We start from the raw sequence: 115,343 nt of genomic DNA, 5'->3' as shown, positions 1-115,343 counted from the left end.
CGCCGGCCGGCGCGGGCGTCGCCGTGGTCGGCTTCTGCTGGGGCGGCAGCGTGGCCTTCCTCGCCAACACCCGCCTCGGCCTGCCGGCCGTGAGCTATTACGGCGCGCGCACCGTGCCCTTCCTCGGCGAGCCGCTGCGGGCGCCGATGCTGTTCCATTTCGGCGCCCGCGACCACAGCATCCCGCCCGCCGACGTCGAGGCCCATCGCCGCGCCCATCCCGGCGCCGAGCTGCACGTCTACGACGCCGGCCATGGCTTCAACCGCGACGTCGATCCCCGCCACCACGATGGCGCCGCGGCCCGCCTCGCCCACGCCCGCACCCTCGACTTCCTGCAGCGCGCGTCCGCGCCCACCGCGGGCCACTGACCGGGAGACCGCCATGACCAGGCGCAAACCACAGCCGCCCGAGCCCCATGCGATGCATCCGCAGCTCGCCGCCGACAGCCATCCGGTCGCGGCGCTCGCGCTGTGCGACCTGCAGCTGATGGACGACGACAACTACCCCTGGCTGGTGCTGGTGCCGCGCGTGCCGGGCGCGCGCGAACTCACCGACCTGGACGCCGGCCAGCGCGGCCTGCTGATGGAGGACATCACGCGCTGCGAGCAGCTGCTGCTCGACGTCTTCCAGCCCTACAAGCTCAACGTCGCCGCGCTGGGCAACCTGGTGCCGCAGCTGCACGTGCACGTGATCGCGCGCTTCGAGCACGATCCGGCCTGGCCGGCGCCGGTCTGGGGCCGCGTGGCCGCCCGGCCCTACGCGCCCGAAGCCCTGGTCGCCCGCGTGCGCGAGCTGCAGTCGGCGCTGCTGACCTGAAGCCTCAGGTGCGCGGCAGCGTGACCCCGGTCTGGCCCTGGTACTTGCCGCCGCGGTCCTTGTACGAGGTCTCGCAGACGTCGTCGGCGTCGGACTGGAAGAACAGCATCTGCGCCACGCCCTCGTTGGCGTAGATGCGCGCCGGCAGCGGCGTGGTGTTGCTGAACTCGAGCGTCACGTGGCCCTCCCATTCGGGCTCCAGCGGGGTCACGTTGACGATGATCCCGCAGCGCGCATAGGTGCTCTTGCCCAGGCACACCACCAGAGTGTCGCGCGGGATGCGGAAGTACTCGACGGTGCGCGCCAGCGCGAACGAGTTCGGCGGGATGATGCACTCGTCGGCCTCGATGTCGACGAAGCTCTTCGGGTCGAAGTGCTTGGGGTCGACGATGGTCGAGTTGATGTTGGTGAACACCTTGAACTCGCGCGAGCAGCGCACGTCGTAGCCGTAGCTCGAGGTGCCGTAGCTTACGATGCGCTCGCCGCCGGCATGCTTGACCTGGCCGGGCTCGAAGGGCTCGATCATGCCCTGCGGCCGTTCGGACATGCGGCGGATCCAGCGGTCGGACTTGATGCTCATGCGATTCCCGTGCGGCGTGCGGCGCCCCGGCGGCGGCGCGCCCCGGAGCAGGACCGGCGATTGTAGGGAATGGCGGCCGCCCCGGCACCCCGGCCGCGGCCGCGGCCGCCCTCCACGACTACAGCAGCGAAGCGGAGATGCCCGCCGGCGCGCGCGGCCGCCTGGCCAGCTCGGCGGCCACGTTCGCGGCCAGCTGGCGGTAGGCCGCCGCCGCCGGCGAATCCGGCGCCGCCAGCACCACCGGCGTCCCGCCGTCGCCGTGCTCGCGGATGCCGCGCTCCAGCGGCAGCGAGCCCAGCAGCGGCACGCCGTACTGCTCGGCCATGCGTGCCCCGCCACCCTCGCCGAAGATGTGCTCGGCGTGGCCGCAGTTCGAGCAGACGTGCACGGCCATGTTCTCGACCAGCCCCAGCACCGCCACCTCGACCTTCTCGAACATCTTCAGGCCCTTGCGGGCGTCCAGCGTGGCCACGTCCTGCGGCGTGGTGACGATCACCGCCCCGGCCACCGGGATCTTCTGCGCCAGCGTCAGCTGGATGTCGCCGGTGCCCGGCGGCAGGTCCACGATCAGGTAGTCCAGGCCGTCCTCGCCGCCCCAGCGGGTGTCGTTGAGCAGCTGGGTCAGCGCCGAGGTCGCCATCGGGCCGCGCCAGATCATCGGCGTGTCCTGCTCCACCAGCAGGCCGATGGACATGGCTTCGATGCCGTGCGCGCGCAGCGGGAGGATCGTCTTGTTGTCCGGGCTTTCCGGGCGGCCGGACAGGCCGAGCATGGTCGGGATGCTGGGGCCGTAGACGTCGGCGTCGAGGATGCCGACCCGGGCGCCGTCGGCGGCCAGCGCCAGCGCGAGGTTCACGGCGGTGGTGGATTTGCCGACGCCGCCCTTGCCCGAACCCACGGCGATGATGTTGCGGACCTGCGGCAGGGGCTTGAGGCTGCCCTGGACGGCGTGGGCGGGGATGCGGGCACCCGAACGCAGGGGGTTGATCGAGGGCGGCACGACGTCTCCTTGGGAACTTGATGCCGCATAGCTTGCGCCAACGTCCGCCGCGGGACCACCCTCGACCGCGTGATGGTCACCGGTTCGCTGATCCCCCAGACGCAGATCGAGACCGCGACCCCGGTCATGGTGATCTCGGCCGAGGACATCCAGATGCGCGGCTTCCAGAGCGTCGCCGACGTCCTCCAGCAGTCCAGCTTCTCCACCGGCGGCGTGCAGGGCGGCCAGACCAGCGCCTCGTTCACCCAGGGCGCCGAGGCCGCCAGCATGTTCGGCCTGGACCCCGGCTACACCAAATACCTGATCAACGGCCGCCCGATGGCGAACTACCCGGCGCTCTACAACGGCGCGGACGTGTTCAACAACATCAGCGGCATTCCGGTGGCGCTGATCGAGCGCATCGAAGTGCTGCCCGGCGGCCAGTCGTCGCTGTACGGCTCCGACGCCATCGCCGGCGTGGTCAACGTGATCCTGAAGAAGTCGGTGGACCAGGCCGAGCTTTCGGTCCGCGGCGGTTTCTTCAGCGAAGGCGGCGGCGACAGCGTGCGCCTGACCTTCGCCAACAGCTTCGGCAGCGCTGACGGCCGCTTCAACTCCCTGCTGGGCATCCAGCTCGACACGCGAGACCCGGTCTGGGGCTACCAGCGCGACCTGTCCGACAGTTACAACGCCGAGGGCTACAACTTCTCGCCGGCCAGCCGCGACTTCGTGGTGCTCGACGCCTTCACCGGCGGCTACTACTTCATGGACCCGAACAACTGCGAGAACGCGGCGGGCAACTTCGGCGGCACCACCGAGATGTGGACGCGCCCGGGCCTCGGTTCGTACTGCGGTTCGTACATCTCTCCCGGCTACCGCACGATCCGCAACGGCAAGGACGCCGGGCAGATCTATTCGTACAGCACGTTCGACGTGAGCGACACCACCCAGCTCTATGCCGAGGTCATGGGCCTGTACGAGGACGTCGAGTACGCCACCGGCTCCAACTACACCTGGTGGGGCACCGGTACCAGCTTCGGCGCGTTCTACGACCCCCGACTGCCCGACACCCTGGTGAACCTGCAGCGCGCCTTCGGCCCCGAGGACATCGGCGGCGGCGGTTACCGCGACATCATGAACACCGACACGAACAAGGCGTACACGGTCACACTCGGCGCCCGTGGCGGCTTTGGCAGCTGGGATTACGACGCCTACGTCTCGCGCGCGGAGTACCGCCTGACCGAGAACAACTGGGTCCGTTTCCGCGGCCCGATCGACAACTACTTCCTCGACAAGGTGCTCGGCCCGCAGCAGGGCGTGGATCCGTTCTTCGGGCTCTATCCGGTCTTCACGCCCGACTACGCGGCGTTCTACAGCCCGATCAGCCCCGAGGACTTCAAGTCGTTCACCGGCTTCGTCGACAACAAGTCGCGCACCTGGGACAACCTGGCCCACTTCCAGCTCACCAACACCTCGCTGTTCTCGCTTCCGGGCGGTGACGCGGGCTTCGCGGTGGTCGCCGAAGTCGGCAACGAGGGCTGGGACTACACGCCCGACTCGCGCATGGTCGCCGACCCCGACACGCTGCTGTCCGACATCTGGGGCCAGACCTCGGTGAGCGGCAACGGCCGCCGCAGCCGCTACGCGGTGACGACCGAGCTGCGCATGCCGGTGTTCGATCCGCTCACCGTGACCGCGTCGGCCCGTTACGACGCGTTCGACATCGCCGGCGAAACGATCGACAAGCCGACGTGGAGCGTTGGCATCGAGTACCGCCCGGTCGAAAGCCTGCTGCTGCGCGGCAAGATCGGCACCGCGTTCCGCGCACCGTCGCTGGCTGATACCTTCCAGGGCGTGAGTGGCTTCTACAGCTTCGACACCGACTACTACCGTTGCTCCCTCGAAGGGTTCACGCCCGACGACACCGAGGGTTGCACCTACGACTCGGTGCAGTACTTCGGCCAGCAGGCCGGCAACGAGGACCTCGAACCCATCGAGGCCGACGTGTGGAACGCGGGCGTGGTCTGGGCACCGACACACAACTTCTCGATCTCGATGGACTACTACAGCTGGCAGATCGAGAACGAAGTATCCGCCATCAGCGGCGACCAGCTCCTGCTCGGCGAGTACTACTGCCGCACGGGCGCAGCCGGCACGCCGATCACCTCCTGCGCCAACATCGCCGACTGGGTGACCCGCGGCCCGTCAGGCGACCTGGTCTCGCTGTTCACGCCGAAGGTCAACATCGCCAAGCAGAGCCTGGAGCTCGTCACGGCCGAGCTGAACTACATGCTGGACATCGGCAGGTTCGGCAGCCTCGCGTTCGCGGGCAACTACACCAACAAGATCCGCCACCGCCTGCAGACCGATCCGGAGAGCCCGGCCGTCGACCTGCTCCGCGATCCCTACTCAATGTGGATCTACGACTCCTACGCCAAGACGCGCCTCGACGCATCGATGGCCTGGGCGACCGGCGACTGGACGACGACGCTGTACGCCAACCGCATCGGCTCGACGCCGAACTACCTGGCCTATGCGGGCGGCAGCTACGACTACGAGCATTCGTCTGGCCAGCGCGCCGGCAAGTGGGGCTCGTACACCACCTACAACGCGAGCCTGAACTACCGGGCCACCGAGGACCTGACGCTCTCGGTGATGGTGAACAACCTGCTGAACAAGATGCCCGACGACCAGGCGGTCAATTTCCCGGGCACCTCCGGCACGCCCTGGAACAATTACTACTACGACATCCTGGGTCGCTCGATCTATCTGGAAGCCAAGCTGAAGTTCGGCGGGAAGTAAGCACTCCGCGCCTTGCGGCGACACCGGCCCCCGCAGCGATGCGGGGGCCTTTTCGTTGGCCGCTTGCCGGCGGCCCGGCTTGCGGTATAACAGGCACCGTCGTGGCCCGTCGGCCGTTTCCGGATCCCTCACCATGCGCATCATCCGTTTCGCCCTGCCCCTGCTGCTCGCACTGCCCACCCTCGCCGTCGCCCAGTCCTCGCCCACGGGGCGCTGGAAGACCATCGACGACGAGACCGGCCAGGCCAAGTCGATCGTCGAGATCACCCGGGCCTCCAACGGCACCTTCAGCGGCCGCATCGTCGAGCTGCTCGCCCCCAGCCGGCCCAACCCCACCTGCGACAAGTGCAAGGACGACCGCAAGGACAAGCCGATCACCGGCATGGAGATCATCCGCGGCATGAAGGCCGACGGCGCGTCCTGGTCCGGCGGCACCATCCTCAAGCCCGACGAGGGCAAGGTCTACAAGTCGAAGATGGAGCTGGTGGAGAACGGGGCGAAGCTCAAGGTCTCCGGCTGCGTGGCCTTCATCTGCAAGTCGCAGCTGTGGGAGCGCATCTGACCTCCGGGTCGCTGCCGCATCCCGACACGGGCCCGGCCAACGCCGGGCCCGGTCGTTTCGGCGCGCCGGGAACGCCCCGGCCGGCTTCGGCCGGCATGCGATAATCGGCGTCTTTCCGCACGCAGTCCCGCCATGCCCCGCCCCGCGCTCGTCACCAACGCCCTGCCCTACGCCAACGGTCCCCTGCACATCGGCCACCTGGTCGGCTACGTCCAGGCCGACATCTGGGTGCGCGCGCGGCGCATGGCCGGCGGCACCGTGCACTACGTCTGCGCCGACGACACCCACGGCACGCCGATCATGCTCGCGGCCGAAAAGGCCGGGACCACCCCCGAGGCCTTCGTCGCCGGCATCCAGGCCGGGCACGAACGCGACTTCGCCGACTTCGGCGTGGCCTTCGACAACTACGACTCCACCAACTCCGAGCGCAACCGCGCGCTGACCGAGGACATCTACCGCCGCCTTGACGCGGCCGGCCACGTCACCCGGCGCTCGGTCGCCCAGCTCTACGACCCGGTCAAGGGCATGTTCCTGCCCGACCGCTACGTCAAGGGCATCTGCCCGAAGTGCGGCACACCCGAGCAGTACGGCGACAACTGCGAGCATTGCGGCGCCACCTATTCGCCCACCGAGCTGATCGAGCCGCGCTCGGTGGTCAGCGGCGCCACGCCGGAGCTGCGCGAGAGCGAGCACTTCTTCTTCGAACTCAGCCACTTCGAAGCCTTCCTGCGCGAGTGGCTGGCCGGCGACGTCGCCGTGCCGGGCGTCAAGGCCAAGCTCATGGAGTGGGTCGACGGTGAAGGCGGGCTGCGCGCCTGGGACATCTCCCGCGACGCGCCCTACTTCGGCTTCGAGATCCCCGGCCATCCCGGCAAGTACCTCTATGTCTGGATCGACGCGCCGATCGGCTACCTGGCCAGCTTCCAGGCGCTGTGCGAGCGCGAGGGCCTGGACTACGCCGCGTTCACCGCGCCGGGCAGCGAGGCCGAGCTGCACCATTTCATCGGCAAGGACATCGTCAACTTCCACGGCCTGTTCTGGCCGGCGGTGCTGCACGGCAGCGGCCATCGCGCGCCCACGCGCCTGCACGTCAACGGCTACCTGACGGTCGACGGCGCCAAGATGTCGAAGTCGCGCGGCACCTTCGTGATGGCCCGTACGTACCTTGATGCCGGGCTTCCGGCCGAGGCGCTGCGCTACTACTTCGCCGCCAAGTCGGGCGGCGGCGTCGAGGACATCGACCTCAATCTGTCCGACTTCGTGGCACGGGTGAACTCCGACATCGTCGGCAAGTTCGTCAACCTCGCCAGCCGCTGCGCCGGCTTCATCGGCAAGCGCTTCGACGGCATGCTGGCGCCGGCGCTGCCGGAGCCGGAGACGTACGCGCGCTTCACCGCCGCGCTGGCCCCGATCCGCGAGGCCTACGAAGACAACGAGCCCGCCAGCGTGCTGCGCCAGGTCATGGCGCTGGCCGACGAGGCCAACCGCTACATCGACGAGCGCAAGCCCTGGGTGATCGCGAAGCAGGACGGCGCCGACGCCGAGCTGCAGGCGGTGTGCACCCAGGGCCTGAACCTGTTCCGTGTGCTTGCCGGCGCGCTACGCCCGGTGCTGCCGGCGATGGCCGCCGAAGTGGAGGCCTTCCTCGCCGCGCCGATGGCGCGCTGGGAGGACCTCGAGGCGCCGCTGCTCGGCCACCGCATCGCCGCCTACCAGCCGCTTTTCACCCGCATCGACCCGAAGAACGTGACCGCCATGATCGAAGCCAGCCGGGAAGACCTGAAGCCCGCGGCGACGGGAACCGACAGCGCGGGCGCGGCGAAGAAGGCAGCGAAGGCGGGCGCAGCCGGCGGCAAGCCTGCGTCCGGCACGCCCGCGGCCGCGGGCACTCCTGCCGGCCCGGTCACCGACACCGCCGCGGCGACCGCCACCATCGCCATCGACGACTTCGCGAAGCTCGACCTGCGCATCGGGAAGGTCCTCGCCTGCGACTTCGTGGAGGGCTCCGACAAGCTGCTGCGCTTCGAACTCGACGCCGGCGAGCTCGGCACCCGCCAGATCTTCTCCGGCATCCGTGCGAGTTACGGCGAACCGGCCGCCCTGGTCGGGCGCAACGTCGTGTTCATCGCCAACCTTGCGCCGCGCAAGATGCGCTTCGGCCTGAGCGAAGGAATGATCCTCTCCGCGGGCTTCGACGGCGGCGCGCTGGCACTGCTCGGCGCCGACGACGGTGCGGCGCCCGGGATGCCGGTGCGCTGAGCCCGCGATGGGCGCGCGCGACGCCGACGCCCTGGTCGAACGCCTCGACCGCCTGCTGCCGCAGACCCAGTGCGGCCAGTGCGGTTACGCCGGCTGCCGGCCGTATGCCGAGGCCATGGCCGCCGGCGGTGCGGGCGTGGACCGCTGCCCGCCCGCAGGCGACGCCGGCGCGCGCGCACTCGCGAGCCTGCTCGGCGTCCCGCCCCTGCCCTACGACCGCGCCCTGGGCGAGCATCGCCCGCCCGAGGTCGCGCTGGTGGTGGAGGCCGACTGCATCGGCTGCACCAAGTGCATCCAGGCCTGCCCGGTCGACGCCATCGTCGGGGGCAACAAGCGCATGCACGTGGTGCTGGAACCGCTGTGCACCGGCTGCCGGCTGTGCGTGCCGGCCTGCCCGGTGGACTGCATCGTGATGCTGCAGGTGGTGCCTCAGGGCGCCGCGCAGGCCGAGCACACGCGCTCGACCGCGTAGCCCTTCGCACGCAGCTTCTCGACCACGCCGTCCTCGCCCAGCAGGTGCATGGCGCCGACCACGACCAGGGTGTCGTCGTCGCCGTCCTCGCGCAGGCGCGCCTCGAGTTTCGGCAGCCAGGCGTTGTTGCGCTCGACGTTGATCGCGCGATAGAGCTCGGGGAAGTCGCGGCGCAGCTCGGCCACCGTGCCGGCGAGGATGGCCTCGACGTCGCCGGCGCGCCACGCGGCGTGCAGCGCCAGCGTCTGATCGGCGCCCGCCTCGGCCTGGTCCAGCGCCTGCTCCAGCATCTGCAGCTGCTCGCCGGCGTCCATGCCGTCGAGGAAGGCGATCTGCTGCGCGCCGGTCTCGAGGCCGGTCGCCGGCTTCTGCGCCTGGTGGGCGAGCCCGCCCATGTGCGCGTCGAGGCCGAGCGCCGGGTCGAAGCCGAGGCCCATCATCTGGGTGATGGTCACCATCATGCCGACGAACCAGGGCTCGAAGCGCTGCAGCACCTCGACCGTCATCCCGGTGGCGGCGAGCTGCGCGGCACTGGCCTGGCCCCAGCTCGCCAGCTTGGCCGCCAGCTCCGGGCCGAGCTGCTGGTCGAGCGTGCTGCCGTCGGCGCGCATCGCCGCCTGCGCCATCTGGATCGCCAGCTGCGGCGAGGCCAGCTCGTCGGGCGCCATCTCGAACACCAGCTTCTCGGCGTCGGCGAACGCCATGTCGACGTCGCGCGACAGCGGGTAGTCGCCGGGCAGCAGCAGGTGGAATGAGCCGAGCAGGTACAGCGAGTTGTCGTCGTCCGACACCTTCCACAGCAGCGGCACCGGCGGCGCCTTGGCGGCGGCTTCGGCGGTGGCGGGCGGAGCGGCGGGCGATACGGCCTGCGGCGCGGCCAGCGCGGCGGTGGCGGTGCCGACGGCGATCGAGGCGGTCAGCGCCGCCGCGAGGACGGGGGACGGGGTGCGCTTGTGGAACGTGGTCATGTGCTTCCTTTCGGTTCGGTGGTCGGCGGGCCGCGGGGCGACCCGCCAGGCGGGATCAGGTCGCCGGCTTGACGTAGGCGCGCTCCCCGGCGGTCACCGCCAGGTCCAGGCGGTTGTCCGGCGGCGGCAGCGGGCAGGTGGCGAAGTCGGTGAAGGCGCAGGGCGGGTTGTAGACGCGGTTGAAGTTCAGCATGACGCGGCCTTGGGCATCCGGGGCCGTGGTGTCGAGGTAGCGGCCTGCACCGTAGCTGCCCTGCCCGCTGGTGCGGTCGGCCAGCACCAGGAAGAGGCCGCCGTCGGCGCCTTCCAGGGCTTCGAGCCGGTACTCCACGCCGTCGCGGGTGAACGCCACGGTGCCCGGATTGGGCATCGCGTCCACGCCGCCGACGATGTTGGCGATCTCGAGCGTGCGGCCCGGCGGGTGCGGCGTGAAGCGGCCTTCGAGCACCCAGCCGGCATCGACCGGCCAGTGCTCGATCGTGCCGAAGCCGGTGCGCGCCGGCGCGTCGGCGTGCTTCACGCGCAGTGCGCGGCGTTCGCCGCGGCGGATCAGCGACATGCGTCCGCGGCCTTCGTCGAAGAGAAGTTCGGTGGGCGCGGCGTCACGATCGTCGCGCAGCTCGATGCGGCCCTTCACCGCCTCGCCGTCAAGGCTGGCGGCGACGCCGCGCTCGGGCGTGAACCAGACCCGGCCGCCGTCCTGCTGCACCAGGCCGAACTTCTCCGGACCCTGCGCGAGCCGGATGCCGCTGGTCGCGCTGCTGCCGACGTAGTGCGCGCGCAGCTCCAGCCAGTGCAGCCCGACGAGACTGGTCCAGCCGTCCTCGGCCAGCAGCGTCGCGCGGCGCTCCTCCCGCCATTCGGCCTCGGAGGCGGCGAAGGCCGCGGTGGCCTGGGGCTCGGGGGCAGCGGCATCGGTGGGGGCGCCGCCGGACGATCCGGCACCGCACGCGACAAGGCCGGCGGCGACAAGGAGGCATGCGACGGCGGATGCCGCGCGCGGGATGGATCGGGTCATCAGCGTCCCCTCAGGAACCAGCGGTCGATATCGGCGAGCGGAATGCGCGTCCAGGTCGGACGGCCGTGGTTGCACTGCCCGGAGCGCTCGGTCGCCTCCATGTCGCGCAGCAGTGCGTTCATCTCGGCGATGGTCAGCCGGCGGTTGGCGCGCACCGCGCCGTGGCAGGCCATCGTGGAGAGCAGTTCGTCGCGGGCCGCGCGCACGCGGCGGCTTTCGCCGTGCTCGCGCAGGTCGGCCAGCACATCGCGCAGCAGGGCTTCGGTGTCTCCCTGCGCGAGCAGCGCCGGCACGCCGCGCAGGAGCAGCGACTGCGGGCCGGTGCGCGTGACCTCGAAGCCGAGCTCGACGAGCGTCGCCGCCTCGCGTTCGGCGATGTCGGCCTCGCGCTCGCTCACCGCCACCGCCTGCGGCACCAGCAGCGGCTGCACGCGCAAACCGCTGCCGTCGTGCGCGGCCTTCAGCTTCTCGTAGCCGATGCGCTCGTGGGCGGCGTGCATGTCGACCACGACCATGCCGTCGGCGGCTTCGGCGAGGATGAAGATGCCGTGCAGCTGGGCGATCGCGAACCCCAGCGGCGGGATGCCGTCGTCGCCGGTCTCCGGCATCGGGCCCGGTGCCGCGCCCGACTGCAGCCAGTTGCGACCGGCGGCATCCCCGGCTTCTGGCACCGTTCCCGCGGCCCGGCCCCACGCGTCCGTGGATGCGTCGCCGGGACCGGCGGCGGCGGCCGCGCCCATCCCGAGACCCGCGCCGTACAGCATGGCCATCGCATCGCGCGTGGCCTCGTCGCGCAGCGCGAGGCGGGACTGGCCTGCACCCACACCCACGCGCGCGGCCAGTTCGCGCGAGACCTGCGCCTGCGTACTCACCGCCGCCACCAGCGGCGCGTTGCCCGCGCGCGTGGCCGAAAGCGCTTCGTGCAGGGCGCGGTAGACGAAATCGTGGACCATGCGCGCGTCGCGGAAGCGCACTTCGTGCTTGGCCGGATGCACGTTGACGTCCACGCGTGCCGCGTCAAGCTCGAGGAACAGCACGTAGGCCGGCTGGCGGCCGTGGAAGAGCACGTCGGCGTAGGCCTGCTTCACCGCGTGCGCGACGCTGCGGTCGCGCACCGCACGGCCGTTGACGTAGAGATACTGCTGGTCGGCGCTGGCACGCGAGTAGGTCGGCTGCGCGATCCAGCCGTGCAGGCGCAGCGCCGGCGCTCCGTCGCGGCCGTCGTCGCCGGCCGGCCGCGCCGTGGTCGCGTGCTCCACCCGCAGCGTGGCCCCGGCGAAGGCCTCGCCCAAGGTCTCGACCAGACGCGCGGCACCATCGTCGAAATCCAGGCGCTCCTCGCCGCCACCGCGGTAGCGGCGCGAGGGTTTGCCGTTGTGCGACACGCGCAGCTCGACCTCGGGCCGCGCCAGCGCCAGCGAACGCAGCCATTCCTCAATGTGCCCGAGCTCGGTGCGCTCTGCTCGCAGGAACTTGCGCCGCGCCGGCACGTTGTAGAACAGGTCGCGGACCTCGACCGTGGTCCCCTGCGGATGCGCGCGCGGCGTGACGTCGCCCACGCGGCCGCCGTCGACCTGCAGCGTCGCGCCGTGCTCCGCGCCGACGCGGCGCGAGCTGAGCGCGAAGCGACTGACCGAGGCGATCGACGGCAGCGCCTCGCCGCGGAAGCCGAGCGTGGCCACCATCTCCAGGTCGTCGAGCGATGCGATCTTGCTGGTGGCGTGACGCGACACCGCCAGCGGCAGCTCGTCGGGCGGGATGCCGAGCCCGTCGTCGCGCACCCGCACCAGGCGCACGCCGCCCTCTTCGAGGTCGATGTCGACGCGGCGCGCGCCGGCGTCGAGCGCGTTCTCCACCAGCTCCTTCACCACGGACGCCGGCCGTTCGATGACTTCACCGGCGGCGATCTGGTTGACGAGGGTGTCGGGAAGCTGGCGGATGCTCAAGGAAAACGGTCACCCGGCATGCGCGCCGGGCCGGTGTGGGCCAGCCCCGATGATAAGCGAGGTGGCTGCCCTCAGCGGCTGCCGCCGCTGACTCCGGCGGACGATCCGCCCCGCGCTGCGGCCTGGGTCGCGAACAGCGTGCCCGGCGGCGGCTGGCTGGTGAAGTAGGTCTTGACCCCGTCCAGCACCGCGCGCGCCACCTTGCCCTGGAAAGCCGGGTCGATCAGGCGGCGCTCTTCCTCGGGATTGGACAGGAAAGCGGTCTCCACCAGCATCGCGGGCATGTCGGAGGTGCGCAGCACGGCGAAGTTGGCGCGCTCGATATGCGGCTTGTGGTTGTTCCCGATGCGCTTGAGGCCGGCCAGGATGTGGTTGCCCGCGTCCTCGGAGGCCTTCATCTGGCCGCTCTGGGTCAGGTCGAGCAGGACGTTGGTCAGCGTGCTGTCGGAGGTCGCCACCTTGCCGCCGCCGATCAGGTCGGCCGCGTTCTCCTTGTCGGCCAGCCAGCGCGCGCGCTGCGAGGACGCGCCCTTGAGCGAGAGCACGTACACCGACGAGCCTTTCGCGTTGCGGTTCTCGGCGGCGTCGGCGTGGATCGAGATGAACATGTCGGCGCCGGCCGCGCGCGCCAGCTGGGCGCGGCGGTTGAGCGGGATGAAGACATCGGTATCGCGCACCAGGTGGGCCTTGAGGCCAGGCGTGGCGTTCACCTGCCGCGCGAGCTCGCGGGCGATGGCCAGGGTGATGTCCTTCTCGCGCTTGCCGGTGGGGCCGACGGCGCCGGGATCCTGGCCGCCGTGGCCGGCATCGATGGCGATCACCAGCGGGCGGGCGTTGCCGCTGGCCGCCGCCTGTGCGGCATTGCCACGCGGTGGCGTCGCGGCGTGGGCGGCGGGTTCGCGCTGCACCGGCGTGGGCACGCCGGTGGCGACGGTGGTCGGCACCGCCGGCCGCGGCGACGGATCGCTCGATGGCTGCGGCCGCTGCGGCGATGCCGTGGACGGAGCCGCCGACGCGCTGGCGCCGGCGGCGGGAAGGCTTGCGATCAGGCGCGAGGTGGCGTCCGCGGATGCGCGCGCGGTGTCCTCGGATGTCGGCGCCGGAGTCGGAGTCGGCGTGGGGGCCGCGGTACCGGACTGGCTGGACGCGGCGATGCGCGCGATCGGATCGGCGGCGGCCGGCGATGCGGTGGCCACCGAGGCGGCGGCCGGGCCGGAGCCGTGGTCGCCCGGCCATTCCAGCACCAGGCGGACGCCATCGGTGCCCGTCTCGAAGCGCGGCTTCAGCGCGACCACCGGCATGGCCAGGTCGAACACGATGCGGGTGGTGCCCGGCGTGGGCTGGCCGGTGCGCACCGCCTTGACCACTCCGGTGCCTGCCGGCGGCGCCACGCGCTGCGCCAGACGGCTGCCCGGGAAGTCGACCACGAGGCGGTCGGGGCCGGAAAGCGGAATCAACTTGTATTCCGCCTCGGCATCGAGCTTCAGCTCGGCTCGGGTGCCGGTCGGGCCGGCGCTCAGGCGCAGGTCGTTGATTTCCGAGGCTTTTGCAAGATTCCAGGCCAGCGCGGCGAGGAGGGCCGCACCAAGCAGGACTTGCTGGAGATGGATTCCCCGGACGCGCATGGCCGCAAGTGAAGCACCATGCCGCGATCTTTGCAACCACTTTTCCCTTAGGAATCCAGCACCTGCCCGCCCTTCCTGCGGCTACGGTTCAGGAAGCCCCCGCAAACGACACTCGGAGTCGAACCCGGACAGCCAGGCGGCTCCGGCCGGCCCCCGGAACGCCAGCCGGCAGGCGCGGCCGGTCCCGTTGACCTCCAGCGCCACCTCCAGGTCCGCCGCCGGCAGCGCCGCCGCGCCGCGTTCGGGCCATTCCACCAGCCACAGGCGGGCGTCGGCATCGTCGAGGCCGAGGAATTCGAGCTCGCCGGCGTCGCCGATCCGGTACAGGTCGAGATGCAGCGCCTCGCCGCCTCCGGCCAGCGGGTAGCGCTCAACCAGCGTGTAAGTGGGGCTGCGCACCGGGCCGGTGACGCCCAGCGCGCGCAGCCAGGCGCGGGCCAGCGTCGACTTGCCAGCGCCCAGGTCGCCGTGCAGATGCACCACGGCAAGCTCGGGCCGGCTGGCGGCGAGCGCGGCCGCCAGGGCACCGGTCGCCTCCGGATCCGGGAGGAACAGGTTGCGCGCCAGGCTCATGGCGCGTCGTCCGGATGGCGCAGGGCCGCGATCAGGTCGCTGGGCAGCAGGCCGCGCGCACCGCCCGTCTCCGCGGCGCGGTCGCCGGCCACGGCGTGCTGCAGCGCGCCCGCCACCGCAGCTTCCGCGGCCGGCAGGCCCTGCGCGCGCAGGGCCGCGATGATGCCGGTCAGCGCATCGCCCATGCCACCGACGGCCATGCCGGGGTTGCCGGCATCGATGATCCAGGCCCGCCCATCCGGCGCGGCGACCACGCTGCCCGCGCCTTTCAGCACCACCACGCAGCCGAAGCGCAGGCACAGCGCATGCGCCGCGGCGAGGCGGTCGCGCTGCACCTCCGCCGTCGAACGGCCGAGCAGGCGCGCGGCCTCCCCCGGATGCGGGGTCAGCACCGAGTCCGTGCGCAGGCCGCGCGGACTCGCGGCCAGCAGGTTGAGCGCGTCGGCATCCACGACCAGCGCGTGGGCGCGGTTGATGACGGCACCCAGCAGGCCCGCGGCCCAGGCGTCGCGGCCCAGGCCGGGGCCGATCGCGCAGACATCGGCGGGCGCGGACATCCGCACCACGTCTTCGGGGTCCTCGATCGCGTGCGCCATCGCCTCGGGCGTGCGCGCCAGCAGCGGCGCCACGTGGGCCGCGCGCGTGGCCACGCTGACCAGTCCGGCCCCGGCGCGCAGTGCCGCTTCGGCCGCCAGCAGGGCGGCGCCCCCCATGCCGTGGTTGCCGCCCGCCACCAGCACGTGGCCCGCGGCCCCCTTGTGCGCCGTGCGTTTACGCCGCGGCAGCAGTGCAGCGAGCGCCGCGGCGCGCACCCGCCAGGCGGCCGGTGCAATGCCTTCGAAGCTGCCTTCCGGCAGCCCGAGCGGCGCCATCGCCAACGCGCCCACGTGATCGAGCGCGGCACCGGTGGCGAGGCCGGCGTGGTCGGCGATGAACTGCAGGGTGCGGGTGGCGCGCACCGCGATGCCCGGGACGCTGCCGTTCGACGCATCCACGCCTGACGGCACGTCCAGCGCCAGCACGTCGGCTCCGCAGCCGGCCAGCGCGGCGAGCATCGCGCTGGTCGCGTCGTCGGCACGTCCGTCGAAGCCGATGCCGAACATCGCATCGACCACCAGGTCGCACTCGGGCAACGCCGCGTCGGCCGCAGCGGCCACGCCACCGGCGTCGACGAAGGCCGCGCAGGCGCGCCGCGCCAACGCGCTGCGCGGCGGATGCCCGTCGGCGTGGAGCGCGCGGACCTCGCGCCCCGCCTGCAGCGCATGCAGGGCCAGGACGTAGCCGTCGCCGCCGTTGTTGCCCGGCCCGCAGGCGACGACGATGCGCCGGGCTTGCGGCCAGTGTTCCAGCAGCGCGCGCCAGCCGGCCGCGCCGGCGCGCCGCATCAGTTCGAAACCGTCGCCCCCCAGCAGCGCGACCGCCTGCGCTTCCGCGCGGCGCACGCCGGCGATGTCGTACAGCGGCGTCATGGCGTCGGCGCGGGGGGCGTGCATCGCGTGGATTCTATACTTGCCGCATGTTCCCGCCTTCCGCCGACGACGGCGCGGCGCCCGCCACCGCGGGCGCCGCACGCCGGCCCGACCCGGCCGCGCTCGCCGCGCGGATCCGGACGCTGGTGCGCGAGGCCGGCTTCCAGCGCTGCGGCATCACCGGCATCGACCTGGGCGACGACGAAGGCCACCTGCGCGGCTGGCTGGCGCGCGGCTTCCACGGCTCGATGGACTGGATGGCGCGCCACGGCGACAAGCGCTCGCGTCCGCAGGAGCTGGTGCCGGGCACGATCAGCGTGCTCTCGGTCGGCCTCGACTACGGCCGCCGCGACGACGTCGAGGCCTGGGAAACCCTGGCCGACGGCGAGCGCGCCTACGTCGCCCGCTACGCGCTGGGCCGCGACTACCACAAGCTCATGCGCGGGCGCCTGCAGAAGCTCGCCGACCGCATCGCCGCCGAGATCGGGCCGTTCGGCCACCGCGTGTTCGTCGATTCCGCACCGGTGCTCGAGCGCGCGCTGGCGCGCAACGCCGGCCTCGGCTGGATCGGCAAGCACACCTGCCTGATCGACCGCGACGGCGGCTCCTGGTTCTTCCTCGGCGAGCTCTACCTCGACCTCCCCCTGCCCCCGGACCCGCCGGCCACCGCGCACTGCGGCAGCTGCACGCGCTGCATCGACGTGTGCCCGACGCAGGCGATCCTCGGGCCGCACGTGCTGGATGCGAGGCGCTGCATCAGCTACCTCACCATCGAGCACGAGGGATCGATCGACGAGGAGCTGCGGCCGCTGATGGGCAACCGCATCTTCGGCTGCGACGACTGCCAGCTGGTCTGCCCCTGGAACAAGTTCGCGCGGCGCCACGACGAGCCCGACTTCCGCGCCCGCAACAACCTCGATACCGCCGGCCTGGCCGAGCTGTTCGCCTGGGAGGAGGACGAATTCCTGCGCCGCACGGAAGGCACCGCCCTGCGCCGCAGCGGCCATGCACGCTGGCTGCGCAACATCGCGGTGGCGCTGGGCAATGCCCCGAGCACGCCAGAGGTGCTGGCCGCGCTGGCAAGCCGTCGTGACCATCCCGACCCGGTGATCCGCGAGCACGTCGAATGGGCGCTGGCGCGCCACGCCGCCGCCCGTCCCCTGGCCGCCGCCCGTCCCCTGTAGGAGCAGCTACAGCTGCGACCCGGTCCGCACGGAACCCGCTTGGCGCCCGATTTGCTGGTCGCAGCTGTAGCTGCTCCTACACCGTTGGGCAGCCGTCAGCTGCGGGCGCGGATCTCGTTGATGAGGGCGCGGGTCACCGCGTCGCCGGCCTCGCCCTCGCCGCGCAGCGCGGGCAGCAGCTCGCCGGCGATGCGCTTGCCGAGCTCCACGCCCCACTGGTCGAACGCATTGATGCCCCACAGCACCGACTGCGCGTAGACGCTGTGTTCGTACATCGCCAGCAGCGCGCCGAGCGAACGCGGGGCCAGCTCGTCGAGCAGGAACAGGGTGGACGGCCGGTTGCCCGGGTACGCCTTCTGCGGGTCCTCGGCGGCATGGCCGTTGCCCAGGGCCTCGGCCTGCGCCAGCAGGTTGGCCAGCAGCGCCTCGTGGTTGTCGCGAAGGCCGTGCGCGGGGCGCACCACGCCGATGAAGTCGGCCGGCACCACGTCGGTGCCCTGGTGCAGGGCCTGGAAGAAGCTGTGCTGCACACCGGTGCCGGCGCCGCCCCAGACCACGGGCACGGTGGCCACGCCCGGCGAGCGCCCGTCGCTGCGCACCGACTTCCCCAGGCTCTCCATCACCAGCTGCTGCAGGTAGTCGGGCAGCCGCGCCAGGCGCTGGTCGTAGGGCAGCACCGCCTGCGTGGGCAGGCCCAGTGCGTTGCGGTTCCACACCGCCACCAGCGCGTGCAGGATCGGCAGGTTCGTCTCAAGCGGCGCCTCGACCGCATGCGCGTCCATCTCCGCGGCGCCGGCCAGCAGCGCCTCGAAGCCGTCCATGCCGATCGCCAGCGCGATCGCGAATCCGACCGACGACCAGAGCGAGTAGCGGCCGCCGACCCAGTCCCACATCGGCAGCACGCGCGCCGGGTCGACGCCGAAGGCCTCGGCCGCCGGCACGTTCGCGCTGACCGCGTACAGCCTCTCGCCGCCGCCCAGCCAGTCGCGCACCGCCGCGCCGTTGAGCAGCGTCTCCTGGGTGCCGAAGCTCTTCGACACCAGGATCGCCGCGGTGCGCGCCGGGTCGAGTCCGCGCAGCACGTGCTGCACCTCGCTGCCGTCGACGTTGCTGACGAAGTGCAGGTGGAAGCGCCCGTCGCTGAAATCCTTCAGCGCATCGACAGCCAGTCGCGGGCCCAGGTCGGAACCGCCGATGCCGATGTTGATGACGTCGGTGACGCCGGAGGCGCGCAGCCCGTCCACCAGGCCGGCCATGCGTCCGCGCGCGGCCAGCGCCTCGGCGTGCGCGGCGCGTGCCACCTCGCCGCGGCCGATGCCGGAGCGCAGCGCGGTGTGCAACGCCGGACGCGCTTCGGAAGCATTGACCTCGGCGCCATCGACCAGCGCGCGCAGCGCCAGCGACAGGCGCACGTGGCCCGCGAGTCCGCCCAGGGTGGCGAGCGTCGCGGCGTCGATGCGCTGGCGCGCGAAGTTCGCGTACACCGGGCCCACGCGCAGCGCCATCGCGCCCGCGCGCGCGGGGTCGGCCGCGAGGAGGTCGGGAATGCGTGCGCCGGCGAGGCGCTCCGCGTGGTCGAGGAACTCCCGGACGAGCGCTTCGCCGGCCACGCCTCAGGCAGCCTGTGCCGGGATGGCGTCGTTGGTGTGCGTCATCCGGTTCTGGCGATCGACGTACACCAGGCTGGGCTTGAACGCCGCGGCCTCGGCCTCGTCGCAGGCGCCGTAGGCGCAGATGATCACCAGGTCACCGGGCTCGGCCTGGTGCGCCGCGGCACCGTTGACCGAAATGATGCCGCTGCCCTCTTCGGCGCGGATCGCGTAGGTAGCGAAGCGCTTGCCGTTGTTGATGTTGTAGATCTCGATGCGCTCGTACTCGCGGATGCCCGACAGGTCGAGCAGCAGGCCGTCGATCGCGCACGAGCCTTCGTAATGCAGCTCGGCATGGGTGACGGTGGCGCGATGGATCTTGGCTTTGAGCAGGGTCAGGAGCATCGTGGGGAACCGCTGGGGGGCCGGGACTCCGGCGTCGACCGCGGATTCTACAAGATGGCCGCAGGCGCCCAGTGACGCGCGGCGCCCCCGGGCACCGTGCGCGCGGGAGCAGTTCAGCGGCGGCGACATGCCGCGGGCGGCCTCCTGTAGGAGCAGCTACAGCTGCGATCCGACCTGCCGACATCCGTGGGAAGTCCTGATCGCAGCTGTAGCTGCTCCTACAAGGGGGCCTTGTGCAGGCTGAACTCGAGATTGTCGATCAGGCGGGTGCGGCCCAGGCGCGCGGCGACCAGGGCCACGCGCCGGCCGTCGTCGCCGGGGGCCGCGGCTTCGGGCGGCTCGACCAGCAGCGGCGTGCGCAGCACGGCGTAGTCGACCTCGAAGCCCTCGGCCTGCAGCTGCGCGGCGGCGGCGGCTTCGGCCTGGCGCCAGCCCTGCCCGTCCTGCACCGCGTCGCGCATCGCAAGCAGCGCGCGGTGGATAGCCGGCGCCTTCGCCCGCTCCTCCGCCGACAGGTACTGGTTGCGCGAGCTGCGCGCCAGGCCGTCGTCCTCGCGCACGATGTCGGCGCCCAGCACCTCGATCGGGAACGCGAGGTCGTGGACCATGTGCCGGATCACCGCCAGCTGCTGGTAGTCCTTGCGACCGAACACGGCCACGTCGGGCCGCACCTGGTTGAACAGGCGCGCGACCACCGTGCACACGCCGTCGAAATGCCCCGGGCGGTGGGCGCCATCGAGCACGTCGGTGATGCCCGGCACCTGCACCCGCACCGCGCGCGCCGTGCCCAGCGGATACATCGCCTCCACCGTCGGCATCCAGGCCAGGTCGCAGCCGGCCGCCTGCAGGCCGGCGACGTCGGCGTCGGGCGTGCGCGGATAGCGTTCGTAGTCCTCGCCCGGCCCGAACTGGGTCGGGTTGACGAAGATGCTGGCGACCACGCGGTCGGCGTTCGCGCGCGCCAGCCGCACCAGGCTGTAGTGGCCGGCGTGCAGGTTGCCCATGGTCGGCACGAAGCCGACGCGCAGGCCCTCGCGCTTCCAGCCGTCGATACGCGCGCGCAGCGCGGCAAGTTCGCCGACCACCTCGACCGTGGCGCTCATGCGTAGGAATGCTCCGCGCCGGGGAAGCTGCCGTCGCGCACGGCCGCGACGAAGGCTCGCGCCGCGCCCGCGACCGAACCGCCCTCGGCCAGGAAGTCCTTCACGAACTTCGGACGCCGGTGGCCCGAATCCAGGCCCAGCATGTCGTGCATCACCAGCACCTGGCCGTCGCAGTCCGCGCCCGCGCCGATGCCGATGGTCGGCACCGCGCTGTCGCGGGTGATCGCCGCGGCCAGCGGCGCCGGCACGCCTTCCAGCACGATCAGCGCGGCGCCCGCATCGGCCACCGCGCGCGCCTCGGCGCGCAGGCGTTCGGCCGCCGCCTCTTCGCGCCCCTGCACCTTGAAGCCGCCGAAGCGCAGCACCGACTGCGGCGTCAGGCCGAGGTGCGCGCAGACCGGGATCTCGCGCTCGACCAGGAAACGGATCACCTCGAGCTTCGGCCCCGCGCCTTCGAGCTTCACCATCTGCGCGCCAGCCTGGAGGAAGCGGCTCGACGCATCCAGCGCGCGCTCCGGCGTCGCATCGGCCTGGAACGGAAGGTCCGCGACGAGCAGTGCATGCGTCAGTCCGCGGGCGACGCAGGCGGTGTGGTACTCGATGTCGTCCACGGTCACCGGCAGGGTCGACGCGCGGCCCTGGACGACCATGCCCAGCGAGTCGCCGACCAGGATCAGTTCGACGCCCGCGGCATCGAACACCCGCGCGAATCCGGCGTCATAGGCGGTCAGCATCGACAGCCGGCGCCCCGCGGCGCGCGCCTCGGCCAGGCCGGGCACGGTCATCGGCCGGCGTGCGCCCTGCCCTGCTTCAGTGGGCTTGCTCATGCGTATCGCATCCGTGTGGGAAAGGCCGCGCCATCTTACGCCGCCGCACGCAGCGGAACGCCCCTTCAGGCCGGAACGATGTCGCCCGCATCCACGCCGGCAAGCAGCACGTCGACGCGGCCGCGGCCCGGCACTTCCGCGTCGGCGGCAACCTCGGCCAGCGGCACCAGCACGAAGGCGCGCGCATGCAGCTGCGGATGCGGCACGACCAGGCCGGGCTCGTCGATCACCGCCTCGCCATACAGCAGCAGGTCGAGGTCGAGCGTGCGCGGTCCCCAGCGGCTGCCGTCCGCGGCGCGCTCGCGGCCGTGTGCGCGTTCGATGTCGAGCAGTGCATCAAGCAGCGCGCGCGCCGGCAGCGTGGTGTCCAGCACGGCCACGGCGTTGGTGAAGTCCGGCTGCGCCTCCACGCCCCAGGCCGGCGTACGGTAGAAGCGCGAGGCGCGCACCAGGCGCGTGCCGGGCAGCGCGTCGAGCGCATCCAGCGCGGCCCGCAGCGCCGCCGAGACATCGCCGATGTTGCCGCCGAGGCCGATGCAGGCCCGGACCGGTGCGCTCATACCGCAGAGGCACCCACCGTCCGCCGTCGCCGGCGCCGGCGACGCGGCGCGTCCGCGCCATTCTCGCCCTCTCCCTCGCCGGCCGGCGTGTGGGCGATGGCCATGTCGGGGTCGAGCCGGGCCTCGCGCCAGAAGGCGATGTCGTCGGCATGCTCGTCGGAACCTGCCTGGCGCACCTGCAGGAAGTCGAATGCGGCACGGAAGCGCGGGTGCGCGAGCATGCGCATCACGCGCTTGCGCTGGCGCAGGCCGAAGCGCGACTGCAACAGCCAGATCTCCTGCATCGGCACCGAGAACCGGCGCGGCAGCGCGACCGCCTGCAGCTCGTGCACGGTCACCCGGTCCGCGGCGCGGCGCTGGGCATCGGCCGGCGGGACGCCCTGCGCCTGCAGCGACATCAGCGTGCGGCAGTAGGCGGGCCACAGCAGCAGCGCGAACAGGAAGGCCGGCGACACCGGCTCGTCGTTGGCCACGCGGGCGTCGGTGCCGCGCAGGCCTTCCAGCACCACCGCGCGCAGCGCACCGCTGCGGTTGGCCTTCATCGCCGCGGCCGCCTCGGGCAGCAGCGCCGGCAGCAGGCCGTGGCGCTCCAGGCCCTCGAAGCTGGCCACGCCGTGGCCGGACAGGAACAGCTTCAGGCATTCCTCGAACAGCCGCGCGGGGGCGGCCTCGGACAGCAGCGGGGCCAGCGCGCGGATCGGCGCGGCCGTGGCCGGGTCGATGCTGAAGTCGAGCTTGGCGGCCAGGCGCACCGCGCGCAGCATCCGCACCGGGTCCTCGCGGTAGCGCGTCTCCGGGTCGCCGATGAGCTTGAGCACGCGGTTCTGCACGTCCTCGAAGCCGCCGACGTAGTCGCGGACCGAGAAATCCTCGACGGTGTAGTACAGGGCGTTGGCGGTGAAGTCGCGGCGCACCGCGTCGTCCTCCACCGTGCCGTAGACGTTGTCGCGCAGCAGGCGGCCGCCCTCGTGGGTCTCGCGGTCGCCGCTGCCGTCGTCGCTGTTGGCGCGGAAGGTCGCGACCTCGATGATCTCGCGGCCGAAGACCACGTGCGCCAGGCGGAACCGGCGGCCGATCAGCCGGCAGTTGCGGAACAGCGCCTTCACCTCCTCGGGCGTGGCGCCGGTGGCGATGTCGAAATCCTTGGGATGGCCACCGACCAGCAGGTCGCGGACGGCGCCGCCGACCAGGTAGGCCTCGTGGCCGCCCTCGCGCAGGCGGTACAGCACCCGCAGTGCGTTGGGACTGATGTCCTTTCGGGAAATGGTGTGCTGGTCGCGGGGGATCGTCCGCAGGGCCGGTGTATCGGAGGGAATGTCGTTGGGCATCTGAAAAAAAGTACCTGCTCGGGTTGCCCAGCGGCAGCCTGTCGTTGCTATACTAGCAAGCTCGCAGCGCCTCCATGGTGCTTCGGGCCGGTCGTCCAGCCGGTGCCGCCCTCCGGGAGCGGCAATGCTCCAAATGCTCCCTTCGTCTAGAGGCCTAGGACGTGGCCCTCTCAAGGCTAAAACACGGGTTCGAATCCCGTAGGGAGCGCCATATCCCCAGGGCCCGCGCCGGCAACGTCGCGGGCCCTGTCCGTTCCCGACCAAACATGTTCCGGCCAAGCGCATTCCAGGCTGGAACGTTCCGGCCCTGCATCCTGCGCGCCGTTCATCCGCGGCGGCCGGGCGCTACAATGCGCATCCGTCTTGTCCAGCGCAGCGAGTCCAGCGAGCCATGCCCTTCGTCGTCACCGAGAACTGCATCAAGTGCAAGTACACCGACTGCGTCGAGGTGTGCCCGGTGGACTGCTTCCATGAAGGGCCGAACTTCCTGGTGATCGACCCCGACGAGTGCATCGACTGCACCCTGTGCGAGCCGGAGTGCCCGATCAACGCCATCTACGCCGAGGACGACGTCCCCGCCGGCCAGGAGGGCTTCGTGGCCCTGAACGCCGAGCTGTCGAAGGAGTGGCCGGTGATCACCACCCGCAAGGAGCCGCTGCCCGGCGCCGAGGACTGGGACGGCAAACCCGGCAAGCTTCCGCTGCTGGAGCGCTGAGCCGAGGGGCCGTCGCCGGCCCCGGATACAAAAAAGGTTCTTCTCCCAAGTGAGGGATCGCGCGCTGCGCTGATCCCTGACGCGGCCGGCGGGAGGGTGGTCGTGCTGCGGTGCGATGCCTGCTGCCGCTCATGTCCCCCGGCTGCGGCCTGTGGTCACAGCCTCCTCCTTGATTTCCCGTCAGCAGGCATCGCACCGTAGTCCGGAACAGTGCCGCCGGTCGAGGGATGGTGGAAGCGTCGCACCCGGAGCCGCTGGAGAAGGGCGGAGCGTTGACGCACCTCGCGGCTCGCGCAGGGACCAATGGCCCACGCCGCGCTTTTTCCAACGGCGCACCGGGGCCTTGCACGCTTCGGCGCGTGGCCTGCTGACGGGAAGTCAAGGAGGAGATGCCGGCCCCTGTGGGGCCGGCATCGGGGGACATGAGCGGCAGCAGGCCATGCGTCGAAGCGCCGCGATGCCCCCACCCGCGCCCTTTCCCTCAGTCGGGAGAAGAACCACGAAAAAGGCGCGGCCAGGGCCGCGCCTTTCGCGTTTCCGACCCGGGACGTGGTCCCGGCCGGAGACTACTGCGCCAGCGCCGCGCGCAGGGCCTCGATCACCCGCACCGCGTCCGCGCCGGTCGCCGCCACGCCGCGCGGATCGACCGCCGAGACGTAGCTGCCCGAATCGGTCTGGCTGACACGCACCAGGAACTTGCTGTCGCCGGCGTCGACGTCGTACGTGCCCAGCAACTGCGCCTTGCTGACCACGCTCACGCCCTCGATGCCGGCCAGGACCGGCTCGATGCGGCCGAAGACCTCGTCGCGCGGCGCGGCCACGGTGAAGCCGTTCGAGGCCTGCGGCGCAGCGGCGGGCGCCGCCATCCCCGAGCGCGTCACGCTCGTGGTGCCGCTGGACGGCACCGGCATCGCCGAGCTGGTGTCGGGACGGTCGAGGTCCGGCGGCACTTCCAGCGGGCGGTCCTGCGGGGCGGCCGTGTACAGCGCGTTGTCCTTGCGGAACCAGCTGCAGCCGGCGGTGGCGACCAGGGTCGCGGCGATGGCCACGGCGAGCGCCGGACGGATCATGGAACGGGAAAGCTGCATGGCTGTCTCCTGCTGGATCGGTCAGGCCGCGACTGCGTCGCGGCAGGTCTGTTCGAGTGCCGCGATGTCGCCGGCAATGCGGTCGGCGGTGGCCGCGTGCGCCGCCGACAGCGGCAGCAGCGGCAGGCGGATGCCGTCGACGTGGCCGAAGCCGAGCCGCGCCAGCAGCGCCTTCACCGGGATGGGATTGGATTCTACGCCGCAGAACTCCACCAGCGCGGCGATCGCCGCGGCATGCGCGGTGCAGCCGGCGGCGTCACCGCCGCGGGCGAGGTCGCACAGGCGGCGGAACGCGGCCGGCGCGGCGTTCGACGCCACCGACACCAGGCCGTCGGCCCCTGCCAGCATCGCGCGCGCCGCAGTGGCATCGTCGCCGCCCAGGATCGCGAAGCCGGGGCCGGCAAGCGGCAGCAGTGCCTGCATCCGCGCCTCGTCGGCCACCGCTTCCTTGATGCCGATGATGGCTTCGTGGCCGGCCAGCGCGGCGACGGTGGCGGGCTGCATGTCGCAGCCGGTGCGCGGCGGCACGTTGTACAGCACCACCGGCAGCGCGCCGTCGTCGGCGACCGCGCGATAATGCGCCACCAGGCCGGCCTGCGTCGGGCGCACGTAGGGCGGCGTGACCACCAGCGCGGCGTCGGCGCCGCAGGCCGCGGCCACGCGCGTGCGTTCGATGGTGTGCGCGGTTCCGGACTGGCCGGTGCCCGCGACCACGGGCACGCGACCGGCGACGCGTTCGACCGCGGCGCCGAGCAGCGCCTGGTACTCGGCGGGCGCCAGCGCCGCGGCTTCGCCGGTGGATCCGGCCACCACCAGCGCCTGCGTGCCGCCCGCGAGCTGCGCGTCGACCAGGCGCAGCCAGGCGTCGATGTCGAGGTCGCCGGCGGCCGTGAACGGCGTCGCCAGCGCGGTGATGCTGCCGGAAAGATGCAAGCTGGACCTGCGGTTGGGAAGCCGTGCGGAGCGCCGCGCGGCTGCCGCGCGGCTCCGGGGATCTTACTTGCGGCCTCGAAGCACGGGCAAGTATGCTGGCCGCAGCCTCAGGGCGGCGACAGCGCCCGCGTCCAGGGCCGCACGGCAGCCGGCAACCGGCGCCCCCACCGCACTCCGTGGACTCCGCTTTGACCGACACCGATACATCCCGGCCCGCGCCGACCGAGAACCACCTCCTGATCAACGCCTACACGACGCATCCGCGCTCGCCGCTGCTGGCGGTGTCGAGGCGCATCGCCGACAGCGGCTGCAACCTGGTCGACACCCGCCTGTCGACGGTCGGGCGCGACGTCTCGGTCACCGCGCTGGCCACGGGATCCTGGGACGCGGTCGCCAAGCTCGAGGCCATGCTGACGCGCCTGGAGCGCGAGGAAGGCCTGAAGCTGGTCTGGTACCGCACCGGTCCGAAGCCGATCCAGTCCAACCTGCTGCCCTACATCGTCGAGGTGGTGGCGTCCGACAAGCCCGGCATCCTCTACCAACTGGCGGACTTCTTCGACCGCCAGGGCATCACCATCGAGAGCCTGCACTGTTCGCGCTACCGCGCCATGCAGACCGGCGCCGACATGTTCTCGGCCCAGGTCACGATCGGTGTCCCGGCGGACATGCACATCGCCGCCCTGCGCGACGATTTCCTCGAGTTCTGCGACCACCTCAACCTCGACGCGATCATGGATCCGATGAAGTTCTGAGCGCGCTGGCAGGCATACGGATGAACGAAGGCGACACGCTCGACAGCACCACCCTCAGGCTCCCGCTGCAGCTCTCCGGCGGCACGACCGCGACGCTGGCCGACCACGCAGGGCGCTGGGTGGTGCTGTACTTCTACCCGAAGGACTCCACGCCCGGCTGCACCACCGAAGGGCTGGACTTCAACGCCCTGCTGCCGGAGTTCGACGCGCTCGACGCCGGCGTCATGGGCGTGTCGCGCGATTCGGTGAAGTCGCACGACAACTTCTGCGCGAAGCAGGGTTTCCGCTTCCCGCTGGTCAGCGACGCCGACGAGGCCCTGTGCCGCGCCTTCGACGTCATCCGCGAAAAGAACATGTACGGCCGCAAGGTGATGGGCATCGAGCGCAGCACCTTCCTGATCGACCCGGAGGGCCGCGTCGCACGCGCCTGGCGCAAGGTGCGCGTCCCCGGACATGCCGATGCCGTGCTCCAGGCGCTGAAGGAAGCGCGCGCCCGGTGATCCACCGCCCTGCCCGCGCGCAGCGCCGCCCCGCCCAGCGGGCCGCGGCGGCCTTCGCGTGGGCCACACCTGCTCCAGCGCCACCCTTCACCACGCACACCCGCACGGACTGAGGCCTTGATGAACCACGGCAAGCGGATCTACGTACTCGACACCAACGTGCTGATGCACGACCCCACCGCGCTGTTCAAGTTCGAGGAGCACGACGTCTACCTGCCGATGCAGGTGATCGAGGAGCTCGACAACGGCAAGAAGGGCACCTCCGAGGCCAGCCGCAACGCGCGCCAGGTCAGCCGCTTCATCAACGAGCTGATCGAGGCCCAGGGCGCGGACCGCATCGCCTCGGGCCTGAAGCTCGAGCGCCCCGGCGGCCTGCAGCTGCGCGGCGCCGGCTCCAGCGGCGTGCTGCGCTTCCAGACCACGGTGCCGAAGGAGGACAAGACCTCGTTCGGCGCGGTGGCCCCGGACAACCGCATCCTCGGCGCGATCCTGGCGCTGCGCGCGGAGGACGGTGCCGACCTGCCGGTTGTGTTCGTGTCCAAGGACATCAACCTGCGCATCAAGGCCGCGATCGCCGGCATCGCCAGCGAGGATTACGAGAACGACCGCGCGCTCGACGACTTCAGCCTGCTCTACACCGGCGCCACCGCGCTGCCCGATGACTTCTGGCAGCGCCACGGCAAGGACCTCAAGTCCTGGACCGACAAGGGGCGCACGTACTACGAGCTGCGCCGCGGCGAGAACGACGACTGGCATCCCAACCAGTACCTGTACCTGCCCGGCGACGAGGAGTCCGAATTCCGCGTGGCCTCGGTGGACGGCGACCGCGCGGTGCTGCAGATCGTCGACGACTACCGCAGCCACCAGCATGCGGTCTGGGGCATCACCGCACGCAACCGCGAGCAGAATTTCGCGCTCAACGCGCTGATGGACCCGGAAATCGACTTCGTCACCCTGCTCGGCACCGCCGGCACCGGCAAGACCCTGCTGGCGCTGGCCGCGGGACTGGCGCAGACCATGGACGCGCAGCGCTACCGCGAGATCATCATGACCCGCGCCACCATCAGCGTGGGCGAGGACATCGGCTTCCTGCCGGGCACGGAGGAGGAAAAGATGACGCCGTGGATGGGCGCACTGACCGACAACCTCGAGGTGCTGCTGCCGAGCAGCAGCAAGGAGGGTGGCAGCTGGGGCCGCGCGGCCACCAACGACCTGCTGGCCTCGCGCATCAAGATCCGCTCGATGAACTTCATGCGCGGGCGCACCCTGCTCGACCGCTGGCTGATCCTGGACGAGGCGCAGAACCTGACGCCGAAGCAGATGAAGACGCTGATCACCCGCGCCGGGCCGGGCACGAAGATCGTGTGCCTGGGCAACGTGGAGCAGATCGATACGCCGTACCTCACCGAAACCACTTCGGGCCTGACGTATGCGGTCGACCGCTTCAAGCACTGGGCGCACAGCGCGCACATCACCCTGCGTCGCGGCGAGCGCTCGCGGCTGGCGGATTACGCGTCCGAGGTGTTGTAGGGACGGGTGTCCGGAAAGCGGAGGGTGTGCGGGCACCTGGCCGGCGTCGCGGTGGAGCCGCTCCTGATTGCCGGCCAGGTGCCCGCACACCCTCCGCCTGCCAGCCGTCCCGTGGGGTGGGAGTAAGAGCAGGAGCAGGAGCGCGCTTGAACCGGGACTGCGAAGGCGTCCCGATGGCGGGTCGATGGGGTCAGGACACCTTTGAAGCCGCAGCCTCGTCGTCGTTCGGAACCCGCTGCGCCCTGACGTAGAGAAGCGCCTCCGACAGGTCCTTGAAGTAGCTGCCGGGGAGATCCCGGCTGACGACTTCCGCGCGCACCAGCTTGCGCAGCACCGCCATGTTCGCGCCGACGGGCAGCACCTGCACGCCGCGCGCACGCAGGCTGCCGATGGTGGACTCCAGCCGCTTCAGCCCGGTCGCATCGATGAAGGGCACCCGCTCCATGCGCAGGACCACGAAGCGCGGCGGCTGCCGCGACCACGACAGGGCACGCTCCAGTGAATCGACCGAGCCGAAGAAGAACGGCCCGTCGATCGAATAGACCAGCACGTCCTTCGGCAGCGAGTCCATGCCCGCATCCGCCAGCTCGTGGCGCAGGCTCGACTGCGTGTGCTCGACCACCTCCACCGACGCGCTCATCCGGCGCATGAACTGCAGCATCGCCAGGATCACGCCGATGTTCACCGCCACCACCAGGTCGGCGAGGATGGTGAGCACGAACGTGATCAGCAGGATCACCGCGTCCGCCGTTGGCGCCTTGCGCACCATGCGGATGAAGCGCGGCGCCTCGCTCATGTTCCACGCCACCACGAACAGGATCGCCGCCAGCGACGCCAGCGGGACCTTGCCCGCCCAGGGCGACACCACCAGCAAGACCAGCACCAGCACCAGCGCGTGCACCACGCCCGCGATCGGGGCGTTGCCGCCGTTGCGGATGTTGGTGGCCGTGCGCGCGATCGCACCCGTGGCCGCGATGCCGCCGAACAGCGGCGAGACGATGTTGGCGATGCCCTGCCCGACCAGCTCCTGGTTGGCGTCGTGCTTCGTGCCGGCCATGCCGTCGGCGACCACGGCCGACAGCAGGGACTCGATCGCGCCCAGCATGGCGATGGTGAAGGCCGATGGGAGAAGCAGCATCACGTCGTCGAAGCCGATCGACGGCACCGCGAACGTGGGCAGCGAGCGCGGGATGGCGCCGAAGGTGGACTCGATCGTGGCGATGCCGGGAAGCTCGAAGGCCACCGTCACCGCGGTCGCCGCGACCATCGCCAGCAGCGGTCCCGGCACTTTCGCCAGGCCCGGTATCCGCGGCCCGTACAGCGCGAGCACGAGGCTGCCCAGCCCGAGCAGCGTGGTGGGCCAGTGCAGCTGCGCGAAGGACCCCAGCAGGCGCCAGGTCTCGAGATAGAACGGGCCGGCATCGGGCGCCGGCAGGCCGAAGAAGGATTGCCACTGCCCGACCCAGATGATGACCGCGATGCCCGCGGTGAAGCCCACGATGACCGGGTCCGGGATGTAGCGGATCACGCCGCCCAGGCGCGCGAGGCCCATCGCCACCAGGATCACGCCGGCCATCAGCGTAGCCACCAGCAGGCCCTCGATGCCGAACTGCGCGACCACGCCGGCGAGGATGACGATGAAAGCGCCCGTGGGCCCGGCGATCTGCACCCGCGAGCCGCCGAACAGCGAGACCGCGATGCCGGCGATGATCGCGGTATAAAGGCCCTGCGCCGGCGTCACGCCCGAGGCGATCGCGAACGCCATCGCCAGCGGCAGCGCGACCACGCCGACGACCACGCCGGCGGACACGTTCCGCGCCCAGTTGCCCGGCCTGAGCAGGCCGGCGCGGGCGGCCTCCACGATGGCGATCATGTGCGCGTCATCCCCTGGACATTCCTCCTGGACTCCGTGGCCCACGATTCTGACGCACCGCGCGCCGGATGCCACCCCGCTCAGCGCCGGTACTTCGCGCGCAGCGCCAGCAGCGGCCTCCAGGATCCGGGCATCCAGGCGGGCCTCTGCCATCCGGCATAATCCGCGGATGCCAAGCACAGACATCGTCTCCGCACTGACCATCGCCGGCTCCGATTCCGGCGGCGGGGCAGGCATCCAGGCCGACCTCAAGACCTTTGCCGCGCATGGCGTGCATGGGCTGTCGGCGATCACCGCGCTGACCGCCCAGCACACCCGCGGCGTCACCGCGGTGCACGTGCCACCGCCGGGCTTCCTGCGCGCCCAGATCGACGCCTGCTTCGAGGACTTCCGGATCGGCGTGGTCAAGCTCGGCATGCTGGCGTCTGCGGAGGTGATCCATGCCGTTGCCGATGCCCTCGAGGCCCATCGCCCTCCCCACCTGGTCGTCGACCCGGTGATGGTGGCGACCTCGGGTGCGCGCCTGCTCGAAGCCGATGCGCTGGACGCGATGCGGACCCGCCTTCTGCCGATGGCCAGCCTGCTGACGCCGAACATCCCCGAGGCCGAGCTGCTGCTGGGCCGGCGCATCGCGGATGCCGCGGACGCGGAGCGCGCGCTCGATGCGTTCCTGGCCGCCGGCAGCGCCGCGGTGCTGCTCAAGGGCGGCCATCTCGACGAGCGCGGGGACGTCGTCGACCGCTATGCCGACGCGGGCATCCGCAAATCCTTCCGCGGTCCGCGCCTGCGCGTGGACGGCCACGGCACCGGCTGCACCCTGGCCTCGGCGATCGCCGCCAACCTCTGCCTCGGCCAGGCCCTGCCCGAAGCCTGCGCGGGCGCGATCGACTACATCCGCGAGGCGCTGCGCCTGGGCGTCCACCCCGGCCGCAGCGAAGTGCTGGTCCTCGGCCACTTCGCGGCGCGCCCGTCGGCATGACGCCGGCCGGCGGGGCGGCGGCGCCGGCCGGCGGGGCGGCGGCGCCGGCCGCCATCGCGCTGGAGGCCGGCGACGGCCACCGTTTCGAACTCATCTCGATCGTGCCCGTAGGCGCCCGGCGCAGCCTGCTCTGGCTTCCTGCCCTGGGCGTGGCCGCGCGCCACTACCTGCCGCTGGCGCAGGCCCTCGCCCGGCGCGGCACGGCGGTGTTCCTGCACGAGTGGCGTGGCCACGGCAGCAGCAGCCTGCGCGCCGGCCGCGACTGCGACTGGGGCTATCGCGAACTGCTGCAGCTCGACCTGGCGGCCAGCGAGGCCGCGGTGGCCGCCGCGCTCCCGGCGCTGCCGCGCGTGGCCGGTGGCCACAGCCTGGGCGGGCAGCTCGCCGCCTGCCGCGCCGGCCTGGCGCCCGACGCCTGCGGCGAACTCTGGCTGGCCGGCTGCGGCGCCCCGTACTGGCGCGCGTTCCCGGCACGCGAACGGCTGTGGCTGCCGCTGGCCTACCGCGTGCTGCCCTGGCTCGCGGACCGCGCCGGAAGCCTGCCCGGACGCCGCATCGGCTTCGGCGGCAACGAGGCCCGCGGCGTGATGCGCGACTGGGCCGGCACCGCCCTCAGCGGCCGCTATGCCGCGGCCGGGCTGGGCGACCTGGAACCGGGCATGGCCGCGGCGCGCGTGCGGCTGCGCGCCGTGGTCTTCGATCGCGACTGGCTGGCGCCGGCGTCGTCGCTGCGCCACCTGCTCTCCAGGCTGCCGCAGGCGAAGGCCGAGGTCGCCACCCTGGACGCGGCGGCGCTGGGCGTGCCGGCCGACCACTTCCAGTGGATGAAGTCGCCCGGCGCGGTCGCAGACTTCTTCGACCGCTGAGCCCGGGCGCGGAACGCGGCCTGACGCGGCGAGACCTCAGTCGCCGCCGGCCCCGTCCTCGTAGCCGCGCGGGTTGCGCGACTGCCAGCGCCAGGCGTCCCGGCACATGGCGTCGATGTCGTGCCCGGCGCGCCAGCCGAGCAGCTCGTGCGCAAGCGAAGGATCGGCGTAGACCTCGGCGACATCGCCGGGCCGGCGCGCGACGACCTCGAACGGCACCTCGCGCCCCGACGCGCGCTCGAAGGCCCGCACCAGCTCCAGCACGCTGGTGCCGCGCCCGGTGCCCAGGTTGATGTTGGCGCTGCGCTTCTCGCGCACCAGGAAGTCCAGCGCGTCGGCATGCGCACGCGCCAGGTCGACGACATGGATGTAGTCGCGCACGCCGGTGCCGTCCACGGTCGGCCAGTCGCCGCCGAAGACCGACAGCCGCTCGCGCTGGCCCACGGCGACCTGGCAGACATAGGGCATCAGGTTGTTCGGCACGCCACCCGGCGCCTCGCCGATCAGGCCGGACGCATGCGCCCCGACCGGGTTGAAGTAGCGCAGGTTCACGGCGTGGAAGTCCGGGTCGCTGGCGCACAGGTCGCCGATCAGCTGCTCCATCACCAGCTTGGTCCGGCCGTACGGGTTGGTCACGCGCAGCGGCGCATCCTCGCGCACCGGGACCGAGTCCGGGTCGCCGTAGACCGTCGCCGACGAACTGAACACCAGGCGCCCGACGCCATGCGCCCGCATCGCCTGCAGCAGGTGGATGGTGCCGGCGATGTTGTTGTCGAAGTAATCCAGCGGGCGCTCGCAGGATTCGCCCACCGCCTTCAGCGCCGCGAAGTGGATGACCGCGTCGAAGCCGGCGCCGGTGAACAGCGCGTCGACCGCCGCGCGGTCGCGCAGATCCACGCGGCGCAGGTCCGGACGCCGGCCGGAGATCGCCTCCAGGCGCTCGAGCACCCGCGTCGAACTGTTGCAGAAGTTGTCGGCGATGGTGGCCTCGAAGCCACGCTCGGCCAGGACCGTCCACGTGTGGCTGCCGATGTAGCCGGCGCCGCCGGTGACCAGGATGCGCATCGGACCTCCTCGCGTCGAAGTGGCGGCAGGGTACGCGAAAGTCCGGCGCGGGTGGCGGCGGGTGCAGGCGCTGACCGCAGTCCGGCGAATTCCGCGTTCTCACAGGCAGTCCGTTGCCGTGGAAGCCACCCGATGATCGCGTTCCGCCTGTCCATCCTCCTCGCGCTCGCCGCCCTGCTGGCCGCCTGCGCGTCGTCCGGTGGCGCCACCAGCGTGCCCCCCGACCAGCCGCAGGCCGCGGTCGGCGAATACCGCATCGGCGTCGACGACATCGTCCAGGTCACCGTCTGGCGCAACCCCGAACTGGGGATCACGGTGCCCGTGCGTCCGGACGGCCGCATCTCCGTGCCCCTGGTGGGGGACGTGGTGGCCGGCGGCCTGACCCCGGCGGAGGTGGCCGCCGACATCCAGGACAAGCTGGCGGCCTATGTGCGCGAGCCCCAGGTGGCGGTGATCCTGACCGACCTGCGCAGCCACGAATACCTGTCGCGCATCCGCGTCACCGGCGCCGTCCGGCAGCCGGTCTCGATTCCCTTCCGCCAGGGCATGACCGTGCTCGACGCGGTGCTGGCCGCGGGCGGGGTGAACGAGTTCGCGGCATCCGACCGCGCCGCCCTGTACCGCCGCAGCGGCCAGGAGTCCACGACCAGCTACGCCGTGCGGCTGGACCGCATCCTGGGCCGGGGCGACCTGACCACCAACCACCTGGTGGCGCCGGGCGACGTGATCACCGTTCCCGAGCGGGCATTCTGATGGCCTCCAGCGCACTTGCCGCCCCGCGTCGGCCCGGCCTGCCGGCCCCCGGGGCGCCCGAGCTTGCACCGCTCGAACTGCTGCCGATCCTGCTGCGCGAAGCACGGTCGCGGATCGTGCCGCTGGCGGGAATCTTCACCGCCATCGCCCTGCTCACCCTGGTCGTCGGCCTGTTCGTGATCCCTCGCAACTACACCGCGTCGGTCACGATCCTGGCCCAGGACAGCGACATCATCCAGCCGCTGCTGGAGGGACGCGCCGTGCCCACCGGAGTCGCCGACCGTGCCGGCATGGCGCGCCAGATCATCTACGGCCGCAAGGTGCTGTCCGAAGCCCTGGCGGTGGGCGGATGGCTGGACGGGACCCCCAGCCCGGTCGAGCAGGACCGGCTGATGGAAGAGATCCGCAACCGCACGATGATCGACAGCCCGCGGCCGGACCTGGTCCAGATCAGCTACCGCGACCGCGACCCGGAGCGCGCGTACCGCATCACCGAGGCCTTCGGCGACATGTTCATGCGCGAGGCCGCCGCCGCCAAGGAGCGCGAGAGCCGCGAAGCCTACGAGTTCATCGACAGCCAGGTGCAGGAGTACCACGCCAAGCTGTCCAGCGCCGAGGCCAACCTGCAGGATTACCAGTCGCGCAACGTCGACGCGCAGCCCGGCAGCGCCGCCGACGCCACCACCCGCATCGGCGCGCTGCGCACCCAGGTCGAACAGACGCGCATGGCCCTGCTCGAGCAGGAATCGCGCGAGTCGTCGATTGCCGCGCAGCTTTCCGGCGAGTCGGCCGTGACCGCGGTACAGACCCGCGAGGGCCTGTACCGGACGCGCCTGATCGAACTCCAGGCCGAGCGCGACCGCCTGCTGCTGGCCTACACCGAACAGCATCCCGACGTGGTGCGCCTGCGCCACCAGATCGACGACATCAACCGGATGCTGGCCGATGAGCGCGACCGCCGCGAGGTGGCGGCTCCGGGCGCGCTGTCCGACGAGGCCCAGGCCAACCCGCTCTACCAGGAGCTGCGCAGCCAGCTCGCCCAGGCGCGGCGCGAGAGCGCGGCCACCCGCTCGCGCCTGCAGGTGGCGCAGTCGCTTCTGGACGACGAGCTCGACCGCAGCCGCCGCATCGCCGCCTCCGAAGGCGCGCTCGCCGAACTCACCCGCGACTACGAGGTCAACCGCGAGATCTACCAGGACCTGCTCCGCCGCCGCGAGAACGCCCGGGTGTCGATGGGTCTTGACCAGGAGAACCGCGGCCTGACCCTGCGCGTGCAGGACCCGGCCACGATGCCGCTGCGTCCGTCCGGACTGCGCTTCATGCACATCGCGGCCGCGGGCCTGCTGGTGGCGGTCGCGATCCCGCTGGCGCTGGTGTTCGCGGTGGCGCGCTTCGATCCGCGCATCCGTTCGCCGCACCTGCTGGTCAAGCATTCCGGCCTGCCGCTGCTGACCACGGTGCCGGCCTACCCGACGCCGCGCGAACGTCGGCGCGAATACGCATCCATGGCGCTTGCCGTCGCCATGGTCGCGTCGGTGGTGCTGGTCTACGGCCTGACATATGCCTACAGGATCGTGGCCGCATGAACACCGTTCCGCTGACGCCGCCCCGCTCCGCGGCCACCGCCCACGGACCTGCCCGGCACGCGCCCGTGCGGCGCGACGGCGCGCGCGACCTCGCGCGCATGGACGACGCTCCGCTGTCGCCGCGCACGCTCGAGGAGCGCCGGCTGATCCACCGCCAGGACTCGGTTCGCGTGCAGGCCGACGCCTTTCGCGACCTGCGCACGCGCCTGCTCGGGCTGCGCGGCAACCAGAACTTCGTGACCCTCGTGGCCCCGGTGGGCCATGGCTGCGGCGGCAGCTTCGTCGCCCGCAACCTGGCGCTGGCCTTCGCCTTCGACGAGGCCAAGACCGCGATGCTGATCGACTGCGACGCGCTGCATCCCAGCCAGCACGCGGCCCTGGCCGCGGGCAGCGACCACTGTGGGCTGATGGACTACCTCGGCGGCGATGTCGACGAGCTCGAGGCGATCCAGTACCCGACCGGCATCCCGCGCCTGCAGCTGATCCCCAATGGCAGCGTGCGCGAGATCGCGGGCGAGTACTTCACCTCGGCGCGGGCGCGCACCATGATCGATTCGCTGCGCTCGGCCGATCCGAACCGCTACATCATCCTCGACGCGCCTTCGGCGCTGAACTCGCCCGACGCGCGCATCCTGTCCGACCTCGCCGACATCGTCGTGCTGGTGGCCGGCTACGGCAAGGTCACCCTGGACGCCATCGACAAGGCCGCGGCCAACTTCGACCCGGCCAAGCTCGCCGGCGTCGTCTTCAACGACAACCACTGACACGGCAGGGAGACGCGCCATGGACAGGTTCCGCACCCGGTACACCGCGATCGCCGGCGCGGTCGCACTGGCGCTGGCCGCCGCGCCGGCCGCGGCCGCGCGCATCGACTACGTGCTCGACGCGGGGGTCGAGCACGATGACAACCCGCGCCTGGTGCCGGTCGATCCCGACGGTCAGCGCATCCTCCGGGCGGGACTCGGCTTCCTGGTCACCCAGGAAGGCTCCACGGTCCAGGCCATGGTCGCCGGCCGCGCCGATTACCGCGAATTCCAGCGCGGGCTCGACGACGGTGTGGAGGGCATGCTGTCGGCCTACCTCAACTGGGTAGCCATCCCGGACCGCCTCAGCTTCACCCTGCGCGACGAGCTCGAACTGCAGGCCATCGACCGGTTCGACGCCGACTCCCCCGACAACCGCCAGCAGGTCAACGTGCTGTCGTTCGGGCCCAACCTGCTGTTCGACGTGGGGAGCAGGCTGCAGGGGAGGTTCGAGGCGCGCTACATCGACAGCCACGCCGAAGTCACCGACGCCTTCAACTCGAGCCGGGTCGGCGCGGCGCTGCGGCTCACCCACGAATTCGACGATCGCAGCAACCTGGGCTTCAACGCGCAGTGGAGCGACGTCGACTACGACGTCGACCTGGTCGCGCGCGACCACGAGCGTACCGATGTCTACGCCCGCTACGAACGCGTCCAGGCCTCCACCGACTACGCCATCGACGCCGGCTACACCCGGCTCGACTATGCCGACGGCGAGACCCGCGACGGACCGCTGGTCCGGCTCGAGGCCGGCTGGCGCCCCGCCGAACGGGGGCGGCTCTCCGCCACGCTGATCAACCAGTTCTCCGACGCCGCGGACGCGGCGCTCGCCGAGGGCATCGCGATCGGCGGCGGCAGCGGCGGCGAGCCGGTGGTGCCCGGCAGCGTGCTGGTCGACGACGGGACCATCATTCCCTCCGCCTACCGCGAACGCCGGGTCGCCCTCGCCTGGGACCAGCAGGGGGAGCGTCTGGGCTGGCGCATCGAAGGCCATGTCCAGCGCCTGCGCTACATCGACACCCTCGTAGCCGATGAAAAGGAGCAAGGGATCATGCTGGGCGTGGACTACCGCCTGACGCCCACGATGACCCTGACCGGCTGGGCCAGCGCCGAGCGCACCGAGTACGTGCAGCTGGCCGCGGAGGACGACACCCGCCGTGCCGGGCTCGTGCTGGAGAAGCGCTGGACCCCGCACTGGGCCACGTCGCTGAGCTGGTACCGCTACGAGCGAGACAGCGGCGTGTTCGACAACGAGGTCCGCCAGAACGTGTGGTACCTGTGGGTGTCCTACGGGAACCGTCCGCGATGAGCACGCTGGCTGGCCTGCGCCACTGGGCACGCACCTCCGGACACCCGATGGCCAGCGCCGCCCGGCGCGTGCGCGTCGCCGGCCGCGGCCTCACCCTGCCCGCTCCACGCGTGCTGGTCCGGCCCTACCTCTGGCTGTTCCTCGGCCTGCGCGGCACGCTGTTCTGGCTGCGCCGGACCTTCGTCGCCGAACCGCTGTTCAAGGCCTACTGCACCCGCGTCGGACGCGGCGTCACCACCGGCATCCACGTGCCCTGGGTCCAGGGCAGCGGCGAACTCGTCGTCGGCGATCATGTGCGCATCAGCGGCAAGATCTCGATCAGCTACGCCGCGAGCTTCAGCCGCAGGCCGCGGCTGGAGATCGGCGACCATTCCGACATCGCCCACGAGACCCGCTTCGTCGTCGGCCGCGAGATCCGCATCGGGCGCCATGTCCAGGTCGCGGGGGGCGTGACCTTCCGCGATTCCGGCGGCCACCCCACCGATCCCGAACTGCGGCGCCTGGGCGGCGCGCCCGACCCCGCCGACGTCAAGCCGGTGATCGTGCACGACCATGCCTGGATCGGCACCGGAGCGCTGCTGATGCCCGGGACCGAGATCGGCGAAGGCGCGATCGTGTCGGCGCACGCGGTGGTCTCGGGGAAGGTCGCGCCCTACAGCATCGTCGCCGGCAACCCCGCGCGCCGCATCGGCATGCTCGAGCCGTCGCGCACGGCCGCTCCCGACGCCGCAGCGGCCTGAGGGCCTGCGCCAGCCGGCGGCCACGGAGGAACCCGGGCTCAGACCAGCGCTTCGGCCGCGTCCGGATGCCCGAGGAAGTCGCGCGGGCTGGCGCTGCGGCCATACGCGCCGGACTGGAACACCACCACCAGGTCGCCGGGTGCGGCCACGCCCAGCTCCATCCGGTCCCCCAGCAGGTCCAGCGGCGTGCACAGCGGGCCCACGACGCTCGCGGTTTCGAAGCCGTCCCGCCGACCGTTCACCGCGACCGGATAGTTGCGGCGCATCACCTGGCCGAAATTGCCCGAGGCCGCGAGGTGGTGGTGCATGCCGCCGTCGACCACGAGGAACACCTGCCCACGCGACACCTTGCGGTCGACCACGCGCGCGACGTACAGGCCGGCCTCGCCCACGAGGTAGCGCCCCAGTTCGACCACCAGGTGCGCGCCCGGCGCATCGCGCTCCAGGCGCGCGGCCAGGCCGGCCAGGTTGTCGGCCACCGGCGCCAGGTCGAGCCCGGCCTCGCCGGGCGCATAGGGGATGCCGAAGCCGCCACCGAGGTTGAGGCTGCGCAGCGGCGCGGGCAGCAGCTCCGACCAGCCCAGCGCCAGCTCGTAGCTGCGCGCCTGCGCCTCCACGATCGCCGCCGCGCGCAGGTTCTGCGAGCCGGCGAACATGTGGAAGCCTTCGAAGGCGAGGCCCGCGGCAGCGATCGCACGCAGCGCCGACGGTACCTCTTCGGCGTCGATGCCGAACTGGCGCGCGCCGCCGCTCATCTTCATGCCGGAGGCCTTCAGCTCGAAGGGCAGGTTCACGCGCAGTGCCACGCGCGCCGGGGTGCCGGTCGCCTCGCTGGCCCGCGCCAGCAGGTCGAGCTCGCGCAGCGACTCCACGTTGACGAGCACGCCCGCGGCCTGGGCCTGCGCGAGCTCGGCGGCGGACTTGCCGGGCCCGGCGAAGGATACGTGCAGGGGATCGGCGCCGGCATCCATCGCCACCCTCAGCTCGCCGCCCGAGGCCACGTCGATGCCATCGACCAGGCCCACCATGTGGCCGACCAGCGCCGGCATCGGATTGGCCTTCATCGCGTAATGCAGGCGCACCGCGTCGGGCAGCGCGGCCCGGAGGCTTCGCGCCCGCGCGGCGATGCGCGCGCGGTCGTAGAGGTAGCAGGGCGTCCGCCCGACCTCGGCCACCACCCGCGACAGCGGACGGCCGCCCACGAGGAATTCACCGGCGGCGTCGACCGGCCAGCCGGAGGATGCGATGGGCGTGCGTTCGGTGTTCACGCGGATTCCCTTGCTGCCTGCAGGCGATGGTGGAAGTCCACCAGCTGCAGGACATTGTTGCGCCACTGGTGGCGCTCGGCCACGCGGCGGCGCGCATTGGCGCCCACCCGCGCGAGGTCGGCGGGGTCCATGCTGCGCGCGATCACGGCGTCGACCGCGGCGTCGAGGTCACCCGCCGGGAACATCCAGCCGGTCTCGTCCTCGTCCAGGACTTCACGCACCGGTGCGAAGCCGGGGGCCACCGGCGGCACCGCGCAGGCCATGAACTCGAACAGCTTCACCGGCGAGGTGTAGTCGCCGGCGCTGGGCAGGATGGCCATGTCCATCGCGGCCAGCAGGCCGGGCACTTCGTCATGCGCCACGCGGCCGGTCAGCAGCACCTGGCCCGACAGCCCGCGCTCTTCGACGAAGGCGCGCAGCGGTGCATAGGTCGCGCCGTCGCCTACCAGCAGCAGCTTCAGCCAGGGCGCCGTGGCCAGGCGGTCGGCGATGCGGTGCACGAAGGCGTCGATCGCGTGCCACGGCACGAAGGCGCCGAGGTAACCGCAGACCACGTGGTCGCCGAGGCCAAGCCGCGCGCGCGTCGCCTCCCGCTGCTCCTGCGAGAACGAGAACTTCGCGATGTCGGCCGCGTTCGGCGTGACGATGGCCGGCGCCATGCCCGGATGCGCGGCGCGCGCGCGGTCGCGGAACACGCTGGAGACGAACACCAGCCCGTCGGCGTCGCGGAAGACGCGACGCTCGATCGCCATCGCCAGGCGCCTGAGCGCCAGGGGCCGCACGCGCTCGACAATCGCCGAATCGTTGACCTCGAGGATCACCGGCACGCCGCGGCGGCGCGCCAGCCACACCGTCGCGTACATGAAGAGCGAATAGCGCTCGTACACGAAGTCGACGTCGGGATTGCGCCGCAGCCAGGCCGCCACCCGCCAGCCGGCCACGAGGTTGTAGGCCAGCTCGACCAGCTCGAACAACGGCTCGGGCAGCCGGGTGACGAGGCCCATCCACGGCCGCGCCTGGCGCGTCGGCGACATGGCCCCGGGAGAGGCGTAGGGATCGGCGCCCGGCAGCGAGATGACATCGACCGTGACGCCTTCCGCGCGCAGCGCATCGGTGACGCCACGGATGTGCACGCCCTCGACGGCCTTGCCCTGGGTGCGGTGGTGGTAGAGCACCTTGCGTACGCTCGATGCGGTCCTTGCGGTATCCATTGCTCATTCCTCCGAGGGTGCCGGCACGGCCGCCAGGGCGTCCGCGAGCGGAACGCCAGGCGCGGCACGGCGGATGATGCCGCTGCCGATGCGTTCGACCGCCGCGCGCATGTCGTCGCGGCGCACGTCGATCGAGTGCAGCATCGATTCGCCGGTCGACAGACGCCGCTTGTATTCCTGGTCACCAGCCAGGAAATCGAAGGTCTGGTCGCCCTCGGCGGCCGCCTGCATCACCGCCGCATAGAGCGAGGCGATGCCCGGGCGGTCGTGCCGCGGCAGACGGCCGTAGTTCATGCCGGCGTTGTAGTAGTACAGCCGGCCCTGCCAGCCCAGGTTGTAGAGGTAGCCGACGAGCGTGTCGCCGGCGGTCACCCGCGTCATCCGCGCGAAGCCCTCGGCCGCCGTGCGAGCGAGGAGCGCGCGATGGAAGCGGCCGAAGAAATCCGAGGCGAAGCAGCCACCGACGCCACGCGACTGCCAGTAGGCGGTGTGCAGGGCTTCGAAGGCATCGAACCAGGCCAGCGCCTGCACGGGGTCGCGGGTGGTCTCGGCACGCAGCTCGCCCAGCGCACCGTAGGCACGCAGGGTCTGGCGCAGGGCGCCTCGCGATTTGCGGCCCAGGACCTCGAGATAGCCGCCAGGCGCCTCGCGCACCGCCCCCAGGTCGACGCGGTAGCAGGGCCGCGCACGCACGCTGGCGGCCTGCATGCCGGCCGGCAGCGCGGCGGCGATCGCATCACCATGCGCCGAGGTGCTCAGGCGCAGTCGCCGCCAGTCCCGCGGCAGCCGTCCCAGCGCCGCGAAGAGCGCCCGGTAGGCGCTCTCGAGCCGGTCGTCCGGCGCGAGCAGGCCCGCGTATTCGATCGTGATCTCGTCGAGCGCGGCATCCCCGGTCTCCTGCAGGTGCAAGGAGCGGCGTCCGAACACGCGGCCGCCCCCGCGCTCCCTGGCATCGACCAGCAGCCCCAGCGCCTCCACGCCTCCACTGCCGTGGGCCCGGAACACGAGCGGCCGCACCGTGGGCGGAAGCTGTTCCAGCCAGGTCGACACCCAGTGCCAGCTGGAGAACGGCGAGCAGTCGGCGCGGCGTTCGAGCGCCATCCATTCCGCCGCCAGCCAGGGACACTGCTCCAGGGGCAGCAGCTCTCCGGACAGGGGCTGCGGATCGGCCGCCGGGCGGCCAAGGGCCATGCATGCCACCACGTCAGCCATCCTGGTCGATATAGGTCAGGTGCGGCGGCGGCGGCGACGCGGCGAGGCCCGGATCGAACCATCGCACCACCAGTTGCTGCGTCCCACGCACGCGGAACCCGCAGGCACGCCAAGGGGACGCTGCGGCGGCGTCGAGGGCGGCGCGCAGGCTGACGGCGACATGCCCGCTGCGGCGGGCCTGCTCCAGCAGCCGCAGAAGCGCCGCCTGCGGAATGCCCTCGCACGCGTCGACCGACCAGAAATCGTGCACGTCGAGCAGCTGCGGCCACTGCGGCTCGACCGCGCACGCGAACCATGCCCGTACGCGGCCGGCACGGTCCTCGAGTAGCAGGTAACGCATGCGCAGGCCCACGCCCGCGTCGAAGCGCCAGCGCAACATGGTGGCGTCGCGCACGGCAGTGGCCGCCGGGTGCGGGCCCGCCCCATCCCAAGCGGCCTGCATCGCGGGCTCGAAACGGTCCACCCAGCGCGCGCGCAGGCGCGGTCCGCGAAGTCCCTGCCAGGCGCGGACGATGGCGTCGGCAGCATCCAGCACGGTGCCCGCCGCTGGCACCAGCAGGCGTGGCAGGCGACGCGACAGATAGTGTCCGTGGCGGACGACGCGGACGCTGCGCTCCATGTCCGCCCAGCGACGCATGCCGGCACGCCGCAGCGCCGCGCTGGCCCCCTGGTGGGCATTGGGGATGCCGTACACGAAATCGAAGTGCTCCCCGGCCGCTTCCACCGCAGCCTCGATCAGCATCAGCGCCGGTCCGAGCGAGCGGTGCGCCGGATGGATGGCCAGGTGCGAGAGCACGCCGGCGCGCAGGCGTCGGCCGTCGGCGCACATCGGCCTTGGCGCGACCGCGAGGAAGCCGACCACGCCGTCGTCGACGTGTTCGACGAAGCGCAACAGAGGACGGCCGTGCGGCGAATTCAGCACCAGGGCGTCGTAGCGGGCCGCCAGCAGGACATCGTCGTCGCCCAGGCTGCCGCGCCAGGCCTGGATGGCGGCGCTGCGCGCATCACCCACCGCCTCCCCGTCGCGGATGCGGTAGACGAACGTTTCCGGGGCCAGGAGCGCGTTCAAGCCGCCACCTCCTCCCGCGTGACCGCATGGCCGGGCACGAGCAGCGGGCGTTCGTGCAGGTAGCCCGTGGTGCGCCGCTTGTTGGCGATGTCGACGTACACCGCCTCGGCCTGGGCCAGGGACATTCCCAGCGCGCGTGCCAGTTCGGCGGCGCTGCGCCCGTGCTCGAGCGCCCACAGCGCAAGGTCCATCCCGGCATGGGGCAGCGCGAAATAGAACTCGTCCTGGCCCTGCGCGAGGCTGTAGGTATCGGTGGTGGGAATGGCCGCGCACACCCGTTCGGGCAGGCCGAGGTGGCGCGCCATGGCGTACACCTGGGTCTTGTAGAGGTGGGCGATCGGCTTGACATCGGCCGATCCGTCGCCGTTCTTCACGAAGAAACCCTGGTCGTACTCCAGGCGGTTGGGCGTGCCGACCACGGCGTAGTTGAGGCGATCGGCATGGAAGTATTCGATGGTCTTGCGCACGCGCTGCTTGTAGTTGGTCGCGGCCACGATCCGCAGGTAGTCGGCCAGGCCCAGCACGCGCTCGTGGCGCCCGCCCGCGGGATCCTCTGCCACCAGGCGGAACACGTTGATCCGGCCCTCGGTGCCGCCCTCGATGGCGATCTTGAAGCGCCAGTCGTGGCCGTAGCCGGGCAGCGCGTTGCGCACCGCGGCATCACGCTCGCGATAGCAGCCCAGTGCCTCCAGCGCCGGCGCGATGTCCACGGTCTCGACCTCGATGCCGAGGTGCCCGGCCAGGACACGGGCGCGGATGGCGCTGTCGTCGGAGGAGTCACGCTCGGGCAGGATCAGCCCCAGCACCCGGCCGGGACCAAGCGCGCGCACCGCAAGCGCCGCGCAGCAGGAGGAATCGATTCCACCCGAGATCGCGACCACCAGGCCACGGCGGCGCAGCGTGCGCGCGGTGGCGTCGCGAAGCCAGGCGGCGATCCGGTCGGCTTCCGCCTCCAGGTCGAGTTCGAGCACGTGGGGGCCGAGTTCGCTCACGGTGTGGTCTCCAGGGAGGTCGTGCCGGCAAGCGCGGCGCGCCGCACCTTGCCCGACGTGGTGCGCGGGAGCGCAGGCAGGAATTCGATGTCGCGCGGGATCTTCCAGGCGGCCAGCCGGCCACGGCAGTGCGCGCGCACGGCACGGGCATCGAGGCCGGGATCTCGCGCCACCACCCAGGCCTTGACCACCTGGCCCAGAGTGGCGTCGTCGATGCCGGCGACCGCGGCCTCGGCGATCGCCGGGTGTTCGAGCAGCGCCTCCTCGACATCCAGCGGATGCACGCGATGGGCACCGGTCTTGATCATGTCGTTGCGCCGGCCGGCCAGGAACAGATAGCCCTCGTCGTCGAGCCGGCCAAGGTCGCCGGTGCGCAGCCAGCCGTCACGCAGCACCAGGGCGGTGGCGGCCGGGTCGCGCCAGTAGCCGCGCATCACGCCGGGACTGCGGGCCCAGACCTCGCCCTCGACGCCGGGCGCCAACGCGCGTCCCGCCTCGTCGCGGATCTCCAGCCGGACACCGCTCAGCGGCCGGCCCGCGGAGCCCGGCTTGTCGTCGAGGCGCGCCGGCGGCACCGACGCCAGCCGCGCCGACGCCTCGGTCTGTCCGTACATGATGTGCAGGCGCACGCCGGGCAGCTGCGCGCGCAGCCGCCGCGCCAGGGCCACGGTCATCGCGCCCCCGGCCTGCGTCAGGTAGCGCAGGCGCGGCAGCAAACGTCCCTCGAACACGCCCCGCTCGAGGAACAGCGCGAAAGTGGACGGCACGCCGGAGAACCCCGTCGCGCCCTCGCGCTCGAGCGCATCCACCACCAGGTGCGGAAACACCATGTTGGGCTCCAGCACCACGCATCCACCCGCGAAGAGGTGCGTGTGCAGGACCGACACGCCATAGGCATAGCAGAAGGCCAGCACGGACACGGTGCAGTCGTCCTCGCCCAGGCCAAGGTCCTCGACCACGGCCTGGACGTTGGCGTGCAGGTTGTCGTGGCCCAGCGCCACGCCCTTCGGGGCACCGGTGGTGCCCGAGGTGTAGAGGATCATCGCCAACCCGTCACCCGCGCCGGCTTCGCCGCACGTTGCCGCGGCCTGCCCGGCGGGACCGGGCGGCCAAGCCGGGTCGCGCGACGCCCCCAATGCCAGACGGCCGTGCTCGAGCCCGGCCTGCGCGACCGCCGCTGCCGCCTCGGCATCCCCCTCCTCCACCAGCACCAGCGAGGGCTCGCAGTGCGCAAGCCAGCTGGCGAGTTCGCGCCGGCTGGCCTGGGCGTTGAGCGGGACCAGGACGATCCCGGCCAGCCAGCAGCCGTAGCAGGCGACGACGGCCTCGTAGCGGTTGGGCAGCACGACGGCGACGCGGTCGCCGGAGCGCAGGCCGCGCGCGCGCAGCAGCGCCGCAAAGCGCTGCGCCGCGGAGGCGAGCGTGGCGTAGTCCGCGCGGCATCCGCCGTCGGCGATGGCCGGCGCCGACGGCCGGCGACGCGCGGTCTGCAGCAGGCGGACCGCCAGTTCGCTCACTGCATGCCGCCAGCCGCCTTGCGGCCCAGGAACAGGCTGATGCTGTCGATTGTGTCGAAGTTCGCCGGCACCATCTCCTCGGGCGCCACGCGGATGCCGTAGGCGGATTCGAGGAACTCGATCAGTTCGAGGATGCCGGTGGAATCGACGATGCCACCGCGGATCAGCGATGCGTCGTCGGCGACCGCCGCGGCGTCATCGGTGAAGAGGAAGTTGTTCAGGATGAACGGCTTGATCCTGGCCTTGTAGTCCATCGTCTGTCGCGCCTCGGCTTGCGGGGGGCCCTGCGGGCACGACTGTGGTCGCCGGCATTCCCCTGTCCAGCTTGAGAACGCGGAAACATCGTCTATCCGGACGCCCGCATGCGCTCGCCGGGAGCGGCGGATGCACGCGCTGGACCACCCCGGGCTTCGAGGACTTCGACGCAGGCGGCGAGCGTTTCGCGCGCCACGTCGTCCCAGTCGCGCGCGGTGGCACGCGCGATGGCGGCCCGGTCCCAGGGCCGCGCGAGCGCCTCGGCCAGCGCCTGCGCAAGCCGCGCCGGGTCGCGTGCGGGAACCAGGAGGCCGGTGCCGGGCGCGACGATCTCGGCGGCGCCGCCGACGTCGGTGGCCACCACCGGACAGCCGCAGGCCAACGCCTCCACCAGCACGTTGGGATAGCCTTCCGCCCAGCTCGGCAGCGCCAGCACGTCCGCCGCGGCGATCCAGCCGGCGACGCCGGCGTGGTCCATGCCGCCGGTGATGCGCACGCAGTCCGCCACGCCCGCGGCGGCGATCTTCGCGACCAGGCGGGCGCGCATCACGCCGTCGCCCACCAGTACGAGGTTCGCGGCCGGTTCGCGCGCGCGCAGCACGGCGAAGGCGTCGACGAGTTCGTCCAGGCCCTTGGATTCGACCAGCCGCCCGACATAGGCGACCAGGCGTGCATCGACCGCGACGCCCAGCCGCGCGCGCGCGGCGGCCTGGTCGCGCGGATGGAACACCGCGGTATCGACACCGTTGACGATCGCGCGCACCCGCGCCGGCGCGACGCCGTAGCGATCCACCACCACGTCGCGCATCGCGCGGCTCACCGCCAGCACGCCGTCGGCACCGCGCAGCGTGCGCCCGGTCAGCCAGGCCCCGACGCCGGTGCGCGCATTGACGTCGGATCCGCGCGCACCGACCACGCAGGGCACGCCGAGCGCGCGCGCGGCGCGCAGCGCGGCATGTCCGTCGGGATACACCCAGTAGCCCAGCACGAGGTCCGGGCCGAAGCGGCGCAGCCGCGGCAGCAGCGCGCGGGCACCGGCAAGGCCGTTGGTGAGGCGGGACAGCCCGGGAAATCCCGGATAGGTATAGGACTCGAGCGCGATGCCCTCGAGCGCGAAACCGGGTTCCACCAACCCGCTCATGTAGGTGCGCGGCAGGAGGCGGGACATGCGCGTATGCCGGATCTGCGGGAAATACACCCGGACCTCGGCCAGGCGCGACAGCGCGCGCGCGGTCTCGTGGATGTACCGGCCACGCGTGAGGTCGTGCGGCACCGGGAGGTTGGGCGTGACCAGGGCGATGCGGATCGGGCGTCGGCTCATGACAGCATCAGCAGCACGCGGACGACCAGGTAGAACCCCGCTGCGGCCAGTCCGCTGAGGACTGCCCAGCGCGGGATGTCGCCGGCCAGGTGGAAGGCCGGGACGGCCGGGAAGCGCTCGCGCACCGCGGTCGAGTGCGCCACGACGATGGCCGCCAGCAGGTAGAGCAGGATGATGTAGCTGCGGCTGAGGAAGAACGCCGTGGCCGCGAAGCCCACCAGGGACACGAGCAGCACCAGGGCCACCGCACGGTCCTGCCGCCACTGTTCCACCAGGGCGGCGTCCAGCGCGGATCCGGGAACGATGGCACCGTCGCCCGGCGCACCGCCGGACGACGGGTCCGGCTCCGCCTCGCCCCAGGCCTCCTTCTGGCCGGGATAGCTGCCCGCGGGCGCCTGGCGCAGGATGCGCAGCATCATCCAGAAGCAGTAGCCGACGAAGGCGAACCAGAGCGCGAAGCCCACCACGCCGTTCTCGGCCAGCACCAGGACCAGCGAGTTGTGCGCGGTCAGGTGGTGGTAGGCGGTGAAGTTGCCGGTGCCGACGCCGTAGAGCGGACTTCCCAGGAACATCTGGATGCCTTCGTACCAGGCCTCCACGCGGCCGGACGCCGAGCGCTCGGCCACGTCGAGCTCGTTCAGCCGCGAAGGCAGCATGCGCATCATCACCAGCCCGGAGGCCGCCACGACCAGGGCGCTGGCCGGCCCGCGACGCATCCACAGCCAGGCCCCCACCATCGCCGCCAGCGCCAGCATGCCGCCGCGCGAGTTGGTCAGGTACACGCCGTACACCAGCAGGCCCGCCACCGCCAGCCACAGCAGCCTGCGCAGCCCGAGCAGCCCCCCGCGCGCGGCCAGATGGAGTGCCATCGGCAGGCAGATCACGAACAACATCGCCAGGTCGTTGGGGTCGCTGAAGATGCCCAGGTACTGGATGCGCCCATCGTCGACCAGCGGCATGCCGGTCCAGCCCACGCCGTCGGCCTTCTGCCGCACGCCGTGCAGGGCCATCAGCGCGGCGCTGCCGGCGAACAGCACCATCACCCACACCATGCGCCGCGGCGTGGTGGTGCTGTTGGCCAGCACCACGAACGCCACCAGGCTCGGCGCGAACAGGGTGAACTGCGCCATCGCACCGCCGACCCAGCCGTTGAGCGCGATCGAAAGCGAGGTCACCAGCACGAACACCGGCAGGATCAGGTACTGCGGCTCGTCGAAGCGCTTGTCGCGCGAGAACAGCCACGCCAGCAGGGCCGCGACCAGGGCGATCGGCAGCAGCGGGATGCCGGCGCCGGCCATCTGCGGATATTCCTGCGGGCGCACCAGCACCAGCAGCAGGTAGAGGCTGATGAAGACGAACGCAGGCATCAGGCGGTCACCACAGGTGCAGGCGCCGGCCGCGCACGAAGGCCAGCGCGGCCTGTGCTGCGAACAGGTTCATGTGCACGAAGGCGACCAGCAGGCGCACCGGCGCCAGCCCTGCCAGTCGCGGAAGGCGCGGCGCGGCGGCCACCAGCGCAAGCCCGGCCAGTGCCGCGAGCGCGCAGGCGAGATAGAAACCGTGGCGTGGCGCCAGCGCCATCGCCGCGAGCCCGAGAAGCAGCAGCGCCCAGGGCGCGGCCAGGCGCAGCATCTTGTGGCCGACGAAGCGGAACCACAGCGGATTGCGCCGGGGATCCAGCAGCCACGGTGCGAGCTGGACCAGCTGCAGGTTTCCGGCCAGGGTGCGTACCTTGCGCACGCGCTCCCCCGCCGCCGAGCGCGAGGCACGATCCCAGGCCACGGCCCGGGGCTGCCAGGTCACGCGTGCGCCGGATGCGGCCACCTGCATCGGCACCAGCACGTCGTCGAGCACCGTGGCCGCCGGCAGCGGCCGGAACAGGGACCGGCGCATGGCGTACAGCGCACCGCTCAGCCCCACCACCGAGCCGCTGCGCGCCTCGGCCAGGCGGATCGCCGACTCGTAGCGCCAGTAGGCATCGACGCCCGCGGCGAAGCCCGTGTCCGGATCCTCGAAGCGCAGCTGGCCACCCACCGCGCCCACGCCCGGATCGGACAGGTGCTCCACCAGGGCACGCAGCGCGCCTGGCTCCAGGCGCTGGCGCACGTCCACCATCAGCAGCACCTCGCCGGTGGCGGCGGCCACGGCGTCGTTGAGGCAGCTCGCCTTGCCGCGCCGGCGGTCGAACTCGAGCACGCGCACGCGCGCGTCGCCCACGCCGCGCGCGATCGCGGCGGTGGCGTCGCTGCAGCCGTCGCAGGCGAGCACGATCTCCAGGCGGTCGGCGGGATACTCGAGCGCGAGCAGGTTGGCGAGCTTGGCGGCCACCATCGCGGCGCCATCGTGCACGGGCATGACCGCGCTGACCGTGGGGAGCGGCCGCGTCGCGTCGACCGCCACGGGGCGCGGGGCCACGCGTGCGCGCAACCACATGCACAGCGGGTAGCCGGCATAGGTGAAGGCGACCAGCGCCGCACAAGCCCAGAACAGCGGGATCATGTCAGGCGTCCTCCGGCCAGGCGCGCCGTCCACTGCCCGGCGGCGGCGCTCAGGCGGGGGAAGCGCGCTGCCACGCCGGCGAAGACCGCTGCGTCGTCCCGTCGCCACGCACCCAGCGCAAGCGTGCCGATCACGTACACCAACGCATACGCCACCGCCGCGGCAAGCCCGCCCCAGCGGTCTGGCAAGAACTCGATCATCACCACCGCAGGCAGGCAGGCCACCAGCGCGGCCGCCACCAGCCGCGCCAGTTCGCGCCATGGCATCCGCAACGCCATCAGCCGCGTGATCCCGATCCAGGTCATCGCGAACACCAACAGGCGCGATGCCGCATGCGCGACCACTGCGCCGCCGAGCCCGTAGCGCGGCACCAGGAACACCGCAAGCGAAGCCGTGACGAGCAGCGACAGCACCACGAAGCCCACGCGCAGGCGCTGGTTGTCGGTGGTCGACAGCAACGCCCCGAAGGCCGCCTCGGCCACGGTCAGGCCGCCGACCAGCACCATCACCTGCAGCGGCAGCACCACATCGCCATACGCCTGGCCGTACAGGAGCCCCACCAGCTGCGGTGCCGCGAGCACGCCCGCCCCCGCCAGCAGCAGCCCCAGGGCGACATAGCAGCGTACCGCCACCGCCGTGATCTCTCCCACCCGCGCCTGCCCACCAGCGCCGTGCGCGTGCGCCATCATCGGCATGAGCACCGTGCCCAGGCCGGACGACAGCAGATCGATCCCACCGCGCGTCAGCGCCGCCGCGATGGCGAAGTAGCCCACGGCGGCAGCGCCGGCCGTGCGGTTGAGCAGCCAGGTTTCGATCGACTTGTTGCCCAGCGCCCAGGCCAGCACCAGCAGCACCGTCCACCACAAGTGCTTGCGGATCCGCGGCTCGATGCCGGCCTCGAGCGGCCGTGCGGCCGACAGCAGCCCGGCGCGACGGCGCAGCGTCCAGCCCGCCAGCGCATGTCCGGCGCCGACGACGGCGAAGAGGACCACGTAGGACTCGAGCCCGGAGCCGGCCGCCACCAGCACCACCACCCCGGCCGCGCTGGCGAGACTCATCGTCGCCGCCACTCCCGCCTCGATGCCGTAATGGCCGTGGCCCTTGGCAATCGAGACATCGAACAGGAACCAGGCCTTGCACAGGCCGGCCACCAGCGTCGCCGCGGCGAACAGTCCCAGGCCTTCGCTCCAGCCGGTGGGCTGGAACTGCGGCAGAAAGACCAGGAAGCCCGCCGCGACCAGCAGCATGCTCGCCAGCTGGCGCCGACGCAGCCAGCCCTGGACACTGGCCGCGTCGGAGCCACGACCGAGGCTCTCCGACACGAATCGGATCGCGGTGGTGGTGATGCCGTTGTTGGCCAGCACCACCACGAGGCCCGCAAGCCAGACCACGTAGGAGTAGCGCCCGAAGTCGTCGGGACCGAGGCTGCGCGCGACCAGGATGCTGGTCAGCATGCCCAGCGCGTAGCTGACATAGGTCGAGCCGGTGACCATCGCCGCGCCGCGCAGGGCCGAAACGCCGCTGAAAAGTTGGTTCGACTGCTGCTGGCGTGCCAAGGGAACCATCGAGGACGGAAGGAGTTCTGTCCTCGAAGAACGTGCCCCGCCGCATGTTTCGGCCAGCAACGCGGCTGGCCGCGCAGACCTTCCGTTCGCGTTTACAGATGTCGACACGGGCCGCAGGCCGGGACGCCATGTACTACCACGCCTACAGCCGCCAGGACATCGTGCAGGACTTCGCGCGCCGCGACTACCTCACGCCGGCCGAAGTGGCGGCGCTGGGCGCGGTCTGGCAACAGGTCCAGGGCGACGTGCTCGACCTCGGCGTCGGGGGCGGCCGCACCACCGGCTACCTGCGCGGCGTCGCGCGCAGCTACCGCGGGCTCGACATCTCCGAGGAGATGGCCGCGGCCTGCCGCGCCCAGCACCCCACGGCCGACATCCTGGTGGGCGACGCGCGCACGCTCGACGGCCATCCCGACGATGCCTATGACCTCGTGCTGTTCTCCTTCAACGGCATCGACTACATCGCGCACGCCGACCGCGCCCTGGTGCTGGCGTCGGCGATGCGCGTGCTGCGCCCCGGCGGCGCCTTCGTCTACTCGTCGCACAACCTGCGGGTGCTGGACGGCCGGTTGCCACCGGTCCAGCCGGTGCGCCTGGTGCCCACACCGGATCCGCTGCGCCTGGCCGTGCGCAGCGTGCGTGCGCTCGGCGCGATGCTCAGGCGGCGGCGCAACCGCGGCCGCCTGGGCGGCCAGCAGTACCTGCGCGACGACCATGCGCTGGTCAACGATGAGAGCTACGACCACGCCCAGCTCACCGTCTATGTCGACCCTGCGAGCGAAGCCCAGGCCCTGGCAGCCGCCGGCTTCGGGGATATCCGCACCGTGGACGCGCGCGGACGCCTGGACCCGCTCCGCCACGACGACCCCTGGGTGTACTTCATCGCCCGCAAGCCGGGACCGGAGCGCGCATGAACACCGCCACCCTGGACACCGCGCCGCGCGCGGGGCGCGGAGCGCGCCTGTCGATCCTGCACGTGGTGGACGCGCTCGAGTTCGGCGGGCTGGAGCGCATGGTCGCCGACATCTCCGCGGCGCAGCGCTCGCATGGCCACGCCGTCGCCGTCTTCAGCCTCACCGGCCCCGGCGAGCTGGGCCCGGTGATCGCGCGCGCCGGCGTCGAGGTCATCGACGGCGGCAAGCGGCGCGGCTTCGACCTCGCGATGCTGGCGCGACTGCGCGCCGCGATCACGCGCCTGGACGCCGACATCGTGCACACGCACAACTTCGTGCCCAACTACTACGCCGCGCTCGCGAACGCCGCCGCGTGGCCGCGTCGCCCGGCACTGGTCAACACCTGCCACAACATGGGCGCGCGCCTGGCCGGTGCGCGCCTGCGCCGGCTGTACCGGCTGTCGCTGCTGCGCACCGCAGGCGTGGCCGGCGTCGGCGAGGGCGTGGCGCGCCATCTGGTCGAGCGCGGCCTGTCGCCGCGCGCGCGTACCGTGGCCGTGCGCAACGGCGTATGCATGCCGGCGCGGATCTGTCCGGACCGCCGCGCCGCGGCACGCGCGGCGCTGGGCATCGACCCGGGAGCGCTGCTGCTCGGCAGCGTCGGCCGCCTGGTGGCCCTGAAGAACCACCGCCTGCTGATCGGACAGGTCGCCCGGCTTTCGCGCGAGTTCCCCACGCTGCAGCTGCTGCTGGTCGGCGACGGTCCGATGCGCGCCGGACTCGAGTCACAGGCGGGCGCATCCGGCGCCCCGGTGCGGTTCACCGGTGCGCGCGACGACGTGGAGGCCCTGCTGCCGGCGCTCGACGCCTTCGTGCTGCCTTCGCATACCGAAGGGCTGTCGATCGCCCTGCTCGAGGCCTGCGCCACCGGCCTGCCGTCGGTCGCGACCCACGTCGGCGGCAATCCCGAGATCATCGACGACGGCGTGACCGGGATCCTGTTCCCCGACGACGATGGCGACGCACTCGCCGCCGCCCTGCGCCGCCTCCTTGCCGATCCCGCCCTGCGCGCGCGCATGGGCGAAGCCGCCCGCGCCTGGGTCGCGGCCAATGCCTCGATGCCGGCCCTGCGCGCCGACTACGATGCCTTCTACGCCCGCGCCCTGGGGAGGGCCGTGGAATGCGGATAGCGATCGTCGGCTGCGGCTTCGTCGCCGACCTGTACATGGAGACCCTGCACCGGCACGCCGACCTTGAACTGGTGTGCGCCTGGGACCACGACCCGGTGCGCCTGGGGCTGTTCTGCCGCCACCATGGCGTGGAGGCCTGCCCATCGTTCGAAGCCCTGCTCGAGGACCGGCGCGTGGAGGCGGTGCTCAACCTCACCAACCCGCATTCGCACTATGTGGTCTCACGCGACTGCCTGCAGGCCGGCAAGCACGTGTACTCCGAGAAGCCGCTGGCCATGCGGCTCGAGGACGCGCGCAGCCTGGTGGTGCTGGCCGCAGCGCGCGGCCTGCTGCTGTCCGGCGCACCGAGCCGCCTGCTCGGCCGGCCGGCGCAGACCGCGTGGCGCCTGCTGCGCGACGGCGCGATCGGGCAGCCGCACCTGGCCTATGCCGAAATGGACGACGGCCTGCTGCACCGGATGGCGGTGCGCCGCTGGCGCGGCAGCTCGGGCGCGCCCTGGCCCTGGCAGGACGAGCTGCGCGTGGGCAACACGCTCGAGCACGCCGGCTACGCGCTGACCTGGCTGGCCGCGTTCTTCGGCCCGGCGCGCAGCGTCACCGCCTTCGGCGCGCGCGCGGTGCGCGAAAAGGGTCTGGACGTGCCGCTGCATGAGCAGGCGCCCGACGTCACTTTCGCAGGGATCGAATTCCGCTCGGGCATGATCGCGCGGCTCACCTGCAGCATCGTGGCCTCGCACGACCACGGCCTGCGGGTGTTCGGCGAGGACGGCATCCTGTCGGTGGACGATGTCTGGAAGCCGCAGGCGCGGGTGCGGCTGCGTCCCCGCCTCCGGGTACGCGGCCGCAGCCTGGAATCCCCGCTCGCGCGCCGCCAGCGCCTGCTCGGCGACGCCGAAGCCGTGCGCCTGTCGCGCGGCCGCCGCAAGGTGGACTTCTGCCTGGGTCCGGTGGACATGGCGCGCGCACTCCGCGAGGGCCGGGCGCCACGGCTGTCGGCCGATTTCTGCCTGCACATCACCGAGCTGTCGCTGGCCATCGGCCAGGCCGCCGACGGCGCGGCGCGGGTGGAGCTGGAATCGGTCTTCGCAGCACCCGACCCGATGCCCTGGGCGCGCTGAGATGCGGGCGCTGGTCACCGGCGGCACCGGTTTCCTGGGCGCTGCCCTGCTCCACAGGCTGGCCGCCGAGGGAGCGCGGCTGCGGGTGATCGTCCGCCCCGGCAGTGATGCCACCATCCTCGACAGGATCGATGCCGCGTATCCGCAGGCAGCGCTGCAGCGCGTGGCCTGCGGCCTGGATGCCGGCGCTGACGGACTCGACGCGGCCCTCGACGGCATCGACGTCGTTTTCCATCTCGCCTCCGCGATGTCGGGCGGCACCGAGGCGGTGATGCGCGGCACGCTCGCCACTTCCGCCGCCCTGCTCGACGCGCTCGCGCGCCGCCCGGCACCACCGCGCGTGGTGCTGGTCGGGTCGCTGGCCGTGCTCGATACCGCCAGCCTGGCCGAGGGCGCGAGCGTCGACGACGACACCCCGCTGGAGCCGCGGCCGGCGCTGCGCGATGCATACACCGACGCCAAGCTGCAGCAGGAGCGCATGTTCCGCGACCGCTGCGCGCGCCACCGCATCCCGCTGGTGGTCGCACGCCCCGGCGTGCTGTACGGCCCGGGACGCATCACGCCGTCCACCCGGGCGGGCTTCGGTCCGCTGGCGGGCTGGTTCCTGCTGCTGGGCGGCGACAACCCCCTGCCGCTGGCGCACGTGGACAACTGCGCCGCGGCCCTGGCCTGGATCGCGCGGCACGCGGACTTCGCCGGCGAGGCCTGCAACATCGTCGACCAGCCGCAGCCCGGCTGCCGGGAGTACCTGCTGCGTTATCGCGCCGGGCAGCGTCCCGGCCTGCGCATCCTGCCGGTCCCGGCGCCGCTGGGCCGGCTGGCCGCGCGCCTGCTGCCGTGGCTGCATGCGCGCAGCCGCGGCCGTGTGCCGCTGCTGCTCAGCCCCTACCGCTGGCGCAGCAGCTGGCGGCCCTTCCGCTACGGAAGCACGGCGCTGGCGCGCCTGGGCTTCGTCGCGCCGGTTTCGGCCGACGCCGCGCTGGCGTCCGCATTGGACGCGCCCTCCGAATAGCCCGGCCGAGGCACGCAGTAATCACGCCATTGGCCGGGATCGCCGGCCAGTCCGTCCTCGGCCGCGCGCACGATGTTGTACATCTCGCGTGCGCTCACGTAGTGCAGCTTCCAGCGGATGCCATCGTTGTACTCCGACTCCAGGTAGGCGAAGGCCTCGTCCATCGGACGGCCAAGCAGTGTGTCCATGTCGGCATCCTCGGCACCGTGGGTGTGGATCTTGACGAAGGTCCATTCCGGCCGGCCTTCGACGTGGATGCCGGTGCGCACCCAGGCGTCGATGCGGTCGCGGTCGGGCGGTGCGACGGCGCGGATGTCGCCGTTCTCGATGCGCGGGATCAGCCCGAACTTGCGGCTGCGCCAGCGCAGCCCCAGCGGCCCCTGGATGATCATCAGGTCGCCGCCGGCCGGTCCGCCCACGCGCACGCGTTCGCCGCTGTCGTGCGACTTCGGCGCGTGCGGATCGTCGGTGGCACGGTAGATGCGGTTGATGGTGCGCGGCTGGCAGGGATCCGGCGCGGCCGGGAAGGTGAAGTCGGCGTAGCAGCCTTCCTCGCGCAGCACGGTCAGCTCGTTGTCGACACCGCAGTGGCCGCCGCCCGGATGGCTGTTGTCGAGCGCCCAGTCGCCGTGGATGAAGGACCAGCGCGGCTGGCCGGTGGCCGGGTCGCGCGGCAGCGCATCGTGGCGCGAGGCCAGGATCCCGGCGAAGTCGGCGAGCTTCCTGCGCAGCGTGGCCTCGGTGTCGTCGTGGTGGTGAAGGTGGATCTCGATCTCGCCCAGGCCCATGCGGCAGAGCTCGACCAGGGCATCGACGTGTTCGGCGCGGTACTCGTCGCCGGGGAAGAAGAACGAGTGCACGGGCGGGCGCCCGTCCGCGTCGCGATGGCCTTCGCACAGCACCGGCAGCTCCTGGCGCCAGCGCGCGACGCGCGCGCGTTCGCGCGCCAGCCCCGGCGCACCCCAGCCGGGCTCGTAGTGGTCGACGAAGCAGAACAGCAGGTGCCGGGTCCTGCCCTCGGGAACCGGCGCGCGCCAGTCCTGGCGCAGCCAGGGCAGCAGCCAGCCCAGGACGTTGCGACGGTGCAGCAGCGACAGGACGCCGCCGAGCGCGACCAGCGCGCACAGCAGCAGCGCAAGGGCGAACCACGCCCACGCCGACCCGGGCCACCAGGCCGGCATCGCCAGCGGGCGCGCATCGGCCTCCGCCGGGTCCCCGGTGGCCGGAACGACGTCAGGCGCCGGCGCGCCGTCCGGGGCGGATGCCGGCGGTCCCGCCGGCGGCATTGCGGCGGGGACGCCACCGGCCAGGTGATAGGCACCGATCCCGGCGACGCCGACGCGCGGGCTGCCGGTGACGTCGTCCTGCAGGCCTGGCACCGCCACGCCCGCCCCCGGGGCCGGAGACCCCGGCCGCAGGCGTCCGGACGCATCCACGAGGTACGCCGCCGCCCCGCTGTGCGCGTCCTCGCCCGACAAGGCCCGCCAGCGCGCGAAGGCGTGCGGGGATCCCGCGGCCTTCGCGCCGGGGCGTTCGTCGATGAAGCGGCACCCGTCGCCATAGGCATTGTGGTCCAGCCCCGCCGGCCCCCGCAGCGCAGGCAACCCGCCCATGTCCGGCGCATGGCGGATCTCCACGCACTGCTGGCTGCCCACCACCAGGTTGTTGACGATGCGCGGGTTGACGCTGGGCGGCCGCCCCGCGTGCGGCTCGCGGTCCTGGAAGGCGACGCCGAAGTACAGCGCGGCATGTCCCCTGCGCCCGGCATCGATGATGGTGTTGTTGGCCACCAGTGCGTCGCGTGCGGCATACAGGCCGATGCCCGAATAGCCGGTCCCGCGCACCACGTTGTTGCGGACCACGCCGCGAAGGGACTCATGCCACTCGGGATTGACCGACGGGTCGAGGTATTCCGGGCTGGTATCGAAGCCGACGAGGATCCCGGCCACGCCGGCGTTCTCGATGCGGTTGCGCTGTACCAGCACGTCGGCCGCGCCGCCCTTGAAGTAGAGCCCGGTGGTGGCGACGTCGTGGATCCAGCTGTCCTCGACCACCATGCCCGAGCCGTTGACGTTGTCGATGCCGTCGGCGTTCATCATCTCGATCGGCGTGCCCGGCAGGTATCTCGCGCCGGTGTTGCGGATCTCGACGCGACGGATGGTGACGTTGTCCGACTTCGGGGTGATCTTGATGCCGTCGCGGCCGGTGTCGCGGATCAGCAGGTCCTCCAGCACCACGTCGGACGCGCCGTGCTCGCTGTCCGGCCCGCCCTGGTACCAGTTGGTCTGCATCATCACGCCGTACACGCTGCCACCGCTCAGCTCGAGATTGCCGATCCGGCTGCCGGAGGCGGTGGGATCGACCTGGACCACCACGGTGTCGGACCCCCTGGCGATGTCGCAGTGGATGTGCGCCCGGGCGCCCGGCTCCGAACGCAGGTCCAGCCGCACGCGAAGCCGCACGTCGCATTCGTGGTAGGTGCGGTTGCCGGGCGGTGCCAGCAGGGTCACGGTGTCGCCGGCCTCGACCAGGTAGTTCCCGGGCGCGAGCACGTGGCCGATGGTGCGGAAGGGCCGGGCGCGGCTGCCGTCGCCGGCATCGCTGCCGGTGGTCGAGACGAACCATTCCCGCGCCCCCGCGGGAGCTGCAAGCACCAGCAGCGAGACCAGCATGCACGCCGCCAGGGAGCGCCGTCGCCCCGGGACAGGAGCGGCTCCGATCGGGGCGGAGCAGTGCGCTGGCAGGTGGTCCATCGGGAATCCTCGGGCCTGGTGGCTGGTTGCGGCGCGATTTGCCGTTGGATGGGACAACGCGAATCTCCACTGCGAGAGGCCGCTGCCGGGGAACGGCTGGATGATGAAACGGGACATGGCTGCACGTGTGCTGGCGACGACCGGCCTGCGCCGCATGCTCGCCGCGGCGCTGCCGCGCGACGGAGTGCTGGTGCTGAACTACCACCGCGTGGGCGACAGCAGCCGTTCGCGCTACGACCGCGCGCTGTGGAGCGCGAGCGCCGAAGGCTTCGACGCCCAGGTGGGCTTCCTGAAGTCGCACTGCGACGTGATCGCCCTCGACGACGTCCCGGCCGCGCTGCACCGGCGCGGTCGCCACGTCGCCATCACCTTCGACGACGGCTACCGCGACAACCACGACATCGCGTTCCCGGTGCTGCGCCGGCACGGCGTCCCGGCGGCGTTCTTCATCGCCACCGGCTTCATCGACCGCCGCCTGCTGCCGTGGTGGGACGCGATCGCGATGCAGGTGCGCGAGACCAGCCCGCGCACGCTCGACCTGGCGCCCTGGCTGCCGGCGCCGCTGGTGCTGGGCGACGACCGCGAGGCCCCCATCCGCAGCGTGCTGGCGGCGTACAAGGCGCTGCCCTTCGACGAGACCCCGCCCTTCCTCGCCAGGCTCACGGCCGCGACCGGGATTGAAGCGCCGGAGCACGTGGACGAGGAATGGATGGACTGGAACATGATCCGGGCGCTGGCGCGCGGGGGCATGACCATCGGCGGGCACACGGTGAACCACCCCATCCTTTCCAGCCTGCCCGCCGATGCACAGCGTGCCGAGATCCAGGGCTGCGCCGCGCGCCTGCGCGAGGAGCTTGGCATCGCCATGGCCCACTTCGCCTATCCGGTTGGCGGCCGCGAGGCGTTCAACGAGGACACCCGGCGCCTGCTCGGCGAGGCCGGCGTGCGCCAGGCCTATTCCTTCTACGGCGGCATCGCGCGCGCTGGCGCCGATCCTCTCGACCTGCAGCGGATCGCGGTGGACTGCGGCATCGGCCGCGACCTGTTCCAGGCCATGGTGGAGTTGCCCCAGCTGTTCTGCAGGCTTGCCGCATGAGCCGGAGCGGCGCCGGCGTCGACTTCGCCCGGCTGTACGCCGAGCTCGGCGTGTCGCCGGAAGCGGGCCTGGACGCCTTCAGGAGGGCCTATCGCCGCCGCGTCGCGGAGCTGCACCCCGACCGGCCGGCCAGGGCTCCGCACGATCCCGCGCTGCTGGTGATGCTCAACCGGGGCTACGAATCGGTGCTCGCCTTCCACCGCGGCCACGGACGGATCCCCGGGCAGCCCGTCGCGTCGGGCCGGGAGGGGGCCCGCGCGCGCGCGCCGTCGGCGCCGGGCACCGTCGTGGTGCGCGGGGAGGCCGTCCCGCGCAGGACCCCGCGGATCCGCGTGCTCCTGCTGCCGGTGCTGCTGGTGATCGCAGCGATCTGGCACTGGCTGCCCGAGGGCCCGGCACCCACCGCCACCGCGGGGCTCGCGCCCGCGGCGCAGCTTCGTGCATCCGCCGCCGGACCCGCGCGGATCCAGCTCGGCATGGACCGCGCCACCGTCGCGAGACTGCTGGGCGAACCGGTCGCACGCGACGACGCCGACGCACGCTGGATCTACGGACCATCCTGGCTGCGATTCGAATGTGGCCGGCTGGCCGACTGGTACGGTTCGCGCCTGCGCCCGCTCGGCCATGCCCCGCACCGCCCCACCGCCGCCGAACGTGCACGGCATCCGCCGGGACCCGCCTGCCCCGAGGCGCTGCACCCGCTCGGCAAGCGCACCCACGGAGAGGACTGAGCATGTGCGGACTGGCCGGTTACCTGGGGACGCCGCCAGCCTGCGCGGATGGCCGCGTGGTTCTCGCGGCGATGATCGGCGCCCTCGCCCACCGCGGGCCCGACGGCGTCGGCATCCACCTCGACCATGGCGTAGGCATGGCGCACGCACGCCTGTCGATCATCGACCTGGCCACCGGCGACCAGCCCATGTCCAGCCCCGACGGCAGGGTGTGGACGGTCTTCAACGGCGAGATCTTCAACTTCGTCGAACTGCGTGCCCGCCTCGAGGCCCAGGGCCACGTGTTCCGCACGCGCTCGGACACCGAAGTGATCGTCCACCTGTACCAGCGCCACGGCGACGCCTTCGTCGACCACCTCAACGGGCAGTTCGCGATCGCGCTCTGGGACGGCCTCCGGCGCAGGCTGGTGCTGGCTCGCGACCGCCTTGGCATCCGGCCGCTGTTCCACGCGCGCGCGCGCGGGACCTTCTGGTTCGCATCCGAGCCCGCGGCGCTGTTCGCGGCCCTGCCCGGTCACGCGCGGCTGGACCCGTTCGGCGTGGCGCAGGCCCTGGCCCTGTGGGCGCCGATGGACCCGGACACCGCCTGGCAGGACGTCGCCTCGCTGCCGCCGGGCCACATGCTGGTCCTCGAGGCCGACGGGCGCGAAACCGTGCGGCGTTACTGGGACTGGACCTTTCCCGATGTTTCCGCGCCCGCCCACCGGCCCTGGCGCGACATCGACCAGGCTGCCGGGGAACTGCGCGAGCGACTGGTCGACGCCGTGCGCCTGCAGCTGCGCGCCGACGTGCCGGTGGGCGCCTACCTGAGCGGCGGGCTTGATTCCTCGGGCATCGCCGCCCTGATCCGCACCGCCACGGATACGCCGCTGCGCACCTTCTCGGTCGCCTTCGCCGACCGCGAGTTCGACGAAAGCGTGCACCAGCAGGCCATGGTCCGGCACCTCGGCACCGACCACACCACGCTCGGAGTGGGCGCAGCCGACATCGGCGCGGCCTTCCAACGCTTCGTCGCCCACGCCGGCGCACCGGTGCTGCGCACCGCTGGCGTGCCGATGATGCTGCTGGCCGACGAGGTCAGGCGCCAGGGCTATCGCGTGGTGCTGACCGGCGAAGGTGCGGACGAAGTCTTCGCCGGCTACGACCTGTTCAAAGAGTCCAAGGTGCGCCGCTTCTGGGCGCGACAGCCGCACTCGTCCGTGCGGCCAAGGCTCCTCGGCCGCCTGTACGGCTACCTCGCCAACTCGCCCTCGTCGAACCCGGCGTTCGCGGCCGCCTTCTTCGGGCAGGGCATGGAACACATCGGGCGCCCCGTGTTCGCGCATGTGCCGCGCTGGACGACGTCATCGCGCGCGCTGGCCTTCCTGTCGCCGGACCTGCGCGCGGCGATGGCCGGCTTCGACCCGCTGGCGCTTGTCGAGTCGCGGCTGCCCGGGGCGATCCTGCGCTGGGCGCCGCTGGCCCGTGACCAGTACGTCGAGGCCAAGACCCTGCTCGCAGGCTACCTGCTGGCCAGCCAGGGCGACCGTGCGGCGATGGCCGCATCGATCGAGGGCCGCTACCCCTTCCTGGACCACACCCTGGTCGAATTCGCCAACCGGCTGCCCCCTCAATGGAAGCTGCACGGACTGTCGGAGAAACACATCCTGCGCAAGGCGCTCGCCGACCTGCTGCCGCCGGGGATCCTGCAACGCACCAAGCAGCCCTACCGCGCGCCCGACAGCCAGTGCTTTTTCGCCGGCGACAAGCCGCTGGACTACGTGGCCGAAGCCCTCGACCCCGACAACCTCCGCGCCACCGGCCTGTTCGACCCCTCCGCCACCGTGCGCCTGGTGGCCAAGGCCGCCGCCGGGCGTGCCACCGGATTCGCCGACAACCAGGCCTTCGTCGGCATCCTGTCCACGCAGCTGCTGGCGCTGCGCCACCATGGGCGGGCGGCGAGCGCGGTGAGTGAAGAGGATCTCGTGCAGACCGCCTGAGCCGCAGCACCGCGCGGCCGATGAACGTGCGGCCTGGGCCGCGGCCAGGTTGCGGCTCAGGCCGCTGCGATCCCCCGCCCCTCGGCCTCGGCCTGCAGTTCGCTGCGGCGGATCTTGCCGGTGCTGGTCCTGGGCAGCGCGTCCCGGAACTCCACCATGCGCGGCACCATGAACTCCTCGAGGTGCGCACGGCACCAGGCGATGACAGCGCGCGCATCGAGCACCGGATCGTCCACCACCAGCAGCGCCTTCAGCGCATGGCCGAGCACCGGATCGGGCACGCCCACCAGCGCCGCCTCGCGCACGCCGTGCATGGCGTAGAGCACGTTCTCGACTTCCTTGGGGCTGACCTTCTCGCCGCGCGACTTCAGGATGTCGTCCTTGCGGCCGACGAAGTACAGGAAGCCCTCGTCGTCCATGCGGAACAGGTCGCCGGTGTGCAGCACGCGCTCCCAGGGGTAACGGCCCGGTTTCAGGGCACGCGCGGTGGCCTCGGGATTGTTCCAGTAGCCCTGCATGACGTGGCCGCCGCGTACCACCAGCTCGCCCGTTTCGCCCGCCGGCAGCGGCCGGCCCGCGTCGTCGGCCACCCAGGCCTGGGTGCCGGGGATAGCGATGCCGACGCTGTCGGGGCGTCGGGCCAGCTCCGCCGGCGGCAGCCAGGTGCAACGCTTGGACTCGGTCATGCCGTACATCGAATACACCCGCGCCCGCGGGAACAGCTGCTGCAGGCGCAGGATGTGCGCCGGCGGGAGCGCGGCGGCGGTATTGGTGAGATAGCGCACGCCACGCGCCCAGGCCGGGTCGAAATTGGCCAGCTGCACGATCAGCGCCGCCATCGTCGGCACCAGGGGGAAGGCGGTGACGCCCTCGCGGGCCAGCAGCGGCAGCACCTTCTGCGGGAAGGCGAAGGACTTCTCCAGCACCAGGGTCGCGCCCAGCTTCACGCACATCAGCAGCTGGTAGAGGCCGTAGTCGAAGGCCAGCGGCAGCACGCTCAGCACCACGTCGTCGCTGCGCGCCTCCAGGTAGGTGGTGATGGACGTGGCCGCGAAGCACACGTTGGCGTGGGTCATCATCACGCCCTTGGGATTGCCGGTGGATCCCGAGGTGTAGACCAGCATCGCCAGGTCGGCGTCGATCCCCACCGAAGCCGGCAGCCTGCCGGGCTCGCCGGAGGCGAGGAAGTCCGCATAGCCCACCGGGCCGCCGTCCAGACCGTCGCCGTCCCCATCCACCACCACGATGCGGCGCAGGCCGGGGCTGCGCCCGGCGGCCGACATCGCCACCGGCAGCAGGCTGGCCTGGGTCAGCAGCACCGAGGCCCCGGAATCGCCGAGCACGAAGGCCAGCTTGTCGGCCTTGGTGGTCGGGTTGATGATCGAGAACACGCCGCCGGCGCGCAGGGTGCCGAACACGCCCACGGCGGCCTCGACCGAATTCTCGAGGAACACGACGCAGCGCTCGCCGTCGACCAGGCCAGCGCTGGCCAGGGCCGCGGCGAAGCGTTCGCTTTCGTCATGCAGCGCGGAATACTCCACGCGCCTGTCGCCGCGCACGATCGCCACCTTGGCGGGATGGGCCGCGGCCGCATCGGCCAGCCAGCGCTCGCAGCGCAGCGTCACCCTGCCGGCTCCAGCTCGACCTTGCGCGCGATGAAGCCGTCGATGGCGGCGATGCTGTCGAGGTTTTCGGGCACCACCTCGTCGTCGTCGACGATGAAGCCGAACTCCTGCTCCAGCCAGGTCACCAGCAGCAGCACGCCCATGGAGTCGATCACGCCCGACTCCAGCAGGCTGAGGCCGGCCGGCACCGGCTCGCCCTCGACCGCGGGCGGAAAGTTCTCGTCGATGAAGGCGCGGACACGGGCTTCGTACTGGCTCACTGTGGCATCCATGGAGGGGTTTGCAGGTACAACGCGAAATGCCGCCAGGCGCGGACGCGCGCTAGCGTGCGCCGCGCCCGAACAGCACCACCTCGACGGTCTGCAGCAGGATCATGAAGTCGAACACCAGACCGTGGTTCTTGACGTAGAACAGGTCGAACTTGAGCTTCTCGCGCGCGTCGTCGGCCGAGGCGCCGTAGGGATAGCGCAACTGCGCCCAGCCGGTCAGGCCCGGCTTCACCGAATGGCGCACGGCGTAGTAGCGGATCTCGTCGTTGAACTGGTCGACGAACTGCGGCCGCTCCGGGCGGGGTCCCACGAAGCTCATGTCGCCGGCCAGGACGTTGAACAGCTGCGGCAGCTCGTCGAGCCGGGTCTTGCGGATGAAGCGGCCGACCCGCGTGGTGCGGTCGTCGTGCTGGCTGGCCCACTGCGCCACGCCGTCCTTCTCGGCATCAGTGCGCATGCTGCGGAACTTCACCAGCTCGAAGCTGCGTCCGCCCTGCCCCACCCGTACCTGCCGGTACAGCACCGGGCCACCGCCCTCCAGCCGCACCGCCAGCGCCACCAGCAGCATCGCAGGCCAGCCCGCTGCCAGCAGCAGCAGCGCGGCCGCCAGGTCGAAGGCGCGCTTGCTGACCCTGCGCACGATCGAGTGGTCGAACCCGCCCGAGAACACCAGCGACGAAGGATCCACCACCTCGAGCTTGATCATGCCCGCCTCGCGCTCGAAGAACTGCGGCAGGTTGACCACCGAAACGCCGCGCTGGGCGCAGGCCAGGATCTCCTCCATGGGCAGTCCGCCGCGACGCTCGTCGGGCGCCACCACGATTTCCTGCACGCCGAGGCGGTGCACCAGCCCGGGAAGGTCACCCAGTGGATCGACCAGCAGGGGGCCGGCAACCACCACCTGCTGGTCCGGCACCGCCACGAAGCCCACGATCGCGAAGCTCTGCCGGTCGGCGCGACGGCGCATGCGGCGATTGATCAGGTCGGCATTGCCACCGGCCCCGTATACCAGCACGCGTCGCTTGTAGGCTTCACCACCCATCGCCCAGCGCGCCGCCATGCGCGCGCCGTAGACGGCCACGAAGCCAACCACCAGCGCGATCGCCATCAGGCCGCGCCCGAGGTACATGGCGGGCACCACGTAGAACACCACCAGGAGCGCGACGCCACCGAAGGCGAAGGCCACCAGCAGGCGCATCAGCAGCTCGCTGCGACTGAGCCGGATGTGCGGCTGGTACAGCCCGAAGGCGGCCATGGACAGCGTCACCACGCCCGCGACCAGCAGCGCCGGAAGCGGCCCGCGCGCCAGCAGCAGTTCACGCCCCGCCGCATCGTCGGGAAAGCGCAGCCAGATCGCCGCGACCACCGACAGCGCCAGCAGCAGCGACTCCGCCAGCCACAGCAACCGCACCATGCGGTCGGCCCGGCTCGGGAACGCAGCCATTACCGCAGCACTCCCACCGCCCCACCTCGTGCCATCTCGCGTTGAACAAGCCTGGTCCGCATCCCGATCCCCCCGTCTGCCAGCGCGGGCAGGTGCATCCCGCCCCGGTACTTCCGGAAAACTCGAACCACGGCCGAAAGCGGACAGACGGCGGATGTGGAAGGGCCCCGGCGTTTCCACCGGGGCCCTTGGTTGGCAGGCAGGCGCGCCGGCCTCAGCGTCGGCCGCGCATTCCCGGCGGGCGCGACGGCGGCCTCGGCGTGACGTCCTTGAGCCTCGGCGGCGGCCGCCCGGGAACGGGGGCGACGGGGATCTGAACCTCCTTGGGCGGCCGGGGCCCCGGTGACGGCGGCGGCGGCGGCGGAGGCGGGGGCGGAGGCGGAGGCGGAGGCGGCGGATCGCCCGAACCGGAGGCGAACTCGTCGGCGCCGATGTCGTACGCCGCACCACGCACCTCGCCGTCGATGTCGTCGCTCACCTGGGCCAGTGCGATGCCGCGATTGATCGCCGGACTGCCCGCGGGCAGGTGGCCGGTGGCGTCGACCGCGAAGTTCCCGGCGATGCTGTGGCTGTCCGAGTTCGTGGCCGCTCGCCACTGCGCCAGCGTGCCGTTGGCGAGATTGCTGCCGGGGCGCCCGTCGCGGAAGCGGCAGCCCGCCTGGAAGCCGTTGTAGTCGCTGCCAGGCGAGCCGCTCAGGCCCGACAGTCCGCCCAGCTCGCTGGAATAGCGGATGTCGATGCAGCGTCCGCCGTCCTGGATGACCAGGTTGTTGCGCAGCATCGGATTGACGTTGGCCGGGCGGCCCGCGTCCGGATCCCAGTCCTGGAACGTCACGCCGAAGTACAGCGGGGCGTGGCCCAGGCGGGCAGTGTCGATGATGGTGTTGTTGGCGACCACCGAATCGCGCGACGCGTACATGCCGATGCCCGAATAACCGGTGTTGCGCACCACGTTGTTGCGCACGGTGCCGCGGATCGCTTCGTAGTAGCCGGGGTTGAGCTGCAGGTCGAAGAACTCCGGGCTGGTGTCGAACCCGACCAGGATGCCCGCATCGCCGGTGTTTTCGATGTAGTTGCGCTGGATGACGACATCGGCGGCGCCACCCTTGAAATAGAGGCCGGTGGTGGCGGTGTCGTGGATGTAGCTGTCCTCGACCACCATGCCCGAACCATTGACGTTGTCGATGCCGTCGGCGTTCTTGTTCTCGGCCGGCGTGCCGGGGGGGTAGCCGGTGCCGGTGGTGTGGATCTCGACCCCGCGGATGGTGGCGTTGTCCGACTTCGGCGTGATCTTGATGCCGTCGCGGCCGGTGTGGTGGATCAGCAGGTCCTCCAGCACCACGTTGCGCGCGCCGTGGTCGCTCGATGGTCCGCCCTGGTACCAGTTGGTCTGCAGCATGACGCCGTAGTAGCCGCCGGTGATCTCGAAGCCGCTGACGCGGCTGCCGGAACCATTGGGATCGATGCGCACCGCGACGTTGCCGCCGGTCAGGTCGCTGCAGTGGATGCGGGGGCGCTCACCCGGTGCAGCGCGCAACACGAGGCGGTGGCGCAGGCGCACCTCGCATTCGTTGTAGGTGGCATTGCCCGCGGGACCGCGCACGGTGACCGTGTCGCCGGCCGAGGACACACTGCTCGACAGCGCGCGCTTGATGGTGCGGAAGGGCTTGCTCTGGGAACCGGTACCGGTGCTGTCGTTGCCGGCCGTGGAGACGAACCATTCGGCGGCGAGCCCGGGGGCGGAGGCGGTTGCGAGCAGGAAGGTGGCCGTGGCCAGAAGGCTGCGCTTTGGAAGAGGCCCGCGCGAAGGCTGTGAAGCGTAGGCGCCGACGCGGGGAAGCACGCGCGGGCCGGGATCAGTGGAGGGACATAATCGCATCGTGGAGGCTCCGGCATTGGCGACGGCGCCCCTGCCCGACGTCGCGGAATGAAATGGTTCCGGCGGCGCAAGGCCAGCGGAACGCCGGATGCTACCGGGGGCCGGCACGCACGCATCGTGCGAGCGATCACAATTTTCTCCGGAACCGTGGGCCCGTCAGCGCAGGCTCAGGAAGAAGCAGAACGGCCAACAGTTGCGGGACATGGCACGGATCTGGCACGCGCGCTGCGCGCGCCCCGGAACGCAAAAGGGCCAACAGGCGCGAAGCCGTTGACCCTTGTGCTTTTTCTATGGCGCGCCCGGAAGGATTCGAACCTCCGACCCCCAAGTTCGTAGTCGGTGCTTGGGAGTCGGCGTCTACCGGTTCCGGGTGGTTCCAGCCGAGATTAAACGGCAAAACCTTTCCAGGTCAAGGGTTTGGCGCACGCACTTCGCAGCCCGTTCTCTACCGGTTAGTCCCGGCCCGGAGGCCCATTGGCACAGAGTGGGCACGGGGCCCGGTAAAAACGAGACCTCCAAGTGTGTGGCACGGCACTCGCCAACAACCGCTGCTTGGGGGTCGCGACATTCGATCCAAAGCTCGAGTTCAATGCCCCTCGGCCAACTCGTCAGCGAGGACCTCCTCGATGGACTTGCCGGACACTTGTCCAGCCAGAGCCTTGCCGATTCGGCTGCCCAGCAGAATTTTCAGCTCTTCCCAAGCCTGATCGCCATCGGCATCGCCGTGGACCAATCTCTCCAGCGGATCGTACTCCATCCCCCTGCCCTCCATTGCGGCCATTGCCCCCAGGTCAACGTCGGGGTGCGCCCTGGATCCACCCCTCGCGAGGCTTCCAGCACCAGCTCCCATCATCATCCTCGATCAGAGGCAGCAGGAATCGCGCAAGGTCAGCGACCACCTCCGCCAGTTGCCCAGGCGCGGCCGCCATGCGCTCACGCGTCAGGAACGCCTGCCACTGCCCGCCCCAGGATTCCACATAAGCCTGGCTGAGCCCGGTCAGCTCCCCATCGGGAAGCGCTGTTTCACGCCGGTCGAAGGTCTGGCGAACGGCCTTGGCCAGCGGTGCCCTTTCCAGCTCGAACGTCTCAGCGATCAGCCACAGATCGTAGTAGTCCTTCAAGCGGCTGTTGGCGATGCCAAGGGTGACAACGGCGTGGAGCTTCTCAGCGACCACGGTCTCGACCGGGTACGCCCTCAGATGTGGGGCGGGCGCATCAAGCAGCACCGGGTAGTCGATCTCGACCGGGCCCGGGGTGATTGCATCGCCAAAACCCACGTCCACCTGGATCGGAACACGTGCACCGCCAATCGTGGCCCGAGTGCGCACCCGCACTCCGCCGTACTCGATGCCCTCGCGGATCGACGCAGCTTCAAGTCCATGGAGATCGAACACCACGCCATCGTCATCGACCGCCAGGGCCAAGATCGCGCGGAATGCGTCGCCGATCGCCTCGGGCGTGTTCTCGCCGTAGCCAAGCAGGTCCAGGTCGCGCGTCGGTCGGAACGGCGCCTCCACCCATGTCACGAACAGCATCGCCCCCTTGAGGATGAACCGATTCCGATGCTCCGACAGGCTCAGCCGGTACAGCAGCCTTTCCAGCGCATAGCGCGTCAGAAGGATCTGGAAATCCGTACGCTCGTCGCGGGAGCGTTGCAGCAGCCTGGCGCGCACGGAGGCTCCGATGTTCTTCAGGGGCTCACGCGCCATCGGCCACCGTCGCCTCGACATAGGGTTTCATGGTCGACCAGATTCTCGCCTTCGTGGCATGGCGCCACAGTTGGTCGCTCGTTGCCTTGCGCTGCCGTAGCCCCTCGCGCAGCCCTTCCAGCGCGACGTCGATCCCGATCTTGGCCCGGTAACGGAAGCAGTCGACGATGGTCCGTGACGGATCGGTGATCGGGACCTCGATGCCTTCGATGCGATGGCGCTCAACGCCTTCACTGAGGGCCACGGGGGTGAAGCGCACGAACCGGATGGGGGGATGGTCGATGCGTGGGCGCCACGCCGTGCGTTCGATCGCCATCCATACGGTTGACGGCATCTGCAGTGTCAGCCCGTGGAATTGCAGTGCCGATATCAGGCAGATCACGCCCTTGGGGACCAGCGTCGCGGCTTCAGCCAGAGCATGGCGGGCATCACTGGGACCATCGGCGAGTTGGTAAAGCCCCCGCGCCGGCCGCACCACGACGCCATCCCGGACAAGGCGCGACAGCGTCTCGGGGGAGATCCCATGGGCGGCAAAGTCCCTTGCCCGCAGCATGGAATGGCTGCCAAGCAGATCGAGTGCCTTTTCGCGCTGAGCCGTGGCCATAGATAGGGATGTGACGTTACCTCTGCTTTATTCGCATACTAGCATAGGTTTTATCACACAGATCGAGCTCTTCGGACGTGCCGCACCAGCAATGACGCCATTCTCCGGCTCGCCCCTGACCACAATGAGCTGAAAGAGATCGAGCTCATTGTCCGCTAGAAACTTTTTCATACATGGCATTTTCTATAGGCGGCCCATCAGTAGACGCCGCAATGCCTATCCCTACCCCGCCAATCCCATTCGCCCCAGTCTCGCCAGCGGTACACGCTGAAGTCAGGTCGAAAACGGCCGAGATAGCGCATCCACCCACGCCTCTCACCTTGGATCCTGCTCCAAGGTCTCCTGCCGCCGTCCTGTCCGGACGCACAGCGCCGGGAACTGGTACGCGCCTGGAGGGGTGACATGGATGGGGTAATCCCCCCGGCTGTTAGCTGACGCCAGAAGTGGAGTTTTCTCGTACCCTTTTCCGAGGAGGTTCCATGAAGAAGTCCCGCTTCACCGACAGCCAGATCATCGCCGTGCTCAAGCAGGCCGAGGCCGGCACGCCCGTGCCAGAGCTATGCCGCGAGCACGGCATCAGCTCGGCGACGTTCTACAAGTGGCGCAGCAAGTTCGGCGGCATGGAGGTGTCCATGGTCGCGCGCATGAAGGAGTTGGAGGAGGAGAACCGGCGTCTGAAGAAGATGTACGCCGAGGCCCAGCTCAGTACCGACCTGCTGAAGGAAGCGCTCGCAAAAAAATGGTGAGGCCATCTCAGCGGCGCGAGATGGCCCAATCAGCTGTCGCAGACGGGCGCACGAGCATCCGGCACGCCTGCCAGACCTTCGCTGTGAGCCAGACCTACTTCCGCTACCGGGCCAAGGCCAGCGAGGAGAACGCCCGGATCGCCGATTGGCTGGTCCGGTTGACCGCGGCCCATCGCGACTGGGGCTTTGGTCTGTGCTACCTGTACCTGCGCAACGTGCAGGGCTTTGGCTGGAACCACAAGCGGATCTATCGGATCTACCGCGAGCTGGAGTTGAACCTGAGGATCAAGCCGAAGAAGCGGCTGGTGCGCCAGAGGCCCGAGCCGCTGGCGGTGCCGGAGACGATCAACCAGGTCTGGTCGATGGACTTCATGCACGACCAGTTGGCCGATGGTCGCAGCTTCCGGTTGTTCAACGTGCTTGATGACTTCAACCGCGAGGGGCTGGGCATCGAGGTTGACCTGTCGCTCCCTTCGGCACGCGTGATCCGGTCGCTGGAGCAGATCATCGAGTGGCGTGGCAAGCCGGCCGTGATCCGCTGCGACAACGGCCCCGAGTACATCAGTGGTGCGCTCCTGGCCTGGGCGGAGCGACACGGCATCCGGATCGAGCACATCCAGCCGGGCAAGCCGCAGCAGAACGCCTACGTCGAACGCTACAACCGCACCGTCCGCTACGCCTGGCTGGCCCGAACCCTGTTCGACACCATCGAGCAGGTGCAGGACAAGGCTACGCGCTGGCTCCGGACGTACAACCACGAGCGCCCCAACATGGCGCTCGGCGGCATCACGCCAGCCATGAAGCTTGCGATGGCCGCGTAACTCCACTTCTGGCGACCGCTAAAAGCGGGGGGATTACCCAAGCACAAGATTGCAAGTCAAGCCAGTCCATCACCCGTTTAAGTCTTCCAGGAACTCGGACGCGGGCGAGACGGCCGACACGTGCAACTGATCCCTGGCGCGCGTGCAGGCCACGTAGAGCAAGTGCCGCTCTGTTTCATAGATCTCGCTCAGCTCAACCTCGTCCGCCGCCGAGCCGATCCGCGCCTGGGAAGGAACGATCTCGTCGTCACAGGCCATGACCGCCACCACGCGGAACTCCATGCCCTTGGCCAGATGCATCGTCGTGATGCTGACGAATCCTTCCTCGGTGGCCATCTCCTTCCCAAGCACTCGTCCGTGAAGCCCTGCCGCATCTACAGCCGCTCGTGCACGAGACAACTCCAACTCCGAACGCACGAAGACCGCAATCTCATGCGGATTGACGCCCTCGCCGCTGCGTTGCTGCAGCCATGCGCCAACCGCCTCGATCTCCTTCTCGGGCGAGGAATAGGCTTCAATGACCGGCACAGGGCCATTGAAAATGGAAACGGTCCCCTTCCGGCTCTCCAGGTTGCCGTCCACGTCGGAGACCTCCGGCCCAAGCAGCCGATCGGCCTGTGAGCGGATCTGGTGCGAAGTGCGGTAGTTGATATTCAGCGTGCGGGATCGACCCCGTATGTCCACGCCCAACGACTTCCAAGAGAACGGCTGCTGGAAGATGCGCTGCCCCAAGTCGCCGGCAAAGAACAGCGCGTTCGGCTTGCCGCCGGACATCGCCGCCAGAAAACGAAGCTGCTGGACACCAATGTCCTGTGCCTCATCCACCACGATGTAATCGAAGACCGGATGTTCGCGTCTGGACATGGCCTCCGCGAGTTGGCTGAACATCCCGGCCCTGGTGATCTTGCCCGATTGCTCCAGGTCCTGGCAGACCCTGGCGAACACCTGCCACAGCAGGGCGCGCTGTGCTTCCGGCAAGCGGGTCTTGCGACCGAGCCGCTTGATATCGCGGTACTCCTCCCAGCTCCCAACCTGCCAGGTATCCACGATGTCGTTCCATTCCGACTGCAGGAACGCCGGGCTTGCCTTCAGGCCATCCACTCCGTTGGCCGCGGACGTCAGGAGCCCGGACACTTCATCCTGACTTGCGAATACTGGCTTGCCAAATTCCGCCGAGTACAGCTTGATACCGATCGCATCCATTGCCCGGACATCGACACGCTCGGCAAGCCTCGGCGTGTTCCAGACCAGGCGGAACAGCTGCGTCCTCAGCACGGCGGCAAGCGGGTCCGAAAACGTGGTGAGAAGGACTCGCGCATCTTCATCCCGGGCGGCCAGTTGCACAGCCCGATGCAGCGCTACCACGGTCTTGCCGGTCCCGGCAGACCCGGAGACGCGGGCAGGACCGCTATAGTCGCGCTCCACCATCTGACGCTGCGATGGGTGCAGGAACACCGTCCATTTGTCCCATGGGAACTCCAGCGCCCGTGCCAGCTCATCCACGTCAGCCATGACCCGGAAGCGGCGCTGTGCATCCGGATGCTGGAAGGGATCTTGCTTCGTGCCGACAGACTGCGGCACAACCGGTGTGCCGCCGGTCGCCAGTTCAAGCAGCGCCTCGGCGGCCTCGGCCGGCAGGTGGTCAACCAGGTCAAGCAGGCGATCTTCATCGGCTGTCCGCACGTCGGCCAGCCATTCCGGCGGCACGCCGTAGGCCAGCAGCTGTCCCTCGTCGTACGCCCCGAACAACGCCGCCGGCAGCGGAGCGGCCGCCTGCACGTACTGGGGAATGGCGATCTCCTGCACCCGCTCCCGGATTTCCACCAGCTGCGCCGCGCCGGTGGTCGGGTGGGTTTCCAGCTTCCGGCGCTCGGCCCACTGGTAGGCCTTGTCGTGGTGGTCGACATAGCACAGCAGCAGGCTGCCGGCAGTCCTGTGAACGATCAGTCGGATGTCGCGGCTGACGCGCACCGACCAGAAGTTCGGGTCCCTGGCACGGTCGAGCTTGTGGAAACTCAAGCCGTTGCCGGCAGGATCCATCTGCAGGTCGAAGGCGGTGGTCTTGGCGACCTTCTGTTCGTCGCCGCTGAGGCGGGCGAGGCTGGCAGTGAAGGTGTCGGCGATCCGGAAGTTCATAGGGCTACAACTGGTCCTTGTCGATATAGTTGTCCCGCCATCCTGGCGAACCGGCGGCATCGATCGGCGACATGGGCTCGGTTTCCACCACCCATGCCGGGTCCAGCCAAGCGAGTCCGTACGCCACTGACAGGCGGTCGTAGTCACCAGCGACCCCAGGAACGTCAAGGTCTTCCGGAACGGGTAGCGGCGTACCGGTTGCAGAAACTCCAAAGTTTCTGCTCGGACGTTCTAGACGCTGTTTGAGTTGTGCGTAGTAGCGCATCCTCGATCCGCCGCCACAGAGATAGAACGGCACATCCACCAGCTGCTGCTGCGGAGCCTGATTGTCGCGCACCGCGCGTATGAACGTGTCCGCAACGACCTGCCTCTCCACCCCCCTGAAGAAGTCGTCATCAGGCGAACCCACGGAGCTTCCATTGACGGCAATGCCATCGAAATAATCTCTGAAATCCTCTGGGATTCTCAAGTCATGATCCGTAACCTCCATGGAATCATCGAGTTCCCGGATCAGGGTCGGCTCCACCTCGGCCTCCTGTAACACCTTCATCCACCAACGGCCCCGATGGCGATGCAGGTTGCTTACGCCGTTGTGCTCGACCGTCGACGTATAGAACGAGAAAGCGTGTCGCCTTCCCTTCTCCTCCTTCACATGAAACAGCGATGCATCGACCGTTCCCGATCCAATGTCCGCCATCAGGTAGATGTTGCGCCCCAGTCGATCGAAGCTGTCCGAAACGACAAAGCCATAGATCTGGGCAGCGATCTCCGGCATGACTTGGACATCGACGTCCATGGAATCGCCCCGCTCCTCGACTGCCCTTACCAACGCCCGATCGATCGTCGACCGATTAACAGGCCCGTCATCACCGGCGACGTACCAGGACGCGAGCGCAACGTACCTGAATCGATCGGACAGTCGACGATCCAGGTTCTGGCGCGTCGGAAGCCCGATCGTCAACCGCCAAACGATACTCGAACCGAGATAGACATCGCGATGCGCCTGGAACAGCCAGCCCCGTGCCCGGCGGATGGCCAACGCCAGGAACGCCACGACTCTGCGCTCGCCGTTGTCACCCTTGCTTCCGTCAATGAAGGACAGCTTGAGATCACGATGCACGATCGGGCCGTCAACCAGGGAGTACGTACCGTCCGTCTCATACACGCGTGACGCCAGCAGGTACCTCTCGATGTCGACGCCTTCATGGAAGGGGATGGCGAACGACTTCCCCGCAGCTGCGTCGCCAATGATGATCTTGCTGCATGACGTCCCAAAGTCCAGCCCCAACGTCAGTTCACGCTGCGGGACTGCGTGATCGGAAACCTGCAGTCGCTTCCCAGCATCTTCCACGGAAACGGCTAGCAACGGCGCTCGTCTGCGCGCGGACCTTACCCGGAATACTGGATCCTTGGAGACAGTAACGCTCCTGCTTGGTAGTTCCGCAACCTCTCCGTCAGCAGCAGGCACCGCCTGCGGAGCAACGCTCGCAATCGGAAGGATTGCCTGCTCGGAATTCGCCCTCGTAAGTGCAAGCTGCTTCTTCTCGTCCCCTGCCGCCTTCCGATGAAGTGCCCTTTCCCACGCATCCCTTATTGCACTAAACACATCCCACCCCCCCGATAGGAATATCAGACCACGCGAATTACCCCCGCCGAGACCGGGCTTTCCTCTGCCTTCACGCTGCCCTTGAGCCTGAGCTCTTCCATTCTCGCCAGTAGCCGCTTTTTCTCCTTCTCGAAGCGGCTGCGCGCGGCGTTGATTCGACCTACTCTTCCCCTGTCATTGGCCGCGGCATGGCGTTCGATCTGATTCTCGGTCTTCCGCCTGCTGTTCTCGATCTTGCGTTCTAGCGCACCCACCATCTGCTTTATCCGGTCGGTGTTCTCGCGCTCGTGGTAGGCCACATAATCATTGAACGCACTTTCGAGTTCTTCGAGACACAAGCTCTGGTAGTCGGCTGCGATGGCCCCGTCCACGACGGTTTTCGCGCCGAGCCAGTCGCGTCCCTTCAGCGCAGCCGCATTGACCAGTCGCTCCGCCTGCTCCCCTTCAAGGACCATCGTTTGGTCAAGTCCACGGGCACGGTACTCCAACCGCTCAATGTCCCTGGATCCAGATATGGTCCATCGCGCCACCACGTATACGTAGATACCCCGCGGAACGTCCGTATCCACATTCGTTTGGAGCTCAACGGCAGAGACCGGGTGATACACCGACCCGTCTCCGGAAGCCCGCAGCCCTTGGGCGACGAAACGAACCAGTGGGTGGTCCTGGGTCACGCGCTCTACCCCCGGTATGGCCCTGCCAACACGGTTCTCGAACAGCAGCAATGGCGCATTCAGGGCTGTCACCGCGCTTCGGACAGACAGGCGGCTTCCAATTTGAAAGGTTTCGACATCCATCCTTGCCTGTGTCGAAAGCTCCACCCGCACAAGGTTCGCGTCGCTGCCTTCAGAATGGAGTCGCGTGCCCGGGTACTGGCGCTGGAAGTAGTCCTTGACGTAGTTGTACAGATCATCGCCCTGGATGTACCGGCCAAGCTCGTTGGCAGCGCGCGCCTTGTTCTGGATGAACTCGCCATGGGCGATCAGGTTAGTCGCCTCCTCCTCCAGCAGCTTCTGCTGGCGATTCACGTTGGCGATGGCGACCTGCGTTCGATCGATCAGCTCCACCTCCCGGTCTGCCGAAAGATGGTGGGACATCAGCTCGTAGGCAAGGTCCCTGATCTGTTCGCCAAGAATGGCCTCCATGCTTCCCAGCGCATTGCGGAAAATATCAAGGCGATCCAGAAGTCGATCGTGCACCCGCTCGTCTACCGTTCCCTCGTACAGCAGGTTCCAGATCAGGATCTGGGGTTCCTCCTGCCCGATTCGGTCAATGCGGCCGATGCGCTGTTCGATCTTGGCCGGGTTCCATGGCAAGTCGTAGTTGACCAGCAGGCTGGAGAACTGGAGATCGACGCCTTCGGCTGCAACCTCGGTCGACAGCAGGATCCTGGCGCCCTGGCTCGACTCGAACTGCCTCAGAGCTTCATCCTTGTCGACTCCGCCGTGGACGATGATGGAGTCGATGCTGGATTGTTTCAGTCGTTCGGCCAAGTAGTACAGGGTGTTCTTGTAGAACGAGAACAGGACGACCTTCTTGCCAGGATTCCGCTCCCAGTAGGCCACCAGGTTCTTCAGCAGAATCTGGAACTTGCTGTCGTTATCGCGCAACGCCTGGAAGTCTCCGACTGACTTGGCGATTCGGACCAGTTGGCTGAGCAAGGGACCCAACCCCGACTCACCATCGTCGAACTCCATCGCGTCGAGCTCGTACAGCAACTCCTCGTCGGTCTCCGCCGCACCCTTCCCGAGCTTGTCCTGCCAGCCCTTGCAGGCAGCCGCCATGCTGCTGGCCATCTGCCGCTGCGGGATCGTCAACATGAAGCCTTCTGAAATCCGCAGGTCCTCGCAGAAGCTGCGCACGCTCTCGGTCACCCGGGCATAGAACTCAGCCTCCACCGGGGACATGACGGCCTTGATGACATGCGGGAGGCGCTGCACCCGTAGCTCCTGAACATCCCGTTTGAGTGTTCGAGAGACGACTTTCGATAGCGGATTCACCCGATCCAGACGATCTGCCAATTCGGACCGAAACTCCGGGCTGGCCAGGTCCGTATCGGAAGGAGGATTCCGAAGGAGGTACTCGAGCTGCGCGTTCGTGTCGAAAAACGGGTTGTCGAGCGTCCCCTGAACCGCCTCGACGAACGTCTCCTGGACGATCGTACCGGCCAGAACCGCATCCCGCAGACGCACGATCGGCGCATTGGCCTTCAATGAAATATCGAACAGGAAATCGAACGGGAACGCGTCTTCGTCCAGAAGGTGAACCAGGTTGAACAGATCACTATTGTTCAGTTGCACCGGCGTCGCCGAGAGCATGACCATGCCCTGCGTGACGGGTCGGAGCAGACGCCCAAACCTATTGCTTTGGGTTTCCCTGTTCCGCAGGTAATGGGCCTCGTCGATGATGACAAGGTCCAGCAGCGGCTCTTCGATCCCCTCTTCCAGCAGGAATCGGGCGAGCTTTGCAGCTGATCGCTGGGAGGGCGCTTCGTCGTCGTTCCAGCCGCGCGGCGGGCGCGCGCCCTGCTGGCTGACGATCAGGGCAAAGGCCTCTTGCGGCCTCGCTTTCGCCTTCCTCAGGTGATCAAGCAAACCTGCCGCATCCGTGATCTGCGCGCGCACGCCGAATCTGTCGTCCAGCTCACGCCTCCATTTGTCACAGAGCATGGCCGGACAGACCACGAGCAGCCTTCTGGCGTCCTCGCGGGCACGCAGCTCGGTCCAGATCAACCCGGCTTCGATGGTTTTGCCGAGACCGACTTCGTCGGCGATCAGCAGGCCATTGCTCGGAGAATCGAGGTACTGGAGCACCGGCTTGAACTGGTAGGCAAGAAACCTGGTGTTGGTCGTGTTCAGGCTGTAGATCAGGTTCGCCAGCTTTCCGCTGAGTCGGTAATGCGTGATCGCGCCGCGCAGATCCGAGGCCCGTCCAAAACTGCCGTTCCGCATCAGCTCATAGGGCCCTTGGGGGCCGCGCTCAACCTTTTCCAGGGAACCGAGCAGGATGAATTGCTCATCACCATTCAGAAAGTTGACCAGCACACGCTGTCGGTGGGGCGGCCCATCGGTTTCGTTACCGATGATGCCGATCCTACCCGGGTTGGCGATCAACCTGACCTTGTCACCTGGTTGCATGGTCAGGACACCTTGAACACCTTCATCACCTCGTCCCCCAGGTGATTGATGACCTTCACCGCGAAGCGGCCGGTGGTGGGTTTGGGGAACGGGCGGGAGGTGTCGGAGTGGAGGGTGGCCCAGGCGTCTGGGTCGATTTCGGCCTTGAGGGTGGTCTTCAGCGACTTGTAGGGGTCGTTGGCGCCGAGGAAGTAGGCGTGGCGGACGAAGAAGGATTCTTCGTTGTAGTCGGTGTCGATGAACCAGCAGGCGATGCCGTCGGCGCCGTCGCTGCGGACTTCGCCGGTGCTCGGGTGGAAGACGTCCACGCCGTTGATGCGCACCACCAGCTCCTCGCCCGCGGGCAGGTCGATCACGTCCTTGCTGCCGTCGTAGGTGCGGATGCTGCGGCCCTGGGTGTCGAGCACGTCCACATCGGGCTCGCCGAAGATCACGAACAGGTTGCCCTTGCCGGTGTTCTTCAGGTCTTCGGCCATGTGCAGGTCGGCGTTCATGCGGGCCTTGAGCACGGTGATGCGGCCGAGCTTGCTGAACTCGCTGGCAGGGGCATCGTAGTTGAAGGCGCAACTGATGAGCACGTCGAAGACGGCGTCGCCGGCCTCGCGGGCTGCGTCCACCAGGTCGGCGCGGGAGACGGTGCCGAACTCGGGGCCGATCAGGATGCCGGCGCGCTTCGGCTTGCCCTGCTCCAGGTAGCGGCCTTCGGCGCAGATCAGGTCGCCGGGCCAGGTTTCGAGTGATTCGAACTCGATCCGGTCGGCCTTGTGCGCCTGCTGCACGCCGGCTGTTGCGAGATTGGACAGGATCATCGAGGTGAAGTCCTGGCCGTAGTCGGCGCGGTCCTCGGCAGTCTGGTCGATCAGGTTATCTTCCTCGTCCACGCCGAGCACGCGATGCGGGCTGAGACTTTCGACGGTGAAGGGACCGGCCACGCGCACCTTCTTTCTGTCCTCATAGGGCTTGTCGTAAAGGAACTCGTACTCGGCCTTGGCAGCGATGGAGGCGTCGATCTCCTGCTGGCGGGCGATGCGCTGCTGCCACCAGTCGGTGTGCATCTTCTTCGCGCTGGCGCTCCACTTGGCGTCGGCTTCGCGCGGAATCTCCCATTCTTCCCACTGCTTGCCCAGCGCCTTGTTCAAGGCTTCGCGCAGCGGTTCAAGCTTTTCCTGCGACGAATCCCAGATGACGTCGATCTCGGCGTTGTTGGCGATGGACTTCAGGGTGATATGCGGCACGCGTTCATAGACGAAGCCGTGAGCGATGTTGCCGTACACGGACTGCGAGGACGGCGCGCTGCGGGTGACTTCGGCTTCCTTGAGCTGGCCTTCGCGGCTGTCGGAAAGCAGGTAGAACGGATAACGCGCGCCCATGATTCGGGCGCGAGCCAATGCCAGCGCCACGCGCGAGGTGTCGAGGGTGATCCAGCGACGACCCCATTGTTCGGCGACGTAGGCCGTGGTGCCAGAACCGCAGGTTGGGTCCAGCACCAAGTCGCCGGGGTCGGTGCACATCAGGATGCAGCGCTCGATGACCTTTGGCGACGTTTGCACGACGTAGATTTTGTCTGCGGTAAAGCCCGCTACGCCAGTGTCACTCCAGTTGTCATTAGTTGGGAAGGCAGGGTAATCATCAAAGAAGCGAACGTAGCGCAGATTCTGCCCGACGGCTTCAATGCGCGAAGATCGAATTAGCCTCGGAAAGCTTGCCTGCTCTGTCTTCCAGTAGCCCTTAGGGATGTAATCCGATCCTTCGAACCCGACGAGATAACGTGTCCCTGGACTTTGACTTGTGAGGTCGCTCGTCGTGTAAGGCTTTGCACCATCTGGCAAGGTGCCGTCCGCATCGAGCACCATCGCTAGCGGTGCACGCACTCCTCCGCTGAGTTGCGCCTTCGAATAGGCAAGTGCGCCCTCGCCGCCCAAGGTCTTCAGCTTGTAAAGCTGGCGATACTTTGCCCTTGGCCGATCCCTTGCGTACCAGAGTATGTAATCTGACACTGATGCCAGAAGATTATCGGTTTGACCAGTCGTCTTGACGAAGGTAATGAGGCGGACAAAATTCTCATCCCCAAACACTTCATCCATCACCGCACGAACGCGATGCACGTTCTCATCGCCAATCTGCACAAAAATTGAACCGGATTCCGTCAACAAATCCCGCGCCACCATCAAGCGATCGCGCAAATACGTCAGGTACGAATGAATCCCGTCCTTCCACGTATCCCGAAACGCCTTCACCTGCTCCGGCTCGCGGGTGATGTGGTCGGCATTGCCGTCCTTCACGTCGCGGCTGGTCGTTGACCACTGAAAGTTGCTGTTGAACTTGATCCCGTACGGCGGATCGAAATAGATGCACTGCACCTTGCCGCGCAGGCCTTCGCGCTCCGCCAGGCTGGCCATCACCTGCAGGCTGTCGCCCAGGATCATCCGGTTCTGCCAGTGGCCTTCGTGCTGGTAGAACTCGGTGCGGTCGGCGCCTTCGGGCAGGCCGTTGAAGTCGCCGAACAGGTCGGCCACGTCACCGGCCTGCGGCGCAGCGGCCTGCTCGCTCAGCCGGCGCAGGTCGTCGATCAGGACCTTGGGCTTGACCTTCTCCTGGATGTAGAGCGGCGGCGCGTTGACCACCAGGTCGGACCAGTCCTGCTGGTCCTTGCCGCGCCAGACCAGTTGCGGGTCCAGATCCGGGTTGCGCTGCGCCTTCTCGCCGTCCAGACCGTTGCCGCCGCGCGGGTACTTCACCTTGATCGGCACCTGCTCGTGCTCGTGCATCACCGACTGGTGCTCCACCGTCGGGATGTTCTTGCGTCTGGCCTCGCCGTGGGCGAGATCCTCGACGCGGAGCGGGGCTTTGGGTTTGCGGGGCTTTCGGGACATGGCGTGTTCAGACTTGCGTTCGGGTTGCCGTTAGTTAACGTTAATCGCTTTCGGTTAACTAGCGAAGAGATCAAGGTAAGGTTCGAACTCGTACAGCCGGCCACGCATCTGGCCGGTGATCTCGACCAGGATTCCCAATCGAATCAAGTCCTTGACCAAGGCCTGGGCGGTCGGGGCAGACACCCCGAGCTGGTGCTCCAGGTCGGCGGCGGAGATCACCGGGTGGCGATACAGCAGGTTCAATGTGGCGCGGGCATTGGGCGCGCGCTTGCCCAGCGCCAGGATGCGCTGCTCCACGTCGGTGCGCAGGACCAGGATCTTGCCGAAGGTGTCGCGCCCCTTGGCGGAGGTCTCGGCCACGCCCCGCAGGAAGAACCGCACCCAGTGGATCAGATCGCCCGAGACGCGCACACGGGTCAGGGCATCGTAATAACTGCCGCGGTTGCGCTCGAAGAAGTCCGACAGGTACAGCGAGGGCTTGGCCAGCAGGCCATGGCTGACCAGGTACAGCGGCACCAGCAGGCGGCCGATACGGCCGTTGCCGTCCAGGAACGGATGGATGGTCTCGAACTGATAGTGGCTGATGGCCAGACGGATCAGGTGCGGGACGGTGACCGATTCGTTGTGCCAGAACTTCTCCAGATCGCCCATCAGTTCCGGCACGCCCTCGTGGTGGGGCGGGATAAAGGCGGCGTCGGCCAGGCTGGAGCCACCGATCCAGTTCTGGCTGATGCGGAACTCACCCGGTTGCTTGTGCTCGCCACGCGCCCCGCGCAGCAGGATGGCGTGGGTCTGCCTGAGCAGCCGGTTGGACAGGGGCAGATTGTCGAGCTCGGCAATGGCAAAGTTGACCGCGTCGATGTAGTTGCGCACTTCTCGCCAGTCGTCGCGCTTCTCCGGCTTGATCTGCTCTTCCGGCAACACGGCTTCGTCGATGCCGGTGTTGGTGCCCTCGATGCGACTGGAGGTCTGCGCCTCCTTGACCACGTGCATTTCGATGAACAGGTCGATGTCCGGGACGATCAGCGAATAGGCGTTGAGCTCGCCCAGGGCGCGGTTGGCCGATTCGAGCAGCACATTGATCTGCGGGTCTTCCCAATGCCAGTCGTGGTTCACCGGCACCGGCTCGAAACTCTTGTACTGCAGGCGCTGCTGCCAGCGGCCGGGCTTGAAGGTTTCGAACTTCATGCACCGTGACCATCAATGTGCAGATTGCAGCCTGCGTGCCCTACCTCAAGCACCTCTCCGCTCGAATGCAGATGTCTGGACAGAAAGTGCCATTTGCACGGGTGATCCATTGTCTTTCCCTGCTGATGCTCGGGCAGGTCGGCATCCATTTTATCCCTGACCTTTTCGATCAACCCCTTGATGTTCTGTTGCTTGACGTAAGCGATCACCAGACCCCGACACTCGTGACCCGTCGAGTATCGTGCAAGGAGCTGGTTCAGCCCCTTCAGGTGGTATTCCGGACCACCGTAGACCTTCGCCTCGCCAAGCTTCTTCCTCATCGGAGAGCAGTAATTGGCGCTTATGGTGATGTCCACATGCCCGTTTGAGTTCGCCTCCTGCGATACGCTCAACCCCGGGACGGACAACGCGCCGGCCAGGACGGCAGTCAGGCCGTTCTCGTCCAGACTCGCAAGGTTCTTGCCGTTCGTCTCCAGATGATGGAGCGATCTTTCCAGGATCGCATCGAAGGCCTTATCAAAATCCGCTTCGGATTCAGCCGCCATCAGATCGACGTACTCGGGCGCCTTGGCCCGAATGCGCTCAACAAGCGCCAGCAAAGAGCTGTCAGGGCTACTCATGGGACGAATCCAGCGGATTGGGCTGCCATGTCACCTCGACCAGCCCCGCCCATTCGACCCAGGCCTCCACCCCGGATTCCCCCCGCCGGGAGGCCCTGAGCCTTTCGGCCACTTCGCTGGGCGAAACCGGGCATCCATTGATGGAGTTCGTGAGATTCAATCGGAATTGTCCGGGCTGCTCGCCAGTCAACAGGGACAGGACGGAGAATGTCTCGTCGGCATCACATTGGGTTTGCTCCCCCATCCACGCAATGTCACCCAGGTAGATTTGATGGTGTTCGCGTCCCCTCGCCAGCTCCCAGAAGCCACGAACTACCCTGGTCAAACCCGGCTGGCACTTCAAGAACGATGAGAGCAATCGTTCTGAGCGATTGGCCATCACCGTGAGCAGGTCGAATTCGCGACCCGAGGCGCGCTCGATCATCTTCGCGAACTCGACCTCCACCCGCTGCGCGAAGTCTTCCTGCATCTCATACAAATCCACGAACTCCGCGAAGGCCCAGCGGCCGTGGCTGCCCAGGTGGTTCACGCCGGGGATCCAGTAGGTGTCCATCGTGGACTTCTTTTCCTTGGCATCCTCGCGGCGGTAGCCCTTGATCTCGACGATGAGGTTGAGGGGGTTGTCCGGACCGTGGCCGTCATCCACCTTGACGATGAAATCCGGCAGATAGGTGCGGGTCAGGGAGCCGAAGCGGTACGGCACCTTGAGGTCGAGGTTGTGGTTCTTGGTGTAGGCCAGCACCCTGGGGTGGGATTCAGCCACGCGGCAGAACTCGCCTTCCCAGTCGCTGTCCAGGATCACCCAGTTGACGTGGTTCTTCGGCGGCGGGCCCTGGGTCTCCCAGCGGTCTTCGCGCGAGGTGTTGAAGCCGACGTGCGCGGTGCTGCCGGTGGGGTTGAACGGATCGAGGATCGCCTTGACTTGGCGGCCCTTCTCCAGCTCCTTGTTGGTGATGCCCTTGGTGATGCGCTCGCAGGCCATGTCCGCCAGTTCGCGGTACATGAGCTGCGCCGGATAGGTGCCGCCCTTGCATTCCAGGCAAGTGTCTAGCCAGTGCCTGGTAATGCGCTTGAGTTGGCCGAACAGGTTGATCGGCGCGTCCTCGCCGGCATCACGCCAGTGCTGGAACAGCAGGTGCTTGGTGAGTTCCATCAGCAGGGTGGACTGGCGCACGTCGCCCAGGTGCTTGATGTCCAGCTCCACCGCTTCGCCGATGATGCCGGCGTTGTGCGTCCGGGTGGCGCCGACCATGTCCGGCGTCAGTGTCAGCACGTGGTCGGCATTGAATTCGGCTTCGAGCTGGTCTTCCGGCAGTTCGACGCGGTAGCCCTGCACGCGCGGAAACTCGATCTCCAGATGATCGCGCTCCGGCCGCATCGCCTTGACGTGCACGGTCTTGCGCGGCTTTGGCGGCGGCACGACCACGGGTTCAGCGGTGAAGTTGAAGGGAATGCCGAAGACGTCGGCATATTCCACGTCGAACAGGCCCTTGTCGTTCAATTCGTAGGACTGGCGGCGCAGGGCGCGGCCAATGACCTGTTCGCACAGGAGCTGGGTACCGAAGGCGCGCACGCCGAGGATGTGGGTGACGGTATTGGCGTCCCAGCCCTCGGTGAGCATCGATACTGACACCACGCAACGGATCTGCTCGCCCAGCCGACCCTGCTTGCCGACCGTGTTCATCACTTCGCGCAGCAGCTCCTGATCCGTGATGGCCTCGGCCTGCTTGCGGTCACCGGTGCGCTCGATGATCTCGCGACGGAATCGCTCGATCTCATCAGCCGCCATGCCGCGGAAGTTGTCGTCCAGCGCTTCGCCGGATTCGAGCTGTTCGCTGTCGATCAGCAGGGTGTTGGGCCGAGCCATCGGGTTGCCGTGCTCGTCGAAGTTGCGGAACAACTCCAGTCGGCCGGGAACCGGCGTCATCGATCCATCAGGATTGCTGCGCTCGAAGCCGGAGATGTAGTCGTACACCAGCTTGGAGGTGGCGGTGTTGTTGCAGACCACGATGAAACACGGCGGCACCTGGATGCCGGCCTGCTTCCAGGCGTCGTAGGTCTTGACGTAGTGGCCGTAGAGGGCCTCCAGCGCGGTCTGCAGCTCTACCGGAATGGCCAGTGGGTCCAGCTGCGCTGCCTTCCCGCGTCCTTTCTTCGGCATCTTCTTGCCGATGTGCTTCCACAGCTCGCGGTAGATGGGCATCTCAGCGCCGGGGACGTTATCGGCGACCGGCACACGCGGGAGCTTGACGATGCCGCACTCGATGGCGTCCATCAGCGAGAAGTCGCTCATGGTCCACGGAAACAGGGTGCCCTCGGCGTAGCCCGAGCCGGCCAGGAAGAATGGGGTCGCCGAGAGATCGATCACCTGTTGCAGGCCGATCTTGCGGTTGACCGCCTCCAAGCCGGAGATCCACAGGCGGGCGGCCTCGTTGTTGTCCTTGGCTTCGGCTTTCTCGTCGGCAGCCAGATCCTCGTCGCTCTCTTCGGCCGGCTTTTCGCGGTAGCAGTGATGCGCTTCGTCGTTGATAGCCAGGATGTGCTTCATGCCCATCAGCTCGGGCATGACCCGCTGCAGCATCTGGCCTTCGGTTTCCAGCGTCTCCAGCGCCTCGCCGGTGCGCCCCTGCAGCAGGCGACGACCGCCCTTGGACAACTCGATGCGCTCGCGCAGCTTGAACGCGTGGTAGTTGGTGATGACGATCCTGGCCTTGTCGAGGTCGTGCAGCATGTCGCGCGGCACGATCTCGCGGCTGGCGTAGTAGCTGTCCGGGTCGTTGGGCTGCAGGACACGCAGGCGGTCCTTGATGGTCAGGCCCGGCGCCACCAGCAGGAAGCCGCGGGTGAACTTCTTACTGTTGGGGTGACGTACGGCATTGATGGTCTGCCAGGCGATCAGCATGGCCATGACCGTGGTCTTGCCCGCGCCGGTGGCCAGCTTCAGGGCCAGACGCATCAGCTCGGGGTTGGCGTCGTTGTTGGCCTTCTTTAGGTGCTCACGGAAGCGATCGCCGCTCTTGCCGATCTGCGGGGCGACTTCGGTCAGCCAGATGGCGGTTTCGGCGGCCTCGACCTGGCAAAAGAACGGGCGGACACCCGCGAACGGGTGGTGGCGCCAGTGTTGCAGCAGGCGGGCGGTTTCGGGGGTGACGCGCCACTGGGCCTGCGGCAGCTTGCGCCAGACGTCCACTTCATGGCGGACGGCGTTGATGATGGCGGTGTGGTCGTAGGCCTGTTCGTCCGTCGAAAGCCCCCTGCCCTCGTCGAAAGTCAGGCTGGCCTGGTCGCCGGCCCCACCCTTGCGCTTGCGGGGCCTGGGAATCGGGGTGATGAAGTCCGCCCGACGGCGGCTGGGGGCGATTTCCTGCGTGGGCTGGCCGGTCGCATCCAGCTCCCAGTGGCTGGACGGGTACTCGTACGGCGAATTGAGGATTGGCTGTTCGAAAAACTGGTTGGTCATGTCTCCCTGGCCCCCCTGGCCAGAAATCGCACTTGCGCTGCGAAGCATCGCAGCTGCCAATACCCTCCATTCTGCCTCACCGAGGTCTCAACTGGAGAGACCACCAAGTGCAATGAGCCGTTCCGCGTGAATTGGGCACGCAATCGGGAGAGGCTGGGCACGGCGTGGGCACAGGATGGGCACAGAAGATGTGCGGCGCCCACAGCGCAAAAGGGCCAACGAGCGCTAAGCCGTTGACCCTTGTGCTTTTTCTATGGCGCGCCCGGAAGGATTCGAACCTCCGACCCCCAAGTTCGTAGCCTGGTGCTCTATCCAGCTGAGCTACGGGCGCGTTGTGCAGAAGCGGAATTATGAAGAGGTGAATGACGTTCGTCAATCATCTCGGTGGAACCCATCTCGTTGGAGATGGCGGAGACTGAGGGATTCGAACCCTCGATGGAGCTTTTGACCCCATACTCCCTTAGCAGGGGAGCCCCTTCGGCCTCTCGGGCAAGTCTCCGGGTGATGCTCTCTTGGCTTGCGCCGTCGAGGGGCGCAAGGATACCGGCTTGATGCGAAACCGGCAAACCTCAGTTGGCGCCTTCCTCCTGGTCGACCGCCGGGACGTCGTCCTCGCGGTGGATGCGCTGGTAGATCTCCTCGCGGTGGACCGAGACATCCTTCGGCGCGGTGATGCCGACGCGCACCTGGTTGCCCTTGACGCCCAGCACGGTCACGGTGACCGAGTCACCGATCATGAGCGTCTCGCCAACCCGCCTGGTCAAAATCAACATGTGGGGTACTCCTGCGCCGGGTCTGCGCCCGGTCCTGGAAGGACGGCGCCGGGCGGCACCGTCCGTGACACTTCAGCTGAACATGATAGCGAGCGACGTGCCCGCCGTGCTGTATGCAAAAAGTAACGGGGAAAGCGAAGGTTCAGGCCAGTCGCGCCGCCACCCAGCCAGGCACCTCGGCCAGCGCCGCCTGCAGCGCGGGCCCGTCCTCGCCACCGCCCTGGGCCATGTCCGCGCGGCCGCCGCCCTTGCCCCCGACCTGGGCCGCGACGTGCGACAGCAGCTCGCCGGCCTTGACGCGTCCCAGCGCGGCGCCGCTGACACCCGCCACCAGCGCGGCGCGGCCGTCACTGGCGCCAGCCAGCAGCACCACAGCGTCGCCGAGCTGCTGCTTGAAGCGGTCCAGCGCGTCGCGCAGCGCGCGCGCGTCGAGGCCTTCGATGCGGACGGCCAGGACCTTGATCCCGCCGACGTCCACGGCGCCCGCGGACAGGTCGGCGGTGGCGCTGCTGGCCGCGCGCGCCTTCAGCGTCTCGAGCTCGCGCTCCAGCTTCTTCTGGCGGTCGAGCAGCGTGCGCAGCTTGTCCCCGACTTCGGCCGCGGTGCCGCCCAGCAGGCGCGCGGCCTCGTCCAGGCGCGCTTCGCCGCGCGCGACATGCTCGAGCGCGGCGCGGCCGGTCAGGGCCTCGATGCGGCGCACGCCGGCGGACACGCCGCCTTCGGACACCAGCTTGAACAGGCCGATCTCGCCGGTGCGGCCGACGTGGGTGCCGCCGCAGAGCTCGACCGAGTCACCCATCTTCACCACGCGCACGCGCTCGCCGTACTTCTCGCCGAACAGCGCGATGGCGCCGGCGTCGATCGCCTCCTGCATGCCCATCTCGCGGATCTCGACGCCGTGGTCGGCGCGGACCTCGTCGTTGACGCGGCGTTCGACGTCGCGCAGCTCGTCGGCGCTGATCGGCTCGAAGTGCGAGAAGTCGAAGCGCAGGCGGTCGGGCGCGACCAGCGAGCCCTTCTGTGCGACGTGCGTGCCCAGGCGCTCGCGCAGTGCGCCGTGCAGCAGATGGGTGGCGCTGTGGTTGAGCACGGTGCTGGCCCGGCGCGCGGCATCGACTCCGGCCAGCACGTGGTCGCCCACCGCCAGCGCGCCGCTACGCAGCCGGCCGACATGGCCATGGAACTGGCCGGCGAACTTGCGGGTGTCCTCGACGACGAAGGCCACGCCCTGCGCATCGAGCTCGCCGGTGTCGCCGACCTGGCCGCCGGACTCGGCGTAGAACGGGGTGCGGTCGAGGAAGACGATGGCCTCGTCGCCGGCCTCGATCCGCTCGACCGGCACGCCGTCGCGCAGGATGGCCACGACCTCCAGGCCGCCGGCCTGCACGTGGTCATAGCCGAGGAAGGCGGTGGGCTGCATGCGCGCCACCAGTTCCGCGGGCAGCGTGGTGCCGCCGCCGAACTTGCCGGCCGCGCGCGCGGTCTCGCGCTGCTGCGCCATCGCGGCGTCGAAGCCGGCGGTGTCGACCTCCATCCCGCGCTCGCGCGCCATGTCGGCGGTGAGGTCGAGCGGGAAGCCGTAGGTGTCGTACAGGCGGAAGGCGTCGGCGCCGGGGATCACGCCGCTGGACGCGGCGTCGCTGCGGGCCGCGACCTCGTCGAAGATGCGCATGCCGCTGTCGAGGGTCTCGGCGAAGCGCTCCTCCTCGGCCAGCAGGGCGCGCTCGACCAGCGCGCGCTGGTCGCGCAGCACCGGATAGGCCTCGCCCATCTGCGCGTCCAGGGTCGCGACCAGCCTGTGGAAGAAGGGCTGGCGCACGCCCAGCATCCAGCCGTGGCGCAGCGCGCGGCGGATGATCCGGCGCAGCACGTAGCCGCGGCCTTCGTTGGACGGCAGCACGCCGTCGGCGACCAGGAAGCTGCAGGCACGGATGTGGTCGGCGATCACGCGAAGCGACTTGTTGTCGAGGTCGCTGGTGCCGGTGAGGCGCGCGGCCTCGGCGATCAGGGCCTGGAACAGGTCGATCTCGTAGTTGCCGTGCACGCCCTGCAGCACCGCCGCCACGCGCTCGAGGCCCATGCCGGTGTCCACGCAGGGCGCGGGCAGCGGCTCGAGGCGACCGTCGGGCTGGCGGTCGAACTGCATGAACACCAGGTTCCAGATCTCGATGAAGCGGTCGCCGTCCTCGTCCGGCGAGCCCGGCGGGCCGCCGAAATGATGCGCGCCGTGGTCGTAGAAGATCTCCGTGCACGGGCCGCAGGGGCCGGTGTCGGCCATCTGCCAGAAATTGTCCGAGGCGAACGGTGCGCCCTTGTTGTCGCCGATGCGGATGATGCGGTCTTCCGGCACGCCGACCACGTCGCGCCAGATGGCATGGGCCTCGTCGTCGGTGTGGTAGACGGTGACCACCAGGCGCTCGGCCGGGATCTTCCACACGCCGGTCAGCAGCTCCCAGGCCCAGGCGATGGCGTCGCGCTTGAAGTAGTCGCCGAACGACCAGTTGCCGAGCATCTCGAAGAAGGTGTGGTGGCGCGCGGTGTAGCCGACCTGGTCGAGGTCGTTGTGCTTGCCGCCCGCGCGCAGGCAGCGCTGGACGTCGGCCGCGCGCACGTAGCTGCGCTTCTCCGCGCCCAGGAACACGTCCTTGAACTGCACCATGCCGGAGTTGGTGAACAGCAGCGTCGGGTCGTTGCCGGGCACCAGCGGCGCCGAGGGCACGATGGTGTGGCCGCGGCCTGCGAAGAATTCGAGGAAGTCACGGCGGATGTCGGCCGTGGTCGGCCGCGTGGAGATCTGGTCTGGGGCTGGCATGCGGGGCTTGCGGGCAGGTTGGGGGCGAGTCCGCGCCGGCGCCCCTGCCGGCCCTGGCCTGCGCGGGTGCCGGGCGCGTGCGCTCGGATCTCCGCTAGGTTAGCAGGACGCGGCGCGAACCGAGTCCCCGCGTCATGCCCACGCCCCCCCGAGCGCCCGGCTCAGCCCTCGTCGAAGTCGAACGCGGTGGCGGCGCGCACGGTGTCGCCGTCGAAGCCCCGGCGGAACAGGAATTCGGCGGCCTTGCGGCGGAGCACGGGATCATCGGCGACGCCCACGCCGTGCCGGCGCTGCACCAGGCCGCGGGCCATGGCCCGCCAGTCGTCGTCACCGGAATCGGCCAGGGCCTCGAATGCGGCCCGGACCTGGTCCTCGCCCAGCCCATGGGTGGCCAGCTCGGCGCGGATGCGCAGCGGGCCGTATCCGGCCAGCGCGCGTGAACGCGCCAGCCCCGCCGCGAAGCGTGCGTCGTCCTGCCAACCCGCCTCCGCCATGCGCGCGACCGTGGCCTCGGCTTCGTCGCCGTCCACCCCGCGCGCTTCGAGCTTGCGCGCCAGCTCCTTGCGCGAATGCTCCCGCCGGACCAGAAGGCCCATCGCGCGCTGCGCGGGCGTCGGCTCGGGCCGGCGCCTGCGTCCGGGACCGGCACCAAGCCCCGGAGCGGACGCTCCCTCTCCGGCCCCGTCGCTGGAACCGGAGCCACGGCGGCGGCCACCGAAGGCGCCGGCACCGCCCATGCTCAGGCCTTGGCGCCCCGGCCGCGCCTGGCGACCGGCTCGCCCGCGCCTTCGTCGCCGCCGGACTCATCCTCGTCGTCGACCTCGGCCGCCGCGCCAGCCAGCGGCGCCATCTTCGCCCGCAGCTCGGACTCCAGGCGCTCGGCCACCGCCAGGTTCTCCTTGAGGTACTGGCGGGCATTCTCCTTGCCCTGGCCGATGCGCTCGCTGCCGTAGCTGTACCAGGCGCCGGCCTTCTCCACGAGCCCGGCATCCACGCCCATGTCGATCAGCTCGCCCTGGCGGCTGATGCCCTCGCCGTAGAGGATCTCGGTGATGATCTGCTTGAACGGCGGCGCCATCTTGTTCTTGACCACCTTGATGCGGGTCTGGTTGCCGATGATCTCGTCGCCCTTCTTGATCGCGCCGATGCGGCGGATGTCCAGGCGCACCGAAGCGTAGAACTTCAGCGCGTTGCCGCCGGTGGTGGTCTCCGGGCTCTGGCCCGGCATCATGATGCCGATCTTGTGGCGCAGCTGGTTGATGAAGATCACCAGGCAGTTGGAGCGCTTGATGTTGCCGGTGAGCTTGCGCAGGGCCTGGCTCATCAGGCGCGCCTGCAGGCCGGGGAGCTGGTCGCCCATCTCGCCCTCGATCTCGGCCTTGGGCGTGAGCGCGGCGACCGAGTCGACCACGACCATGTCGACCGCGTTCGAGCGCACCAGCATGTCCGCGATCTCGAGCGCCTGCTCGCCGGTGTCGGGCTGAGAGACCAGCAGGTCGTCGACGTTGACGCCCAGCTTCTGCGCGTAGGTGGGATCGAGCGCGTGCTCGGCGTCGATGAAGGCCGCGGTGCCGCCCTGCTTCTGGCACTCGGCGATGGCCTGCAGGGTCAGCGTGGTCTTGCCGGAGGACTCCGGGCCGTAGATCTCGACCACGCGGCCCTTTGGCAGGCCGCCGATGCCGAGCGCGACGTCGAGCAGCAGCGAGCCGGTGGGAATCACCGGGATGGCTTCGGCGGTGCGGTCGCCCATGCGCATTACCGAGCCCTTGCCGTACTGCTTCTCGATCTGGCCCAGGGCCGCGGCCAGCGCGCGCTTCTTGTTCTCGTCCATCGTGGTGTCCTCAGGTCTTGATATTGCGGGATTCGGGATTGGATGCAGTGTGGCCGGCCGGGGTCGCAAAGGCTGCGACGCGTCGGCACGGGACTGAGACTGGGCGCCTGGAAGCGGCGGTGGCAGCGGGCGACCCCGCGCATTCCGGTGGGGAAATGCCGCCGCGACTGTCGCCGGTACTGCCGCTGCTGCTGCCGCTGGTGCGGCCAATGTGGGGGCGGCCTTTGGGGGGGCGGCCTTTGCGGGAGCGGCCTTTGGGGGAGCGGCTATAGCCGCGGTGAATGTCTGTGGCGATGCCATTCGCGGCTGTAGCCGCTCCTACAAAAGCCGCCTGCACAAAGGCTTCCCCCACAAAAGCGGGGCCTGCAGGAGCGCTCACCGGTTGGGCCTTACGAGGCCGCAGTACAGGCCCTCGATGGCGAAGTCCTGGCCAGGCGCGACCTCGATCGGCGCGTAGTCGGGGTTGCGCGGCAGCAGGCGGATGCGGTCCTTGCCGACCTTCAGCAGTTTGACGGTGATCTCGTCGTCGATGCGCGCGATCACGATCTGGCCCGAGCGCGCATCCGCGGTGCGGTGCACGCCGATCAGGTCGCCGTCGAAGATGCCCTCGTCACGCATCGAGTCGCCGCGCACGCGCAGCAGGTAGTCCGGCGCGGGGGAGAAGAAGGCGCGGTCCATCAGCACCACCTGGTCGCTGCCGATGTCGGCGCCGATGGGGACGCCGGCGGCGACCTGGCCGAGGACGGGGAGTTCGAGGAGGTCGTCCGCAGGGGACTGGGGGACTGCAGGAGCAGCTACGACCCGGGATTTCGGTGGATTCCGGGTCGCAGCTGTAGCTGCTCCTACAGCTGCTCCGGGTGCCCGCAGCACGCGGATGCCGCGGGCCCGGCCCGGCACGCGCTCGATGGCGCCGGCGGCTTCCAGCGCCTCGAGGTGGTACTGCGCCGCGCGCACGCTGCTGAACCCGAAGGCGCGGGCGATCTCGGCCTGCGAGGGCGGCATGCCCTCCTCCGCGATGCGCTCGGCGATCAGGGCGAGGACCGCCTGCTGGGTGTCGGTGATGTCCATGGTTAGCAGTAATACTACTAACCCGCCCGGGAATCAACGCCGGTGCGCGCCCTTCCAGATCGAATAGACGATCCAGACCCCCAGCGCCGCCGCCCCGACGAAGCCGGCCACGCCCAGCGCCATCAGCCACTGGTTGCGTGCGCCGCCGCCGACGCTGTTCATCACGATCGAGGAGCCGATGATCAGTGCCGCGGTGATCACGCCCATCGTCAGCCGGCTGGCGGCGCTGTCGATGCGGTCGCCGAAGGCGTCGAGCGTGGGGATGTCGATGCGCGCGCCCAGGCGCCCGCCGCGGGCGGCGCGCAGCAGCCGGCGCAGGTCGCGCGGGAGTTCCGCGCCGAGTTCCAGCATGCCGGCCAGCCCGCGGCGCCCGCGCCGCGCCAGCACCGACGGCGCGAACCTGCGCAGCAGCACCCGCTCCAGCCAGGGCTTCGCCTCGGTCGCCATGTCGAAGCCGGGATCGAGCTGGCGCCCGAACCCTTCCAGCGTCAGGAAGGCCTTGATCACCAGCGCCAGGTCCGGCGGCAGCACCAGGCCGTGGGCGCGCAGCAGGCCGGCGGCGTCGGACAGCATCGTGCCCATGCGCAGGTCCTTCAGCGGCACGCCGCGGTAGCGGTCGACCAGGGTCGCGGTGTCGGACTCCAGCCGCTCCTCGTCGACCTCGCCGCCCAGGCTCCAGTCCAGCAGGATGTCGGCCACGGACTCGGCGTCCTGCACCACCATGCCGTGCAGCAGGCGCGCGATCTCCAGCCGCCGGCGCTCGCCGAGGTGGCCGACCATGCCGAAATCGATCAGCGCGATGCGCCCGTCACGCAGGAAGAAGATGTTCCCCGGATGCGGGTCGGCGTGGAACAGGCCGTCCTCGAGCAGCATCTCGAGCACGATGCCGGCGCCGGCGCGCGCCAGCGCGGTGCGGTCCAGCCCCGCGGCATCGACGGCGGCCAGGTCGCCCGCCGGAATGCCATCGATGAAGTCCTGGACGTTGAGCCGCTCCGAGGTCCACCGCCAGTGCACCCGCGGCACCACCAGGCCCGGGTCGTCGGCGAAGTTGGCGGCGATGCGCTCGGCGCTGCGGCATTCGGCAGCGAAATCGAGCTCGCGGCGCAGCGAGTCGCGGAACTGCCGCACCACCTCCACCGGGCGGTAGCGGCGCAGGTCGGGCAGCTGCGATTCGATCACCTCGGCCAGTCGCGCCATCAGCCGCAGGTCGGCCTCGACCGTGGCGGTGATTCCCGGGCGCCGCACCTTCAGGATCACCGGGCTGCCGTCGTGGAGCCACGCGCGGTGCGCCTGCGCCAGCGATGCCGCGGCCACCGGCACCGTCTCCACGCGGGCGAAGGCCTCCTCCGGCGCCATGCCCAGGTCCTCGACCAGCTGCGGATACACCGCCTCCCACGACAGCGCCGGCACCGCGTTCTGCAGCAGCCCCAGTTCGGCGATCCATTCCGGCGGCAGCAGGTCCACGCGCGTGGCCAGCACCTGGCCGAGCTTGACGAAGGTCGGCCCCAGCTCCTGCAGCGCGCGGCGCAGGCGCGCCGGCGGCAGCAATGCAGGGCGCTCTTCCGCGTGCTCCCAGTGCAGCAGCCGCCCGGCGCGCTCGAGCACCCCGGCCATGCCGCTGCGCCGGACCAGGTCGCCGAAGCCGTGGCGCACGAAGACGCTGGCGATTTCCTGCAGCCGGCCGAGGTCGCGGACGCCGGCGAGCGCGTCGAGCATGGTCACCGCGCCCGCCCGCTCACAGCAGCCGCTCCAGCCCGTGCAGGGCCTCGGCGACGGTGCGCCGGCGCACCGCGTCGCGGTCGCCGTCGAAGTGGAAGACTTCCGCCTGCGGATAGCCGCCGCGGCGCTTCCAGGCGATCCACACCGTGCCCACGGGCTTGTCCCCGGTGCCGCCGCCGGGGCCGGCGATGCCGGTCACCGCCACCGCGACGGTGGCGCCCGAGTGCACCAGCGCGCCGGAGACCATCTCGATCACGGTCTCGCGGCTGACCGCGCCGTGCTCCTCCAGCGTCTGCGGGCGCACGCCCAGCAGCGCCTGCTTGGCCTCGTAGCTGTAGACGGCCATGCCGCAGTCGAACCATGCCGAAGAGCCGGCGATGTCGGTCACGACCTTCGCGATCCAGCCGCCGGTGCAGCTCTCGGCGGTGACCAGCATGTCGCGGCTGGCCATCAGCCGTGCGCCGGTGTCCCGCGCAAGTCGCGCCAGTTCCGCGTCGTCCGGGGCTTCCATCGCATCCTTCCGCGTCGAAAGTGTCCAGTATCGGGCCTGCGGTCCGGCTTGTCGCGTGCGCGCCGGAAAAGACGACGGCCCGCGCTGGCGGGCCGTCGGATGCTGCAGCGGCGCAGGGCCGCGGGTCAGAAGTAGTTGAAGCGCACGGTCACGCCATAGGTCCGCGGCGCGCCGAGGAAGGCGTTCCACGAGCCGGACTGGATCGGCGCGTCGATGCCCACCTGCTTGTAGGTCTCGTCGGTGAGGTTCTGGCCCCACAGTTCGACCATCCAGCGACGGTTCCTGCTGCCGAAGCCGATGCGTGCATTGACCAGGGCATAGGCGTCCTGATCCTTCTGCGGATCAAGGTCGGAGCCGGTGTTGTAGTCGGACATGTACTTGGCGCCGATGTTGAAGCGGCCGATGTAGTCGGCACCGAAGTCCCACTCGTAGGTCACCGAGGCGTTGCCCGACCATTCCGGCGCGAAGCTCATCTGGTTGCCCGGCAGCAGCACCAGGTCGGCGTCGGGCAGCAGGTCGTTGCCGTACTCGGTCTTCGCATAGGTCAGGCCGCCCTGGATCATCAGGCCCTGGATGCCCGGCTGCCACAGCAGGTCCAGGTCCACGCCGGTCGAGGTGACCTCCGGGATCGAGCGCACCACGAAGGCCGTGCCGAGGAAGCTGTTGAGCTGGAAGTCCTCGTACTCCTGGTGGAAGGCCGCCGCGTTGAGCAGCAGGTTGCCGTCGGCCCAGGTGGTCTTCAGGCCCAGCTCGTAGCTGTTGACGAACTCGCCGGGGAAGTAGGTGTCGTCCTGCGGCGTGACCCCGACCTGGACGCGGTCGAGGTTGAAGCCGCCGGCCTTGTAGCCGCGCGCGGCCGACACGTAGCCCATGACGTCGTCGCTGAAGTCGTAGGCGACCTTCACCGTGCCCGACCACTCCTTCTCCGTCACTTCCTCGCGGGTTTCGCGGCCGTTGTGCAGCGCGTTGGCCCAGGGCAGGCACATGTAGCCGGCGACCTGCTGGATGGCCGGCGCCAGCGCCGGCAGCATCTGCTGGATCAGCTGCTGCTGCAGCGCTGGCGGCAGGTTGGCAAAACCGTTGATGCGCCCCAGCATCGCCCCGCCCACGCGGCCCGTGGGATCGGACAGGGTCAGGCCGCAGGCCGCGCTGCCGTTGGGATTGGTGAACTGCGAATCGAGCGTCTTCTTCTCGCGGGTGTAGCGCAGGCCGACGGTGATGTCGAGGTCGTCGGTGGCGTGGAAGGTGTTGTTGGTGAAGATCGCCGCGCTCTTGGCGTTCTGCGAGTACCTGTCATGCGCGCCGACGCCGGTGAAGTTGGTGCCGAAGGGCTGCCCGGTGATCTCGGAGAAGAACGTGGCGGGCATCGCCGTGTTCACGCTCAGCCCCAGCTGCGGCGGCAGGGTCGCGATCGCGCCCGCCAGCCCGGCCAGCACCTGGCTGCCGACCAGGGTCGACAGGTAGGGCTCGTAGGCGGCACCCATGAAGTAGGAATCGTTGCGGGCCAGGTCCTCGTCGGAATAGAACAGCCCCACCATCCAGTCGACGCGGTCGGTGGAGCCGGTCAGGCGGAACTCCTGGCTGAAGGTGTCGAACGCCACCAGCGAATAGTCCTCCTCCGGCGGCCGGTACATGATGTCGGCGGCGCTGTAGTCGAAGTCGATGCTGGTGATCGCGTCCCACTCGCGGAAGGCGGTGATCGAGGTCAGCACGGCCTCGTTGGCCCAGGGCGTGGTCCAGTTGACCTCGGCCGAGACGCCCTTGTCCTTGAGGTCCTGCTCGGTGGTGCGGTTGGCGTAGGCCAGGCGGCGGTCGAGGTCGACCTGCGGGATGATGCCCTCGCCGCCGGGGGTCAGCGCGTCGATGATCGCCGCGGTCGGGCCGCGGTGGGTGGTGACCGTGACGCAGCAGTTCTCTTCGCGGCTGGCGTAGTCGGCGGCGAAGTTGATGCTGAGGTTGTCGGTCGGCTCCAACAGCAGCTGGCCGCGCACGGCGTGGTAGTTCTGGTCGCCGTCGTCGGTCTCCCGGCGCGGGCCGCCGCCGGTGCTCACGTCGTCCACGCCGTCGCGCTTGCGCTTGGTGGCGTAGATGCGGAACGCGGCGTTCTCGCCAAGCGCGTCGTTGTACGCACCGGACACGCCGAACATGCCGTAGTTGCCGGCGGTGATTTCCGCCTCGGCGCTCTGCGAATAGCTCGGACGGCGGGTGACCACGTTGATCACGCCGGCCGAGGTGTTCTTGCCGAACACCGTGCCCTGCGGGCCCTTGAGCACCTCGATCCGGTCGAGTTCGCCCAGATCGCCGAAGGAGACGCTGTTGCGCGCGCGGTACACGCCGTCGATGACCACGCCGACCGACGACTCCAGGCCAGGGTTGTCGCCCACCGTGCCGATGCCACGGATGCGCGCGGTGGTCTGCGCCGCCGACTGCGTGCTGGTCACGGTCAGGCCGGGCACCAGCACCTGCATGTCCTTGATGTCGCGCACGCCGGTATCGACCAGCAGCTGTTCGGGCAGCACGTTGACCACGATCGGCACGTCCTGCAGGGCCTCCTCGCGCTTCTGCGCGGTGACCGTGATGGCCGAAAGCGTGGTGGCTTGTTCCTCGGCCGCGGGCGCGGCGTCCTGGGCATGTGCCGTGGACACCAGGGCGGGACTTGCGAGGATGGCGAGGAGCGCGGTGGCGAGCGCGTGGCGTTGCAGATGGCCTGAGACCATGGTGTCCCCCTACGGATGGATGTCATCGACGTCGGTGCGGGCGCCACCATGGGATCCATGGCGGATGCGCCGGGCCTGCGTGGGGGACTGGCCTGGCGCTGCGGTACCGCGACCTTGCGGCGACGCTAGCACAATTCCGGACGCGTGCGTATGTGCGTCCAGGCGGGCGGCACGGCGCGTTCACCGCCGGGCTGCCGCGGCGGGGGACAATACGCGGATGACCGCCAGATCCGCCCCTGCCGACGCTCCCGTCGGCGCCGCTCCCGACGCCCCCGCCGACGCCCGCCCCGCGAGCCCCGTCCAGCCGGATCCGGGGCTGCTCGCGGACTGGGCGCGCCGCGTCGGCGCGCTGTCGGACGGGATCCGGGCGCTGCTGGCCGTGGTCGTCGCCGAGGGCGGCCCGGCCGTGGCCGACCACTTCTACGGCGTCATGCTGGAGGACCCGCGGGCGGCGCGCTATCTCGATGTCGACCAGGTGCGCGAGCGCCTGAAGCCCTCGCTCCAGCGCTGGCTGGCCGCGCTGCTGGCCGCGCGACCCGGCGACATCGACGCGCTGCAGGCCACCCAGGAGCATGTCGGCCAGGTCCACGCCCGCATCGGCATCCCGGTCGACCTCGTCGCCCGCGGCGGCCGCATGCTCAAGGACGACCTGCACGCCGGCATCCGCAGGCATGCCGGCAGCGACCGGCTGGCGCTGGACGCCATCGTCTGCGCCGACGGCCTGGTCGACATCGCGCTGGAATCGATGACCCGCGCCTACACCCGCTCGCGCGAGGCCGCCGGCCAGGTCGACGGCGCCTTCCGGCTGTTCTCGCTGATCCAGAACATCGGCACCGAACGCGAGCGCCAGCGCGCGCTGCTGCTGACCTGGGAGAACGCGCTGATCTACGCCCTGACCTCGGAACACCCTGGCCCGCCGGCGCCGCTGCAGATCTCGCGCTCCGAGTTCGGGCTGTGGTTCCTGCACAAGGGCATGGCGAGCTTCGGCGACACCACGGAAACCCGCGAGGTCAACCTCATCGCCGCGCGCATGGACAGCATCCTGCGTGCGCGCCTGCCCGAGGCCGACACCATCGCCGCGCGCCGCGAGCTGCTCGACGAACTGCGCGCGGGCGCGGACGCCATCCGCAGCCTGGTCACGATCATGTTCGACGGCATCGGCGACCTGGAATCGGGCCGCGACGCGCTGACCCGCCTGCTCAACCGCCGCTTCCTGCCGACCATCCTGCGCCGCGAGATCGCGCTGCAGGCGAATACCGGGCGCCAGTTCGCGGTGCTGATGCTCGACCTCGACCACTTCAAGTCGATCAACGACACCCACGGCCACGAGGCCGGGGACCGCGCGCTCAAGCACGTCGCCGCCCTGCTGGTGGACAACACCCGAGGCAGCGACTACCTCTTCCGCTACGGCGGCGAGGAGTTCGTGGTGGTGCTGGGCTCGGTCTCGCACGAGGACGCGAAGGCGATCGCCGAAGGCCTGCGCAACGCGATCGCATCGTCCCCGGTGGCGCTGGCCGACGGCAGCACGCTGTCACTCACCGGCAGCATCGGCGTCGCCGTCCAGGACGGCCATCCGGACTACGAGCGCGTGCTGGCGCGCGCCGACGCCGCCATGTACGCGGCCAAGCGGGGCGGCCGCGACCGCGTCGTCATGGACGATGGCGACCTGCCCGACCCGCCCGGCGTCCGCGCCCTGCAGCACTGAAGCCCCGACCCCGCCCGGCTACAATCCGCTGTCCCGCGCGCGACCGCCGCGCGCCCCGCACGCCGGACGCATGACGCTGGACAAGACGCCCGAACACACCCCGCTGATGCGCCAGTTCTTCGCCGCCAAGGCGGAGCACGCCGACGTGCTGCTGTTCTTCCGCATGGGCGATTTCTACGAGCTGTTCTACGACGACGCGCGCAAGGCCGCGCGGCTGCTCGACATCACCCTGACCCAGCGCGGCAGCTCCGGCGGGCAGCCGATCCCGATGGCCGGCGTGCCGCACCACGCCGCCGAGGGCTACCTCGCGCGCCTGGTCGCGCTGGGCGAGTCGGTCGCCATCTGCGAGCAGGTCGGCGATCCCGCCACCAGCAAGGGACTGGTCGAGCGCAAGGTGGTGCGGATCGTCACACCCGGCACGGTGACCGACGAGGCCCTGCTGTCGGAGCGCCGCGACACGCTGCTGCTCGCGCTCAGCCGCGGCCGCGACGGCTACGGCCTGGCCTGGGCCGACCTGTCGGCCGGGCGCTTCCTCGCCAACGAGGTCAGCGGCGACGACGCGCTGGAGGCCGAGCTCGCCCGGCTGGATCCCGCCGAGCTGCTGCTGCCCGACGAGGAAGGCTGGCCGGCCTGCGCCACCGCGCGCAGCGGCGTGCGTCGCCGCGCGCCCTGGCTGTTCGACGCCGACAGCGGCCGCCGCCAGCTGCTGCGCTTCTTCGAGATGCACGACCTGGCTGCCTTCGGCATCGACGACCGGCCACAGGCCATCGCCGCCGCCGCCGCCCTGCTCGGCTACGTCGAGGAGACGCAGAAGCAGCGCCTGCCCCACCTCACCTCGATCGCGCTCGAGTCCAGCGACGGCGCGATCGCGATGAACGCCGCCACCCGCCGCCACCTCGAGCTCGACACGCGCATCGACGGCGAGCAGAAGCACACCCTGCTCGGCGTGCTCGACAGCACCGTGACGCCGATGGGCGGGCGCCTGCTGCGGCGCTGGCTGCACCGGCCGCTGCGCGACCGCGACACCGTCGGCCAGCGCCAACAGGCCGTGGCCGCGCTGATCGACACCGGTGCCGAGGGCGACCTGCGCGAGCTGTTCCGGGGCCTGGGCGACGTCGAGCGCATCCTGTCGCGCATCGCGCTGCGTTCGGCGCGGCCCCGCGACCTGTCCACGCTGCGCGACGCGCTCGGCATGCTTCCCGGCGTGCGCACGCAGCTCGCGCATGTCGATTCGCCGCGGCTGCAGGCGCTCATCGACGCCCTGGGCGAGCACGCCGACCAGGCCGCGCTGCTGGCCGATGCCCTGGTGGCACAGCCGCCGGTGCTGGCGCGCGACGGCGGCGTCTTCGCCGACGGCTTCGACGCCGAACTGGCCGAGCTGCGCCGGCTGTCGACCAGCGCCGACCAGTTCCTCGTCGACCTCGAGGCCCGCGAACGCGAGGCCAGCGGCATTCCCACGCTCAAGGTCGGCTACAACCGCGTGCACGGCTATTACCTTGAAGTCGGCAAGGCGCACGCGGCGAAGGCACCGACCCACTACACCCGCCGCCAGACCCTGGCCAACGCCGAACGCTACATCACCGAGGAGCTGAAGGGCTTCGAGGACAAGGTGCTGTCCGCGCGCGAGCGCGCGCTGGCCCGCGAGCGCCTGCTGTACGAGCAGCTGCTGGACGAGCTCAACCTGCACCTGGAATCGCTCAAGCGCTGCGCCGGCGCGCTGGCCGAGCTGGACGTGCTGGCCGGACTCGCCGAGCGCGCGCAGGCCCTGGACTGGTCGCGCCCCGAGCTGGTCGACGAGGCCTGCCTGGAGATCCAGCGTGGCCGCCACCCGGTGGTGGAAGCGGTGCGCGACGAGCCCTTCGAGCCCAACGACCTGGTGCTGGGCGAGGACCGCCGCATGCTGGTGATCACCGGCCCGAACATGGGCGGCAAGAGCACCTACATGCGCCAGAACGCGCTGATCGTGCTGCTGGCGCACATCGGCAGCTTCGTGCCGGCGAGCGCCGCGCGCATCGGCCCGATCGACCGCATCCTGACCCGCATCGGTGCCGGCGACGACCTCGCCCGCGGCCAGTCGACCTTCATGGTCGAGATGAGCGAGACCAGCCACATCCTCCACCACGCCACCGCGCAGTCGCTGGTGCTGATGGACGAGATCGGCCGCGGCACTTCGACCTACGACGGCCTGGCGCTGGCCGAGGCCTGCGCCCGCCACCTGGCGGGGCACAACCGCTGCTACACCCTGTTCGCGACGCACTACTTCGAACTCACCGCGCTGGCCGCGCCGGGCAGCGGCATCGCCAACGTGCACCTGGACGCGGTCGAGCATGGCGACGCGCTGGTGTTCATGCACGCGGTCAAGGACGGGCCGGCCAACCGCAGCTTCGGCCTGCAGGTGGCGGCGCTGGCGGGGCTGCCGAAGCTGGTGCTGCGGCAGGCGCGCGCGCGGCTGGCCGAGCTGGAGCAGCAGGGGCCGCCGGCCTCGCCGCCGCTGTCGCCGGAAGCGCTGGATGCGCCGCAGCAGTTCGGGCTGTTCGCGCCCTCCTCCGCCGCGCTGGAGGCGCTGGCCGGCATCGATCCCGACGATCTGACGCCCAAGCAGGCCCTTGAGGCGCTGTACCGGCTCAAGGCGCTGTCGTGAGCACGCGGCGCAGCGGCGATGCCGCCGGCGCCGGCCATCCGCTGGATACGGGAACCGGCGTGCGCATCGATGCCCTGCTCACCGGCGCCGCGGTGCCCTACACGCGCCCGGGCAGCCGCAGCGCGATCGCCAAGTCGCCGCGCAGCGGCCCGGTGCACATCGGCGAGCAGGGCCTGGAAGGCGACGAACAGGGCGACCTGCGCGTGCACGGCGGCGTGGACAAGGCCGTGCACCATTACCCGTTCGAGCACTACGCGGCCTGGCGCGCGGAACTGGGCGAGCTGCCGGTGCTGGCGACGCCCGGCGCCTTCGGCGAGAACCTCAGCAGCCACGCCCTGGACGAGTCGACCGTGTGCATCGGCGACCGCTATGCGCTGGGCAGCGCGGTGCTCGAGGTCAGCCAGGGCCGGCAGCCGTGCTGGAAGCTCAACGACCGCTTCGGCGTGCGCGACATGGCGCGGCGGGTCCAGGGCAGCGGCCGCACCGGCTGGTACTACCGCGTGCCGCAACCCGGCAGCGCGCAGGCCGGCGACGCGCTCGTCCTGCTCGAGCGCCCCTGGCCGGCGTGGCCGCTGCGCCGGCTGATGCGCCTGCTCGCCGAGCGCGTGCTCGATCCAGAGCAGTTGGCCGAAGCCCTGGAGCTGCCGCTGGTGCCGTCGTGGCGCACCCTGCTCGAGCGCCGGCTCGCGTCCCGCCAGGTCGAGGACTGGGGCCGTCGCATCGACGGGCCCGCACCGGGCTGAGACGGCCACGCCGCCACGGCGCGCGCGTAGTATCGGGGGAACCCCAGTGACAGGAGTTCCGTGATGGCCAGCCTGACCGAAGACCTCGCCGCCCAGCTCCGCGGCGCGCCGACCAGCCAGCTCGCGCAGCAGTTGGGCATCAGCCAGGAGCAGTCGTCGGCGGCGATCAGCGCAGCGCTGCCGCTGCTCATGGGCGCGCTCGGCAGGAACGCCAGCCAACCACAGGGCGCGCAGGCGCTGTTCGGTGCGCTGCAGAAGGACCACGCCGGCATGGACATCGGCAGCGTGCTGGGCGCGGTGCTGGGCGGCAGCCAGGCACGCCAGGCCGACGGCACGGGCATCCTCGGCCACATCTTCGGCGGCCAGCAGGCCCGCGCGGAAACCGGCGTCGCCCAGGCCACCGGCCTCGGCCAAGGCCAGGCCGGGCAGCTGCTGAAGCTGCTGGCGCCGATCGTGATGGCCTATCTCGCAAAGCGGGTGATGTCCGGCGGCGCATCGCAGCAGGCCGGCGGCGCCCAGGCACTGGGCGGCCTGCTCGGCCAGGAGCAGCAGCAGATCCGCCAGCAGGGCGGCCTGGGCGGCGGCCTGCTCGGCGCCGTGCTGGACCAGGACGGCGACGGCGAGCTCGGCATCGGCGACCTGATGAAGCTCGGGGGCCTGTTCGGAAAGAAGTGAGCCAGGGCCAATAGAGACGCCCTATCGATCGATTTCCATCATTCGATTTCACCTTTCTATCAGGCGGACGTAGAGTCGATCGCAGACCCTCGTCAGCCACCTGAACCCAGGAGCCAGCGCAATGAGCAAGCCTTCCGACAACGCCCCGAAGAAGTGCCCAGTCACGCACCTGACCACCGACTTCGGTGCGCCGGTGCCGGACAACCAGAACAGCCTCACCGCCGGCCCGCGCGGCCCGCTGCTGGCCCAGGACGTCTGGCTGCATGAGAAGCTCGGCAACTTCGTGCGCGAGGTGATCCCGGAGCGCCGCATGCACGCCAAGGGCTCGGGTGCCTTCGGCACCTTCACCGTCACCAACGACATCACCAGGTACACCCGCGCCGCGATCTTCTCCAAGGTCGGCAAGCAGACCGAGATGTTCGCCCGCTTCACCACCGTGGCCGGCGAGCGCGGCGCGGCCGACGCCGAGCGCGACATCCGCGGCTTCGCGCTGAAGTTCTACACCGAGGAAGGCAACTGGGACATGGTCGGCAACAACACGCCGGTCTTCTTCATCCGCGACCCGCGCAAGTTCCCCGACCTCAACAAGGTGGTGAAGCGCGACCCGCGCACCAACCTGCGTTCGGCCACCAACAACTGGGACTGGTGGACGCTGCTGCCCGAGGCCCTGCACCAGGTCACCATCGTGATGAGCGACCGCGGCATCCCGAAGTCCTACCGCCACATGCACGGCTTCGGCTCCCACACCTACAGCTTCTGGAACGAAGCCGGCGAGCGCTACTGGGTGAAGTTCCACTTCCGCACCCAGCAGGGCATCGAGAACCTGAGCGACGCCGAAGCCGCCGAGGCCATCGGCAACGACCGCGAGACCCACCAGCGCGACCTGTACGAAGCGATCGAGCGCGGCGACTTCCCGAAGTGGAAGATGTACGTGCAGATCATGCCGGAGACCGACGCGGAGAAGGTGCCCTACCACCCCTTCGACCTGACCAAGGTGTGGCCGAAGGGCGACTACCCGCTGATCGAGGTCGGCGAGTTCGAGCTCAACAGGAATCCGGAGAACTTCTTCGCCGACGTCGAGCAGAGCGCCTTCGCGCCGTCGAACCTGGTGCCGGGCATCGGCGCCTCGCCGGACAAGATGCTGCAGTCGCGCCTGTTCAACTACGCCGACGCGCAGCGCTACCGCCTGGGCACCAACTACCAGCAGATCCCGGTGAACAGGGCGCGCTGCCCGGTCAACAGCAACCACCGCGACGGCATCGGCCGGGTGGACGGCAACTACGGCAGCCTGCCCCACTACGAGCCCAACAGCTTCAACCAGTGGCAGGAGCAGCCGCAGTTCCGCGAGCCGCCGCTGAAGATCACCGGCGACGCCGACTGGTGGAACTTCCGCGACGACGATGCCAACTACTACAAGCAGCCCGGCGACCTGTTCCGCCTGATGACCCCGGAGAAGCAGCAGCTGCTGTTCGACAACACCGCCCGCGCCATGGGCGATGCGCCGGACTTCATCAAGCGCCGTCACGTGGAGAACTGCACGAAGGCCGACCCGGCCTACGGCGCGGGCGTGGAGGCCGCGCTGCGCAAGCTGGGTGCGTTCGCGGGCGAGGACTCTCCAAACAGCCTCGACTGAGGCCCGCCGACTTCCCGCGAGGGGATCAGGCAAGCACGAAGCCGCGGCTCCCCGGGGGGCCGCGGCTTTTTCTTGGTTCTTCGCCCAATCGGGGGGAATGTTCGCGTTGGTGTTTTTCGGGCTGCGGCGGCCCGACGCGGACGCAGGGGGCACTACCTTTCCCGCGGTCTGGAAAGACATCGAACCCTGACTGCGCGATTCCTTCCCGACTCGGTCTCGCCACTCCCTGTCGCGGCTGCCGCCGCGATCGCTGTCGCCCTGCTGCTGATGCTGGCGTTGCGGGTGCGGTTTGCTGCGGTGCTGTGCTGGTGCTGCTGTTGTTGCTGTTGCTGTTGCCCTCGATCTTTCCCGAGGCCGGACCTCGCCACAGCCCGTCGCGCGCACAGGGGGTGTGCGGACAGCCGGCCATCGATGGCCGGCGGCCGGCAGTGGGAGCAGGACGCGCAGATGCCGGGGGAGCACACCCCCTGTGTGCGCGACGGGCCGCGTACACCACCACGGAGCCGACTTGCATCACGACCCAACCCCGCAAGCATCTCTGGCCTTAGCAGACGCCGATCCAACATCACCACAGCCAGCTCGACCGCGAGCATCTTCCCCTCACCTGGGAGAAGAAGCTTTTTCTTGCCGCCGCTCAGCTCAGGTCGATATCGCCCAGCGCCCGGATCAGGCGCCGCGCCCGCTTGTCCGGGCGATGCTCCGGCGGCCGGTAGCCGTCACGCGCCGCTCGCCGGGCCAGCCGCATCTCCTCGCGCGCCTGCACCGAGGCATCCGACTCGCGGTAGAGCTGCTGCGCGACCGGCGCCGGGCCGCGGTCGTCCGAAATCCCCAGCACCTCGATCTCGAAGACCTCCTCGCCGCGCACCACGCGCAGCGCATCGCCCACCCGCACCGTGCGCGAGGCCTTGGGCCGCTGCCCGCCGACCTCGACCTTGCCGGTCTCGACCGCCTGCTTCGCCAAGGTCCGCGTGCGGAAGAAGCGCGCGGCCCACAGCCACACGTCGATGCGGACGGCGCTCGCCTGCCCGGTTTCATTCGCCTCATGCGCCATCCCCGGATTCTAGCGTCGCGGAGTCCTGCCCGAGCCGGCGATCACGCGCGCTCTGGCAGGATGCGCGGATGCCGAAGACCTCCACGCACGACCTCACCCGCGGTGCCATCGCTCCCACCCTGCTGGTCTTCGCGCTGCCGATCCTGGCCGGCAACGTGCTGCAGTCGCTCAACGGCTCGGTGAACGCGGTCTGGGTCGGCCGCTTCCTCGGCGAGGAGGCGCTGGTGGCGACCGCCAACGCCAACAACATCATGTTCTTCCTGCTGGGCTCGGTGTTCGGCATCGGCATGGCGGCGACCATCCTCGTCGCCCAGGCCATCGGCGCCCGGGACCCGGTGCAGGCGCGACGGGTGATCGGCAGCAGCGCCACGTTCTTCGGCGCGATATCGTTGCTGGTGGCCGCAGCGGGGCTGCCGCTGGCGCGCCATATCCTGACCTGGATGGGCACGCCGGACGCCTCGCTGCCGCTGGCCGAGGCCTACCTGCAGGTGATCTTCCTCGCCGTGCCCTTCCTCTACATGTTCGCCTTCATCAGCGCCGTCCTGCGCGGCGCCGGCGACACCCGCACGCCCTTCGTGTTCCTGGCGCTGGTGGTGGTGATCGACATCATCGTCAACCCGGTGCTGATCTTCGGGCTCGGCCCGTTCCCGGAGATGGGGATCGCCGGTTCGGCGGGAGCCACGCTCGTGGCCAATGCCTGCAGTCTCGCGGCCCTTGTCGCCTGGCTGCGCTGGCGCCGGCATCCGCTGTGGATCCCGCGCGGCGAGCTGCGCGCCTACGTGCCGGACTTCGCCATCGTGCGTGCGCTGGTGGTCAAGGGCGTGCCGATGGGGCTGCAGATGATCCTGGTGTCGCTGGCGATGCTGGTGATGATCAGCATGGTCAATGCCTACGGCGTCGACACCGCATCGGCCTACGGCGCCACGCTGCAGCTCTGGACCTACGTGCAGATGCCGGCGATGGCGATGGGCGCGGCCTGCACTTCGATGGCGGCCCAGAACGTGGGCGCAGGGCGCTGGGACCGGGTCGACGGCACCATGCGCGTGGGCGTGGCCTTCAACTTCCTGCTGACCGGACTGCTGATCGCGCCACTGCTGCTGTTCGGCGAATCGATCCTGTCGCTGTTCCTGCCGCCGGGCAGCCCGTCGATCGCCGCGGGCCAGCACATCAACCTGGTCGCGATCTGGTCGTTCCTGTTCTTCGGCGTGAACTTCGTGGTCTCGGGCGTGGTGCGCTCGACCGGCGCGGTGGTACCGCCGCTGCTGATCCTGGTGTTCGCGCTGTGGGGCATCCGCGTCCCCTTCGCCAACCTGTTGCAGCCGGCGCTGGGCGCGGATGCGATCTGGCTGAGCTTCCCGGTGAGCGCGCTGTGCGCGATGTTGCTGTCGCTGGCCTACTACCGCTGGGGCCAGTGGCGCGAGGCGCGGATGCTGGCCGGCGACAGGGACACCGACGCCATGGCGATCCCCGCCGAGGTGCCCGCGCAGCCGCCCGCGCCCGTGGCCGACCCTTGCCCGCGCACGCGCGCCGCGGACGCCGTGGCCGGGAGCTGAGCGGGCCCGGGAACGCGAACGGCCGCCCTGTGGCGGCCGTCCGTCCTGCTGGCGGGGCGTGCCCCGTGCCGTGGCTTACTCGGCGGCGGCTTCGGCAGCCGCGGCGGCCTCGGCAGCGGCCTTGGCGCGCGCCTTGGCGTTGCCCGCCAGGTCTTCCTTGATGCGCGCCTTGCGGCCCTCGAGCTCGCGCAGGTAGTACAGCTTGCCGGCGCGGACGGCACCGCGGCGCTTCACTTCGACCGAGTCGATCGCGGCGCTGTGGCTCTGGAACACGCGCTCGACGCCGAAGCCGTGGGAAATTTTGCGCACGGTGAACGAGGAGTTCAGGCCGGCGTTCTTCTTCGCGATGACCACGCCCTCGTAGGCCTGGACGCGCTCGCGGTTGCCTTCCTTCACCTTGACGTTGACGATCACGGTGTCGCCGGGGCCGAAGACGGGGAGCTGGCGGGTGGCCTGCTCGGTCTCGAAGGTCTGCAGCAGGGTGTTGAGCGAGGGCTTGTTCATGGTGTGGGATGCCTGTTGGTAGTGCCCTGTGGGCTGTTGTAGCGCGAGTGCACGTGGACCCGCGTCTTGGCGTGGTGACAGCTAGCCGCGCATTGTAACCCGGAGTTTCCCTTTGGCGCTAGGGGCTTAGCTTCCGCCCAGGGGCGGCAGGCCGGCCTCGGCCAGTGCCTCCTCGAGCAGGCGGCGGTCGGCCTTCGCGAGGGTCGCGGGGTCGACGAGGTCCGGCCGCCGCTGCCAGGTGCGCAGCAGCGACTGCTGCCGGCGCCAGCGCGCGATCAGGGCGTGGTTGCCCGACAGCAGCACCGGCGGCACCGTGCCCAGCGCGTGCTCCACCGGGCGGGTGTAGTGCGGGCAGTCCAGCAGCAGCGGGCCGTCGCCACCGTCGGCGGACGGCTCGAAGCTGTCCTGGGCGGCGGACTCGGCATCGTTCAGCGCCCCCGGCAGCAGCCGGGCCACGGCGTCCACCACCACCGCGGCGGCCAGTTCGCCGCCCGACAGCACGTAGTCGCCGATCGAGATCTCTTCGTCGACCTCGGCCGCGAGCAGGCGCTCGTCCACGCCCTCGTAACGGCCGCAGAGCAGCACCAGCCGCGGCAGCGCCGCCAGCTCGCGCGCCTTCGCCTGGTCGAACGGGCGGCCCTGCGGGCTCATGTAGACCACGTGCGCCGGCCGGGGATCGGCGGCGCGGACCGCGGCCAAGGTCGTGCGCAGCGGGTCGACCAGCATCACCATGCCGGGCCCTCCGCCGAAGGGCCGGTCGTCGACGCGGCGGTAGTTGCCCTCGGCGTGGTCGCGCGGATTCCAGCCCTGCAGCGCCAGCAGCCCGCGCTCGCCCGCGCGCCCGACCACGCCGTACCCGGCGACCTGGGCGACGAAGTCGGGGAAGAGGCTGACGATGTCGATGCGCAGGGCGGTGCCGGCGGCGTCCCCGCCTCCGGACACGGGCACGTCGACGCCTGCGCCGACCACGCCTAGAACTCCGGATCCCAGTCGACCGTGACCAGGCCGGCCTCGAAATCCACCGAGACCACGTAGTCCGGGGTCACGAAGGGGATCATGCGCTCACGGTCGCCGCGCGCGACCAGCACGTCGTTGGCGCCGGTGGAGAACAGGTGCGAGACGGTGCCGAAGTCCACCCCCTCGACGTTGGCCACCCGCAGGCCCTCGAGATCGACCCAGTAGTACTCGCCCGGGGCCGGCGGCGGCAGCGCCGAACGCGGCACCCAGACCTCGGTGCCGCGCATGGCCTCGGCCGCGTCCCGGTCCTCGATGCCGGGGATCGTGGCCACCAGGCCCTTGCCGCCCTCGCGGCCGCGCGCGCCCGAAAGCTCGCGCTCCCGGCCCTGCGCGTCGCGCAGGATCCAGGGCTGGTAGCGGAAGATCGCCCGCTCCGGATCGGTGAACGATTCCAGCTTCAGTTCGCCACGCACGCCAAAGGCGCCGTGGACCCTGCCCAGCAGGATGCGGCGCCCTTGGGTATCCATGTGCAGGATGCGGCCGCGCGCGGAGGGCGCGGCCGGCGCATCAGGCGGCGGTGGCCGCCGCGGCCTTGGCCGCTTCCTTGTACAGGTCGCGGACCTTGTCGGTCAGCTGCGCGCCCTGCTTGACCCAGTGGTCGACGCGGGTGGTGTCGAGCACCACGCGCTGCTCGGCGCCCTGGGCGACGGGGTTGTAGTAGCCCACGCGCTCGATGTTGCGGCCGTCCCGCGCGCTGCGGGAGTCGGTGACGATGATGTGGTAGAAGGGGCGCTTCTTGGCGCCGCCGCGGGTGAGGCGGATCTTGACCATGGTGGTTTCCGTGTTGCCCAGTCGCCAGGATGGCGAGGTAAGCCGGGCATTGTAGCGGAAGCCGCGACGGCGCGCGACACCCTGCCCGGCGCCTGTCCGCGGCCTCAGAACGGCTCGCGCGGGGAGGCGGCGAGCCGTCCGCGCAGCGCCTCCCCGGCTCCCGCGTCGCCACCGAACCGGTGGCCGTCGATGGAGGCGATGTCCTGGATGCCGGTGGAGTTGAGCGCCCAGGCCGCGATGAAGCGCTGCATCGCCGCGACGTGGACGGGCTCCCGGCGTTCCGGCAGGCCTCCCGGGCCGCCAGGGGCTCCCTGCAGCAGCTGCTGCGTCACCCCGTGCAGCGCGGGTCCTTCGGGCCAGACCAGCCCGCCTGCGTCCAGGAAGACGATGTTCCAGAACGTGCCTTCCGCGACACGGCCGTCCGCGGCGACCAGCAGCGCATCGTCGAACCCGGCGTCGCGTGCGGCACGGCGCGCGTCCAGCTGTGGCTCCAGCGCCAGGTGCTTGATGTCGGGGCAGGCGCGGATGCCTGCGTGCGTGCGCAGGCGCAGCGGATGCGCAGCGGCGTGGCGTGGCGCCTCGATGTCAATGCCTGACTCGAGCCGTCCCGCCCCGCTCCCAGCGGGCCCGGCCATGGCCGCGATCGGCATCCACGGGCGGCCATCGCCGCCATCATCGCTTCCACGGGTGTCGGCGCGGATGCGGATGCGGAGCGTGCAGTCGCCCGCCTCCATGCCCGCCCTGGCCAGCGCCCTGCGGGCTTCCGTACGCAGCGCGTCCGCGTCGGGCACGACGCCGTAGAGCGCGTGGGATGCCGCGACCAGGCGCGCGATGTGCAAGTCGCGGCCCTGGGCCCTGCCGCCCCGCAACTGCATCGTGGTGAAGTGCCCGGCCGCTGCCGGATCACTGGCATCGCCGGCGGCCATGGCATCCCGAACGGGCGTCCCGGTCATGCGGCCGCCGCTGACCTCAGCGGAACGGCATCGCGCCGCGGCCGCCCATCATGCCCTGCAGGCCGCGCATCATGCCCTTCATGCCGCCGCGGCCCAGCTTGCCCATCATCTTTTCCATCTGCTGGTACTGCTTCATCAGCTTGTTGACGTCGGCGGGCGTCACGCCGGAGCCGGCGGCGATGCGCTTGCGGCGCGAGCCGTTGAGCAGCGCCGGGTTGCGGCGCTCCTTCTTCGTCATCGAATTGATGATCGCGACCATGCGCGGCACTTCCTTGCCGGTGACCTGGTTCTTCACCGTGTCGGGGATCTGGCCCATGCCCGGCAGCTTGTCCATCAGGCCGTGGATGCCGCCCATGTTCTGCATCTGCTCGAGCTGGTCGCGCATGTCGTTCAAATCGAACTTCTTGCCCTTGGCGACCTTCTCGGCGAGCTTCTGCGCCTTGTCCTTGTCGACCTGGCTTTCCACCTGCTCGACCAGCGACAGCACGTCGCCCATGTCGAGGACGCGGCTGGCGATGCGGTCGGGATGGAACACGTCCAGCCCGTCGACCTTCTCGCCGGTGCCGATGAACTTGATCGGGCGGCCGGTGATGTAGCGCACGCTGAGCGCGGCGCCGCCGCGGGCGTCGCCGTCGGTCTTGGTCAGCACCACGCCGGTCAGCGGCAGCGCCTCGCTGAACGCCTTCGCCGTGTTGGCGGCGTCCTGGCCGGTCATGGCGTCGACCACGAACAGGGTCTCGACCGGGTTCACGGCGGCGTGCAGCGCCTTGATCTCGGCCATCATCGCCTCGTCGATGGCGAGGCGGCCGGCGGTGTCGACCAGCAGCACGTCGATGAAGGACTTCCTCGCGTCCTCGATCGCGGCGCGGACGATGTCGACCGGCTTCTGCGCGGCGTCGGACGGGAAGAAGCGCACGTCGACCTGCTGCGCCAGCGTTTCCAGCTGTGCGATGGCGGCCGGACGGTAGACGTCGGCGCTGACCACCATGACCTTCTTCTTCCGCTTCTCCTTCAGGAGCTTGGCGAGCTTGCCGACGGTGGTGGTCTTGCCCGCGCCCTGCAGGCCGGCCATCAGCACCACGGCCGGGGCCGGAACATTGAGGTTGAGCTCGGTGGCGGCCGAGCCCATGACCGCGGTCAGCTCGTCGCGCACGACCTTGATCAGCGCCTGGCCAGGGGTCAGCGACTTCAGCACCTCCTGGCCGACCGCGCGCACCTTGATGCGCTCGATCAGGGCCTGGACCACCGGCAGCGCGACGTCGGCCTCGAGCAGCGCGATACGGACCTCGCGGGTGGCCTCGCGGATGTTCTCCTCGGTCAGCCGGCCACGGCCGCGCAGGCGCTCGATGGTGCCGGAGAGGCGCTGGGTGAGGGATTCGAACATGCGGGGACCTGGGGCGGTGGATCGGGCCGACCAGTATAGCTTTCGGTCCCGGGGCCGAGGCTCCGCCCCCTGTGGCGCACCCGCACCTGCAGGAGCGGCTACAGCCGCGACCGCGTGTCGCTTCGGAAAAGCGGTCGCGGCCATGGCCGCTCCTGCAAGGGGCCGGACGGCGTGAGGGGGTCAGTCGGTCCGGGGTTTGCGGCGCGCCGGCGGGCCGCGGTGGCGCACGCTGTCGCGGACGTCGACCTCGAAGGCGAGCTTCAGCGCTGTCCCGCCACCCTGCAGTCCGAATTCCAGCGCGTCGCGGCACGGCAGCCTGGCGACGTAGTCGCGGACCGCAGCTTCGGGGAGCTCGAAGCACCAGGTGCCGGCATCGGCCTCGAAACCAGCGACCGGCTCTTCCCGCCCCTCTTCGATCGCGAGCGCATCAGGTCGCAGCCGCAGGCGCTGCCGGAACGCGACGCCGGGCGCAGGCGCGGTGGCATTGAGGACATCCTCGCCGGCCAGCAGCCGCGCGAGCTCGTCCTCGCCGATGCGCAGGCGCAGCGACTGGCCCTGCAGCTGGACTTTCACCGCGCCGCATCCGGTCGCGACACCACCGCTGGCGATGCGGCAGGGCCCCCGTCAGGCGCCTCAGGCCTGGTCGCGGCATCGTCGTGCCCGTGGCCCGGGCCGGCGGCATGGCCGGCATCGGCACCGGCCTCGTCCACGCCGCACAGCGAGCAGCCTTCGCTCCACACGCTGTCGCCGTCCTCGTAGTGTTCCTGCTTCCAGATCGGGCTGGTGTGCTTCACGCGCTCGATCAGCTCGCGGCAGGCGCGGAAGGCCTCGTCGCGGTGCGGGGTGCCGGCGGCGATCACCACCGCCAGGTCGCCGACGCCCAGCCGGCCCTTCGCATGCGCCACATACAGCTTCACCTTCGGCCCGAAGCGGGTGTCCATGTCCTCGCAGATTCCGCGGAAGCCGTTCAGCGCCAGCGGCTCGAACATGTCGTAGCTGACGCCGGTGACCACACGGCCGTGGTTCAGGTCGCGCACGCGGCCGGCGAACATGGTCATGCCGCCGAAGCCCGGGTCGGACACGAATGCGATCGCCGCGGCCGGATCCAGTGGACCCTCCGCGATGTCGGTCACCGCGCAGTGGAAGCGCTCCATGCTCAACCCCCGCTCACGGGCGGCAGCACCGCCATCGGTACGCCGTCGGGCACGTGCTCGGCATCGCGCAGCACGGTGGTCTCGCTGGCGAAGGCCGAGGCCTTCAGCAGCTCCGGCCGGTAGGCGGGCCAGTGCGCGCGCGCATGGCGGTCGAGCGCCTCGCGCAGGTCGGCCACGCGCGCCCCGTCGGGCAGCTCCAGCTCCAGCGTCGCGCCGGGATCATGCGCCCGGAAGGCGCCGAACAGCTTCACTTCGACCTTCACTCCAACCTCTCTCCGATCATCGGGGCCTCCAGGTGCCCCGGGCCGTAGACATCGACCATGTCGCCCGCGTCCAGCGCCATCGCATCCACCGGCACCACGATCCAGGCGTTCGCCAGCAGCAGCGGCAGCACCTTGAACGACTCCTGCCCCTTCAGCACCCGCGCCGACAGGCGGCCGTCGGCAAGCTCCACCAGGCCCTTGAGGTGGAAGCGCAGCGCGGCGCGCTTGCTCCAGGGCGCGGCCAGCGGCATCCGCAGCGGTTGCTCGGGCGTCATGCCCGACATCGCGCGCAGCGCGGCCTCGGCAAAGAAGCGGAAGCCGACCGCGCCCGAGGCCGGATTGCCCGGCAGGCCGAAGTACAGCGCGCCGCCGGCCAGGCGCGCGAACAGCAGCGGCCGGCCGGGACGGATCTGCACCTTGTGGAACAGGATGTCGGCGCCAATGCCGCGCAGCGCGTCGGGCACGAAGTCGTGGCGGCCCATCGACACCGCGCCGGTGCTCAGCACCACGTCGGCGCCGGCGGCGAGCGCGCGCTCGAGCACGCCCAGGAAGACCGCGGGCTCGTCGGTGACGGTCTCGCGCAGCACCACCTCGGCACCCGCGGCCTCGACCCGCGCGGCCAGGTAGGGCCCGTTGCTGTTGCGGATCTCGCCCGAGGCGAGCGGGCGCGCCGGATCGTCGACCAGCTCGCGGCCGGTGTTGATGATCGCCACGCGCACGCGGCGCCGCACGGCCACCGTGGTCGCGCCCAGCGATGCCAGCACCATCCGCTCGTTCGCGCCGATGCGGCGGCCCGCCGGCACCGCCAGGGCGCCGCGGGCGATGTCCTCGGCGCGCAGGCGCACGTTGTCGCCGGGGGCAACGTCGGCGGCCAGGCGGATCAGCCGCGGGCGCCCTTCGCCGTCGCGCTCGAGGATTTCAACGCGCTCGATCGGCACCACGCTGTCCAGCCCCTCGGGCATGCGCGCGCCGGTCATGATCTCCCAGGCGCCCTCGCCCGCGGTCGCGGCGTCGTCGCCGGCCACCTGCGAACCGCGCACCTCGAATTCGCGCCCCGCGGCCAGCACCGCGCCCGCCGCGCGCAGCGCGAAGCCGTCCATCGCGGAGTTGTCGAAGGGCGGGAGGTCGACGCCGCTGTCGACCGGTTCGGCCAGCACCAGGCCCTGCGCGTCCTCCGGTGCGCGGCGCTCGACCGGCAGCGCCCGTGCCTCGCGCAGCACGACGGCCAGCGCATCTTCGTAGGAAAGCACCGCGCTCACGGATGGCCCTCGCCGTCGACCATCGCCAGCGCATGCGCCAGCAGCGGCGCGAGGATGTCCATGCCCTGCTTCGCCGCCCGCTGGCTGCCCGGCAAGGCGAACACCAGCATGCGTCCAACCTGCACCACCTCGGCCCGGCTCAACCAGGCCAGCGGCGTGTGCTTCGCACTCTCGCTGCGGAACATCTCGGCCAGCCCGGCGACGCTGCGGTCGGCAACCGCTCGCAGCGCGTCCGGCGTGGCGTCGTTCGG

Annotated in this window: 93 protein-coding genes, 3 tRNA genes and 3 pseudogenes (2 of these 99 cut by a window edge); 33 read left to right on the top strand and 66 right to left on the bottom strand. The window is 70.1% G+C overall.

Translation table 11 applies throughout. The features are described 5' to 3' along the window. Both IE168_RS01545 and IE168_RS01540 read left to right on the top strand, forming a co-directional pair. Window positions 1-368, top strand: partial view of a dienelactone hydrolase family protein gene (locus IE168_RS01545; RefSeq protein WP_189494407.1) — the 3' end only. 376 nt of this gene lie to the left of the window's left edge; the window shows 368 of its 744 coding nt (coding positions 377-744); the start codon falls outside the window, past its left edge; the stop codon is at window positions 366-368. A 13-nt stretch (window positions 369-381) separates the two neighbouring features. Continuing rightward, window positions 382-816 (top strand): HIT family protein, encoded by a 435-nt coding sequence (locus IE168_RS01540; protein WP_189494406.1) that lies wholly within the window; start codon window positions 382-384, stop codon window positions 814-816. A 4-nt stretch (window positions 817-820) separates the two neighbouring features. Here the strand turns inward: IE168_RS01540 and dcd are convergent, their stop codons facing one another. Further along, window positions 821-1,396 carry a dCTP deaminase gene (dcd, locus tag IE168_RS01535; RefSeq protein WP_189494405.1) on the bottom strand — a complete coding sequence of 192 codons (576 nt, stop codon included), beginning with the start codon at window positions 1,394-1,396 and terminating at the stop codon, window positions 821-823. 118 nt (window positions 1,397-1,514) lie between these two features. Next, window positions 1,515-2,375, bottom strand: a complete 861-nt coding sequence (apbC, locus tag IE168_RS01530; RefSeq protein ID WP_189494548.1) for an iron-sulfur cluster carrier protein ApbC — start codon at window positions 2,373-2,375, stop codon at window positions 1,515-1,517. A 93-nt stretch (window positions 2,376-2,468) separates the two neighbouring features. Between apbC and IE168_RS01525 the strand changes: the two genes are divergently transcribed. The 4 genes from IE168_RS01525 to rnfB all read left to right on the top strand — a co-directional run bounded on the left by IE168_RS01525 (window position 2,469) and on the right by rnfB (window position 8,470). After that, on the top strand, window positions 2,469-5,177 hold the full coding sequence (locus tag IE168_RS01525; protein WP_189494549.1) for a TonB-dependent receptor plug domain-containing protein: 2,709 nt from the start codon (window positions 2,469-2,471) through the stop codon (window positions 5,175-5,177). A gap of 133 nt (window positions 5,178-5,310) precedes the next feature. Beyond that, window positions 5,311-5,739, top strand: coding sequence for a DUF2147 domain-containing protein (locus IE168_RS01520; protein WP_189494404.1), 429 nt, complete (start codon window positions 5,311-5,313; stop codon window positions 5,737-5,739). Window positions 5,740-5,871: 132 nt separating this feature from the next. Then, complete coding sequence (gene metG, locus IE168_RS01515; RefSeq protein WP_189494403.1) at window positions 5,872-7,998, top strand: methionine--tRNA ligase; 2,127 nt, start codon at window positions 5,872-5,874, stop codon at window positions 7,996-7,998. Between the two features lie 7 nt (window positions 7,999-8,005). Next, window positions 8,006-8,470: an Rnf electron transport complex subunit RnfB gene (rnfB, locus tag IE168_RS01510; RefSeq protein ID WP_189494401.1), complete on the top strand. Its 465-nt coding sequence runs from the start codon at window positions 8,006-8,008 to the stop codon at window positions 8,468-8,470. On the opposite strand, the gene IE168_RS01505 is transcribed toward rnfB, so the two are convergent. The 6 genes from IE168_RS01505 to IE168_RS01480 form a co-directional block, all read right to left on the bottom strand. Next, window positions 8,428-9,438: a TraB/GumN family protein gene (locus IE168_RS01505; protein ID WP_189494399.1), complete on the bottom strand. Its 1,011-nt coding sequence runs from the start codon at window positions 9,436-9,438 to the stop codon at window positions 8,428-8,430. The genes rnfB and IE168_RS01505 overlap by 43 nt on opposite strands. A gap of 55 nt (window positions 9,439-9,493) precedes the next feature. Continuing rightward, on the bottom strand, window positions 9,494-10,456 hold the full coding sequence (locus IE168_RS01500; protein ID WP_189494397.1) for a DUF1684 domain-containing protein: 963 nt from the start codon (window positions 10,454-10,456) through the stop codon (window positions 9,494-9,496). After that, window positions 10,456-12,402: a DNA mismatch repair endonuclease MutL gene (gene mutL / locus IE168_RS01495; RefSeq protein ID WP_189494395.1), complete on the bottom strand. Its 1,947-nt coding sequence runs from the start codon at window positions 12,400-12,402 to the stop codon at window positions 10,456-10,458. Before mutL ends, IE168_RS01500 begins: the two co-directional genes overlap by 1 nt. A 71-nt stretch (window positions 12,403-12,473) precedes the next feature. Beyond that, the gene (locus IE168_RS01490) at window positions 12,474-14,027 is read right to left on the bottom strand and encodes an N-acetylmuramoyl-L-alanine amidase (RefSeq protein ID WP_189494393.1); all 1,554 of its coding nucleotides are present in this window, start codon (window positions 14,025-14,027) and stop codon (window positions 12,474-12,476) included. Between the two features lie 81 nt (window positions 14,028-14,108). Further along, window positions 14,109-14,600 (bottom strand): tRNA (adenosine(37)-N6)-threonylcarbamoyltransferase complex ATPase subunit type 1 TsaE, encoded by a 492-nt coding sequence (gene tsaE, locus IE168_RS01485; protein WP_189494389.1) that lies wholly within the window; start codon window positions 14,598-14,600, stop codon window positions 14,109-14,111. Further along, window positions 14,597-16,093, bottom strand: coding sequence for an NAD(P)H-hydrate dehydratase (locus IE168_RS01480; RefSeq protein WP_229822981.1), 1,497 nt, complete (start codon window positions 16,091-16,093; stop codon window positions 14,597-14,599). The genes tsaE and IE168_RS01480 overlap by 4 nt, the downstream gene beginning before the upstream one ends. A 23-nt stretch (window positions 16,094-16,116) precedes the next feature. Between IE168_RS01480 and queG the strand changes: the two genes are divergently transcribed. Beyond that, the gene (gene queG / locus IE168_RS01475; RefSeq protein WP_189494387.1) at window positions 16,117-17,253 is read left to right on the top strand and encodes a tRNA epoxyqueuosine(34) reductase QueG; all 1,137 of its coding nucleotides are present in this window, start codon (window positions 16,117-16,119) and stop codon (window positions 17,251-17,253) included. 95 nt (window positions 17,254-17,348) lie between these two features. On the opposite strand, the gene pgi is transcribed toward queG, so the two are convergent. From pgi to pcnB, 6 genes are all read right to left on the bottom strand, one after another. Then, a complete protein-coding gene (gene pgi / locus IE168_RS01470) occupies window positions 17,349-18,863 on the bottom strand; it encodes a glucose-6-phosphate isomerase (RefSeq protein WP_189494385.1) in 1,515 nt (504 codons plus the stop codon). 3 nt (window positions 18,864-18,866) lie between these two features. After that, complete coding sequence (panD, locus tag IE168_RS01465; protein ID WP_189494382.1) at window positions 18,867-19,247, bottom strand: aspartate 1-decarboxylase; 381 nt, start codon at window positions 19,245-19,247, stop codon at window positions 18,867-18,869. 218 nt (window positions 19,248-19,465) lie between these two features. Further along, window positions 19,466-20,350: a pantoate--beta-alanine ligase gene (panC, locus tag IE168_RS01460; RefSeq protein WP_189494380.1), complete on the bottom strand. Its 885-nt coding sequence runs from the start codon at window positions 20,348-20,350 to the stop codon at window positions 19,466-19,468. Next, entirely contained in the window at window positions 20,347-21,177 is an 831-nt protein-coding gene (panB, locus tag IE168_RS01455) for a 3-methyl-2-oxobutanoate hydroxymethyltransferase (RefSeq protein ID WP_189494378.1), read from the bottom strand. Before panB ends, panC begins: the two co-directional genes overlap by 4 nt. A 65-nt stretch (window positions 21,178-21,242) precedes the next feature. Next, window positions 21,243-21,737 carry a 2-amino-4-hydroxy-6-hydroxymethyldihydropteridine diphosphokinase gene (folK, locus tag IE168_RS01450; RefSeq protein ID WP_189494376.1) on the bottom strand — a complete coding sequence of 165 codons (495 nt, stop codon included), beginning with the start codon at window positions 21,735-21,737 and terminating at the stop codon, window positions 21,243-21,245. Then, window positions 21,734-23,065 carry a polynucleotide adenylyltransferase PcnB gene (gene pcnB / locus IE168_RS01445; RefSeq protein WP_189494374.1) on the bottom strand — a complete coding sequence of 444 codons (1,332 nt, stop codon included), beginning with the start codon at window positions 23,063-23,065 and terminating at the stop codon, window positions 21,734-21,736. Before pcnB ends, folK begins: the two co-directional genes overlap by 4 nt. Window positions 23,066-23,200: 135 nt before the next feature. On the opposite strand from pcnB, the gene IE168_RS01440 reads away from it, so the two are divergent. Next, window positions 23,201-23,276 (top strand) — tRNA-Glu (locus tag IE168_RS01440). Between the two features lie 180 nt (window positions 23,277-23,456). Continuing rightward, a complete protein-coding gene (fdxA, locus tag IE168_RS01435; RefSeq protein ID WP_189494371.1) occupies window positions 23,457-23,780 on the top strand; it encodes a ferredoxin FdxA in 324 nt (107 codons plus the stop codon). Window positions 23,781-24,346: 566 nt separating this feature from the next. Here the strand turns inward: fdxA and IE168_RS01430 are convergent. After that, window positions 24,347-24,868 (bottom strand): hypothetical protein, encoded by a 522-nt coding sequence (locus IE168_RS01430; RefSeq protein ID WP_189494369.1) that lies wholly within the window; start codon window positions 24,866-24,868, stop codon window positions 24,347-24,349. Between the two features lie 21 nt (window positions 24,869-24,889). Further along, window positions 24,890-25,801: a 4-hydroxy-tetrahydrodipicolinate synthase gene (gene dapA, locus IE168_RS01425; protein WP_189494367.1), complete on the bottom strand. Its 912-nt coding sequence runs from the start codon at window positions 25,799-25,801 to the stop codon at window positions 24,890-24,892. A 188-nt stretch (window positions 25,802-25,989) separates the two neighbouring features. Between dapA and IE168_RS01420 the strand changes: the two genes are divergently transcribed. The 3 genes from IE168_RS01420 (at window position 25,990) to IE168_RS01410 (ending at window position 28,583) form a co-directional block, all read left to right on the top strand. Continuing rightward, complete coding sequence (locus IE168_RS01420) at window positions 25,990-26,553, top strand: glycine cleavage system transcriptional repressor (RefSeq protein WP_229822980.1); 564 nt, start codon at window positions 25,990-25,992, stop codon at window positions 26,551-26,553. Window positions 26,554-26,573: 20 nt separating this feature from the next. Beyond that, the gene (locus IE168_RS01415; protein ID WP_189494363.1) at window positions 26,574-27,053 is read left to right on the top strand and encodes a peroxiredoxin; all 480 of its coding nucleotides are present in this window, start codon (window positions 26,574-26,576) and stop codon (window positions 27,051-27,053) included. A 120-nt stretch (window positions 27,054-27,173) separates the two neighbouring features. Beyond that, complete coding sequence (locus IE168_RS01410; RefSeq protein WP_189494361.1) at window positions 27,174-28,583, top strand: PhoH family protein; 1,410 nt, start codon at window positions 27,174-27,176, stop codon at window positions 28,581-28,583. A 190-nt stretch (window positions 28,584-28,773) separates the two neighbouring features. Here the strand turns inward: IE168_RS01410 and IE168_RS01405 are convergent, their stop codons facing one another. Beyond that, window positions 28,774-30,456: a SulP family inorganic anion transporter gene (locus tag IE168_RS01405; protein ID WP_189494359.1), complete on the bottom strand. Its 1,683-nt coding sequence runs from the start codon at window positions 30,454-30,456 to the stop codon at window positions 28,774-28,776. A 169-nt stretch (window positions 30,457-30,625) separates the two neighbouring features. Between IE168_RS01405 and thiD the strand changes: the two genes are divergently transcribed. Together thiD and IE168_RS01395 are read left to right on the top strand one after the other, a co-directional pair. Then, window positions 30,626-31,435, top strand: a complete 810-nt coding sequence (gene thiD / locus IE168_RS01400) for a bifunctional hydroxymethylpyrimidine kinase/phosphomethylpyrimidine kinase (protein ID WP_189494356.1) — start codon at window positions 30,626-30,628, stop codon at window positions 31,433-31,435. After that, a complete protein-coding gene (locus tag IE168_RS01395; RefSeq protein ID WP_189494354.1) occupies window positions 31,432-32,301 on the top strand; it encodes an alpha/beta hydrolase family protein in 870 nt (289 codons plus the stop codon). The genes thiD and IE168_RS01395 overlap by 4 nt, the downstream gene beginning before the upstream one ends. Here the strand turns inward: IE168_RS01395 and galE are convergent. After that, a pseudogene (gene galE / locus IE168_RS01390) lies at window positions 32,192-33,366 on the bottom strand (UDP-glucose 4-epimerase GalE); the annotation flags it as partial. The gene IE168_RS01395 and the pseudogene galE overlap by 110 nt on opposite strands. A gap of 132 nt (window positions 33,367-33,498) precedes the next feature. Between galE and IE168_RS01385 the strand changes: the two are divergent. The 5 genes from IE168_RS01385 to IE168_RS01365 are packed head-to-tail and all read left to right on the top strand — an operon-like array spanning window position 33,499 to window position 38,557. Beyond that, the gene (locus IE168_RS01385; protein ID WP_189494351.1) at window positions 33,499-34,119 is read left to right on the top strand and encodes an XrtA/PEP-CTERM system exopolysaccharide export protein; all 621 of its coding nucleotides are present in this window, start codon (window positions 33,499-33,501) and stop codon (window positions 34,117-34,119) included. Further along, window positions 34,119-35,705, top strand: coding sequence for an XrtA system polysaccharide chain length determinant (locus IE168_RS01380; protein WP_189494349.1), 1,587 nt, complete (start codon window positions 34,119-34,121; stop codon window positions 35,703-35,705). Before IE168_RS01385 ends, IE168_RS01380 begins: the two co-directional genes overlap by 1 nt. Beyond that, window positions 35,702-36,469 (top strand): P-loop NTPase family protein, encoded by a 768-nt coding sequence (locus tag IE168_RS01375; RefSeq protein WP_189494347.1) that lies wholly within the window; start codon window positions 35,702-35,704, stop codon window positions 36,467-36,469. The genes IE168_RS01380 and IE168_RS01375 overlap by 4 nt, the downstream gene beginning before the upstream one ends. A 19-nt stretch (window positions 36,470-36,488) precedes the next feature. Next, on the top strand, window positions 36,489-37,817 hold the full coding sequence (locus IE168_RS01370; protein ID WP_189494345.1) for a porin family protein: 1,329 nt from the start codon (window positions 36,489-36,491) through the stop codon (window positions 37,815-37,817). Continuing rightward, window positions 37,814-38,557 carry an acyltransferase gene (locus IE168_RS01365; RefSeq protein WP_189494343.1) on the top strand — a complete coding sequence of 248 codons (744 nt, stop codon included), beginning with the start codon at window positions 37,814-37,816 and terminating at the stop codon, window positions 38,555-38,557. The genes IE168_RS01370 and IE168_RS01365 overlap by 4 nt, the downstream gene beginning before the upstream one ends. Before the next feature lie 38 nt (window positions 38,558-38,595). Here IE168_RS01365 and IE168_RS01360 read toward each other — a convergent pair whose 3' ends face one another. The 11 genes from IE168_RS01360 to IE168_RS01310 form a co-directional block, all read right to left on the bottom strand. Continuing rightward, window positions 38,596-39,825 (bottom strand): pyridoxal-dependent decarboxylase, exosortase A system-associated, encoded by a 1,230-nt coding sequence (locus IE168_RS01360; RefSeq protein ID WP_229822979.1) that lies wholly within the window; start codon window positions 39,823-39,825, stop codon window positions 38,596-38,598. Continuing rightward, complete coding sequence (locus IE168_RS01355) at window positions 39,822-41,036, bottom strand: glycosyltransferase family 4 protein (protein ID WP_189494341.1); 1,215 nt, start codon at window positions 41,034-41,036, stop codon at window positions 39,822-39,824. The genes IE168_RS01360 and IE168_RS01355 overlap by 4 nt, the downstream gene beginning before the upstream one ends. A 3-nt stretch (window positions 41,037-41,039) precedes the next feature. Next, a complete protein-coding gene (locus IE168_RS01350) occupies window positions 41,040-42,227 on the bottom strand; it encodes a GNAT family N-acetyltransferase (protein ID WP_189494339.1) in 1,188 nt (395 codons plus the stop codon). A gap of 13 nt (window positions 42,228-42,240) precedes the next feature. Then, window positions 42,241-43,317, bottom strand: coding sequence for a GNAT family N-acetyltransferase (locus IE168_RS01345; RefSeq protein ID WP_189494337.1), 1,077 nt, complete (start codon window positions 43,315-43,317; stop codon window positions 42,241-42,243). Next, a complete protein-coding gene (nadE, locus tag IE168_RS01340; protein ID WP_189494335.1) occupies window positions 43,314-44,309 on the bottom strand; it encodes an NAD(+) synthase in 996 nt (331 codons plus the stop codon). The genes IE168_RS01345 and nadE overlap by 4 nt, the downstream gene beginning before the upstream one ends. After that, complete coding sequence (locus tag IE168_RS01335) at window positions 44,306-45,826, bottom strand: class I adenylate-forming enzyme family protein (RefSeq protein WP_189494333.1); 1,521 nt, start codon at window positions 45,824-45,826, stop codon at window positions 44,306-44,308. The genes nadE and IE168_RS01335 overlap by 4 nt, the downstream gene beginning before the upstream one ends. After that, window positions 45,823-46,080, bottom strand: a complete 258-nt coding sequence (locus tag IE168_RS01330; protein WP_189494331.1) for an acyl carrier protein — start codon at window positions 46,078-46,080, stop codon at window positions 45,823-45,825. Before IE168_RS01330 ends, IE168_RS01335 begins: the two co-directional genes overlap by 4 nt. A gap of 92 nt (window positions 46,081-46,172) precedes the next feature. Then, complete coding sequence (locus IE168_RS01325) at window positions 46,173-47,402, bottom strand: glycosyltransferase (RefSeq protein ID WP_189494329.1); 1,230 nt, start codon at window positions 47,400-47,402, stop codon at window positions 46,173-46,175. Continuing rightward, window positions 47,399-48,769 (bottom strand): O-antigen ligase family protein, encoded by a 1,371-nt coding sequence (locus IE168_RS01320; protein ID WP_189494327.1) that lies wholly within the window; start codon window positions 48,767-48,769, stop codon window positions 47,399-47,401. The genes IE168_RS01325 and IE168_RS01320 overlap by 4 nt, the downstream gene beginning before the upstream one ends. A gap of 7 nt (window positions 48,770-48,776) precedes the next feature. Then, complete coding sequence (locus IE168_RS01315) at window positions 48,777-49,901, bottom strand: glycosyltransferase family 2 protein (RefSeq protein WP_189494325.1); 1,125 nt, start codon at window positions 49,899-49,901, stop codon at window positions 48,777-48,779. Beyond that, a complete protein-coding gene (locus tag IE168_RS01310) occupies window positions 49,898-51,466 on the bottom strand; it encodes a lipopolysaccharide biosynthesis protein (protein ID WP_189494323.1) in 1,569 nt (522 codons plus the stop codon). The genes IE168_RS01315 and IE168_RS01310 overlap by 4 nt, the downstream gene beginning before the upstream one ends. A 98-nt stretch (window positions 51,467-51,564) precedes the next feature. On the opposite strand from IE168_RS01310, the gene IE168_RS01305 reads away from it, so the two are divergent. Genes IE168_RS01305 through IE168_RS01290 form a run of 4 tightly spaced genes read left to right on the top strand, consistent with a single transcriptional unit; the run spans window position 51,565 to window position 55,679 of the window. After that, window positions 51,565-52,380, top strand: coding sequence for a class I SAM-dependent methyltransferase (locus IE168_RS01305; protein ID WP_189494320.1), 816 nt, complete (start codon window positions 51,565-51,567; stop codon window positions 52,378-52,380). Then, entirely contained in the window at window positions 52,377-53,549 is a 1,173-nt protein-coding gene (locus IE168_RS01300; RefSeq protein WP_189494318.1) for a glycosyltransferase, read from the top strand. The genes IE168_RS01305 and IE168_RS01300 overlap by 4 nt, the downstream gene beginning before the upstream one ends. Further along, a complete protein-coding gene (locus tag IE168_RS01295; RefSeq protein ID WP_189494316.1) occupies window positions 53,540-54,667 on the top strand; it encodes a Gfo/Idh/MocA family protein in 1,128 nt (375 codons plus the stop codon). Before IE168_RS01300 ends, IE168_RS01295 begins: the two co-directional genes overlap by 10 nt. Window position 54,668: 1 nt before the next feature. Then, window positions 54,669-55,679: an NAD-dependent epimerase/dehydratase family protein gene (locus IE168_RS01290; protein ID WP_189494314.1), complete on the top strand. Its 1,011-nt coding sequence runs from the start codon at window positions 54,669-54,671 to the stop codon at window positions 55,677-55,679. Here the strand turns inward: IE168_RS01290 and IE168_RS01285 are convergent. Next, a complete protein-coding gene (locus IE168_RS01285; protein ID WP_189494312.1) occupies window positions 55,586-58,351 on the bottom strand; it encodes a right-handed parallel beta-helix repeat-containing protein in 2,766 nt (921 codons plus the stop codon). The two genes, IE168_RS01290 and IE168_RS01285, sit on opposite strands and share 94 nt — an antisense overlap. A 196-nt stretch (window positions 58,352-58,547) precedes the next feature. Between IE168_RS01285 and IE168_RS01280 the strand changes: the two genes are divergently transcribed. Genes IE168_RS01280 through asnB form a run of 3 tightly spaced genes read left to right on the top strand, consistent with a single transcriptional unit; the run spans window position 58,548 to window position 62,238 of the window. Continuing rightward, window positions 58,548-59,528, top strand: coding sequence for a polysaccharide deacetylase family protein (locus IE168_RS01280; protein WP_189494310.1), 981 nt, complete (start codon window positions 58,548-58,550; stop codon window positions 59,526-59,528). Next, the gene (locus IE168_RS01275) at window positions 59,525-60,259 is read left to right on the top strand and encodes a J domain-containing protein (protein WP_189494308.1); all 735 of its coding nucleotides are present in this window, start codon (window positions 59,525-59,527) and stop codon (window positions 60,257-60,259) included. The genes IE168_RS01280 and IE168_RS01275 overlap by 4 nt, the downstream gene beginning before the upstream one ends. Window positions 60,260-60,261: 2 nt before the next feature. After that, on the top strand, window positions 60,262-62,238 hold the full coding sequence (gene asnB, locus IE168_RS01270) for an asparagine synthase (glutamine-hydrolyzing) (RefSeq protein WP_189494306.1): 1,977 nt from the start codon (window positions 60,262-60,264) through the stop codon (window positions 62,236-62,238). A gap of 56 nt (window positions 62,239-62,294) precedes the next feature. Here asnB and IE168_RS01265 read toward each other — a convergent pair whose 3' ends face one another. The 7 genes from IE168_RS01265 to IE168_RS01235 all read right to left on the bottom strand — a co-directional run bounded on the left by IE168_RS01265 (window position 62,295) and on the right by IE168_RS01235 (window position 69,768). Beyond that, window positions 62,295-63,863 (bottom strand): class I adenylate-forming enzyme family protein, encoded by a 1,569-nt coding sequence (locus tag IE168_RS01265; protein WP_229822978.1) that lies wholly within the window; start codon window positions 63,861-63,863, stop codon window positions 62,295-62,297. Beyond that, a complete protein-coding gene (locus tag IE168_RS01260; RefSeq protein ID WP_189494304.1) occupies window positions 63,860-64,135 on the bottom strand; it encodes an acyl carrier protein in 276 nt (91 codons plus the stop codon). Before IE168_RS01260 ends, IE168_RS01265 begins: the two co-directional genes overlap by 4 nt. A gap of 49 nt (window positions 64,136-64,184) precedes the next feature. Further along, window positions 64,185-65,576: a TIGR03013 family XrtA/PEP-CTERM system glycosyltransferase gene (locus IE168_RS01255; protein WP_189494302.1), complete on the bottom strand. Its 1,392-nt coding sequence runs from the start codon at window positions 65,574-65,576 to the stop codon at window positions 64,185-64,187. 214 nt (window positions 65,577-65,790) lie between these two features. Beyond that, on the bottom strand, window positions 65,791-67,455 hold the full coding sequence (locus IE168_RS01250) for a right-handed parallel beta-helix repeat-containing protein (protein WP_189494300.1): 1,665 nt from the start codon (window positions 67,453-67,455) through the stop codon (window positions 65,791-65,793). Window positions 67,456-68,041: 586 nt separating this feature from the next. Beyond that, window positions 68,042-68,236 (bottom strand): antitoxin, encoded by a 195-nt coding sequence (locus tag IE168_RS01245; protein WP_308430326.1) that lies wholly within the window; start codon window positions 68,234-68,236, stop codon window positions 68,042-68,044. A gap of 10 nt (window positions 68,237-68,246) precedes the next feature. Further along, the gene (locus IE168_RS01240) at window positions 68,247-69,164 is read right to left on the bottom strand and encodes a nucleotidyl transferase AbiEii/AbiGii toxin family protein (RefSeq protein ID WP_189494298.1); all 918 of its coding nucleotides are present in this window, start codon (window positions 69,162-69,164) and stop codon (window positions 68,247-68,249) included. Next, window positions 69,154-69,768 (bottom strand): type IV toxin-antitoxin system AbiEi family antitoxin domain-containing protein, encoded by a 615-nt coding sequence (locus tag IE168_RS01235; protein ID WP_189494296.1) that lies wholly within the window; start codon window positions 69,766-69,768, stop codon window positions 69,154-69,156. Before IE168_RS01235 ends, IE168_RS01240 begins: the two co-directional genes overlap by 11 nt. Before the next feature lie 479 nt (window positions 69,769-70,247). Here IE168_RS01235 and IE168_RS01230 point away from each other — a divergent pair. Beyond that, window positions 70,248-71,335 (top strand): IS3 family transposase gene (locus IE168_RS01230; protein WP_189494294.1). Its coding sequence is split into 2 segments (ribosomal slippage): window positions 70,248-70,500 and window positions 70,500-71,335, totalling 1,089 coding nucleotides; the frame shifts between segments, so codons are not numbered across the junction. A gap of 69 nt (window positions 71,336-71,404) precedes the next feature. Here the strand turns inward: IE168_RS01230 and IE168_RS01225 are convergent. From IE168_RS01225 to IE168_RS01145, 17 genes and pseudogenes are all read right to left on the bottom strand, one after another. After that, the gene (locus IE168_RS01225) at window positions 71,405-73,471 is read right to left on the bottom strand and encodes a 3'-5' exonuclease (protein WP_189494292.1); all 2,067 of its coding nucleotides are present in this window, start codon (window positions 73,469-73,471) and stop codon (window positions 71,405-71,407) included. Window positions 73,472-73,475: 4 nt separating this feature from the next. After that, window positions 73,476-74,837 carry an acetate and sugar kinases/Hsc70/actin family protein gene (locus tag IE168_RS01220; protein ID WP_189494290.1) on the bottom strand — a complete coding sequence of 454 codons (1,362 nt, stop codon included), beginning with the start codon at window positions 74,835-74,837 and terminating at the stop codon, window positions 73,476-73,478. 263 nt (window positions 74,838-75,100) lie between these two features. Further along, a complete protein-coding gene (locus IE168_RS01215; RefSeq protein ID WP_189494288.1) occupies window positions 75,101-78,214 on the bottom strand; it encodes a helicase-related protein in 3,114 nt (1,037 codons plus the stop codon). Window positions 78,215-78,216: 2 nt separating this feature from the next. Then, window positions 78,217-81,087 (bottom strand): site-specific DNA-methyltransferase, encoded by a 2,871-nt coding sequence (locus IE168_RS01210; protein ID WP_189494286.1) that lies wholly within the window; start codon window positions 81,085-81,087, stop codon window positions 78,217-78,219. Between the two features lie 54 nt (window positions 81,088-81,141). Next, the gene (locus IE168_RS01205) at window positions 81,142-82,275 is read right to left on the bottom strand and encodes a Fic family protein (RefSeq protein WP_189494284.1); all 1,134 of its coding nucleotides are present in this window, start codon (window positions 82,273-82,275) and stop codon (window positions 81,142-81,144) included. Next, window positions 82,272-82,895, bottom strand: a complete 624-nt coding sequence (locus tag IE168_RS01200) for a hypothetical protein (RefSeq protein ID WP_189494282.1) — start codon at window positions 82,893-82,895, stop codon at window positions 82,272-82,274. Before IE168_RS01200 ends, IE168_RS01205 begins: the two co-directional genes overlap by 4 nt. A gap of 403 nt (window positions 82,896-83,298) precedes the next feature. Beyond that, window positions 83,299-86,355, bottom strand: a pseudogene (locus IE168_RS01195) (BPTD_3080 family restriction endonuclease); the annotation flags it as partial. Between the two features lie 254 nt (window positions 86,356-86,609). Next, window positions 86,610-86,686: transfer RNA gene (locus IE168_RS01190), tRNA-Arg, on the bottom strand. A gap of 75 nt (window positions 86,687-86,761) precedes the next feature. Further along, window positions 86,762-86,854 (bottom strand) — tRNA-Ser (locus IE168_RS01185). A gap of 70 nt (window positions 86,855-86,924) precedes the next feature. Then, a complete protein-coding gene (gene csrA / locus IE168_RS01180) occupies window positions 86,925-87,128 on the bottom strand; it encodes a carbon storage regulator CsrA (protein WP_189494276.1) in 204 nt (67 codons plus the stop codon). A 142-nt stretch (window positions 87,129-87,270) separates the two neighbouring features. Next, window positions 87,271-89,940 (bottom strand): alanine--tRNA ligase, encoded by a 2,670-nt coding sequence (gene alaS, locus IE168_RS01175; protein ID WP_189494274.1) that lies wholly within the window; start codon window positions 89,938-89,940, stop codon window positions 87,271-87,273. 161 nt (window positions 89,941-90,101) lie between these two features. Then, window positions 90,102-90,536 carry a regulatory protein RecX gene (locus IE168_RS01170; RefSeq protein WP_229822977.1) on the bottom strand — a complete coding sequence of 145 codons (435 nt, stop codon included), beginning with the start codon at window positions 90,534-90,536 and terminating at the stop codon, window positions 90,102-90,104. Window positions 90,537-90,679: 143 nt separating this feature from the next. Further along, window positions 90,680-91,771 carry a recombinase RecA gene (recA, locus tag IE168_RS01165; protein WP_189494268.1) on the bottom strand — a complete coding sequence of 364 codons (1,092 nt, stop codon included), beginning with the start codon at window positions 91,769-91,771 and terminating at the stop codon, window positions 90,680-90,682. Between the two features lie 375 nt (window positions 91,772-92,146). Next, window positions 92,147-92,839, bottom strand: coding sequence for a transcriptional repressor LexA (gene lexA / locus IE168_RS01160; protein WP_189494266.1), 693 nt, complete (start codon window positions 92,837-92,839; stop codon window positions 92,147-92,149). A gap of 33 nt (window positions 92,840-92,872) precedes the next feature. Next, window positions 92,873-94,555: an ABC1 kinase family protein gene (locus IE168_RS01155; RefSeq protein WP_189494544.1), complete on the bottom strand. Its 1,683-nt coding sequence runs from the start codon at window positions 94,553-94,555 to the stop codon at window positions 92,873-92,875. A gap of 19 nt (window positions 94,556-94,574) precedes the next feature. Then, a complete protein-coding gene (locus IE168_RS01150; RefSeq protein ID WP_189494265.1) occupies window positions 94,575-95,069 on the bottom strand; it encodes a CinA family protein in 495 nt (164 codons plus the stop codon). A 125-nt stretch (window positions 95,070-95,194) separates the two neighbouring features. After that, a complete protein-coding gene (locus IE168_RS01145; protein ID WP_189494263.1) occupies window positions 95,195-97,786 on the bottom strand; it encodes a TonB-dependent receptor in 2,592 nt (863 codons plus the stop codon). Between the two features lie 217 nt (window positions 97,787-98,003). Between IE168_RS01145 and IE168_RS01140 the strand changes: the two genes are divergently transcribed. From IE168_RS01140 to IE168_RS01120, 5 genes are all read left to right on the top strand, one after another. Continuing rightward, on the top strand, window positions 98,004-99,491 hold the full coding sequence (locus IE168_RS01140) for a diguanylate cyclase (RefSeq protein WP_189494261.1): 1,488 nt from the start codon (window positions 98,004-98,006) through the stop codon (window positions 99,489-99,491). Between the two features lie 70 nt (window positions 99,492-99,561). Then, on the top strand, window positions 99,562-102,132 hold the full coding sequence (gene mutS, locus IE168_RS01135; protein ID WP_189494258.1) for a DNA mismatch repair protein MutS: 2,571 nt from the start codon (window positions 99,562-99,564) through the stop codon (window positions 102,130-102,132). 41 nt (window positions 102,133-102,173) lie between these two features. Beyond that, the gene (locus tag IE168_RS01130; RefSeq protein WP_189494543.1) at window positions 102,174-102,875 is read left to right on the top strand and encodes an MOSC domain-containing protein; all 702 of its coding nucleotides are present in this window, start codon (window positions 102,174-102,176) and stop codon (window positions 102,873-102,875) included. A gap of 63 nt (window positions 102,876-102,938) precedes the next feature. Further along, the gene (locus IE168_RS01125; protein WP_189494255.1) at window positions 102,939-103,550 is read left to right on the top strand and encodes a DUF937 domain-containing protein; all 612 of its coding nucleotides are present in this window, start codon (window positions 102,939-102,941) and stop codon (window positions 103,548-103,550) included. 121 nt (window positions 103,551-103,671) lie between these two features. Then, a complete protein-coding gene (locus IE168_RS01120) occupies window positions 103,672-105,183 on the top strand; it encodes a catalase (RefSeq protein WP_189494253.1) in 1,512 nt (503 codons plus the stop codon). A 634-nt stretch (window positions 105,184-105,817) separates the two neighbouring features. On the opposite strand, the gene IE168_RS01115 is transcribed toward IE168_RS01120, so the two are convergent. Beyond that, window positions 105,818-106,234, bottom strand: a complete 417-nt coding sequence (locus IE168_RS01115) for an RNA-binding S4 domain-containing protein (protein WP_189494251.1) — start codon at window positions 106,232-106,234, stop codon at window positions 105,818-105,820. 68 nt (window positions 106,235-106,302) lie between these two features. Here IE168_RS01115 and IE168_RS01110 point away from each other — a divergent pair, with 68 nt between their 5' ends. After that, a complete protein-coding gene (locus tag IE168_RS01110) occupies window positions 106,303-107,787 on the top strand; it encodes an MATE family efflux transporter (protein ID WP_189494249.1) in 1,485 nt (494 codons plus the stop codon). A 75-nt stretch (window positions 107,788-107,862) separates the two neighbouring features. On the opposite strand, the gene rplS is transcribed toward IE168_RS01110, so the two are convergent. From rplS to moaCB, 11 genes and pseudogenes are all read right to left on the bottom strand, one after another. Continuing rightward, window positions 107,863-108,291, bottom strand: a complete 429-nt coding sequence (gene rplS, locus IE168_RS01105) for a 50S ribosomal protein L19 (RefSeq protein WP_189494248.1) — start codon at window positions 108,289-108,291, stop codon at window positions 107,863-107,865. A gap of 126 nt (window positions 108,292-108,417) precedes the next feature. Further along, window positions 108,418-109,200: a tRNA (guanosine(37)-N1)-methyltransferase TrmD gene (trmD, locus tag IE168_RS01100; RefSeq protein WP_189494541.1), complete on the bottom strand. Its 783-nt coding sequence runs from the start codon at window positions 109,198-109,200 to the stop codon at window positions 108,418-108,420. A 62-nt stretch (window positions 109,201-109,262) separates the two neighbouring features. Continuing rightward, window positions 109,263-109,775: a ribosome maturation factor RimM gene (gene rimM / locus IE168_RS01095; protein WP_189494246.1), complete on the bottom strand. Its 513-nt coding sequence runs from the start codon at window positions 109,773-109,775 to the stop codon at window positions 109,263-109,265. Window positions 109,776-109,815: 40 nt separating this feature from the next. Next, window positions 109,816-110,079: a 30S ribosomal protein S16 gene (gene rpsP / locus IE168_RS01090; RefSeq protein ID WP_189494243.1), complete on the bottom strand. Its 264-nt coding sequence runs from the start codon at window positions 110,077-110,079 to the stop codon at window positions 109,816-109,818. Window positions 110,080-110,183: 104 nt separating this feature from the next. Next, window positions 110,184-111,032 (bottom strand): aminotransferase class IV, encoded by an 849-nt coding sequence (locus IE168_RS01085; protein WP_189494241.1) that lies wholly within the window; start codon window positions 111,030-111,032, stop codon window positions 110,184-110,186. Between the two features lie 16 nt (window positions 111,033-111,048). Next, window positions 111,049-112,416, bottom strand: coding sequence for a signal recognition particle protein (ffh, locus tag IE168_RS01080; RefSeq protein WP_189494238.1), 1,368 nt, complete (start codon window positions 112,414-112,416; stop codon window positions 111,049-111,051). A 180-nt stretch (window positions 112,417-112,596) separates the two neighbouring features. Then, window positions 112,597-112,989: a hypothetical protein gene (locus tag IE168_RS01075; protein WP_189494236.1), complete on the bottom strand. Its 393-nt coding sequence runs from the start codon at window positions 112,987-112,989 to the stop codon at window positions 112,597-112,599. 83 nt (window positions 112,990-113,072) lie between these two features. Continuing rightward, window positions 113,073-113,570 (bottom strand): annotated as a pseudogene (locus tag IE168_RS01070) (molybdenum cofactor biosynthesis protein MoaE); the annotation flags it as partial. Between the two features lie 2 nt (window positions 113,571-113,572). Further along, a complete protein-coding gene (locus tag IE168_RS01065) occupies window positions 113,573-113,833 on the bottom strand; it encodes a MoaD/ThiS family protein (protein ID WP_189494232.1) in 261 nt (86 codons plus the stop codon). Then, on the bottom strand, window positions 113,830-115,083 hold the full coding sequence (locus tag IE168_RS01060) for a molybdopterin molybdotransferase MoeA (RefSeq protein ID WP_189494539.1): 1,254 nt from the start codon (window positions 115,081-115,083) through the stop codon (window positions 113,830-113,832). The genes IE168_RS01065 and IE168_RS01060 overlap by 4 nt, the downstream gene beginning before the upstream one ends. Before the next feature lie 5 nt (window positions 115,084-115,088). Beyond that, window positions 115,089-115,343, bottom strand: partial view of a bifunctional molybdenum cofactor biosynthesis protein MoaC/MoaB gene (gene moaCB / locus IE168_RS01055; protein ID WP_189494230.1) — the 3' end only. 756 nt of this gene lie beyond the right edge of the window; 255 of the gene's 1,011 nt are visible here — the last part of the coding sequence; its start codon lies off the right edge, out of view — the gene reads right to left on this strand; its stop codon occupies window positions 115,089-115,091.

It is taken from the genome of Luteimonas padinae, assembly GCF_014652935.1.
Lineage (GTDB): Bacteria > Pseudomonadota > Gammaproteobacteria > Xanthomonadales > Xanthomonadaceae > Luteimonas > Luteimonas padinae.
The sequence above is the reverse complement of the archived record's forward strand: the minus strand, read 5'-3'. Positions and strand labels throughout refer to the sequence as shown.

Bases quoted from the DNA above. Each gene is read 5' to 3' on its own strand.
- IE168_RS01255 (WP_189494302.1), bottom strand. From the start codon at position 65,576: ATGGCTGCGTTCCCGAGCCGGGCCGACCGCATGGTGCGGTTGCTGTGG.
- dcd (WP_189494405.1), bottom strand. From the start codon at position 1,396: ATGAGCATCAAGTCCGACCGCTGGATCCGCCGCATGTCCGAACGGCCG.
- IE168_RS01525 (WP_189494549.1), top strand. From the start codon at position 2,469: ATGGTCACCGGTTCGCTGATCCCCCAGACGCAGATCGAGACCGCGACC.
- mutS (WP_189494258.1), top strand. From the start codon at position 99,562: ATGACGCTGGACAAGACGCCCGAACACACCCCGCTGATGCGCCAGTTC.
- IE168_RS01405 (WP_189494359.1), bottom strand. From the start codon at position 30,456: ATGATCGCCATCGTGGAGGCCGCCCGCGCCGGCCTGCTCAGGCCGGGC.
- IE168_RS01170 (WP_229822977.1), bottom strand. From the start codon at position 90,536: ATGGGCCTTCTGGTCCGGCGGGAGCATTCGCGCAAGGAGCTGGCGCGC.
- recA (WP_189494268.1), bottom strand. From the start codon at position 91,771: ATGGACGAGAACAAGAAGCGCGCGCTGGCCGCGGCCCTGGGCCAGATC.
- IE168_RS01540 (WP_189494406.1), top strand. From the start codon at position 382: ATGACCAGGCGCAAACCACAGCCGCCCGAGCCCCATGCGATGCATCCG.
- alaS (WP_189494274.1), bottom strand. From the start codon at position 89,940: ATGCCAGCCCCAGACCAGATCTCCACGCGGCCGACCACGGCCGACATC.
- IE168_RS01205 (WP_189494284.1), bottom strand. From the start codon at position 82,275: ATGAAGTTCGAAACCTTCAAGCCCGGCCGCTGGCAGCAGCGCCTGCAG.
- IE168_RS01155 (WP_189494544.1), bottom strand. From the start codon at position 94,555: ATGCTCGACGCGCTCGCCGGCGTCCGCGACCTCGGCCGGCTGCAGGAA.
- IE168_RS01410 (WP_189494361.1), top strand. From the start codon at position 27,174: ATGAACCACGGCAAGCGGATCTACGTACTCGACACCAACGTGCTGATG.
- IE168_RS01395 (WP_189494354.1), top strand. From the start codon at position 31,432: ATGACGCCGGCCGGCGGGGCGGCGGCGCCGGCCGGCGGGGCGGCGGCG.
- IE168_RS01375 (WP_189494347.1), top strand. From the start codon at position 35,702: ATGAACACCGTTCCGCTGACGCCGCCCCGCTCCGCGGCCACCGCCCAC.
- IE168_RS01285 (WP_189494312.1), bottom strand. From the start codon at position 58,351: ATGCTGGTCTCGCTGCTGGTGCTTGCAGCTCCCGCGGGGGCGCGGGAA.
- IE168_RS01480 (WP_229822981.1), bottom strand. From the start codon at position 16,093: ATGCACGCCCCCCGCGCCGACGCCATGACGCCGCTGTACGACATCGCC.
- IE168_RS01275 (WP_189494308.1), top strand. From the start codon at position 59,525: ATGAGCCGGAGCGGCGCCGGCGTCGACTTCGCCCGGCTGTACGCCGAG.
- IE168_RS01490 (WP_189494393.1), bottom strand. From the start codon at position 14,027: ATGCGCGTCCGGGGAATCCATCTCCAGCAAGTCCTGCTTGGTGCGGCC.
- csrA (WP_189494276.1), bottom strand. From the start codon at position 87,128: ATGTTGATTTTGACCAGGCGGGTTGGCGAGACGCTCATGATCGGTGAC.
- IE168_RS01500 (WP_189494397.1), bottom strand. From the start codon at position 10,456: ATGACCCGATCCATCCCGCGCGCGGCATCCGCCGTCGCATGCCTCCTT.
- rplS (WP_189494248.1), bottom strand. From the start codon at position 108,291: ATGAACAAGCCCTCGCTCAACACCCTGCTGCAGACCTTCGAGACCGAG.
- thiD (WP_189494356.1), top strand. From the start codon at position 30,626: ATGCCAAGCACAGACATCGTCTCCGCACTGACCATCGCCGGCTCCGAT.
- IE168_RS01355 (WP_189494341.1), bottom strand. From the start codon at position 41,036: ATGGATACCGCAAGGACCGCATCGAGCGTACGCAAGGTGCTCTACCAC.
- panB (WP_189494378.1), bottom strand. From the start codon at position 21,177: ATGAGCAAGCCCACTGAAGCAGGGCAGGGCGCACGCCGGCCGATGACC.
- rnfB (WP_189494401.1), top strand. From the start codon at position 8,006: ATGGGCGCGCGCGACGCCGACGCCCTGGTCGAACGCCTCGACCGCCTG.
- tsaE (WP_189494389.1), bottom strand. From the start codon at position 14,600: ATGAGCCTGGCGCGCAACCTGTTCCTCCCGGATCCGGAGGCGACCGGT.
- folK (WP_189494376.1), bottom strand. From the start codon at position 21,737: ATGAGCGCACCGGTCCGGGCCTGCATCGGCCTCGGCGGCAACATCGGC.
- IE168_RS01305 (WP_189494320.1), top strand. From the start codon at position 51,565: ATGTCGACACGGGCCGCAGGCCGGGACGCCATGTACTACCACGCCTAC.
- IE168_RS01295 (WP_189494316.1), top strand. From the start codon at position 53,540: ATGCGGATAGCGATCGTCGGCTGCGGCTTCGTCGCCGACCTGTACATG.
- IE168_RS01380 (WP_189494349.1), top strand. From the start codon at position 34,119: ATGGCCTCCAGCGCACTTGCCGCCCCGCGTCGGCCCGGCCTGCCGGCC.
- IE168_RS01415 (WP_189494363.1), top strand. From the start codon at position 26,574: ATGAACGAAGGCGACACGCTCGACAGCACCACCCTCAGGCTCCCGCTG.
- IE168_RS01150 (WP_189494265.1), bottom strand. From the start codon at position 95,069: ATGGAAGCCCCGGACGACGCGGAACTGGCGCGACTTGCGCGGGACACC.
- IE168_RS01125 (WP_189494255.1), top strand. From the start codon at position 102,939: ATGGCCAGCCTGACCGAAGACCTCGCCGCCCAGCTCCGCGGCGCGCCG.
- IE168_RS01315 (WP_189494325.1), bottom strand. From the start codon at position 49,901: ATGATCCCGCTGTTCTGGGCTTGTGCGGCGCTGGTCGCCTTCACCTAT.
- rimM (WP_189494246.1), bottom strand. From the start codon at position 109,775: ATGGATACCCAAGGGCGCCGCATCCTGCTGGGCAGGGTCCACGGCGCC.
- IE168_RS01430 (WP_189494369.1), bottom strand. From the start codon at position 24,868: ATGCAGCTTTCCCGTTCCATGATCCGTCCGGCGCTCGCCGTGGCCATC.
- IE168_RS01250 (WP_189494300.1), bottom strand. From the start codon at position 67,455: ATGCGATTATGTCCCTCCACTGATCCCGGCCCGCGCGTGCTTCCCCGC.
- panD (WP_189494382.1), bottom strand. From the start codon at position 19,247: ATGCTCCTGACCCTGCTCAAAGCCAAGATCCATCGCGCCACCGTCACC.
- IE168_RS01245 (WP_308430326.1), bottom strand. From the start codon at position 68,236: ATGGCCGCAATGGAGGGCAGGGGGATGGAGTACGATCCGCTGGAGAGA.
- IE168_RS01310 (WP_189494323.1), bottom strand. From the start codon at position 51,466: ATGGTTCCCTTGGCACGCCAGCAGCAGTCGAACCAACTTTTCAGCGGC.
- IE168_RS01200 (WP_189494282.1), bottom strand. From the start codon at position 82,895: ATGAGTAGCCCTGACAGCTCTTTGCTGGCGCTTGTTGAGCGCATTCGG.
- IE168_RS01240 (WP_189494298.1), bottom strand. From the start codon at position 69,164: ATGGCGCGTGAGCCCCTGAAGAACATCGGAGCCTCCGTGCGCGCCAGG.
- IE168_RS01120 (WP_189494253.1), top strand. From the start codon at position 103,672: ATGAGCAAGCCTTCCGACAACGCCCCGAAGAAGTGCCCAGTCACGCAC.
- fdxA (WP_189494371.1), top strand. From the start codon at position 23,457: ATGCCCTTCGTCGTCACCGAGAACTGCATCAAGTGCAAGTACACCGAC.
- queG (WP_189494387.1), top strand. From the start codon at position 16,117: ATGTTCCCGCCTTCCGCCGACGACGGCGCGGCGCCCGCCACCGCGGGC.
- asnB (WP_189494306.1), top strand. From the start codon at position 60,262: ATGTGCGGACTGGCCGGTTACCTGGGGACGCCGCCAGCCTGCGCGGAT.
- IE168_RS01140 (WP_189494261.1), top strand. From the start codon at position 98,004: ATGACCGCCAGATCCGCCCCTGCCGACGCTCCCGTCGGCGCCGCTCCC.
- IE168_RS01215 (WP_189494288.1), bottom strand. From the start codon at position 78,214: ATGCAACCAGGTGACAAGGTCAGGTTGATCGCCAACCCGGGTAGGATC.
- IE168_RS01115 (WP_189494251.1), bottom strand. From the start codon at position 106,234: ATGGCGCATGAGGCGAATGAAACCGGGCAGGCGAGCGCCGTCCGCATC.
- IE168_RS01210 (WP_189494286.1), bottom strand. From the start codon at position 81,087: ATGTCCCGAAAGCCCCGCAAACCCAAAGCCCCGCTCCGCGTCGAGGAT.
- IE168_RS01225 (WP_189494292.1), bottom strand. From the start codon at position 73,471: ATGAACTTCCGGATCGCCGACACCTTCACTGCCAGCCTCGCCCGCCTC.
- IE168_RS01370 (WP_189494345.1), top strand. From the start codon at position 36,489: ATGGACAGGTTCCGCACCCGGTACACCGCGATCGCCGGCGCGGTCGCA.
- panC (WP_189494380.1), bottom strand. From the start codon at position 20,350: ATGAGCGCCACGGTCGAGGTGGTCGGCGAACTTGCCGCGCTGCGCGCG.
- IE168_RS01320 (WP_189494327.1), bottom strand. From the start codon at position 48,769: ATGCCTGCGTTCGTCTTCATCAGCCTCTACCTGCTGCTGGTGCTGGTG.
- IE168_RS01325 (WP_189494329.1), bottom strand. From the start codon at position 47,402: ATGAGCCGACGCCCGATCCGCATCGCCCTGGTCACGCCCAACCTCCCG.
- lexA (WP_189494266.1), bottom strand. From the start codon at position 92,839: ATGGACATCACCGACACCCAGCAGGCGGTCCTCGCCCTGATCGCCGAG.
- IE168_RS01085 (WP_189494241.1), bottom strand. From the start codon at position 111,032: ATGACCGGGACGCCCGTTCGGGATGCCATGGCCGCCGGCGATGCCAGT.
- IE168_RS01260 (WP_189494304.1), bottom strand. From the start codon at position 64,135: ATGGATGCCACAGTGAGCCAGTACGAAGCCCGTGTCCGCGCCTTCATC.
- IE168_RS01385 (WP_189494351.1), top strand. From the start codon at position 33,499: ATGATCGCGTTCCGCCTGTCCATCCTCCTCGCGCTCGCCGCCCTGCTG.
- IE168_RS01110 (WP_189494249.1), top strand. From the start codon at position 106,303: ATGCCGAAGACCTCCACGCACGACCTCACCCGCGGTGCCATCGCTCCC.
- metG (WP_189494403.1), top strand. From the start codon at position 5,872: ATGCCCCGCCCCGCGCTCGTCACCAACGCCCTGCCCTACGCCAACGGT.
- IE168_RS01145 (WP_189494263.1), bottom strand. From the start codon at position 97,786: ATGGTCTCAGGCCATCTGCAACGCCACGCGCTCGCCACCGCGCTCCTC.
- IE168_RS01350 (WP_189494339.1), bottom strand. From the start codon at position 42,227: ATGGCCCTTGGCCGCCCGGCGGCCGATCCGCAGCCCCTGTCCGGAGAG.
- ffh (WP_189494238.1), bottom strand. From the start codon at position 112,416: ATGTTCGAATCCCTCACCCAGCGCCTCTCCGGCACCATCGAGCGCCTG.
- IE168_RS01235 (WP_189494296.1), bottom strand. From the start codon at position 69,768: ATGGCCACGGCTCAGCGCGAAAAGGCACTCGATCTGCTTGGCAGCCAT.
- IE168_RS01290 (WP_189494314.1), top strand. From the start codon at position 54,669: ATGCGGGCGCTGGTCACCGGCGGCACCGGTTTCCTGGGCGCTGCCCTG.
- rpsP (WP_189494243.1), bottom strand. From the start codon at position 110,079: ATGGTCAAGATCCGCCTCACCCGCGGCGGCGCCAAGAAGCGCCCCTTC.
- IE168_RS01330 (WP_189494331.1), bottom strand. From the start codon at position 46,080: ATGGACTACAAGGCCAGGATCAAGCCGTTCATCCTGAACAACTTCCTC.
- IE168_RS01365 (WP_189494343.1), top strand. From the start codon at position 37,814: ATGAGCACGCTGGCTGGCCTGCGCCACTGGGCACGCACCTCCGGACAC.
- pcnB (WP_189494374.1), bottom strand. From the start codon at position 23,065: ATGCCCAACGACATTCCCTCCGATACACCGGCCCTGCGGACGATCCCC.
- IE168_RS01520 (WP_189494404.1), top strand. From the start codon at position 5,311: ATGCGCATCATCCGTTTCGCCCTGCCCCTGCTGCTCGCACTGCCCACC.
- IE168_RS01300 (WP_189494318.1), top strand. From the start codon at position 52,377: ATGAACACCGCCACCCTGGACACCGCGCCGCGCGCGGGGCGCGGAGCG.
- IE168_RS01280 (WP_189494310.1), top strand. From the start codon at position 58,548: ATGGCTGCACGTGTGCTGGCGACGACCGGCCTGCGCCGCATGCTCGCC.
- IE168_RS01505 (WP_189494399.1), bottom strand. From the start codon at position 9,438: ATGACCACGTTCCACAAGCGCACCCCGTCCCCCGTCCTCGCGGCGGCG.